The organism is Acinetobacter sp. AOR01_HL, from assembly GCF_027855455.1.
In the GTDB taxonomy this organism is placed as follows: Bacteria; Pseudomonadota; Gammaproteobacteria; order Pseudomonadales; family Moraxellaceae; genus Acinetobacter; species Acinetobacter baumannii.
Genome location: NZ_JAKTIM010000038.1, coordinates 1 through 115,343, shown reverse-complemented (window position 1 = coordinate 115,343; position 115,343 = coordinate 1). Strand labels below are relative to the sequence as shown.

Below are 115,343 nucleotides of genomic sequence, written 5' to 3'. Positions count from 1 at the left end.
CCAACTAAAAAATAAAAGTTAGCTAGGCATACGCCATTTAAAAATACCTTTTGGAGAAATCTCAATGAAGAAATTGCTTCTCGCTGCCGCAGTTGCAACTTTGAGCGTAAACGCGGTGCAAGCAGCGCCAACTTTGTACGGCAAACTAAACGTTTCCATTAACCAAGTTGACAACAAAAATTTCGATGGTAAAAGTGACGTTACCGAAGTTAACTCAAACTCTTCTCGTATTGGGGTAAAAGGCGAAGAGAAGTTGACTGATAAGCTATCTGCTGTTTATTTAGCTGAATGGGCAATTTCTACTGACGGTTCTGGTTCAGATACTGACCTTAGCGCCCGTAACCGTTTTATTGGTTTAAAAACTGAAGGCGTCGGTACGTTAAAAGTAGGTAAATATGACTCTTACTTCAAAACCTCTGCTGGTAGCAACCAAGACATCTTTAACGATGACACACGTTTAGATATTACAAATATTATGTACGGTGAAAACCGTTTAGATAACGTAGTTGGTTTTGAATTAGACCCTAAATTATTAGCTGGTTTAACATTCAATATCATGGCTCAAACTGGTGAAAGCACTTCTGATAGCAAAAAAGGCGAAACTGGTAAAGACAGCAAAAATGATAGCTTCGATTCAGTTTCGACTTCTCTAGGTTATGAAAATAAAGACTTAGGTTTAGCAATCGCTGCTGCTGGTGACTTCGGTATTAAAGGTAAATATGCTGCTTACGGTTTGAAAGATGTTTATACAGACGCTTACCGCGTAACTGGTTCTTATGACATTGCTAAATCTGGTTTTGTAGTAGGTGCTTTATGGCAACATGCTGAACCTACTGATGACTTGACTGCATATGGTCAAACATATAAATCAGATGGTTCAATCGATAAAGCTGGTAAAGCTTACCGTGGTTTAGAAGAAGAAGCATACGCGGTAACTGCTGCTTATAAAATTCCTAACACTAAACTTAAAGTAAAAGCAGAATATGCTTCTGCTGAAACACAAGTAAATGGTCAGGCAGATCGTAAAATTGACTTGTATGGTTTAGGTCTTGATTATCAAATCAATAAACAAGCTCGCTTCTACGGTATCGTTGCTCAACAAAAACGTGACTGGTTGAACGACGACGACAAACAAACTGTTGTAGGTACTGGTATTGAATATAACTTCTAATCAGTTATGTTTGATTCAGATCTAAAATAAAAGGGCTTATGCCCTTTTATTTTTTGTCCTGAGTAAAAAAAGCCGATATAAAACTTATCGGCTTTTTTAAGATTTATATCTTATTTTAAGAAACCACTTACAAGGTTCATCACATTTTGAATATCTTGGTTAGCTTCTTGATGATCTGTACTCTCACCTTGAGGTGTTAAAGAATCAATGACCTGAGGTAAGACAGAAGCGATTGCACCATAAACTTGTTCTTTTGGTGCTTGAGCTTGCTGAGCAACTTGTTCAATGTCTGCTGGATTAAACAGACTTTGTAATTGCTGGGTCGGAACCTCACTATTACTTTGATTTGGATCAACCCAACTTTGAACTTGGCTACCTAAACCCGCACCTTTTAACTTTTCTAAAGCAGCCTGTAAACCACCTTGTTGCTGAACCCAGCCTAAGATTAAAGGTACCACTGCAATTAATAAACTTTGTACACCGCCACCAGCTTGAGGTGTGTTGTTATTACCAGTGACTTGTCCTAATACAGAACCCAATACTCCACCAAGACCACCTTGGGCACCAGATGAAGTATTACCACCCATTTGTCCTAATACAGAACCTAAAATTCCACCTAAACCACCTTGACCTGACGCTTGCTGATTCCCACCTAAAGCTTGCTTAGCCAAAACTTCCACAATGTTGCTTAAATTTGTCATGAGTAACTCTTATGTATGGTTTATACATGAGCATACGCGTTTTTTTGTTAAGACAGCAAAAATCAAATTGTTAAATTTTGAAAGAGATTGCAAGGTCTTTTACCAACGGAATTTATTCCAATTTTCCGGATTTGCCCAAAATTTTGAATTAAACCAGTCTGGTACATGCTTATAGGTCAAAATATTAAATTGCCATAAAGCAAAATCACTATCATGTGAAGTCTTATCAATAAGTTGGGTAAAACCTAAAGAACGTAGAAGTTGTTCATCACTGCGTTTGCTCACGACAACAATTCGTTTTGCTAATAAATCTCTTAGCTTTACTAATAATTGTGATTTTTGCACATCGTTGATGTCCTGCATTTCATCAGTATCAAACAATACAAAACCCAAATCATAACGCTGAGTAAAAGGCAGACTTAACAGCTCAGTTACGGTAAAATAGTGCCATTGAATTGCGTTATTCTGGTCAATTTTCTGGCCAATACAAAGTGCAGTATGAATAGGCTGTTCGTTTGATAAATCGTCTAGCATAGAAGTGATGACATTTTGTTCAGCCATAACTGCAACCCTTAATTGAAAGATGTGAGTTTAAACTTTATGGAACTACAAGGCATTTGCCATAAAATGCATGCAGGCCTAAAAGATGCTAGTGTAACTGATCAACAGACAACCAAGGCAAATGTTGAATACAAATTTGTATTAGACCGTTCAGAAATTGATCTTCCTTTTAATCTAGGACAAGAACTAGAAATCGAATGGACAGGTAATATTTATTGCACCTCTTGTGGTGCTAAAACACCAAAGTCTTACTCGCAAGGCCACTGCTTTAAATGCTTTAAAACGAAAGCGGAATGTGACCTTTGCATTATGAAACCTGAAACATGCCACTACCATTTGGGTACATGTCGTGAAGATGACTTTGCCCACAGCGTATGTTTTCAACCTCATATTGTCTACTTAGCAAATTCAAGTGCTTTAAAAGTAGGTATTACTCGCGTTAGCCATATGCCTGGTCGTTGGTTAGATCAAGGGGCAACTCAAGCCTTACCTATTTTAAAAGTTGGTTCACGTCGTTTATCCGGCCAGCTTGAAACCATGTTTGGTTCCTTAATTGCGGATAAGACAGATTGGCGTAAACTTCTCAAAGGCGAAGCTGAACCTCTAAATTTGATTGAACAACGTGATCAGTTAATTGAAGAGTTCGCACCTAAAATTCAAACTATTCGTGAAGAATTTAGTCAAAACCTTGAATTTAACGAAACGGTTGAATTACTAGAAAATGAATTGCCACGTGAGTTTGTTTATCCAGTTGAACAATATCCTGAAAAAATTAAGTCTTTAAACTTAGATAAAACACCAAAAATTCGTGGTGTATTGCAAGGTATTAAAGGCCAATATTTAATTTTTGATATTGGTGTTATTAATATCCGTAAATATACAGGTTACGAGCTGATTGTACGTGCATAAGTCGCTTTAAAAAAAGCCCTATAAAAATGGGGCTTTTTAATTAATATAACTAAGATAATCTATTTCTAAACAACCAAGCTGCTAAAGGTAAAGTTACTATTCCCAGCACAATCATTGGTAAAAAGTTCAATTTGACTTGTGCAAAGCTTGCACCTTCCAAATAAACCCGCTGTACTAAGTTAATTCCAAATCTTAATGGATTTGCATAAGTTGCTAGTTGTAATGCTTTTGGCATGTTTTCTACAGGTGTCAGTAAGCCTGAAAGTAACATCAAAGGCATAATCAATAAAAATGTAAAAAGCATAGCTTGTTGCATATTTAAAGATAAAGCTGAAATTGATAAGCCCACACCAACTACAGCCACGTTAAAGCTGAATAATCCAAAATAAAGCAGTCCAATAGAGCCATTCATTGGAATTTTAAACCAGAACAAAATAATCAATAAAATAATGGTCGATTGCATCAAACCTACAAAAATCGGCGGCAAAGCCTTACCAATCATAATTTGTAATGGCGTATAAGGTGTCACTAATAATTGATCAAACGTACCCTGCTCACGTTCACGCGCAACTGATAAAGCAGATAAAAGTAATGTCTGCATCATACTTAATGCTGCAATTAATGCAGGCATTAAGCTCCAACGAGACTCCTGATTTGGGTTGTACCATGTTCTTGTTTCAAGGCTAATCGGTAAAGCTGAGTTAAATTTTTGCTGATTGAATTGACCAATAATTTTATTTAGATATGACCCTGCGACCATAGCTGTAGATGAATTTCTACCATCAACAATGACCTGTATAGGAACGCTTTGGTTATTGTTTAATTTACTCTCGAAATCATTGGGGATCGTAATTACGAGCAATGCCTGACGGTTATCAATGACATGTTTGATTTGTTCGGTATATTCCAGTGTTGCAACACGCTTAAAAATACCAGAGCCATCGAGCTTCGAGATCAGCTCATGTGAAACCTGCCCGTTGCTCTGATCTAAAATTGCATAATCTACATGGTTAACGTCATAAGTAGCCGCATAGCCAAATAAAAGTGCTTGCATCAGGGCGGGTACAAATAGAATAGCCCTATTTGCAGGATCACTAAAAATGGTTAAGAATTCTTTTTTGACTAAAAAACTTAAGTGTTTCAGCCACGTGATTAATTGCTGCCACATAACTTTATCTCAACCGTTTTTTCAGTGAAAAGTTCACAGCACATATCAAAACAACGATATATCCCAATAAAATACCGCACTCTTTAAACCATAGCTTCCAATCATCCCCTCCCATAAATAAAGTTTTAATTAAAACCATAAAATGCGTCGCTGGAAGTAACTGGCTAATAATTTGCACAACCAAAGGCAAGTTGCGTGTATCAAAAACAAATCCGGAAAGCATCAGCGCTGGCATAAAACTTGCCAACAAAGCAATTTGACTCGCCTGAAACTGACTTTGGGCAAAGCCAGATATAGTTAAACCAAGTAATAATGAAACGATTAAATATAGAAATGAAGCAGATAAAATTGAGAATAATGAACCGCGCATAGGTACTTCAAAAATAAAATGTGCAGCAACAATACAAATAACGATATCAATCATGCCGACAACAACGTACGGAATGAGTTTTGCCAACACAATTTCAAATGGCCGTACTGGTGTGACAAATAAGGCTTCTAATGTTCCCCGTTCCCTTTCACGGGCAATAAGCAGACCCGTTAAAAATGCGCCAATTAAAGTTAAAATGAGTACCATTAAACCCGGTACTAAAAACCAAGTACTGTTACCAGATTCGTTAAACCATATTCTTTGTTCAATTTTAACGGCGCTTGCAGATGCTAATATTGGGCTACGATCAATTTGTATTGATGGCGCGGTAGCCAAAGCACCCGCGACATACCCCTCTAAAGCAGTTGCTATGGTGGTCGATCTACCATTTAATAGCAATTGAACCTTTGCGTTACCTAGTTGGGCCTGACTTGCAAAATCGGAAGGCAAATGCAAAATCGCATCAATTTTGCCATTTCGAATGGCCTGTTCTGCTTCAGGCAAATTATGAAATTTTAGACTGGTTAAATATCGCGATCCATTTAAGCCAGCTAAGACCTGATTGACCTGCAGTGAGGACTGATCAACTACAACACCAACTCGTGCTTGGTTCAAGTCAAAAGAAAGTCCATAACCAAACAGTAAAATTAAGATAACAGGCAAAACTAGGCCAATTCCGAGACTGCTTTTGTCACGAAGAAGCTGTTTAGTTTCTTTCCGAACTAAGGCTTTCAAGCGACTCCAAAATGCAAAGCTCATTGTAGGTCTCCTAACCCGCATGCCTTAATGCACGTGCTTGTTCCACAATTGCAATAAAAGCCTCATTCATATCAACAATATGTTTATCTTTACTTGCCAATTCGCGAACCTGTTGAGGAGAACCTAGGGCTAGTAACTTTCCTGCATCTTGTATGGCAATGCGGTCACAATATTCTGCTTCCTCCATAAAATGGGTGGTAATAATGATGGTAATGCCTTGATTTGCGAGTTTACCAATGCTGTACCAAAATGAACGCCGTGCAAGCGGGTCTATTCCACTCGTAGGTTCGTCTAAAAATAAAATTTCTGGTTCATGTAATAATGCAGCCGCCATAGATAAGCGCTGTTTATAACCACCAGGTAAATCACCGCTTTTAATTTGCGGCTTTAAATCATATTGCTGTAAAGCTTTATCAATTTGTTGATCTAGTTTTTTGCCCGATAAACCATAGGCTCCACCAAAAAACTTTAAGTTTTCCAACACAGTTAAATTGCTATACAGTGCAAATTTTTGAGAGACGTAGCCTACTTTAGCTCTTGCTTCAGCACGGGCCGTCCGTAAATTTTTACCTGCAACTTCTAGGTAACCGCTACTTGCCGGTAGTAATCCACATAACATGCGAAATGTCGTGGTTTTACCAGCTCCATTTGGCCCCAGTAACCCAAAGATCTCTCCACGCTGTACAGTAAATGACGTATTGGCAACAGCAGTAAAATTTCCAAAAGTTCTGACCAAATCTTTAACTACAATGACCGCTTGGTCTGATTGCGAATTATTATTTTGTTCTGATCGAAAAGCCTGCTGAGAAATAGAGATTTGTTGTTTTTGATTTTGCTGTAACAACATCATAAAAGCATCTTCGAGTTCAGGTGGTCGCCTATTTGCCACTAGTCCCAGAGGTAAAATATTTGTTGATAGTTCTTTTTGGCGACTAATAAAGTTTACTTGCTCTCCTCTTGGCACTGCATCAATAATCTCTCCAGAATTTCCAAGCAACTGGGCTTGTACAATCCGAGTCTTAATCTGCTCTGAAGGCTTTATTTGCCATGTTTGCTCATGTACTAACGCTTTTAATTGCTCAGGTGAACCTTGTCTTAAAATTTTGCCTTCGTGCATGATATACACGTAAGCGCACTTTTCTGCTTCATCCATATAAGCGGTACTTATAATTACACTTAAATTTTCTTCCTGAACAAGTTGTTCAATAATGATCCATAAATCCCGTCGTGATAAAGGGTCTACTCCAACACTAGGCTCATCAAGCAAGAGTAACTCTGGGGAACGAACTAGAGTACATGCCAATCCTAGCTTTTGCTTCATTCCACCAGAAAGTTGCCCTGCTAGACGTTGAGTAAACTGAGTAAGATCCGTTATTTCCAATAAACGTTTAAATCTTTGGTTACGTACATTTTTTGGAACGCCGTGTAAGTCGGCATATAAATTTAGATTCTCTTGTACACTTAAGTCTTCATAGAGTCCAAAACGTTGTGGCATATAACTAATACGGTCTTGTACAACTTGAGGATGTTTTTCAATATCAAACCCAAGCACATGAAGAGAACCTGAACTCGCTTTATATAATCCTGCAATTAACCTTAATAAAGTTGTTTTACCCGCACCATCTGGACCGACTAAAGCGGTAAGTTCTCCTTTTTTAATTTGCATATTCAAATCAACAATTGCACTAATATCTACTGAATTTTTATTTTCGGCTTTAAAAGTCATGAATAAATTAAGGGCTTGAACCACTGCTTTACTATCAATCATGGGCTTTCTCACTTAAAGCAAGTGGGACTTTTACTGTCACAGGTTGACCCATTTTTAATTGATCATTCGGACCATTTACATACACCCGAACTTCGTAAACAAGTGTTGTTCTAATCTCTTCTGTCTGTACTGTTTTAGGTGTGAACTCAGCCACTGAAGATATATAGCCAATTTTTCCATTAATAGGCTGATTGGGATAAGCATCACGAATAACTTGAGCCGTGCCTCCCATTTTAATTGAACTTAAATCTTGTTCATTTACATACACACGAATCCATTTTGGATTGGTCAAGGCTAATGTATAAACGGCCTTTTGAGCAGTTGTCATGTCGCCAACTTCTTGCAACCGAGCTCGTACCACTGCATTTACAGGAGACTTTAGTTCTGCTTGAGTAAGGTTATACTTAATTAAATCTAAATTAGCCTTAGTCACTTCATATTGTGCTCTGGTTGCTTCACGATCTTCTTTTCGTGCACCTTTAATTAATAATTCTAAATTGGCTTGTCTTTCACGGACCGCTGCCTCAGCACTATGTTGATTACTTTTGGCATAGTCGAGTTCTTGTTGGCTAATTGCTCGACCATCGGTACTACTTACCAAAATTTGTAAGCGTTGCAAGTTTTTATTGGTTTTATCAAGCTCAGCTTGGGCAGACGCAAGTTGAGCTTTTGCTTGGGTGATTTCTTCAGGGCGAGCTCCAATCTCTTGTTTAATAATTGCCTCTTGTTGAGCTTTAAGTTGTGCTTGAGCTTGCTTTGCCTGAATTTGTAATGCATTAGTATTAAGAGTCGCCAGTACTTGACCTGCTTGAACTTTATCGCCCTCTTGAACTAAAAGTTTCTGAATACGGCCAGACTGTTCAAATGCAAGTGAAACTTGGCGGATATCCACATTTCCATATAAAGTTAATACATTATTATCTAATTGTTTTTTATCATTATATCCCCATACCCAAAAGCCGATGGCAACTACAGCCATAACCACTAAAATGCCGGCAATCACTTTTTTATTCATCTTTTTAGCCTTCTTATTAAATTCAAATTTACATAGTTTAAATTCAATTTAAATTTAAATTACCTTAATCTTTGAATAAAAGATATACTTTTATGATGAAATAAAATTAGGTTTAAACATGTCCAGATCTAGACGAAGTGATGGTGACTTAACAAAGACTAAAATTATTGAGGCAGCAGGACCCTTAATCGCCCAATATGGTTTTGCAAAAACAGCAAACAAAACAATTGCCAAAGTAGCAAATGTCGATTTAGCAGCAATTAATTATCACTTTGATGGTCGAGATGGACTATATCAAGCAGTGTTAATGGAAGCTCATGCCCATTATCTAGATGAACAATACTTACTAGAACTTGTTGAAAGTACTTACTCTCCCGAAGAAAAATTGAGTTTATTACTTGAAACTTTATTACATAAGTTGACGGAAAAAGATGTTTGGCATGGCAAAGTTTTTATTCGCGAATTGTTTTCACCGTCTGAGCATTTATTAAGTTTTATTGAATTAACTGGAATGAGAAAATTTTTTCTTATTCGAAAGTTGATTAGCCAAGTGGCGAACTTAGATGAAAATGATCCGGCCGTTTTACCTTGTATTTTAAGCGTGATGACCCCTTGTATGATGCTTATTATTGCCGGGCCTAATGCTCAAGCACCTGAGCCACTTAAAAATATTGCTCAGATGCCCTTACATGATTTAGTTGAACACTTTAAAAAATTTTCATTAGCTGGATTAAAAGCAATTAGCCAATCAAATCTTAAAAATTAGCTATTCAAACATTGCAAAATGGCTTGAACCGGATCTTCTGTATTTCCAGAAATAAGCTGTTTATGCATAGTTAAATGTTGCATTACTTGAATTTGAGCGGTTTCAACATTCATTAGTTTTTCTATTTCAGCCGCTAAATTTTCAGGTGTTGCATCTGCCTGAATCAGCTCTTCAATTACTTTTTTACCCGCGATGATATTTGGCAAAGAGTAATAAGGTATTTTCACCAAGAATTTAGCAATTAAATAAGTTAGCCAATGCAGTTTATAGAAAGTAACCATTGGTCTATGCATGAGCATGGCTTCTAATGTCGCCGTTCCAGACGCTAAAGCAATAATGTCACTCGCGTTCATGACCATACGACCAATTTTCGATTCGCTATCCGTATTTTCTAAAATATGAATTTTTGCTTTTAACTGCGGTGCTAATTGTTCAACCCCCTGCTCAATCTGCTGTTTGCGCGCATCATTAATTGCCGGTATTAAAAATTGAATATCTGGATATTTTGTATGCAAAATATTGGCTGCCCCCAATAGCATAGGAAGAAGCCTTTCTACTTCACCTTTGCGGCTACCGGGCAACAAAGCAATATGTTTTTGATTTTCATCAATACCCAATTCTTGTTTAGCAATTTGAATAGGGTTCTCAAGCGGTAATTGTTTAGCTAATGGATGGCCTACAAATGCCGCTGGAACTTCATATTGTTCATAAAAAACTTTTTCAAAAGGAAATAAGCAAAGTACTAAATCTATACTTTGTTTGATGCCATGTACTCGCCCTTGGCGCCATGCCCAAACTGATGGACTCACATATTGAACTGTTTTTATTGGAAGATTCTTTTCTTTGATACTTTTCGAAAGTCTGAGGTTAAAGTCTGGTGCATCAATACCAATAAAAATATCAACTGGATGCTGAGTCCATTGATTAATTAAGCCATCACGTACGGCGAATAGTTTTTTTAAGTCTTTTAATACCTCAACAATGCCCATCACAGACAGAGTTTCCATTGGGTAATAACTGTTAAAACCTTCCGCAATCATTTGAGGGCCACCGATTCCCTCAAATTCGGCATCGATTCCCTGCTCACGAAAACTACGCATGAGTTTTACGCCGAGTGTATCTCCAGAAACTTCTCCAACTACAATGCCTATTTTAAGTTTTCGGTTTGCCAAGGCGATTTACCCAAGAATTTGAAATAACGCATTCTAGCATAGAGACTTATTAATCTTGAACTTACCTAATCAATCCCAGCTAAACCTAGCCCTAGCACATCACTATCTAAAATTACATTCATGCACTATCTTTTAATCTAAATTAACAATGTTATTTGAATTGTAGCTTACATTTATAAACAATAAAATAAATGAGAATTATTTACATTATCTTTAATCTTATGAATATCCCACCTCGACCATTTAAGTTGTCTGTAATCGCCTGCGCGATTTGTTATGCCAACCTCACCTATGCCCAAGATGCACAGGTACAAGCTTTGCAAACGATTCAAGTCAAAGCATCAAATGCAGAGCAGTCTTCTGAACAGACCAAGGCATATAATGTTAAAAACTCGAGTAGTGCAACCAAGCTTAATATTGAGGCTAAGGAAACACCCCAAACCATTAATGTCGTTACTCGTCAGCAAATTGAAGATTTTGGCCTTACCAGTACTCGTGATGTTTTAAGAAATACCCCTGGTGTAACAGTCTCTAATCAAGAAACTGAGCGAACCACTTATATGGCTCGTGGTTTTGAGATTTCAAATATCTTGACGGATGGCGTAGGCTTTCCTCTTTCAGGTTATAACTATAATAATACGAATCCTGATACTTACTTTTATGATCGTGTAGAAGTAGTTAAAGGAGCTGACTCGTTAACTAATGCCTTTGGCGATCCGAGTGCAACCATCAATAATATTCGAAAACGTCCAACACAAGAATTTCAAGCAAGCGGTGGTGTAAGTTACGGTTCATGGGATACGCAGCGCTATGAAGCTGACGTATCTGGCTCAATTCTACCAAGTGGAAAAGTACGTGGCCGTATTATGGGCTATGAACAAACTGGTGATTTTTACCTAGACCGATATTCTGCGGAAAAAAACGGCTTTGCTGGTATTGTTGAAGCCGATTTAACAGATAGCACTTTACTTACCGCAGGTTATAGCCAAGAACAAAATAAACCTAATGCAAACAACTGGGGTGCACTACCTTTATTAGATGCTAACGGTAAACAAATTTCCTATGACCGCTCATATAATCCAAACCCTGATTGGGCACATTGGGATAATGAGACACAAAATGCTTTTGTTGAATTAAAGCAAAAACTTAATGACCAATGGAATGCTAAGCTGACTTACAACTATCTTGATACGAAGCATAATAGCCGTCTTCTCTATTACTATGGTTATCCAAAAGCTGACGGGTCCGGTGTTTCTCTAACTCCTTGGGGTGGGCAAGAACATCAAGAAAAACATGCTGTAGATTTTAATCTCGAAGGAACCTATAAGCTATTTAACCGAGAACATGAAGCAACTCTAGGCTACAGCTATGTACGTAATCACCAACAAGATAAACAATCTACAGGAACGATTAACGATAGTAATGTTATAAAGTCAACTACTACCGATTGGGCAAGTTGGACACCGCAATCTATAACTTGGTCAGATTTCACAGAAGCGGCTAACTATAAACAAAATATTAACTCAATTTATGCCGCGACACGTTTACATCTTAATGAAGATTTAAAACTTTTACTTGGTGCAAACTATGTTCAAGCTGAGAGTAAAGGCGAAAGTTATAGCTCACCAATGTCATATAGTGAAAGTAAAGTTTCTCCATATGTCGGATTAACCTATAATTTTACACCTGAATATACGGGTTACATGAGTTATACCTCTATTTTCCGTCCACAAACTGGTATTGATAAAGATACCAATCAAGCTTTAAAACCTATTGAAGGTAAAAGCTATGAAATGGGTGTAAAAAGCTCATGGCTAGATGACCGTTTAACAGGCACACTTTCAGTATTTAAAACTGAACAAAATAATTACCCTTTACGTAACTCGGATGGAAACCCACTTAACCGAAAAGTACCAACGAGTGATCTAGAATCGCAAGGTGTAGAAGTCGGTCTATCAGGTCAAATTACTGATAACGTAAATCTTTCTTTCGGCTATGCTCAATTTAGTATTAAAGACACTAAAAATGGTGGCGAAGCAAGAACATACAATCCAAACCAGACACTTAACTTGCTAACTACCTATACTCCGCCAGTTTTACCTAAGCTTAAAGTTGGTGCAGGTTTACAGTGGCAAGATGGGATAAAGTTATATGACTCAAATGTAAACGGTACGATCAAACAAGATGCATATGCTTTAGTCAATTTAATGGCAAGCTATGAAGTCAATGATCATATTACGCTTCAAGCAAATGGTAATAATATTTTTGACAAGAAATATTTAAATAGTTTCCCAGATGGGCAGGCTTTTTATGGTGCCCCAGCCAACTATACAGTTGCTGTAAAGTTTAAATATTAATAGCGTAGCCAATCCCAATTTGGGGGTTGGCTTTCTTTTTATTTTTATGTGTCAGTAAATATGTCCAAAACTTTAAATCTTCCCATGTTATATCGCATAAAAGTTTTCTATCGATTCTTAGTTGTTTTCGGTATGGGTTATGCCTGTATGGTGTACTTAAGTCTTGGACTAACTGAAATTTTCCATTTGAACTTAGACAAGCCAGAAGCTATCTATTTGGCGGCCTTTATTTCTATTTTGTTTTATGTATTTTTCGTGATTGTTGGTTTCTGCATCCAATCATTATTGCGACTGACCATTTTATCAATCGCACTATTTGCCCTTTTCTTTATTGTGACACGGACGGTAGGTTATGCATAAAGGTATACGTCAATCTATGGCATGGCTCCACTCGTGGACTGGTTTAATTTTTGGATGGCTCGTATTTGCTATTTTTTTAATGGGAAGTTTGTCTTATTACCGCCATGAAATTAATTTGTGGATGCAACCCTCCCTTGCACAATTTGAAGTAAAACAAGATGTGGCAATTAAAACGGCATATCAATACTTACAAAAACATGCTTCAGATGCTAAATCTTGGTATTTAACTGTTGCTACACCTGAAAGTCCGGTAAATACGATGTATTGGGAAAAACCAGATGGTAGTTATGGGAATGCAACCCTCGATGCAAACACTGGTCAAGAATTAAAACTTTCTGCGACTGAAGGCGGTGACTTTTTCTACCGTTTCCATTATCAACTTTTTGGTGTCCCGATATTAATGGGGCGGTTGGTCGTATCTTTAGCAGCTTTTATTATGTTGATTGCCTTAATCTCAGGCATCATTACTCATAAAAAAATCTTCACCGATTTTTTTACCTTGCGTACCTTTAAATCACAGCGCTCATGGTTAGATTTTCATAATGTTTCATCTGTTATTGCACTGCCCTTCTTTTTAACAGTTACTTTTACTGGCTTGGCTATTTTCTTCTATCTATATTTGCCTTGGGGAATGCAAAAACTCTATCCAGAGAATCCCTATCAATATTTCAATGATATACGTACAAAAACGGTCACAGAGAGTACAACACCGCATCCTGCACAGAATTTACCAGTTGAAAAGCTATTAGCCCAACTTAAACAGCGTTGGGGAAATCAAACTTTAGCAACTATGAGTGTTAAAAATCCAAATACGAATCAGGCTCAAATTACGTTTATTCAGCAAGAAGACCATTCTATTACCCGTAATCAAGCACAAATCACATTAGATGCTACAACCGCTAAAGTCTTGGGTGATACACGTAATCATAGTCCTATTGCCACACTTTATGCGGGAGTATATGGCCTACATATGGCAACTTTTGCTCAGCCTCTACTTCGCTTAGGATTGTTTTTCTCTGGCATTTTAGGCTGTGTAATGATTGCCTCTGGCTTGTTGCTTTGGAGTCTTAAACGCCAACTTCAAAGTAAAAATAGTCAGTTTCATTTCGGGTACTATTTAGTTGACCGTTTAAATATTGCTACCTTTGTAGGTTTGCCTTGTGCAACTCTTGCTTATTTGTATGCGAATCGATTGTTTACTGTCACGGCCACCACTGTTAATTATGAAATTTATAGTTTCTTCTTCGTGTGGCTCATGAACTTTATTATTGCGCTCATCACTAAAAAACAATATTTATGGCAAACTCAGCTAGGTATTTTTATTCTGCTTAGTATTGCACTCCCTGTCTTGAATATAAGTTATTTACTAAAAAACAATTATATTCAAAGCTTTAGTGGTTATTGGGATTTTGCACGTATAGATATATTTTTCTGGTTATTTGCAGCTCTAGCCTTTTTTATATTTCTTAAAATTAAGCCTATTCAACATAAAGCTTCAGATAAAATTCAAAAAAAGCTGAGTAAGTTAAATATTGAGGTGAATTCATGATGATAATTGTTTTTACCCTAACTTTGCTGGGTATGTATTTATTATTTATGTCGAGCGAAAAATATAGATCACCGAAGTCGGCAGGCCATTTTAAATTATTTGCTCAAAAATATTATTCATTGTTGAGGATATTGGCCTTTTTATTATTTGCGTTGAGCGGGTTTATTCTCATCAAGAAATATGGTTTTTCAATTGGTTTTGTCAGTTGGTGGATCTTTGCAACACCCCTAACCTTTTTACTGATACTTTGGCTTAACCCACTCAAGCCAGCAAAAACTTCATCTAAGTCATCAATTTGAATAAAATTTCCTCAAGCTAAGCATGATTTTAATTGCTTAGCTTTTTTTTGCATAAGTAAATCATTATTCATGACAACTGTTTATCTCTAAAAGGAATAAGATATCTGCGTTTCGTGATAAGTGGCGATAAAGATGTCTGGTGCTTTTGAATTTATCTTGGCAGGTATGTTAGTTGGCTTCTGTGTAGGTATTACAGGAGTTGGTGGTGGGTCATTAATGACGCCAATTTTAATTGGTCTTTTTAGGATTGAACCGCATATCGCAATTGGTACTGATTTACTTTACGCCGCGATCTCTAAGTTCTGTGGATCGATGGTTCACGCAAAAAAACTTAATATCGTCTGGCCGATTGTTTTATGGCTAGCGGTCGGTAGTATTCCGGCATCTTTTGGTACTGCGTGGGTACTTGAGCATTATTTAAGTCAGTCAACTCATTATAAAGCTGTATTAACCATGGTATTAGGCTTTATGTTGACCTTAACTGGTGTTTCTATCATTTTCCGTACTCGGATTGAAAAGTTCTTTAATAAATTCCGAAATAAAGAGAATACTCAAACTGAAAATGAACAATTAGCTGTTCAAAATAAACGCACCTATATTGTGATTATGGGTATTATTTTGGGTGTATTCGTAACACTATCATCAGTCGGCGCTGGTGCCTTTGGAATTATGGCACTTGTAATCATGTTCCCTAACTTACCAATGATTCGTATTATTGGTTCCGATGTCGTACACGCTGTACTCTTAACCCTAGTCGCAGGTCTTGGGCATATGAGTGCCGGTAATGTCGACTTTGTGCTGCTTATGTGGTTATTAGTAGGTTCAATTCCGGCAATTATTATTGGAACATTAATTAGCTCACGTATGCCGGAACGTTTAATTCGTAAAATTTTGGGTATTACACTATTTGCTCTTGGTGTTAACTTTATGGTCCACCCAGTCAAAGCCAAACCAAAAGCAGCTGTGGTACAACAACAAGCAGTAGTTGCTGAAAAAACAGGCAACTCGACCGAAAGATAGTAAAATCAATGGGATTTTTCCAAACTGAATTGCCATGAGATGTAGTATTTTCATAATTATTTCATGGTATATTCAGTACACAAAACAACCTTTAGTATGATCTAACCAGTGACAGCAATGACTACACATTCAAATTCCGTTTCCAAGCCAGATATCGACGACGTTAACATTAAAAGCATCCAAACTCTTGTAACACCAGCTGAGCTTAAATCAGAACTTCCGTTATCTGATGTTGCTTCACAAACTGTTCTAAAAGGCCGCGAAACTATTCGTAATATTTTAGATGGTTCAGATAAACGTTTATTTGTCGTTATTGGTCCTTGCTCTATTCATGATCCAAAAGCTGCTCACGAATATGCTGATCGCCTAAAAGCGCTAAGCGAAAAGGTTAAAGATACTTTATATCTGGTTATGCGTGTTTATTTTGAAAAACCACGTACCACAATTGGCTGGAAAGGCTTAATTAATGATCCGGATATGAATGACTCATTTAACATCGAAAAAGGTTTACGTATTGGTCGTAAACTTTTGCTTGAGTTAAATGAAAAAGGCTTACCTTGTGCAACAGAAGCACTTGACCCTAACTCTCCACAGTACTATCAAGACTTAATTTCTTGGTCTGCAATTGGTGCACGTACAACCGAAAGCCAAACTCACCGCGAAATGTCTTCTGGTCTATCATCACCAGTAGGTTTTAAAAATGGTACAGACGGCGGTTTAACTGTCGCAACCAATGCCATGCAGTCTGTTAAATATGGCCACAGTTTCTTAGGCTTAAATGAAGACGGTCAGGTTTCAATCATTAATACAAAAGGTAACCCTTACGCACATGTGGTATTGCGTGGTGGTAACGGTAAACCAAACTACGATGCTGGCTCTGTTGCAGAAGCAGAAAACGCTTTAGCGAAAGCAAAAGTGAGCAACAAAATTATGATTGATGCAAGCCACGCTAACTCGAATAAAGACCCTTACTTACAGCCGCTTGTTCTTAAAAACATTACTGAACAGATTTTAGACGGCAATAAGTCAATTGTAGGTATTATGGTCGAAAGTCATCTAAAAGGTGGTCGCCAAGATATTCCTGACAATCTTTGTGACCTTGAATATGGTAAATCAGTAACTGATGGTTGTATTGACTGGGAAACTACTGAAAAGACCTTGCTTGAAATGCATGAAGCTTTAAAAGAAGTTTTACCAAACCGCTAATTCATCTTTTTAAGATTGAAAATTAAGCCCTCATTTTTTGAGGGCTTTTTTATTTTATTGTGGTGGAATTTAACATCAAACTAAATAAAAATAACTTACGACAAAAGTAAAAATCAGTACAGTTTCACCTATTTCAATCGCTGCACCGACGGTATCCCCTGTAATACCGCCAATCCTTTTTATAAACACATGTCTTAAATAAACAAGACTGATTAAAAAACCAATGATGGCAATAAGCCCTTGCCACCCCCAATACAAAGGTAATAGCAGAACGAACCCAGTTATTATCCATGAAGCAGTTTTGGGTAAATGGTCTGTCAAAGAACGGCCTAAGCCTTTTTCGCGGACATATGGTGTAGTTAAAAACAAAATAGATGGCACCACACGCCCAAGGATAGGAATACATATTAAAAATAAAGATTGATGCTGTTCAATCAACACATAAACTAGTGCAAATTTGAGCAAACATATGATAACTAAGCTGAGGACTCCAATTGGACCACAACTTGGATCCTTCATGATTTGTAAAGTACGTATTTTATCTCCAAAACCACCTACCCACGCATCGGCAGTATCTGCTAGCCCATCTAAATGCAATCCACCCGTTAGCCAGATCCATAAAGCGAGTACGATTGCCGCAAGTAAAAGAGCGGGTAATTTAACAAAAATACAGGTAACAAGAAAAAGTATGCCCCCAATAATCAGACCAACTAGAGGATAAAACAGAATAGCTCGACCATTTTGTTGCGCCGTTGGTATTGTTTTTAGCTCAATAGGCAGAACAGTTAAAAATTGCAATGCTATCCAAAAAGGTGTCATATCCAAGTCTCTAACTGGTCTATATTTAAAAACAAATTGAATTATGAAGAAATAAAAATGGGAATAGCAATCCCTATTCCCATTAAAGACTTCAAAAACTGAAAATCTATTGCATTTGATAGCACTGTTTCAATTTGATGTAGTCGTAGTAAAAACTGGTTGGTGTATAACGTGCATAGTTACATGCAGATTTGAACAAAGTTTCTTTTTCGTTATAAAGCATTTTTACCAAAGTATTGCCTTGGCTATTTTGGTAAATATCCCACTGTACATTTGCCGCCATAGGTGAAACTACTTCACCACGCCATGCACTTGTCGAGTAATTATAAGTCTGGCGTAGTGGTAACGGCTGCATCATATTATGCAAATCTAAGTTAGTTGCCAGAGGAATAATAATTTCAGCATGGGCAAACCGTAAAACTGCTTTGTAAGGTTGAGCTTTATTCACAACAGCATCAACTTGTTGGAACAGATCCTGTTTAAGTCCTTGAGCGATTTCACTGGTGACTTTATTTGATTCTGTAAAGCTTGGGCCTTTTTCGTAAAAATCATTGGCGTCATTAAATTCAGCATAAAATTTTGCGGCTTCCAAAGGCATATATTTATCAAAATCAATACCTTTTAACTCATCTTTCATACCACCAGAAATTGAATAGAGTTCATAAATATAAGCCGCTGCATCAACTGCGCTGGCAATTGTATTTTTCCCCTTACCTTTTTCTGTAATTTGCTCACCTTTCGGCGAAGTTACTGTAAATGATCCGGTATTGCTAAAGCTATAACCAGTGGTACCGAGCTTTTTAATGAAGTCAGCTTTAAAAATTGGGCTGAGTACCAGTTGGGCAGTTTTTTCAGCCTGAGTATTTTTTGTTAACTCATCTAACTTTTGAGCTAAATCTTTATTATTTTCTTCAAAATCTTGATAAGCCTGGCTTGCATCATAAATTTTTTGTTGGCTATCACTCAGTGGTTGAGCTAAGTCTTCGTCTGCATTCAAACTATGAAAATAAAGTTTAAAACGATCAACGCCACCATCTTCAACACTTGGCACGCTTTCACTCGATAAATTGGTATAAGACAATGGAACAATTTTATCTTTCAGTTGCGGTTGTTGTTTAATGAGTTCAGCAGTGAAAAATTTAGCACTATCTACCGCACGATCCACCCCAGAACTTTGTACCAATATAGATGCTTGCGGGTTTAAAAGAGTTGGTAAGCGCTGTAATAAGCGATCGGCAATGCCGCGGTGTTCTAAAATACCAGTCATGGTCTCATTTCCATAACCGTACTGACGGATCCCTTCAACACCATAACCTAACAAAATATTCGCTTTCATCATTGCTTCTAAATCAGCACCTAATTGCTCACCTAGTGGCGTTAAAGCATTTTCAGCTTTCGCCTGTTTCCATAAATTATAAAGTGCTAAATCATATTTCAGACTTGATAAACCTCTCGAACCGTGACGTGCCACTAACTCTGTAAAAACTGGCTGGAACCCAGTCGGCGCTTGTTCATAGCTTTTTAAGTCTTGTTGAGGTTGGTAAGGCGTTTTCGTTTGATAATATTTTGATGGGTTTGTAGATGGTGCAGTTTGAGCTTCTTGATCATCATTGTTATTACAAGCCGCGAGCAATAATGATGCTGCAAGCACAGTTGTTTTAAATAAAATATTCATAAGCCAGATGTGTGATTAATAAGAAATGCCAATAGCTTAGATACTAGCAATGACAGTTCTATTACACAGGCTAAAATAACATTTTAAAAATAATAACTTACAAGTGTATAAAAATATAAAACTACTATCTTAACTTAAAAGTTAATTGACCATCTGTTTCAGAAAATTCGAGTGAATATAATTTTCCAAGCTCTGCCGGCATTTTAAGTAAGTCATCTAGAGGCTGTTGTCTGGCTAAACAAGCCAATAGCTTAATCACACCGCCATGAGTAACAACTAAAGCATGCTGTAAGTTTTGCTTTTGCATATACCCCAGCAAATCCTGAAAACCTTTAAGAACTCTTGTTTGAAACTGGTTTAATGTTTCTGCGCGAGGTGGACAATATTGACTTGGTTTTTGCCAAAAGTTTGCCAGTAATTCGGGTGAAGTTTTATAAATTTGCTGAGTTGAGACGCCTTCCCATTCACCAAAATACATTTCTTTTAAGTCATGATTTACAAGTAAAGGCAGCTGAGTTGTCTTCGATAGTTGCTCAGCAAAACAAGCACAACGTTTTAATGAAGAACTTACAATGACATCCCATGTCTGGTTTGTGACTTGCTCAATGGTTGACTGCATTTGCTGCCAACCTTTTGCCGTTAACTCATCATCTAAATGGCCACGTAAAGTATGGCTATACTGGCTTTCGCCATGTCTAAGCAAATCAATCCTAAATTTAGCCAATTTTATTTCCGCTTACAGCCGCTTGAGTGAAGGTAGCCATTTGGTTATGTAAAGCGCAAGCCATTTTAACCAATGCCAAAGCAGCGCCAGCACCACTACCTTCACCTAAACGCAAATTCATTTTTAAAATTGGGTCAGCATTGAGTTCTTGTAAAATACGGCGGTGTCCATATTCAGCCGATTGATGGCCAAAAAGCATCCAGTCACTCACTTGAGGATTCATCCGCACAGCACATAAAGCGGCTACAGAACTAATAAAACCGTCTACAATCACAGGTAAACCCACTTGCGCACAGCGGATATAAGCACCGACAATTGCCGCAATTTCCAAACCACCTACAGCACAAAGTGTTTTGAAGACATCACCAATGACATGTTTATGATGAAGTTCAATTGCTTTTTCAATTACTTCAATTTTATGTCTTAACTGATCAGCACCAATTCCTGTACCTACTCCAGTCAATTGCTCGGCAGTATCATTTAATAAAAGGCATGCTAAAGCAGAGGCAGAACAGGTATTTCCAATCCCCATTTCACCCGCAATATAAATATCTGCTCCATTCGCTTTAGCAGTATCTACACTTTTTTTCCCTAACTCTAAGGCAGCACGGCACTCGTCAGCATTCATTGCAGCTTGTTTGGCAAAATTTGCTGTGCCGGCACGAATACAATGACGTTCAACACCTGCATATTCGTATGCTTCGCCTGCTGTACCGCAGTCAATCACTTGCAAATGAGCTTGATGATATTTAGCAATGACACTAATTGCCGCACCGCCAGTTGTGAAGTTTTGCAACATTTGACGGGTAACAGCTTGAGGATATGCAGAGATATTTTCTTCAACTACGCCATGATCACCAGCAAAAATTGCGATCCATGGGTGGCTAACTTGTGGGTGAGCATTTGACTGTAAACTGGCAAGTGTGATTGCAATTTGCTCTAAATCACCTAAGGCACCAGTAGGTTTGGTGAGCTGGAGTTGATGTTGTTCAGCTTGTTGTTTTGCGTCCAAATTAGGTTGCTTTACAGATTCTAACCACCAGTTCATTTTACTTCTCACCTTTTAAAATCATTGGAAAACCAGCCACACAAAACACAACTTTATCTGCAATTTGCCCCAAAGCCTGATGTAGCCTTCCTGCTTCATCGACAAAACGGCGGCTAATCTTACCGAGTGGCACAACACCTAAACCTGTTTCATTACTTACTAAAATAATTTCTGACTCGAGTGTGGGTAAAACTCTTAACAGCTGCTCACACTCAAATTGTTGAATATTTTGATCTTCTAAAAGTAACAAATTGGTTAGCCAAAGTGTTAAACAATCCACCAGAATAATTTGGTTAGGTCGATCAATTTCTTGCAGAGTTTTTGCTAAAAATAATGGTTCTTCAACCAAAGACCAGTGAGCAGGACGCTGATTTTGATGATGGACAATCCGGCTTTGCATTTCTGGATCAAGCGCTTGTGCCGTAGCCACATAAGTGACAGCTAATTGCATAGATATGGCCGTTTGTTCAGCCAGTCGGCTTTTGCCAGAACGGGCACCACCTAAAATCAATTGCAACATGAATCACCTAAAAACAAATGCTGATACGGATACAGCTGACCTTGTAAAGTTTGTGCCTGATAATAGCCAAAGGTTAAATGCTCTACTTTAAGATCAAATTCAGCCTGTGTGTATTGTACAGGTAATTGAGAAATTTTTTGTAAAATCAAATTACTACTATAGTCTTTCTTATACAAACCCAATGTAATATGCGGACAGTAATCTAAAGCGGCAATTTCATTAGAAACTGTACCTAATTTTTGCCGTATGAGAGATAAGTTATTTTCGGTGTCTTGGACTTCTACAAATAAAGCACTGCTAAAGCTATCAACTGATCCAATTTTTAATTGAAATGGTGCAATATCTTCTTTTCTTAAAATTTCCCTTTGCTGCACAAAGTCACTAAAACAAAAGTCATCACCATGAACTTTATTTTCATGGGTCAAGAATCCACATATAAACAGCGTGATATGATATTGACGGTGATTAGGTTCTACTAGAAATTCTGAAAAATGCGCACGCAATTGATCTAGATAATGAACTAATTTCTGATCATTAATTTCTAGATACCACAATGCGTAATTTTGACGCCCAAGGTGCCATTCGGGATAATCCCGTATAGGTGTTGGCACCATGAGTGTGGAGGGTTTTAACAGCACAGTTTTAATTCAAAATTATTCAAATTTTGTATTAAAACATGTTTGCCTTTCAATTGTTGAGGTTAATTCAATAAGCAAACTCAAACATATTGATTTGATGTAGTTTTGGTATTGTTCGACTTAATGCCTAATGGTTGTTTACCTTGTTCAGAAAACAAATATTGGATAAGTTGAACCAATTCAGCTTCAAGCTGTCTTCTTTGAGTTGTACTCAAGTCTAGGTTCTGAATTTGTTGCTGCAGATGTTCAACAGCTTTAGTCTCTTCAATTTCTAAAAATTGAATCGCATAGGCATAACCTAAAGCAGCACCTTTTAATAAATTTTTATAAGGCAAATCATGACAAATATTCACAGCAATTGATGCCATGACACGTTCATTATGATTGAGTTTGCGTAGTGGATCTCTAGCTACGCGTTGACAAGGATCTTTAAATGCATATTCACATGAGTCTAGAAAACTTTGTGACATTCGATCCAGATCTTTTGCATAGTTAGGTAATACAATTGCAAGTCCTTGCTTCACTTCTGCAATTAAGTTCTCTGCAAATGCTTTAACTGAATGATCGCCCATGGCAACACCAATAGATTCATAACCCATTAAAGATGCATACCAAGCAAGCATCGCATGTACACCATTCCATAAACGATTTTTAATGAGTTGAATGTCAGTAATTTGGTCAACCAATACCACCTGACGCAACTTTTCAAGTAAAGGACTGCCTTTCTCTACATAGATTGGCATATCAGTTTCACTATGGAACAAGATTAAATCCATGCTTTGTAAGATATGTCCCGGCTGGAAATTACGGCGCATGTTATCAACATAGATAGAAGCCTGATTTAGTTGATCTTGATTCAGTTTATTACAATCTTCAATTTCGATTTGGTCTTCTTGCTCCACATCTTCTAAATGCTGTTCAAGAAAATTATGCTTAATACGAAGTTGACGATATAAATTCTGATTAGAAAGTTTTGAAACCATGCGATTAACTACGGTGTCGCAAAAGTAATGCTCTTTTAAAATATGCTCCGTTACATCTTCATCGTTGGTTAACTCTAGTAGAGCTTCTTTAAGATGCTTCATAACCAAATATTTCGCACCAATCTTATTTAAAATAATTAGAAAGGTTAAAGGTTCTATACATGTTTCAAGTTGCGAATTAAAACGCGCATATAACCCTTTTGCAATTATCTTTGATTCAGGTTCGATGGCCTGTTCGGGTAAACATAATGCAATCAAACTTGAATGAGTATACATCTCTAACATTTGTTGTTCATTGTCAGAATCAACAATGGTCATATTCTCAATACGTTCATCATAAGAAAATTGCCCATAGCGAATACTATAGGTTCCAAACGCATTTACAGCTTCGCGGAAAAGACTATTTCGTGTTGACGCAATTATACGTTTTGGTTTCGTATAACCATCCCAATGCGACAAGATCTGCGCTATATAACCACCGCCAATAGCACCGAAACCATGTATTCCAACAGTAAGCTGATTCAGACTTTGCGGAAAGGGTTCCTGTATCTCTGGCATATCCATAACGGGAATAAATTGGTCAAGGTCGGTTAAAAAGTCGTACATCTGGTCATAATAAAAATGCGCTTTTTCCAGCATTTCATCATTTGGTTCTTTAATATCTTTTAATAAAATCGTTAAACCTTTCGATGTATGTGCTGAAGTTAAACCATTTTCCGAATCTTCAAACATAAGACACTGGTTAGCGTCTAAATGAAGTTGACTAGCCGCTTCTAAAAAGATTTCTGGATGTGGCTTCCCTTGTTCTACTTCATCCCCACAAGTAATGACATCAAAAAATTTATAAACATTTGCATTAATTAAATATTCTTCGGCAATTGCTCTACGGCTTGAAGTAGCCACAGCCATTCTTAAACCAGATTTTCTTAAACGCTCTAGAACTTGAACCAAACCTTTTTTAATAGGTACGCCGTGTTTTCGAATATGTTCTAGTTCCATCTCATCGGCACGTTTTCGAATTTCCTTATATGGAACATCTACTCCGTATAAACGTTGTGCAAGCTTTTCCGCTGTAGTCGCACTTAACCCCAAACATTGTATTAAATATTCGTGTGAAAACTCCTGCCCAATGAGTTCTTGAGATGCCTGTTGCAATGTTTGAAACCGCAACCGTTCAGTATCAAACATTGTCCCATCCATATCGAAGATAGCTCCATGAACAGGTTTTCCATGAAAAATAAGCACGTTTTTACCTCTTTTTTGATCATGTTTTATTCAGGGTATACAAAAAATTGCTAAAAAAGGCAGGATGATAATAAATGAAACATTAGTGATTATTTTTTAATCAAAAATATAAGCAATCTGTTACTGAGAAGAGTTAAAAACTCAAAAAGGTTGAACAATATAGATAATTCTGAAACTGAGTTTAAACACAAAAGTAGCAAGCCTTCCTCGCTTGCTACTTTTGCTTCTTCTTTTTATGCGCTGATCATGTTTATTTTTCTTAGGTCCATTTACTGCTAAACAAACCTGCATTGTTTTTATTATGTCTTGCAGGTCTACCCATACCAGAAATTAACTCGCTTTTTGCTGTAATTTTTGTTGCGATGCCTGGTATAACTCAAAAAATCTGTCATAGAACTTTTCACGGAAACAGTAATACAACATTGCCGTTTTTTCCGGCATTGGAATTAAGCCCTGCTCTTCATAGCACATGTCTTCTACTACAGCCGCATAAGGCTTCACTGTATGATCTGGCTCTCCTACAATTCTATTTGTTGGGGAATTTTCAAAAATATAGAAATTCAATAAACGAATCGTTGGACGCAAAAAGCCTTGACCAAAAGCAGATTTCTCCCCAAATAGTAAATGCCAACCTAAATCATTGTCTTCACCTTTATAATAACGAGCTAGGCGATCACGCTTCCCTTCATAAATTTCGGCATACCCCACGTCTTGACCATTGATTCCTACAATCATTAAACGTTGATGATCATCAGCTAGCATTTTTTCAAAATAAACTTTGAGTTCTATTTCGCTTTTATTTAATTGCCACTGAGGAATAACGTGTGGCTCATGCATCCAGCGGTGTAATAGTGGTATATCTTGAGGATACTGAACCTGACGTAATGAGTAGCTAACATCATTTTCAATATATTCAAAATAATCTGGGAGCTTTTGTGAAAGCGTAAGCATTATAACGGTCCTTGCTATGACATAACCTATAATTGATAATGATAATCATTTTTATTTAAGATGCAAGCTTATTTTTACTATTTTTTTATTGCTTAAATCATGGACAAAAAATTCAGCTTTCCCCCTGCTCATATTTAAGGTAACCACTCAACAATCGAGAAAATAATTGCAACGACGATTGCCATTAACCAAATAGGAATAAAATATTTTCTAAAAAAATAAAAAACAATAATTTGCAAAAAGAAAGCGGTTGTGATTATGGCAAAAAACCATGATAAGACTCCTACTGAGCTTCCTTCAAAGGAGCAATTCAAAAACAATGAACTAAGCAAAAATAATATGGTTGTTCCATATAAAATTCGTCTAGATGTACTTTTAAGCCAGCTATATTGAAGCTTTTTCTGACCAAATTGGCTGAGCATACATGCTTGCATTATGGCAGCAATAGCCCAAAATAATGATGCAAAGCTCATTTGGCCTCTCCTAACGTAATAAATTTGGTTTGGTAGAAGCGTAGTACTACTAAATAGAATAGCCCGAGCAGTATGAGCGCCAGATCGATACCAGTGAGAGACCAATGCACAGACTTTAAACTATTTAATAAAGAGGCTTCTGGCACCAGAACGACACTAATAACTGGAATAAGCAATAAAACAGCAGCCGTAATATATAGCATGATGATTATTCCCTTCCTTATTGAGCAGCTAAAGCTAATCAATAAGCTTAATAGCCATGCTATATAAAATGCTGAAACCTCGTATAGTTCCCTCGGCTCAAATGAAGCAGGTATAATCCGACCAACCATTAAATAAAAGGCTGAGGCAAAAGGCAGCCCTAAGAAAGTAAAAAAATTCAAATGCTGTACTAATCTATATCCAAATTTCTTTTGTTCTTTGATGCGCTTTTTTTGCCATAGTAATGCGCCTGCAACCAACATGACACATCCTATTATTCCTAAACAAGCCAAAATAAAACGCATCCAGATAGAAGCAAAGTAACCTAAATGAATCCCATAACTTGATGAACCTAATTGTGCTATTGCACTTAAATTTCGTGGCTGATTGAGTCGTTCAGCCGTATTTGTTGCAAAAATATATTGAGGAGTATTTAAGGTAATAATATTTTTATAGTTATAGTCAAATGTAATCACGCCATCTGCTGTATTAGGCTTTTGAACTTCAAATTTATCTAAAATAGCTCCAGATTCTGTTCGCTTAGGCATTTGTGCCATGAATTGATTAAAAGGTTGCATCGCTTCTGTTAAGGAAGGTTCTCGAGGTTTTGCCACCTCGGTAAACTGCATTTCATTATAGAACTTTGGTATACCAGCTTTACCATATTGTTCCGATAATCCCCACGGTAAAACTAGATAAAATAAAATCAACAGTCCAGTAAAGGCCATCACCAAATAAAAAGGAAAAGTGATAACTCCTGTTATGTGATGAAGATCTAATAAAGAACGCTGTCCTTTAAAAGCCCTAAAGGTAAAAAACTCTTTAATAATTTTCTTATGCGTAATCACACCAGTGATTAAACTAATTAATAGAATTAAGGCAACAACTGCTACAACTAAACTACCGAACGTGCTTGGCAAAGGATAAAGCGTGTAATGTAGTTTGAAAAAGAAATCTCCACCCAAAGTCTTCCGTACAGGTTCTAATAGCTCTCCGGTATTAGGGTTTTGTAACTCTTGATGTTTCCCCTCTTTATCCTGCCATTGAAGTAGGTTCACAGGCATCCGCTCATTGGCTACTGTGACTCGCCATCTTTTGGCATTTGGTGCATGTTGGTTGAGATAGTTAAACGCAGTTTGCGCAGAATGTTGTGCAGAAGGGACTGTTTGAATATGGCTGATTGCTTCTGGCTGTGCCCAAACATTAATTTCCGTTCGAAAATAAGCAATAGAGCCCGTAAAAAAAATGAAAAAGATAACCCAAAGAACAATAATTCCAAACCAACTATGTAGTATTGCCTGAATTTGACGAAAATTCATTTAAGCCACTCCCCATTTAGCTAATAGCCAATAGCTCACTAGTAACGCTACGCCTAAGCTATTGATCATCCAAAACCATAGTTTTGATAAAATGGAACTCGTAAAGACAATATAAAAAATAAAAAAGATAAAACTGATAAATACCGAAAAATAAACATTCTCTGCTTTAGCAAAAGGTAACCATTTAGCCAAAACAAGGCTGAGCCATGAACTGTAGCAATAAGCGGCTAAACAGATAAAAAAGATCCTGCTATAGGTAAAATTAAAATTTTCTTGTTTTTTTAGATGACTCATTTAAATGGCCTTAAAAATTTAAATATGCCAGATTTGATTGAAAGAAATACCTGCTCTATACAGGCATCTCTTTCGTTAGTTGCATTAATAGTTAAAAGTATAACTTAAACCATAAGTACGGCCTTCTGCAGGGATTGCTAACAACGGATTAGCATTAGAGACGGCTGCTTGCTGAGCAAATACTGTTCGATACTGACGGTTCCACACATTATAAACACCAAAATCTACACGACCTTTCCAAGCCGGGAAATGTGCTAATACATCCATAGTGGTATAACCTTTGATTTGCGCAGCACTATTCGCATCATTCTTTACAGCGTTTTGGAAAGCTTCATCTTGAGTTGTTGCAAATGCGGCTAATTCACGGTCATCTTTATAAGCTTTATTTGTTCCTTTAATAGCTTGCATCTGAACACGAACACCATACCCTTCATTATTATCCCATTCAGCAAAAAGGGTTCCTTTCACTGGAGCAACTGTAAATGAGTTTAATTCATGCCATTTATTCGCCACGTCTTTATACTGACCACGGGTATATCCTAAAGTGCCACCGACCTTATAATTTTCCATAAATGGATAACTAATAGTTGCTTCCGCCCCGTATACTCTTTGATCTGTATCTACAACCTTTGCTGCACGATTGTTGAATTGGACAGTTTTATCCGAAGTATTGTAAAAACCAGTCAATCCTAGATTTAGGCCATCATCCTGATTCAAACGCCAACCTAGTTCATAACTATTTACTGTAATTGGCTGTAGATTTGCTGTTGAAACGGTATAAGTAGAAACATCGCGCAACATACGTTGTACGTCAGGGAAACTAAAGCCCTGAGAGAAATTAGCATATACCTGCTGTGCATCTGTAAGTTTATAAACTGCACCTAAATTAAATAACGGCTTATCATCATGTGTTGATCCTGCCGGAACCATTGTTGTCTCTCGGCTAGGAATATAAGCATCGGTATCCGCTTGAATATATTGGTAACGAATACCTGCTTGCAAGTTCAATTTATCCGTAACTGCATAATCGCTTTGAACAAATGCTCCAATATTTTGAATTTCAGTATTTGGCCCATAACCTTTACGTTGGCCTGTTGGCGTATACACTAAATAAGGATATTGAGTTGCTAAAATATCAACAAATTGCTTATCTTTTTCCCAATCATAATCAAGGCCATAGGTTATTTTCATATCCCGATTGGCGATATTAAGATCGGTTTGCATAGTTGAACGTAATCCAGCTACTTCAATTTCTGATTGAGACTGGTTTACAGAAGTCACGGATTTATTTGATAGGCCATATGGGAAGAAACGTGATTTTTCATTTCTATAATATGCTTCAACATTTAGTATTTGGCCTAAAAAGTCTTGATTTTGATACTGTGAATTAACAGCATAACGCTCGGTAAATAATGGATTACTAAGCTTTAAACCTTTAATTGCCTTATAAGTTGGCGTTGTAGCATCATTACTCTTAGAGGTTGTCGGTAAATAAGAGTAATCCGGTCCGTAGTCAGTATCCTGCTTATCTTTATAGTACTGGGCACCAAAGCTCAATGTCTGAGTATCATTTAAATTGAAATTTAAACGCCCATTTACATCGATAGTATCAGTGTCCATCGTACTACCTTGCCAAGGGCTTAAGGAAATTCTATCGCCATTTCCATCAAATTGAGACCCTCTACTTGTAAAATTAGCCCCTAAGAAGCCATCCATATTGCCTTTATTAAATGAGGCAGATTGTCCGACTTCATAAGCTAAGCCGTCACTACGGAATGTATCTGAAGATGTAATGCCTACTTTTGTTTCAAAGCTAAGTGGTTTAGATGTATCTGCTCTTTTAGTAATAATATTAATAATACCGCCAGTAGCACCTGACCCATAAATACTAGTCGCACCCGAAATTACTTCAATGCGTTCAATCATACCAGGACTAATACTATTTAATTGACGAGAAACATCGCGAGAACCTGTTTGCGAAACACCGTCGATCATGACTAATACGTTTCGTCCACGCATTGTCTGGCCATAATTACTTGTTGTTCCGCTACTTGATGCAAGAGATGGTACAAGTTGAGCAAGAATATCAGCAACTTTACGACCCGCCGTAGCTTGCTGGATAATTTGTTTCTGATCAATAGATTGAACTGTACCTGCAATCTCTGCAATATTTTTTGGTGTACGAGTCGCAGTTACTACAATCTTTTGCAATTGGGCTACTGGTTTTTGTGTTGCATTTTCACTTACCTCAGCCGTTTGAGTTACGGTTTCTGCATAAGCCTGCTGTGCAAAAATAGCCGATATGGCAAGACAACAAGGTGTCATCTTAAAAAGTACTTGTTTTGAACGTATGTGATTACGTGCTTTAACCCCAATCTTATTGTTTACATTCATTTTTTCCATTTCTCCCTAGCCCAAATGTTACTCAACGATTTTTCAAGAGGCACGACATCATACTAAATACGAACATTAATGAGAATGATTTTTATTAAAAATAATAGTCATCTATCTTATTTTTTAAAAAGAATTCATTTTTCTTATTTTGTTCATTTTGCTCAAGCATTTGAAATTCTTTTAAATATTGCTGTGCCACATCCATTTTTATTATAAATATTCCATCTGCATCCCCTACAATCAGATCTCCAGTTTGTACAATGGTATGATTAATATGAATCTTGGCATCTATTTCAACGAGACTTTCCCCTTCATTACGAGTGGTTAAACAACTGGTTGTATGAGCAAATATAGGAAGTTTGAGTTTAAGTAAAGCCTGCCGATCTGTAATAGCACCTAAGACCACAACCCCAGCCAGACCACAGTGTATAGCGGCTACGCTCCTTTGCTCTCCCCAGCAAGCACGTTGTAGATCATATCTTGCATCAATAACGAGAACTTCATTTGGTTGACAACTCATCAAGACTTGTCTTAAACCACTCGCATTGATCGATTCAATCCGAGCTGTACGTACAATCCCCACCACCTTATCTTCAGGTCTTAAGGGGAATACCTGAGGAATATATCCCTGATCAAGTACATGACCAATAGTAGAGGTTGCTATTTCTTTATATGCTGTAACAAGTGCTTTAGTATCAATTTGATTCATCTTTAAATTTTCCGATTTCTTTTAAACGTAAGGGACAATTACGGCATAAGGTCTGCTCAGCCTCTTCGAGCTGAAAATAGAAACAACATTTTTGTCTCATAAAAGTATTAAATTCTGGATGCCATCCATTCCATAAACGCACAAATGGATTTACAGTTAAATAAAAACTTTCGGCAGCTTTTGACTTAAAGAATTTTTTTTGCTGTTCTAACCGAGACTGTATATCCGGGTTTAGATTTTGCGTTGTAAAAGAATGATAAAACTGTACTACTCGAACAGATAAATTTTCCCAGAGTAATACATAAGGTACGTGACCTATTTTCGCTAACTGCTTAAATAACAGATTAAGTTGTTCTATCAAGTCATTAAACTCTTGCAAATGTATAATCTGAAAAGAATGAAAACTTGCTTGGTTTAACTGTAAAGTCCTATCCCAATGCCATTGTTCCGGCAAGTCTATAACTAATGCAGAACTATCCCATTTTACAAATGGCAAAACAGCCGCATGGCAATATAAAAAAGGTAAGATCCAACTTGTACACCAATATTTGACAAACAATGAGGTCGCACAAGTTAGATTTTTAGCATGAATACGTGTTGCAAAATCCTGTAACACCTGTCGACATACATCATCATTCAACAGACAATCTAAGGTTGTTGAACTTTCAGGTAGTATTTGAACATTTAATTTCAGACGCTGTTGCAATATAGGCAGAGTTGCGCACTTGTCTGCCTGTATTTTAAAAGACGTATTCATCGTCAGATATCACTAACAATTTAAGGCATACCAAAGTGGGTTTCGGGTTTTCCCAATTCCCGATGGCATACTACCAATCCGTGTATCTTGTTCTAGCAAAGGTCGAAGTAACTGCTTATATGGCCATTCAGGCACTTCAAATAGTAAATGTTGGAGCTGGGTCAAAATCTCTGGCTGGAAGTTTAGATTTTGAATAACTTGCTGTAACGCATGAGCAAGTACAGACCATAGATCCTTAACTTCAATTTGATAATGACTCGCTAAATTATCAACAATACACCCTAGATTAACCTGAATACCTAAAGTTTGAATATAAAATAACAGAGCCTCTACCGATTCATGATAAAGCGTATTTCTAAAATCATGTGGACTCAAATAATTAGGATCTTTTAATCCGTTTTGCTCTACCCAAGGTAAATAAATACGTAATGAATCATGATCACGGAACATCAATCCATCAAATTCGCCATTTTTCAGCACAAGACATATGTTTTGCCCATGAATTTCACCCATAAGCCCTAAGCGGAATAATCGCAAATTTACATCAAAGAAACATGTACACAGTTTCTCAAACTCGATAAGTATCTGCTTGGAATTTATGTCCCTGTGTTGAAGCTGCAAAATATAATCAAAAATGGCAGGCTGTCCCGTAATGGTATGTCCAAGACTTGCCATTGGTATAAGTTGATAAGGTTCTTGCAATAATTCAGCTGGAATATGACGGCGCTGAGCTGCCAAATGGGTAGGTTTCTCTACAAATAACCACTCATTGTCTGCTGTCCGGTCATTTTGCTTCTCGGGTAAATATGACCACCATTGTGTTTCTTCACAAAGCCATAATTTTTGTTTTAAGACAGCATCTTTTGCCTTGGCTTGCTGTAATAATTTCTGATTTTTTTCACCATTAATCATTTTCACAATAGGCAAAAATCTTAATGAACCAAGAGCTTTAATTCCTATCGGTAATTTTAGACTTTCTTCTAAAACATTTTTTGATAAGAGGCTACGCATAGACGCACTGGCATACATTCCTTTAGAGATAAAATTCAAAGGATGACAAACGCCGTCGGCAATATCATCCGCATAGAACTTGGGAAATAAATGCTCAAATTGCCAAGGATGAATTGGCATTGCAATGTGGGTTTCATTTAACCCACGTTGAAACATTTCCTGTTTTAATTGATATCGCTCAGAACGAGGAATAAAAATTTCGCTTGGCTGTTGTTTGAAAATATTTTCTACCCCTTCACCAAACATCATTTTATCCTTATGTACAGCCACCCAATGAATAGATAATTCTTGAGCAAATTCCGGACAATATTGCATATACTCTTGCTGACTGAGACCTTCTTTTAATTTGGCTAAAGGATGATATGGGCGGTCCCGATAACCTGCATATTGCTCTAAAATGCGGAATCTATGTGCCAAGCTTTGATTCAATAAATCATGTGCATTTACCCGATGCTGTTGTAATAAATGATATTGCTTTAAACATTTTTGCAGCTGCTCATAAAAGGCTTGAACTTTATCAGCACTACAATGATTAAAAAGACCTATCGCTTGAATAAACTCAAAAAGTTCTATTATCCCAATCACATTGATCTGAACATGATCATTTGTGCGTTCCAATAGAAAAACTTCTGTTTCATTAGCAAACTTCCAGGCTTGAGTAATACCTTTTTGTACCGCAAACATGACCAAGCCTTGCCGACTCTCTTCGTGTAATAGCACAAAAGAAAATTGTTCAGACGTGTTTTTAAATACTTCTTGAAGATTTTTACCATGTTGATTTAGCGCAGTTTGGGCAGTCGCAAAATTAAAAATAAACTGTTCAGGAATAATCGTTTCAACCAGAAGGCTATTGATAAAATCCTGTAAGATTCCTTGGTCCATTACTTGATAAACGGGCTGAAGTGCATTCATAGATAAATCTCACTTCACCTGCAATTTAAAAGGAGCTAACGGGTTATCGACAAATTTAATTTGTATACTACGATCGCCAAATAAACGCCGTTTAGTTAATGACTCAATGCGCAATTTTTCGGCAAAAACATCAAATAATTGGTAACGTGAAGCATGCTCTGGATGTTGCTGCTGGTAATTTTGGATGACTTCCGCAGCCCATTGCCAGAAATTTTTTTCTGGAAGATCAAAGTTTTGATTTAAAAATATTGCAATATCGGTTAAAGCGACAAAAAACAGACAGGCACAGCTAAAATCACGAATACCATTTAAATCATCTGTCAAAATAAATGACATACTGTTGGTTTTTGCATGCTCAGGCGGCAACTGATCGAGTTCAGGAGCCAATTCAGGGTGTGCTAAATGTGCTGGACTATAGCGCACACCATCATGGAAATCCTTTAAAAGAACTCGCGTTGGCCAACCTTGTTTATGTACAAGAATAATATTTTGGCCATGTGATTCAGTTGCAATTCCCTCCGCAAAAAGTAAATGAATCAAAGGAGTAATCACAACTTTCAAAAGTTGACGTGTCCATGATTCAACACCATATTGCTGTAACCATGGTGCAATTAATGCTTGCCCATCTTTTTGGATATGACTCACGCCATTTAACGGTATTGCATCTTCACCTTCACGTAAATATTGATGCACACTCTCACGCCATAGACATCCAATTGTGCCATAGGCCTGTTGAGCATGTGATTTTGGCAATTTAGTAAAATCCACGCTTAAACCATACACTTCACGTAATACAGCAAAATCAAGCTCTTGGGCGGTTTTGCTCTGTTTAATTAAACGTTGCAACCAGTCTGTAATAATTGGCCCATTCATTACTGTATGTTTTGCCAGAACACGTGAGCTTGATGTGTTTGTTAGACTCATGGACAGTTTGATATAAGGCTTTTCCGGATGCTGCAAGTTAGTCATAGTGCGTAGAGATTGTTGGGCTAAATAGCGATCCTGACTTTGCCCTAAATAAACAATTTTGCCATTTAGAATTTCTTCAGCAAAAATAGAAATTAAATGGTTTTCCCATTGCCAAGGATGAACCGGAATCCAAATATATTCATCAGCCTTCAAATCACGATCTGAGAGATGTTGCAGGAATAGCTCTTGGTCTTGTGAATTCAATTGCTCCTTAAAAAATAAATCTGGCTCTATATCTTCTGAATGTTTTTTTGCAACAATGTCCTGATGCACAGCCAACCAGACCAAGGCGATTGGTTGGGCGAACTCTACACCATAGCGTACATTGTCTTGTAAACTAAAACCTACACGTGACTTGTAACACGGATGATATGGATGACCATCCATTAAATATGATTCTAAAATATCATATGGATATTGAATTGCCGGCAAAGCATAGTGATCAAAACATGCTTGAGACTGTAAATCATGAATAAATGTTCGTTTTAATTCAAAAATAAAATCTTCAACTTTTGCTGCATCGGTTATGGTTCTAAGAATTTCATCAATAACTAAATTTAAAGTAGCAATCTGATAATGACCGTTTTCATCTTGACGAAATACATCCTGATTACGGGCGAGACGTACCAGTTTGTAACTATATTGTCTTTGCCCTGCAGCGATATAACGAATGGTTTGGCACTGACTATTTTGTACTTCTATAATAAAATTTTTTCCATCATATTCTGAATGAATAATATCTTCAAAAATTAAAGCTTGAAGTAATTGTTTAATAACACGTTGCTCAACATATTTTGCCTGATCCGAATTTGGATGCTGCCAAGCCTGTAAAGCATTTTGAATCACATGTGTATTTGATAAAACTGGATGTAATTGTCCCATTTTTATTAATCCTATTTCTTTAATTGGTCGATTCTGTACTGTTCAGGAAAACGCCATGCGAAAGGCAAAGTGCAAAGTATAAGAATTGCACAACACACAAAGATTTCCTGCATAGTGTGAAATGATGTAAATATTGCTTGAGTATTTAACGGCAATGATTGTTGTCTTAGCTGAAGATATAACGCGGCAATAACGACTGCCACTGCAGCAAAAATACGTCGGAATAAATTATTTAGAGCGGCCGCTTGAGTAACTAGATGCTGTTGCTGCTGGCGTAAGCTGTTCAAACCTGCCGTAGTCGATGGCATATAAGAAAGTCCCATTCCTAAGCCATGTAATATCATACAAAACACAATGAACCAGACATTTTGTACAGGTGCCCAAGCAAGCAAAAGAAAAGAAGCCGCGGTAATCATTAGTCCAAGAGACATGATTTTTGCAGCACCGTAACGATCTAGATATTTTCCTGCAGGTTGACTACAAATACCGGTAACTACTGCACTGCTCATTAGCGCCAAACCAGTCCAAAGCGGACTTAACTTTAGAAGGTGCTGTATCCATAGTGGAATGAGCAACATACCAATAAATAAGCCTACTGTTTGTGCCACACAAATGACTAAGCTGTAGCGGAAACCCTTCGTAGCAAACAAAGCTGGCTCGATTAATGGAATAGACTTATTCTTTTGTACAAAAATAAATCTTATAAAAAGCAGCACACTTAGAACTAAAAGCACACCATATAGAGGTTGAAGTAAGTCCTGAATTTGATGGATTTGGCTCAGTGTCCCAAGTAATAAAACTATGCTTGAACCGAGAAAAAAGAATCCTGCCCAGTCAAACTCTTGCTTATTGTCCCCTTGCTCTTTAGGTAGAAAAACATAGCCTAAAATTAATGCCAGACAAGCAACAGGTAAATTGATAAAAAATAAGGCCTTCCAATTAAGCCATACCAAAACCAGTGCTCCGAGCATAGGCCCAACTGCTAAGGTTAGCATGATCATGGCACCCCATAATCCTGTTGTACTTCCCCGTTGTTCACTTGGTGTAACTGAAAAAATTAGTCCAAGAGATAATGGAATCATTAATCCGCTACAAAAGCCTTGCAGAGCTCTAGCAATCAACACCGATTCAAACTGATTAAATAAACCACCTGCTGTAGAAGCCAAAGCAAACCCCAATAAGGCAATTAAATAAATTGATCGCTTACCAAAACGCTGGCTTAGGAACCCAGCTAAAGGCAAACTGATACTCATTGCTAATAAAAAGGCAACAACTACCCAACTTGCCCATACCTCACCTACCTGAAAATAGGACATTAAATGAGGTATTGCAGGGTTGAAACTACTGTTATTTAAACTAACCGTACCTGTACCAAGCATAACCGTCAGAAGTACGTAGCGTTGTAAACTTTGCTCATGAGGTTGAGCCGCGGACACAGAAGAACGTTCCATACACATATCCTCTGTTCAGCTTATTCAATATGCTCAGATAATTTACTTCGTGCATACGCTCCCAAAGCAGAATGATGCATTGGCCCTGATTTATTTAAGGGTCTTGAAAACTCAGTTATTTTTGAGGCTGCAATATTGCGAATAGAAACTTCTTCTTGCGCTGAGGCATTCACTCCAAATTGTTGGAACGACTGAGAATGATCAAGTTTGAATAACTCTTCACCAACCAATTGATTTGCAATTGTGGCTGCCCTATATGCTCCTAAGCCTAAATCAGGTGTACCTACGCCGTGGTGATAAACTTCCATATTTTGAATAAATATAGATCCCTCACCTTGATAATTGACTTTAAAGTTTGAAGCCACCTGCCAATGGTCGGCCTGATCTCGTATGATCAAAGATTGTAAATTTTGTAGAAACTTAGGGTTTGGATAACGATAACCCGTAGCTGCAATAACACAATCAGCCTCCAGAATATAATTCTTATTTTGCTGACGGTGTTCAAAACACAACTTTGTTTTCTGGTTTTCTAAGAGCTCTGCATATTGCAGTTGATGATGTCCAGCCAACGTAACATCTGTAGGCATTCCACCGATACTACGATGATATAAACGCTCATAAATATCACGTATCGTTTTACTGCTAATACCTTTATATAAATTTGCTTGTTGCGCTGGTAACTCTGCCTTTAAACCTGATGGTAAATGGTAAAAGTAATGCATGTAATCCGGACTAAAATGTTCTAAACCGAATGGTGTATTTTCCATTGGAAAGAAACCAGCAGAACGGGTTAACCAATAAAGATGAAAGTCTGGTGTAGTTCGACCATTCATATACTGACGATCAAATAGATCTAAAAAAATCTCTGCTGCGGACTGTCCAGAACCAATTAAAACTACATTTCCTGATAACTTCTGGGAGCTGTACTGTAAATATTCTGATGAATGCAGGCAGGTTCCTGATTTTGAGTAAATCTGTTGTAAGCTTTCTGGTAAATGTGGAGTTGTACCCACTCCCAATACCAATTGTCGAGTACGATAATGTTGGTGGTGCCCATTACACACTACCTCCACATCAAATCCACCTTTAATCGGTTTAATATCCAGCACATGGCTACTAAACTCAATATGGTTAAGTTGTTCTACAACCCATTGACAATAATGATTATATTCCTGACGCGGTATATACAAATTTTCTCTAAAATAGAATTTATATAAACGTTGATGGTGTTTTAAATAATTTAAAAAACTAAAAGGGCTGGTTGGCTCAACCATACTAACCAAATCAGCCATAAAAGGAACTTGTAACATCGCATTTGGCAATTGCATACCAGCATGCCAGTCAAATTTCTCACGCTGATCAAAAAAGCGATATTGCAGCTCGCTTTTATCATGTAACAGACTAGCCAGACTTAAATTAAACGGCCCCAGTCCAATTCCAATAAAATCAAGCATAACTCACATCCTTCTGTTCAACGTACAGTGGATTTGGTAGCTGCACATACACGGACTGATGTTCTAATGGAGCAATAAGCTCATCTAATTCATGTAAACGTGTAAGTAAATTGCCTTTATACGGTAAAGAATCGTTAAACAATAAACCCTGTAATAATGTACTATCTGGATATTGCTCTAATAATTGAAGTAAATTTTGTTGCAAATGGATTAACAGTTCATCTTCAGAGATATAGCCAGTTGCTCCAATTGCATTAATCAAACCAAATAAAGTGTTGCCAAAGAAATAATAACTAAAGCGTTCATCCACAAAATCTTTAGGACCAACCGCATGAGCTTTTTCTAGTAAATCTGGTAATGCTTCTACAATTTCAGTTGCAAACTCTTCAATATAATAAAAGCCTTGGTTGTCACGTAACCAGAGATTTTTCGGTAAACCATCTTCTAGCTCAAGCAATACATTTTGTTGATGCGATTCAAAAGCCATACCGTATTTATGATAAACATACATTAACGGAGCCAAGCCAATCTTCAAGAAATGATCAAACCAATCCAAAGCAATTTCTTTAAAATTCGTTTGTTGATTTTTCTGAGCAATTTGGTCAAATAAAGCATTAAAACGATTTAACTCTTTATTTGGATGGTCTTGACATAAAGATGCAATACAAGTGACTTGTTGCTGTACTGCAAATGGTTGATCACGGAAAATACAAATTGTCTCGTTAATAATCTCGCCGTCTATTTGCAGAGCTATCCAGGCTGGATCATTAACTGCTTTCAGTGTTGGGCATTGTTTTAATATTTTTTTACCTAATTCACTGTGCCATAAACGATAAGAAATTTCGCCACGATGACACTCTTTTGCCAAATTCACTCGAATTGAATTAGTGATCATGACTGATAGTGAAGTTTTAACCATCCAAGGGGCGTTAAAACTTGCTAAGGTCCGAATTGATGTAGTCGGTGAAAATTGCCATCCACGTAAACCGATATCAATTAACTGTCCTGTTTGTTTTAATTGCTCAAACCAAGGTTTACCTTGTAAATAACGAGCTTGCCAAGGATGTAGTGGCAGTAATTTAAATTCAACATGAGTCTTTAACAGGTTTAAATCGCTTTCGGACAAATACCAACGGATTGCGTCTTTAACTTGATCTGAAATTGGCTGCTCAGTAGCACAACCTTCAGCAATATAATTCTGATGAACAAGCCAATAATGTAACTGGGTTTTTCCAGCATGTTCAGGTGAAAACCTCAACCAATCTTCATGAACAAAACCATTCCGGCTTTTTGGCGCTGGGTGCATACTATGACCTAAAATTAATGCCTGTTCACTTTCAATAAAATTCTGCCCAGCCTTTACTAAACCATCGAAATCATTGTGGCGTTGTTTTAAGAATTGTAGTAGCGCGTCCCGGCTTTGTATCCATTTCTCTAACAATGAAGCAGCATCTAATTTGAATTGAGATTCAATAACCAACTCTTCAAGTAAAAGACTAACAATGGTTCCTGCACTGAATTTTTGCCATTGACCATCAATACACATTTTCGGTAAAGCAGCGAGACGATGGCGTCCTACACGACTCACATAAGATAAAGGTACAGAACATTCTGCTTGTATAGAAGGAAGAGGAAGAGTTAACAGCGTCAAACCAGAGCTAAACGCTTGTTGAGTTGAACTTTGTTGGTCAAAAGAAAGTAAATATCCTTTGCCAGTCTCTTGCATATAAGCGTTGACGAAATTTTGTATCGCCAATCGGTTGGCAAGTTCTTGCATCTGACTACATCCTATTCAGAATCTTAAGCTTTTGTTTTAAAAAAATTTATTTTTAACAATTTGTTAAAAACAACTGCTTAATCATATTTAGTTTATGATTTTTCTACTCAGCCAGTGTAAGGATAAGAATAATATTAATGATAATTATTATCATTTCATTATTCAACATGCTGAATAATTTTTATTTTTTTAATAACTTTTTGAAATTAAATATGTTTATTCTAAGAGTGACTACTTAATGTAAATTTCTTCACTAAATTTAACAATAGTATTAAATGATAATATTCTCATTTACAATAGGTTTTCATTATAAAACCCGACTTGAGCCAGTCCACTCCTACTTAAATTAATAAGTAGTCCCCTTTTCATAAATTTAATCAAGTACGTCTACAAATTGCGCCGTTAATATTTGTGCTAAATCTTTAGGATTTACACCAATATCTAACCCTCTCTTACCGCCACTTACATAAATTTTGCTGAGCTCTTGTGCAGAGGCATCAATTACTGTCTTCAAACGTTTCTTTTGGCCTAAAGGACTAATTCCACCCACTAAGTACCCTGTTAAACGTTCGGCATCTTTAGGATTTGCCATCTGTAGTTTTTTACATCCCACTGCCGTAGCTACTTTTTTTAAATTGAGTTGATGGTTAACTGGTATAACCGCAACAAAATAATTTTTCTCATCGGTAACCAGAAGTGTTTTAAACACCTCATTTACATTAAGGTTTAATTTTTCCGCAGCTTCTAAGCCAAAACTTTTAGTATTTGCGTCATGTTCATACTCATGGATAGAAAATTCGATTTTGTTACTTTTTAACAGTCTACATGCAGGAGTCATAGGAGTTTAAATTTTAATGAAATGATATTGATTATATTTATTTTAAGAAAAGTTTAAAATTTGCTTAGGCTATTTACATCATTTACATGAAAAATCAAACGAACACCGAACAAAAAACAATCTAAACTTGATATTGAGTAGATGACTCCAATATATTTAGTTGAGATTTAAAGTCTGAACTGGCGAATTTATGAGTTACAAACACAATAATCTGATGGCAATGCGTCACCGTTTTTGGGATGAGTCTTCAGATCATGTATTAAATGAAAAGCAATTTTTACAGCAGACCTTAATCGAACAAGGCATTTTTAATAATGCGACTTTTGATGATGTTAAGTACTTTTTCTATACACTGCCTAGCATCGTTATTGTAAAGGCTCATGCGCTTGGTTTTATGCATGATTCCGTCAAGCAAATGGTTATTCAACATATTCAAGCTAATCGTATGCATTTAATGCAAAAGGCTGAATTGAAAATTCAGTTTAAAATGTAATTTTACGGTTAGCATCTGATACGACGTTTTATAGTGGTTTATTTTTCTGAGTGGTGGATATTTTAATTTTCTCTCTAACGCTTAGGCTATTTTTAGAAAATTAAAATCTAAAATGAGACTTTCAACTCACCATTCAGTCTGAGGGAACTATTTTAATACGTTCAAAACATGTAATATTCGTTACAATTTTAGATCACCAGCGTTTGGCTGCATGATGCGCATAGGATTCTATTTTCATGTCAAATCAGAACGATAAGCTTAAGAGTTTAAAAACTTCTTCCATGGATCGACGCTTATCAATCGCGAAAGCTTCTTTACTGGCAGGAACACGTTGGGCTACTGCAAGTGCCTCTTCCCTCTTTTCTAGTGAAGAAGAAAAAGAGAAGAAGCGTAAAAAGGCAATGAGCGAGCAAGCTAATTATCTTGTTTCTGAAATTGGCAAACTAAAAGGTTCTATTGTCAAGATTGGCCAAATGATGGCGCTTTATGGTGAACATTTTTTACCTGAAGAAATTACTCAAGCTTTAAATACCTTAAATAACCAAACTGTTGCTTTAGACTGGCCAGCAATTAAACCTCATTTACAAGAACAATTAGGTTCTAAGTTAAATGATCTAACAATTGATCATGAGCCTATTGGTACGGCCTCTCTGGCACAAGTTCATCGCGCAACACGTAAGTCAGACGGTTTAGAGTTAGTTTTAAAAATTCAATACCCTGGTGTTGCGAATGCAATTGACTCCGATATGAGCCTGTTTAAAAACATGCTTAAGCTTACACGTATGGTTCCTCAAACTCGTGAGTTTGATCAGTGGTTCGATGAAGTACGTGAAATGATGCATCGTGAAGTCAATTATCACGTAGAGGCAGCCACCACACGTCGCTTTGCTGAGCGTTTAAAAGATGATGAGCGCTATATCGTCCCTACAATTGTAGATGAATACTGTACCGATCAAGTCTTATGTATGACCTTTGAACGTGGCGTGCCTATCAATAGTCCAGTCATGCTTTCCCTTCCTCAAGAACGCCGCAATCAGCTCGGTGAAGCTTCACTAGAGATTGCAGTTCGTGAGATTTTTGAATGGGGCGAAATGCAAACTGACCCTAACTTTGGTAACTACCTTGTTCGTTTAGGTAATGGCCAAGATATTCAGGATAAAATTGTACTATTAGACTTTGGTGCGATCCGTCAGTTCGATGAACATTTACTCTCAGTTGCGCGTAATCTTATACAAGCGGGTTATCAGCATGATAAACATGCGATGGTTCAAGCAATGACTGGATATGAGTTTTTCGATGCAATGCCTGAAAGTATTAAACCCGGCATGGCCGATGTCTTTTTACTTGCGACAGAAGCATTCAGTACCCCTGCAAATAATCCAGATATGCCAGCTGGGCTGATGGATGAACATGAACGTTATGACTGGAAAAAGAGCCAGTTACATAGTCGTGTTATGCAGCAAGCAAGCAAATCAATGGCGTCTCGATATTTCTCGGTTCCTCCAAAAGAATTTATGTTTATTAGCCGTAAGTTTATTGGTGCATATACATTTATGACTGTTATTGATGCCAAAACAAATGTACGACGTATGATTCGTAACTTTGCTTAATATTATTAAGACTAGAATGACTCCGTGTCATTCTAGTCAATCCAATCAAAATAGTTCTTTTTAAAAATTTATTTTATTTTTTGAAATCAGAAACATAAACCAAAACCTATTTTGCTTTTACCATTTATCTACTCATTTTTTGAATGTCAGCAACGACATAGTTTTTTCTTATACAGCGTGTCAGCATAAAACAATAACAATGTGTTAGGACACCATAATCATGACAAATATGATCAATAAAGCCCAAGGGTTGGGTTTATCGCTGATCACAAAACTAGCTGGAAGCGATGTACTTGATCAACTCAAACTACGTAAATTTCTTGAAAGGTCTCTTTACCAAGGTTCAAAAGCTGGTTTTAGAGCATTAAGTCAGACTCAGAAAGCATTTAAACCTAAGCAAATTCCCCAACAACGCCTGCCTCAACAGAAGAAAAACCTATTTGATTTAAGCCTAACTGAAGAACAACAAATGACTTCAGAGGCAATGTCTCAATTTGCTCAAGAAGTTTTATTGGGATTAGCTCATGATGCTGATCAGACAGCTCAATTTCCAGAAAGCCTTTGGCAATATGTAGAAGATTTAGGATTAAACTATTACGCTCTTCCAGAAGCACTAGGTGGTGTCGCCGCTGAACAAAATATTGTAAGTAACTTATTGATTGCTGAAAAACTAGCTGAAGGTGATTTTAGTCTTACAGCAGGGCTCTTAAGTACGTTTAGTGTTATTAATGCCATTACACGTTGGGGTTCTACTGAAGTTCAGTCAATGTATTTACCTTGCTTTGCAGAAGACTCCGATATTACCGCCACTTTCGCTGTACAAGAAGCTACTCCAGCATTTAACCCTTATGTTTTAAAAACAAAAGCTTCTCTTGAAAATGATCAATATTTTATAGAGGGCGAAAAAACATTGGTCATTTTAGGAGATTTGGCTGATGTGTTCTTGGTGAGTGCAGACTTTAATGGCAAGCCGGATGTATTTGTAGTACAAGCTGGCGATACCATTTCTATTAAAAGTACTCCTGCTATGGGTCTCAAAGCAGCAGAGACAGCTACATTAAAATTCAGTCATACACCTGCTCTACGACTAGGTGCAACAGATTTTGATTACACCGCCTTTTTAGATTTAGGCAACTTAATGTGGTGTGCAATGGCTGTAGGAACCTGTGAAGCAGTAAAAGCCTACTGTATTAAATATGCCAATGAGCGAACTGCTTTCGGAGAACCAATTTCACATCGTCAAAGTGTCGCATTCATGATCGCAGATATGGCAATTGAAATTGATGCTATGCGCATGCTAATTCTAAATGCCGCAAGTCTTGCCGAAGCAGGTAAACCTTTCCATCGTGAAGCATATTTAGCTCGTCTTCTTTGCGCAGAAAAATCCATGAAAATAGGAACAGATGGCGTACAAATTTTAGGTGGTCATGGGTTTACAAAAGAACACCCTGTTGAACGTTGGTATCGTGATTTACGCGCAACCGCAATTTTACATTCTGGCCTACATGCTTAAGATCAATCAGAGGATATTTCCATGAATTTACAAAATCCAAAAAAATTCAAAATAATGATTGATCAGGCACATGATGTTGCGATCAATGTATTACGCCCTATTTCCCGTAAATACGATAAAGCAGAACATGCTTATCCGAAAGAACTTGATATGCTCGCTTCACTCATTGATGGCATGAATGAAGGTGGTGAAGGAATTAATGCAGGTGCTGCCGGTGCAGGAAAACGTGGTGAAACTGATAATGAAGGAGTCCGTAATGGAACCAACATGTCAACAGCGTTAGGCATCATTGAAATGTGTTATGGCGATACGGGTTTATTACTCAGCATGCCACGTCAAGGTTTAGGAAACTCTGCAATTGCCGCGGTCGCAAATGATGAGCAACTAGAACGTTTTAAAGGTACTTGGGCGGCTATGGCCATTACCGAGCCAGGTTGTGGTTCTGATTCTGCAGCGATCCGTACTACGGCAACTAAAGATGGCAATGACTATATTTTAAATGGTGAAAAGATTTTCGTAACTTCTGGTGAACGTGCGGACTCGGTAGTTGTATGGGCTACACTTGACCGAAAACTTGGACGTGCAGCAATCAAATCATTCGTAGTGCCTAAGGGTACACCCGGAATGAAGGTTGAACGACTTGAACATAAGTTAGGAATTAAAGCTTCTGATACAGCCGTTATTAGTTTTACTGACTGTCGTGTTCCAGCTGAAAACTTGCTCGGTAACCCTGAAATTGATGTTGCAAAAGGTTTTGCCGGTGTAATGGAAACCTTTGATAATACACGTCCATTAGTCGCAGCAATGGCAATTGGCTGTGCCAAGGCTTCTTTAGAGCGTATTAAAGAAATTTTTAAAGACCAGTTAGACTCCAATTACTCTACTCCATATTTGCAAACATCCAACCTTGCTGCACAAATTTACCGAATGGAAGCCGAATGGGAAGCTGCACGGTTACTTATGCTGAAAGCCACCTGGATGGCCGACAACAAGAAACCAAACTCAAAAGAAGCTTCCATCGCTAAAGCAAAAGCAGGTCGTGTAGGCAATGAAATCACTTTGAAGTGTGTCGAGTTAGCAGCAAGTGTTGGCTATAACGAAGATGAACTACTTGAGAAGTGGGCACGTGATTCAAAAATTCTTGATATTTTTGAAGGTACTCAACAAATCCAGCAACTTATTATTGCTCGACGTGAGCTTGGAAAATCTTCAAGCGAACTAAAATAAAGATATTGCAAGGGGGTTTCGCCTCCTTGCTTCTTAGCATCATAACTTATGGGTAAAATAAAACCCTCTAACCACATGATTAAAGGGTTCGGTATTTCAGGAATATATTTTTTAATTATTCAGCCTGTGTAGCTTCTAGGGACTTATCGACTACACCAAATTTTTTGAAGATTTTTGCACGACGTTTTGGTGAAATATTTGCTTTATTTAAATCCCCTTTGTAGTGATCAAATACACGCTTATCCATCATTTTAAACCACCATGAAGGAATCATGGCTGGTAGCAGCATACTTGCATAGCCACTTGGCAACTCTGGTGCTTCATCAAAATGACGTAACGCTTGGAATGGACGAGTTGGATAAGCATGATGATCTGAGTGACGCTGTAACTGATATAAGAATAAGTTGGTCACTACATTGTTATTATTCCAGCTATGCTCTGGCATTGTACGTTCATATTGGCCATTTTCTTTTTTCTGACGCAATAAGCCATAATGTTCAATATAGTTAATAATTTCGAATAGACTAATCCCGTAAAATGCTTGTGTTGCTAAATAAGGAATCGTACCTTTACCAAAAATTCCTACCATAGAAGCATGGAAAGCAGCACTCATACCCCAGCCTTGCAGCAATTCGTTATCGAGTGACCAAAACTCTTTACCTTTACGTTTTAAACGATTTTTCTCAATTTCAATTGCTGATTTAAAAGAACCGATAACAGTACGTGGCCAAAATTCATAAAATGTTTCACCCATACGTGAAGATGCCGGATCTTCAGGAGTAGCCGCACGCTTATGATGGCCATATGGATGCTCAATACGGAAATGGTTGTAACCTGTAGGCACCAAAGCAAGATGAGATAAAATATGGTCTATACGATCATGTTTATGGCTTAATTCATGGGCTGTATTAATTGCAATACCATTAATGGCACCCATCGAAATACCAAGCAAAATTTTGTCAATAAATGAAGTATCTTTACGGCTTGTTAAATAACATGCATAAATATTTGCCGCATACTGCAATGGAATAAAACTTTTTACCAAACGCGAATAATATGGATCTTTCTCAAGAAGTTTAATTTCTTCATCGGTGGGATTACGCGCATCTTTACCAATAATTGTATCAATTGCAGGAATCACAACATGTAATAAAAGTGGGCCACCTAAAGCAAATACTTTCTTTAATGGGCGTGGACCGAAATGGTATCCAGCTAAAATACCTAAACCAATTACAGGTAGAGCCGGACTAATCATCCATAAATAGCGCTTACGATCTATCTCACGCATAGACGCTGGCACTGGCATAAGTTCTTGCTGAACATTTACTGGTGCATTCATAGTCATATTTCCTTTTTCTATATATCTATATAGTTAAAGAAATACTATTTTCTTAACAGTTGTAACCGTCCAAAAAACCTATTTCAAAGTCTTTGGCATTTTCTTCCACTTTTTTGTCCTAAAAACACATGTTGATCTATTCTTATAGCTCACTATAATTTTATTAAAATAATGATTGATCACGTAAACATGGATGCACTAAGTAAATTTTTTGATGATATCCACTTAAATAAGTCTGAATATATTTATATAAAAGCACAAGGTGAATGGGCTTTTAAAACACAAGATCAATCTGCTTTACTGGCTTATATCGTTTTAACGGGTTCTGTATATATCCAATTAAATGTGTCAGAGAAAATAACAGCAAGAGCTGGAGATATTATTTTAATTCCTTCTGGAAAAGCGCATCATGCTACAGACTCAAAAGCTACTGCAAGTAAACTTGTAGATCCAGTCGATATTACTCTATTATTTAATGGACATCGCCACGATCCAATTGAGTTAGGCTCATCAACATCTGAAAATACCCTATTACTCTGCTTGCGCTGTCAAGTCGATACTTATATGGCAGGGCCACTTATTAATGCATTACCCTCTATTATGCATATTCAACATGAGAATCAGGCCACTCCTCCTGAATGGTTGCAAATAGGTCTCTACTTTTTAGCGGTCGAAACACAAAAAATCCAACCAGGTCATGACAAAATTATTGATCACTTAGTCAGTATTCTTTTAATTGAATGTATTCGTGATCATATTCAACAAATGTCAGATCAACAAAATTGGTTAGGTGCCCTCACACATCCTGAATTAAGTAATGCTTTATCCGCAATTCATAGTCAACCTGAAATAAGCTGGACTGTTGAAACATTAGCTGAACAATGCTGCATGTCACGATCTAAGTTTGCCAATCTTTTTAATAGTATTATTGGTGAACCACCTCTTACTTATTTACAGCATTATCGCTTCCGCTTAGCTAGCCAATATCTACGCACAAGTAATTTATCAATACAACAAATTTCAAATAAAGTGGGCTATTCTTCCGAAACCGCATTTAGTCAGGCATTTAAAAGAGTATTTGATTTATCACCTAAACAATATAGACAAAATTATATTGGTACTAATCTCGAGGAATAATAAAAAAAGCGCCGAAGCGCTTTTTTTATTACATAGATTTTATTTGATTTTAGCGTGTGACTTTAAGTATTCGCTGTAATCTTCAAGTATCTGTTGACCACGAGATTGGCGGTAAAGCTGTTTTAATTGTTGCAACTGATCAGCAGGCATAGCGTTAACAGCAGCTGAATTTACATTAGAAACAGCCACAACCACTAACTCATTTGGTAAGTTCGCGGTAGTTACAGACCACATACCTGGTTTTGGCGCAGGAACACTAAATGCTGCACGCTCAATTGCACGTTTTAAACCTTGTGAACGAGTAAATACACCCGCTGATTCAAAAGCAACTTTATTTTTCGCGATAACTTGTTCAGCTGGCTGAGTTTTGAATTCTGTCAGCATTGTAGCGATTTTCGCTTGAGCTGCTTTACGTGCTTTCTCATCAATTACTTTAGCTTTTACTTCATTCATTGCTTGGGCAAGTGGTTTAACACCAGCCGCATGATAGTCACGTACTTTAACCCAAACAGTATCTCCGTTCGCTAATTGAATATTAGATGAAGCATTACGATCGCCATTTTTCACATCATCATTAAACAATTTAATTTTTACGTTAGGATCACTTAAATATGGATTTTGAGTGGCTAAAGTTACACCATTTAATGATTCGATTTTTGTACCTTTAACCTGCTGTACAACAGCGTCTAAAGAATCATTACCAACAATCGTTTCATTCAAGCTATTTACGGTATCTGAATAAACAGATGCAACTTTATTCTTTTCAACTTCTGCAATTAAACGTGGTTTCTCAGCTTCAAATGAAGGTATTTGGTTCGCCTGAGTCTCCGCTTCAATAATATGATAGCCATATTGTGTTTTTACTGGCTGAGAAATTTGACCATTTTTCAAGCTTAAAACAGTTTTATCAAATGCATCAGAGAAAACACCAGGTGCATATGCTTCAACTAATCCACCTTTCGTTTTAGAAGTTGGATCTTCAGAGAACTGAGCTGCTGCTTGAGCAAATGAAAGTCCACCCTGAATTTTTGCATATACATCTTTAGCAAGTTTTTGAGCTGCCGCATCATCACGAGCGTCTGTCGTAATAAGGATATGTTTCACTATGCGTTTAGCATCTTTTTGCTGAGTTTCTACGAACTTTGCATAAGCTTGTTTAAGCTCGGCATCTGTGGCTGGAGCTGGCTTAGCCATTAAAGACCGAGATAAAACAACATAATCTACATCAACAGAAGCAGGCTGTTTAAACTCATTCTGATGTTTGTTGTAGTAATCAGTAGCCTCTTGGTTCGATGCAGTTAAACCAGCTTTATAAGGGTCTAACTTAATACTAGCCAAATGCAATGTACGCTGTTCAGTTTGCAAATTAGCAATTTGCATTAAATCAACTTTACTCACTAAAGAATAATCTGCAAAAGTTGAAGTCAACATTTTTAAAGCGTGATCTTGACGTAAGCTAGCGATTAAGCCTTCGCTTGTCATACCAATCGAACGCAAATAATTTTCATATAATTTTTGTGAAAACTGGCCATTTTCTTGCAAACTTGGCTGCTGAGCTAACATTTGCTCGATTTGAGCATCGCTTAAAGAAATACCTAATTTTTCAGCTTGTTGAATGAGCAAATTACGGGATACCAATATATCAAGAGCTTTGGCTTGAATTACCGGTAAATTAAGTAAACTTTCATCACCCTTTACAGCAGCTAAATATTGTTCTTTATACCTTTGCGTTAAAGTTTCAAGGTCTTTTTTTGATATGTCCTGTCCATTTACAGTTTTTGCGACATCTGCCTTGTTTCCCCTATTAAAATATCCTTCAATACCTACAAGCGCTAAAGGGGTCAAAAACAAAACTAAAAGGACTTTGCCGAGCCAACCCTTAATGACTGTACGAAACGATTCCATAAGTATTCCAATATTTTATTTCGAGGAGAATTTTAACTGAAAAACCACAATGAATGAATGAGCAATATTGGTCAATTCAGATTTTTAATAAAAAACGCGCCTATATTGGCGCGTTTAATCATCTTAAAAGATTAAGCAACTGAATCTTTAAGACCTTTACCAGCTTTAAAGCTAGGTACTTTTGTTGCTTTAATTTGAAGCTCTTCACCAGTTTTAGGGTTACGACCAGTACGTGCAGCACGTTCTTTAACACTGAAAGTACCAAAACCAACTAAAGTTACTGTGTCACCTTTTTTAAGTGCTTCAGTAATTGACGCAATTGTCGCATCGAGTGCCTTGCCTGCATCAGTCTTAGATACTCCCCCTTTTTCAGCAATTGCATCGATTAATTCTGATTTATTCATGAATAAAACATCCTCTTAATATCGTTTGTTTAAGGTCCAAGGCTATAGTTTAAAAGGCCATGACGCCTTTATAGCAATGCTTTGGGGGAAAACGCAATACTAGAGCAGAGCTTTTAGCAAAAATAAATGCTAAAAAACTGTTATATATTTGCTAAATCCCTACATTTTTTTACTTTTCATTCAATTTTGCCTTCAATTTCTGATTTTCTTCAATTAAAGCATCTACCTTTATATGCAGTTGAACTAGGAGTTGTTCAATGTGCTGTAAATCCTTCGGAGTGACCAAGCCAATTCTATTTAAAGAGTGGTTTACACTCGTATCTAAAATTTTCTCGATCTTGTCTTTTGTATCAGAAACCGACTCTTTTGCTTTTTCGGTTACTTTACCAACAGTTGTATCTGCTAAATCACCTGTTTTGGATTCTAACTCTTCCCCTACTTTGACTAATGAGTCAAATAGTTTGTTCCCTTCTTCTTCGGCACGTGAAAAAGCACCCAAACCTGCCAACCAGATTTGTTTAGTATACTTTCTAAAATCTAATGCAGATTTTCTAGAACTTTTTGATTTTGATTTATTTTTTTCTCCTTGCTCTTCTGCTTGTGTTTCTATGTTTGCATTATCCATTGATCTAAGCTCCTGATCGGATGAGAGAGACGAAGTGTTATTTAACCACAAAATATTCTTATAATAACAAAGTCAAGACTTGATACATTTATGAAACTGTTCTACAAAACAATCATGTCATGTAAATATATTTAACAGGACATTGTGTTAAGTTTGAGATAGGATGTCTCATTCTCTCAATTAATCTCTAATATTTAAGGATAAACTTTTATGAGTGAAACGCAACAAAGACAAAAACATCCACGTCTGTTGCTGAATATTGTTCTAATTATTTTAGAAACTTTTTTCTCATTTATTCTCACCCACGATGGTGTTCTTCGCTTGCAAGCGAAAAAGTTTATCGCCAATAAAATAACAATCCGTATTAATAGCTATTTGCCATTTTTCGACTTCTATGTGCAGTTTACGGAAAAAGGATTGCTATTTGATATTCACTCATATGACCGTCGGATTGATTTGGAAATTAATAGTACTCTCGTTGACCTTATCAAAATTTTTGTTTTTTCAAATCAACGTAGCCTGAATAACATGCGAATTGATGGGGATGCAGAGACTAAAAAAGAACTCATCGATTTAATTTCGCATCTCACTTTACCTAAGCTTCTAGCAGACTGGAAGCAGTGGTTCAACGCACCAGATGATGAAGCCGAAGCACTAGCCTCTCGCAAAAAAATTGCTCCATTACTTGAAAAAATCGACCAACAACGCTCAGAAATAAATTCGTTGCATGTCGAAATTAAACAGTATCAAAACCGAATTGCACGTTTACAACAGCGCCAACGGAACATTAACTTGTGCTTTGGTATAATTAGCCTAATATTTATTGTTTATTTCATATATAATTTGTGGGTAGCTTAACTTATTTTTTCTAATTTGATCCTGCACTTGAATTAAAAATAAAAAAACTTGACTATTTTAGTCGGGATTCATAAAATCCTATTATCTAGTCTTAACATGTGTATCGAATCATGCGCCTTACAACTCGCGGTCGCTACGCAGTGACTGCTCTACTTGATTTAGCTTTGCAGCCAACTGAACAAACGATCACGCTCGCCGAAATTGCCGCACGTCAATCTATTTCAGTTGCTTATTTAGAGCAGTTGTTCGCAAAACTTAAGCGTCATGGGTTAGTTTCTAGTGTTCGCGGTGCAAATGGTGGTTACCATTTGGCTCGAAACGCTGATGAAATTACTGTGTTAGAAATCATTGAAGCCGTAAATGAAACCGTTGATGCAACGCGTTGTGACCATAAAGGCAACTGCCAAAATGGTGCAATGTGTCTTACTCACGATTTATGGCAAGAACTCTCTCATCATATTGCCGACTATTTAGCTAAAATCACTCTTGCCAACCTCATTAGCCGAGACAACGTTCAAACTGTTGCATTACGCCAAAATGTAACTGGCACAGATTCAGCTCTTTTATCGGGTACAGGTATTTGATATGAAACGTCCAATTTATCTTGATTACGCAGCAACCACTCCAGTAGATCCGCAAGTTGCAGAACGTATGATGGAGTGTTTAACTTTCGACGGTACCTTTGGTAATGCTGCATCTCGTTCCCACGCTTATGGCTGGCAGGCAGAAGAAAAAGTTGAATATGCACGTGAGCAAGTCGCAAACTTAATTAAAGCTGACCCACGTGAAATCGTTTGGACTTCTGGTGCAACTGAATCAGACAACCTTGCTCTTAAAGGTGTTGCTCAATTCTATGCATCTAAAGGCAAACATATCATTACAAGTAAAATTGAACATAAAGCTGTTCTAGATCCTTGCCGTGAATTGGAAGAACAAGGTTTTGAAATCACTTATTTAGAGCCAGAACCACAAACAGGTTTAATTACTCCTGAAATGGTTAAGGCAGCCCTTCGCCCAGATACTATTCTTGTTTCTCTTATGATGGTAAACAATGAAATTGGTACAGTTACAGATGTAGCAGCGATCGGTGAATTAACACGTGCAAATAAAACGTTTTTCCATGTAGATGCAGCACAAGCAGCTGGTAAAGTCGATATCGACTTATCTACAATGAAAATTGACCTAATGAGTTTCTCTGCTCATAAAATTTATGGTCCAAAAGGTATCGGCGCATTATATGTACGTCGTAGCCCACGTGTTCGTCTAAAAGCACAAATTCATGGCGGTGGACATGAACGTGGTATGCGTTCTGGTACTTTAGCGACTCACCAAATTGTTGGTATGGGTGAAGCTTTTGAACTTGCAGGCAAAACAATGCATGCAGAACAAGAACGTATTCGTAAACTTCGTGACAAACTTTGGAACGGTTTACAAGACCTTGAACAAGTGTTCTTAAATGGCCACCCAACTCAAAACGTTGCTAACTATTTAAATGTCAGCTTCAACTTTGTTGAAGGTGAATCTTTAATGATGTCGCTTAAAGACGCTGCTGTATCAAGTGGTTCTGCTTGTACTTCTGCTACTTTAGAGCCTTCATATGTTCTTCGCGCATTAGGTTTATCTGATGAGCTAGCACACAGCTCAATTCGCTTTAGTTTTGGTAAATACACGACTGAAGAAGATATTGACCACGTGCTTACAATTACCAAAGCCGCTGTTGAGAAATTACGTGAACTTTCTCCGCTTTGGGATATGTACAAAGAAGGTATCGATCTTTCTACAGTTGAATGGGCAGAACACTAATTATTGAAATTAGTGTTTTAACCCTCATATTAATATTAGGCTGACCCCGAGGTTTGGAGAAGCGAAATGGCTTATAGCGAAAAGGTAATTGACCATTACGAAAACCCACGTAATGTTGGTGTTTTAGACAAAAACTCTGAGAATGTTGGTACAGGTATGGTGGGTGCACCTGCATGTGGCGACGTAATGCGTTTACAGATTCAAGTAAATGACAACGGTGTAATCGAAGAAGCACGTTTCAAGACTTATGGTTGCGGTTCTGCAATTGCATCAAGTTCACTTGTAACAGAATGGTTAAAAGGCAAGACACTTGATGAAGCTCAAGCAATCAAAAACATTGATATTGCAACTGAGCTAGCTCTTCCGCCAGTAAAAGTTCACTGTTCTGTATTAGCTGAAGATGCAATTAAAGCTGCGATTGAAGATTATCGTAGTAAAAAATCAAAAGCTTAATTTGTTACCATTATAAACGTTGGAGTTTTCATGATTCATTTAACTGAAAATGCTGCGACTCATATTAGCAATTACCTTAAAAATCGAGGTAAGGGTGAAGGCATTCGCGTTGGTGTGAAAACTTCTGGTTGTTCTGGGTTGGCTTATGTTCTCGAATTTGTAGATGATATCGATGAACATGATCAAATTTTCGAACAATTCGGCGTTAAGGTTTTTGTAGATCCTAAAAGCTTAGTTTACTTAGACGGCTTAGAAATGGACTATGTTAAAAATGGCCTTAATGAAGGGTTCGAATTTAACAATCCTAATAAAAAGGGTGAATGTGGTTGTGGTGAATCATTCACTGTTTAATCCTCTCCTTTCCTTTTTCTCATTAAAACAGTGCCTTTTAACAGCACTGTTTTAATGTATTTAATTAATGTGGACCTCATTTCTAATGAATCATTTTGAGTTGTTCAATTTACCTGTGGCACTCGATATCGATTTGGCAAGCTTGAAATCAAATTTCTTAAGTTTGCAACAACAATATCATCCAGATAAAGCCGCAGATAAAGATCAAGCATTGATCAAATCAAGTGAAATCAATCAAGCTTTTAAAACGCTTTCTCAAGTTGATAGCCGCGCTGCTTATCTTTTAGCTCTTAAAAAGCAAGATCATCATCTTGATCAATCTATTAGTGATTTCGAATTTCTACAATCCGCTTTAGAACTTCGTGAACAACTTGATGAAGCGACATCATCTGAACATTTACGTACTTTAAGATTAGAAGTACAACAATGGATTGATGGTTTGGTCCGTGAATTCAAAATTGATTACAGTGAAGAAGATTGGGCAGAAGCACGCGATACCGTACGTAAGTTACGTTTCTTTCAACGTGTTTTAAACGATATTGATAAAGCAGAAGATCAACTGTTAGATGATGAAGACAGTTTTGATTTAGACGACGATTTTTAATTTTGCTTTCTCTACTTTATTTTCAAGGGATTTAACTCATGGCACTTTTGCAAATTGCTGAACCGGGTCAATCCAGTGCCCCACACCAACATCGCATTGCGATTGGTATTGACCTAGGAACAACACACTCATTAGTTGCGACAGTGTTATCAGGCAAACCTAAAGTACTCAATGATGTTCAAAATAGAAGATTACTTCCTTCTATCGTTCATTATGCGGACAATATAACTCATTATGGTGAAGAAGCTAAACCGTTTATCATTGCAGATCCAAAAAATACAATTGTTTCTGTTAAACGATTTATGGGCCGTTCAAAGGCAGATATTAAATTTCAACACCCTTATGAGTTAGTAGGCTCAGAAAATGAAATGCCTGCTTTTGAAACCCGTGCTGGACGCAAAACACCAGTAGAAATCTCAGCTGAAATTTTAAAACAATTAAAAGATCGCGCTGAAGACAGCTTACAAAATCCTGTTAATGGAGCAGTAATTACCGTTCCTGCATATTTCGATGAAGCTCAGCGTCAAGCAACTCGCGATGCAGCTCAACTTGCAGGTTTAAATGTATTACGTTTATTAAATGAGCCTACAGCTGCCGCTGTAGCTTATGGATTAGATCAAGAAAGTAATTTAGCGACCGACCGTAATTATGTAATTTATGACTTGGGTGGCGGTACTTTTGACGTATCTATCTTACGTTTTTCACAAGGCGTATTTGAAGTTTTAGCGACTGGTGGTCACACTGCTTTAGGTGGTGATGACTTAGACCGTCTAATCGTAAAATGGGCTAAAAAACAGCTTAATATTGATGTATTAAGCGATGAAGATTATGCCGTATTTATTGTGGCAGCACGTCAAGCTAAAGAACAATTATCAACTCAAGATTCAGTTGAATTAAAGTTACTCGAAGCAACTCTCACACTAGATCGCCCTACATTTGAAAGCATTATTCAAGTAGCATTAGATAAAACGATTAGTGTTTGTAAGCGTGTACTGCGTGATGCAAAACTTGAGTTAACCGATATTCAAAATGTTGTTTTGGTAGGTGGTTCTACTCGCTCTTATGCTGTTCAAAAAGCAGTACGGGAAGTTTTTGCCCAAGAACCTCTTTGCACGATCAACCCGGATGAAGTGGTGGCAATTGGCGCTTCTATTACAGCCAACCAGTTAATCGGTAATAGCCAAGATGGCTCTCTTCTTTTAGATGTAACCCCTCTTTCTCTTGGTCTAGAGACTATGGGAGGACTCGTTGAGCGTCTGATATCTCGTAATACAGCGATTCCTGTTGCACGTCGTCAAGAGTTCACCACCTATCAAGATGGCCAAACTGCTATGTTAATTCATGTAGTTCAGGGCGAACGTGATTTAGTTGAACATTGCCGTTCATTAGGTAGATTTGTACTTCATGGCATTCCACCAATGACTGCAGGCCAAGCTCGTATTGAAGTCACTTTCCAAGTTGATGCAGATGGCTTACTCACCGTTTCTGCTCGTGAAGCAACTTCTGGCGTGCAAGCTCATATCGATATCAAACCATCTTATGGTTTATCTGAGGCAGATACGGAACGCTTATTAATTGAAGGTTTCCAACATGCCGAAGAGGACAAAAATCTTCGTCATTTAAAAGAAACTAAAGTTGAAGCAGAACGTGAGCTTGAGGCTCTTGAGCAAGCATTAAAAGTAGATGCAGATTTACTTGATGAAAAGCAGCTTGAAGCACTCAACTCTGCTAAGGAATCACTAAAAGCTCAGCTTGAAGGCAGTGATATTCAAGCAATTGAGCAAGCAGTTCAACAACTTAAAGTACATAGTGATGCTTTTGCAGCACTACGGATGAATCGACATATTGACCATGCCTTAAAAGGCACGAAGCTCGATGATTGGTCAAAATCAAATTAAAAGGTATAGGTGATCAATATGCCACGTATTAAAGTACTTCCTCACGCTCAATTTTGCCCAGAAGGAGCAGAATTTGAGGTTGAACAAAATGCAAATCTTTGCCAAAGTTTGCTCAACAAAGGAATCAAAATTGAACATGCTTGTGATATGTCTTGCGCATGCACAACTTGTCATGTGATCGTTCGTAAAGGCTTTGATAGCTTAGAAGAAATGAATGATGTTGAAGCCGATCTTCTAGACCGTGCTTGGGGGTTGGAGCCTGACTCACGTCTTTCATGTCAGGTTAAAGTTGTAGATGAAGATCTTGAAATTGAGATTCCGAAATACACAATTAACCACGCTTCGGAAAATCATTAATAAATAATAAAAAAGCTGCTTAGGCAGCTTTTTTTATTTATATAATTTATACCTGATCTTGTTCTTCATCGATATTTATAGGCTTAACTTCATCCTCAAGTCTAAGCTGAGCAACACCTTGAGTATTAACCAAAGTTTGTTGAACTTTAATGCGCTGAATCATTTTTTCAAGCACCTCAACCAACTCAGGGTATTCGTAGTTTTGTACTTCTTCTAAATTTAAAACTAAATGGAAACCTTTATATTCATAATCAAACCATTGTTGATGGTCTGATTTATTTCCTGTGTATTTTTCCATGACTTGCCATGTTTTTACTGCCCCTTGAATACCCTTTAAATAAATTGGGGTCTTAGGCGCACATAGAAAATCACTTTTGATCAATTGATAAGTATCATCAGAAATGAGTATTTCATCAATTTCAGCAGCATACTGTAAACGTGCCGCTAAATTTACATCGCGACCTACAATCGTATAAGCCATACGATGGGTTGCACCATAATTCCCTACGTGGCAATAACCTGTACTAATACCCATACGGATATGTAAGGCTGAATATCCCATTTTCTTCCATCGTTCGCGCAACAACTTCATTTGCTGACGCATAGCAATTGCCATTTCTACACAGGATTTGGCATCTTGCTCAACCCCTTGTGAATTCGGATCTCCAAAAAATATGAGAATCGCATCTCCCATAAATTTATCGACCGTCGCTTCATATTGCTTTGCAATTTCAGTCATATGACTTAAATAATCGTTCAGCAAGAAAGCTAAGTCATCAGGAATTAAAGTTTCTGATAGTTCAGTAAATCCCTGAATATCAGAAAAGAATACGGTCATTTTTTTACGTTTATATTCGATTTTTGCTTCGGCTTCCCCTCGCATAATCGACTGCCATAATTGTAATGGAGCATAGCGACTTAACTGATTAGCAAAAGCAATATAACGTGTCATCTGGTCATAATAATGCTGACGTTGCTGACTAATTTTTTTAACCCAGCGGTGTTGGTAATAATTTCCGATAGTGATAAACATTACCAAACCAAGTAAGGTAATTACTGTTAATTCTTGGCTTGTGGCTTCGAAATATGGATGAAAACCAAATAGGAAAAATGTACTTAAATAAAAAATAATCGCCCCAAGCAGGCTTGTTAAACAAATAACTGCAAAGGAAATACGACTATTAATTGCTGAGTAAAATAATGCAAAAAGTGCAATAAATGTTGGAACGAGATTAAGGTGCACTCCTGCCAGAGTAACAGCCACTACAATCGCATCTATTGCAAAAAAAACACTTTTTTGAGTTTTCTTATCAAACTGGTACTGCAACCAGTGTTCTAGTTTAGAACTGACAAAAAGTAAAAAAAGAAAAAAAGGAGGAATATAGATTTGGTAATTAGTATTCGGTGAGGTAAAGGCATAGATCACTAAAATTAATGACAGAATTGAATATCCCATCAAACGATGAAAATATGCAAACTGCTTAGGTTCCCGATCTATAAACCTCTCTAATTGCACCCTATCCTCCACATTTCAATGTTGCCACATTGATATGTGGCATTACATTGATTTAATCCATGCGCCAATCAAAAGGCATATCACCTTGGCCACGTAGAGCAAGCATAAGAGTCTGACGCATATGAGCTAAAACATCACTTGTATATGGCACCGCTGGTGTACCCCATACAGGTTTCGGCCAAGCTACATCATTTTGATAGCGGACAACATGATGAAAATGCAATTGAGGCACCATATTACCTAAAGCTGCTACATTCATTTTATCAGCACGGAAAACGCGAGATAACTGGCTAGATAACCAGCTTGATTCACGTAAAAACTGTTCTTGGTCAGCTTGACTCAATTCGTATAGTTCCGTGATTCCTGGTACGCGTGGTACTAAAATCAACCAAGGAAATTGCATATCATTCATTAAACGACATGTTGAAAGCGGGAAATCGCCTACAAAAAAAGTATCTTGAGCAAGTTGTGGATGCAAACTAAACATATCTTTTATAAATGACAATAAACAATAATGGCTAATACTATCACATCAGTTTTGATGTGAATATTATTAGTAGCCCGTTTGCTTACAAATAACAATGATTTTATGCACTTATTCATATCTCAAGGTATAAATAGTACATAAAATCCGATTACATCAAAACAAATGTCCTAATTAGCTAGCGCTGGTTAGAAAAACAGGTCTCAGACATGTAGTTCACTCATCAATTTTTGCAATAAATCATTGATAAATTGAATTCGTTTTTCATACTCTTCAAGCTGTACCATCACCTTCAAACGTTGCCCACCTTCCATACGGTAATAGGTCGGATTTTTTTGCATTAACTGAATAATACTAATGGCCTGAACTGGCGTATCTGGTGAAAACTCAATATTTCCACCTTGAGTATTAATATCAATTTTCGTAATACCTAAATGTTCTGCTTTCAAACGGATTTGATGCACGCTAAATAAGTGCTTAACCGACTGCGGTGGAATACCGAAACGGTCAATAAGCTCCATACGGATGTTATCTAGTTTTTCCTGTGTATCGGTATTACTAATACGTTTATAGAATAATAGACGCTGATGAACATCACCTAGGTAATCATCTGGAATAAGTGCAGGAATATGTAAGTTAATTTCGGCAGTTAACGACAATGGAGCATCAAAATTCGGGGTTTTACCTTGTTGAATTGCTTTAGTCGCTTTCTCAAGCATTTCCATATACAAGCTATATCCTATCGCCTGCATTGAGCCACTTTGTTGCTCGCCTAACAATTCGCCTGCCCCACGAATTTCCAAATCTTCCGTAGCGAGCATAAAGCCTGCACCTAATGTCGAAGCACGTTGAATCGCATCAAGGCGTTTTTCGGCATCACCTTTTAAGTGTTTAATCGAAGGTACTAACAAATAGGCGTATGCTTGGTGATGCGAACGACCTACACGGCCACGTAACTGGTGTAATTGCGCTAAACCAAGTTTATCCGCACGTTCAATTAAAATTGTATTGGCATTTGGAACATCGATACCTGTCTCAATAATGGTTGAGCACACCAGCACATTATATTCTTTGTGATAGAACTGCTGCATAACTTGCTCAAGTTCGCGTTCGCGCATTTGTCCATGTGCTACCGCTACACGTGCTTCGGGTACAAGCACACGAATATTTTCGGCAGCTCGCTCAATGGTCTCTACTTCATTATGTAAGAAATAAACTTGTCCACCACGAAGTAACTCACGCAAAATCGCTTCTTTGATTGAAGCATCTGTATGCTCTTGCACAAAGGTTTTTACTGCTAATCGACGGGCTGGCGGAGTCGCAATAATCGACAAATCACGCATACCCGAGAAAGCCATATTAAGCGTACGAGGAATTGGCGTTGCTGTAAGTGTCAACATATCAACATCGGCACGTAAAGCTTTGATACGCTCCTTATCACGCACACCAAAGCGATGCTCCTCGTCTACAACCATTAAGCCTAAATCTTTAAACTGAACATTCTCTTGTAGAAGCTTATGTGTACCTACCACAATGTCGACTTTACCATTTGCCAAGTCTTCAATATTTTTCAAATGTGTTTTGTTTGAACCAAAACGTGAAAGCACTTCAATACGTACTGGCCAATCAGCAAAACGGTCTTTAAAAGACTCATAATGTTGTTGAGCTAGTAAAGTCGTAGGAACTAAAACAGCAACCTGTTTGCCATTTTGTACTGCGACAAATGCTGCACGCATGGCCACCTCGGTTTTACCAAAACCCACATCACCACACACCAACCTATCCATTGGTTTTGCTTGCTGCATATCATAGAGTGTGGCTTCAATTGCATTAGCCTGATCAAGGGTTTCTTCATACGCAAAACCGCTTGCAAATTGCATATAGAGCGACTGATCCAGTTCAAAAGCAAAGCCAGGTTTTGACTGACGACGTGCCTGAATATGTAAAAGCTCGGCTGCAACGTCATGAATTTGTTCTAATGCTTTACGCTTAGCTTTACTCCAAGCATCAGTTCCGATTTTATGTAACGGTGCTAAATCCGGGTCGCCACCACTATAACGGCTAATTAGATGCAAGTTCGTTACTGGAACATAGACTTTTGCATCTTCGGCATAATCTAGTTGTAAGAACTCATAGTCTTGTCCTTCAATCGCGAGTGTAATTAAACCAGCATAACGCCCCACACCATGATCGATATGTACAACAGGAGCACCAATGCTTAGCTCAGTTAAGCTTCGAATCAGAAACTCTTCTGAAACTTCCTGTTGACGCTTGCGACGACGCTGTACAACTCGGTGCTCGTAAAGCTGATTTTCTGAAATAACCGTTAATTGATCAGTTAAAAGTAAACCACGATCTAAAGGTGCATTAGTAATAGCAATTGCGAACTGACTAATTTGGAATTGTTCAAAATTCTCTACATTCGGAATCTCACCTAAACTTGAACGCAACGCATCTTTTAAGCTTTCGCGACGTCCTGCACTTTCCGCAACCAATAGAACAGGATGATTTGCTTCATCAATATATTTTTTTACGGCACTAAATGGTTTTTCTTTTTTCGGATCGACTGGCAACTTGGGTGGTTGTTCAGTTTTAAGATTAAGTGCACCAGCTTTTTCTTCAATAGTTTCTGCGCTTACAAGCATTCGTGGAAACTGGTTTAAAGCACTTAGCAGATGATTTGGAGAAATAAATAGCTCTTCTGGAGCAAGAATAGGTTGATCCATATTATGGCGTCGGTCTTCATAACGACGCATAACTTCTTTCCAGAAACTCGTTAAATCAGTATCAATATCATTAGTTGTAATTACAATGCAATTCTTTGGTAAGTATGTTGTAAACATACTTTGTGACTGCATTTGTTCTTTATTAAAAAATAGCGGTAAATAAAATTCAATACCAGGCGATGCTATACCATCTAAAACGTCCTGATAAATTGGATTTTTCTTAGGATTGGCAGTAGGAAAAAACTCAGAATAACGATCTCTAAATACCGAACGTCCTTCTTTTAAAGGGAATTCTTTCGCGGGTAAAACCGTAAAACTTTTTAGTGTGGTTGTTGTTCTTTGAGTTTCAGGGTCAAAGAATTTTAAAGAATCAATTTCATCGTCAAATAAATCTATGCGGATCGGAGATTCTTGCCCAGATGCAAAAATATCCATAATACTACCGCGTACAGCAAACTCACCATGGTCATAAACTGTATCTACTAAGTGGTAGCCCGCCTGAACTAACCTTAATTTTTGTTGTTCTAAATCAAATTTTTGACCCACTTTTATATCAAAGTGTTCTCCCAATACCCATGAGTAAGGTGCAACCCGTTGAGCCAAGGTACTTGCTGAAATCAGTAATACGCCTTGCTGGGGCATATTAGATAAAATAGCAAGACGTTCTGACACAATATCTTGATGGGGAGATAAACGGTCATAAGGCAAAATTTCCCAATCCGGAAAAATTGTCGGCTTAACTCCATAAAACTCAAGTTCACTTTCTAATTGAGCAACATGTTGGTTGTTTCTAGCAACTAATACCAATAAAGAAGAATGCTGAGTGGCAATTTCTTTAAGCAATAAAGCTGCTGATGAACCTAATAATGACCCCACCCAACGCTTTTCACCGGCCTTGAGCTGTTGCAAATTCAATTGAGAGATTTCTTGTTGAAACATGTATATGGCTTTTATGAGCTAAAAAGATATGAGGTTAATAGTAGCATGATGTTTTTAGTGAATTGAGTTATTTTTCTGCAATCAAGCTACTACTTTGTGATACTTTTTTATAGTTCTTAAACAATCATTTGAAGTTATTTGCCTCGTAAAAACATCACATAATATTGGTTTAATACCTGTATGATTGCTTTAAGCTCAAGTAACTTTTCTTGTGTATTACCTAACCTTTCCACATATCGTTGCGTTGCAATCTCTAAATCAATCTTTTCATTAATTTGTGGTGTAATTTGAAATAGCTTAGGTAAGTTATCAAAATTCTGTAATTTACGATTTGAAAAATACTCAAGGTGCTCTGACCACTTTTCATTAATCACGACATCTTTAATAACCGGACCACGCTCTGAATCAAAACTGAGCTGATTCTCTTGTAAATAAATTTGTTCTGGTGTCTCTTTCGAACCTTGAAAAAGTTGGGTTAATTTTTTAAACATCTCATCACATCATATTAATTTCAATTTATATAGTAGAGGCAATCTACTCACCTCTACCATCTAAGTTTATTTTTAATGCCTACTCGTCACCCAAGCTATCTAGAAAATCTACTGTCGGTACGAAAAATAGAGTTCCTGTTTGGGCAGTACTAAAGTCAAGTAATCGATCAAGATTACCTTGCTCATTTCCTAAGAACATATTTTCAAGCATTTGACGTGTCGTACTAAATTTACGTGAGTAACCAATAAAAAAAGTACCATATTCATTTTTGGATGGATTCGAAAAAGGCATATTTGCACGCATAATTTTTAGTTCATTGCCTTCTGCATCATGCGCTTTACTTACTACATTATGTGCTGTTAAGGGCTTCTCGTCATCATCAAGCTCAATATCGTTGAACTTTTTACGCCCGATAACTCTTTCTTGTTCCTCATCGCTTAAGGCACGCCATTTTTCCATATCATGGGTATATTTTTGGATAAATGCATAACTTCCCCCAATAAAGTCAGGATCTTCGTTACCCACTAATGCCCATTGTGCAGCAATTACAGGTTCAGGATTTTCTGTTCCATCTACAAAGCCAATAATCGCACGCCCATCGAAATAACGAAAACCATGCACTTCATCAATTGGGTAAGTTATTTTACCTAACTGTTCATTGATAATACTTCCTAACTCATAACATAAAGCTTGTCGATCAGCACGAATATGAAAGAATAAATCCCCGGGTGTTGAAACGGCTGTGTATTTTGGGCCTTTGATTTCTTGAAATGTTTCTAATTCTTGAGGCTTTGCTTGCTGTGGAAATAAAATATCCCACGCGTTTGAGCTAAAACCTAATATGGCATTAAATTTAGTTTCAGGATAACGGTTAGACAAACTTCTGGTTAACGCAGAGAATTTACCAGCAAAATCTTTTACTTTTTCTACAACAGAATCACCTTGAGCTAATCCTAATACAATAAATAAAGCATTTTCTCCAGGATGACTCGTTACAGGCTGAATTCTCATACATTCCATAAAACAGGCCTTATTTTGGTAATTTAAGGTAGTAATTTAGCATATTCATGTTTTTATCGTATGATTTCTTATTGTTGTCGCTTCTTAAAAGAGACTGAGTTATCTCAATCTCTAGCGCTCTAGCGTGTTTTTCTCATTTATATTTTAACTGCCATATTGTTTTTTTAGGTACTTTACAATTTCCGCAGATTCAAACATTTTAACACCTGTATTTGGGTCCACTAAATAAGGCACTTGCATTTTACCTTGCATGACCGGCAACAATTTTTCTCGCTTTCCCTCTTTTAAAGGTTCATATTTGCCCGGTTTTAACCGAAGAATCGCAGGCCCCATATCTTGCCATCTTTCTTTGGCAACACTATGTAAAATGTAAGGTAGCTCAAGCTCACTTAATACACTTCTTACTACTCTTGAATACGGACTTGCTTCAAAGCTCCATAGTTCAAGTTTATGCTCAGGCGCAGCTCTATTTACTATTTTTTTATTAATCCAGACACCACGAGCACCATTTAATAATGTTCCGGCAAACGCCAGATATGGCATTTTTGGATAATTTGAAAACTTATCAGGAGTTTGGCCTGTCTTGCCATAGTACTTAAATAAGTGATGAATAATATCTTGTGATTCATATAGTTGATCGCCAGTATTTTCATCAATAAGAAAAGGAAACTGTAATTTACCGCCAATTTCTTTAACGATGGAGCGATATTTTAATCCACCTTTCGGGCATGGATAAATTTCGACATCCAAATTTAAAAGTGTAATCACTTCACGAACGCGGCGACAAAATGGTGAACCCTCAAATTCATAAAGCTTAAGAGCTCTAACAGGCTGTTTAGGAAATGCTGTACCTGTAACCCCTCTACCACCTTCAGCAATTGCAGACGCTAATGCTTGCAGTACTTTAATTTGATGATTCACCATTATGCATTCCTTTAATTGTGGAGCTAGACTAGTTTTTCTTTAGCAATCACAATTCCATTATTATCTGCATAGATAAAATCACCAGATTGAATTGTGACTCCACCAAAATACAAAGGAATATCTACTTCACCAATGCCCTTACGGTTACTTTTTTGCGGAATTGCAGCCAATGCATGTACACCTAAATCTAAGGTTGCAAGTGCATCAACATCACGTACACAGCCATAAATAACCACACCATTCCAGTTATTTTTAACTGCCGATTCCGCAATCATATCTCCCATAAGTGCACAGCGCATTGAAGCACCACCATCCACAACCAATACCTTCCCTGTACCATCTGTAGCCAATAACTCTTTTACACGCGAGTTATCTTCAAAACACTTTACAGTCACAACTTGTCCGCCAAAAGTTTGACGTGCGCCATAGCTTTTAAAGAACTTACCGTCCATTGATGGCGTGACCACTTGCAAATCTTTTTCCGGATTGTCATCTAATAAATCACATGTCACAAATGGTACTGTCGACACTTTTATTCTCCCTTATCGAGTTTGTTGTATGCTGAGATTATCATATCGTTTAAAAGCTTCAATTTGCGTTAGTGCCGCTACGACCATGGTATGAGCCAATTGCTCTGCTGTAACTGGTTTATATTTGAAAGGCTTAGTCCATTTATTTTCAATAAGTTTAAATAGACTTTGTCCTAAATCTTCAATAAAACGCACATCGCTACGCTTACCAATCAGTAGAGAAGGTCTAAAAATAGATAATTTTTCGATTCCTAAACTTTGAATATAATTTTCTAATTCTCCTTTTACTTTATTGTAGAAAATTGGCGAATTAGCATTTGCCCCAAGTGCACTAACAATTAAAAAATGAATATGTTTATCTTGGATTAAGTCTGCAAAGTGAGCATTTATCTCATAATCAACTGCATAAAAGCCTTGTTTTGAGCCCGCTATTTTTAAAGTTGTACCTAAGCAACTAAATGCATGAGTATGACCATTCACATCTTCATCATTGAGCAATAAAAAATCGTCTATAACGAGCTGAGTAACTTTCTTATATGTATTAAGTAGTTGTGATTCTTTTCTTACTACAACGGTAATGGCCTCAAATTCTGGTGTTTGCTCAAGTTGTTCAACAAGTGCTAAACCAACGAGTCCTGTAGCACCTACTACAATTGCTTTTTTCGTACTTATAGTCATTTTTTATCCAACCCTCTTTAAGTTTGTATCAAATTTAACCTTTTCTTACGGTTTTAGCAGCCCCTAAAACCGCTTAAAATGCTCTCAAGGCTTGACTTCACGGTATTGATTCATCACAATATGGCACTTGTTTACGGGCTGGTGATGGTTACACCAGTTTACTGGATTGACCACAGCCCGCCCAGACCAACTTATTTTCAAGGAGTGCAAGAGTGGCAAACTCTGCTCAAGCTAAAAAACGTGCGCGCCAAAACGTTAAAGCGCGTAAACACAACGCAAGCTTGCGTTCTATGGTTCGTACTTACATCAAACGTACTTTAAGTGCAATCGCTGGTGGTGATTATGCTGTTGCTACAGAAGCTTACAAAAAAGCTGTTCCTGTAATCGACCGCATGGCTGATAAAGGCATCATCCACAAAAATAAAGCTGCTCGTCATAAGAGCCGTTTAAATGCTCAAGTTAAAGCTTTAGCTAACTAATTGAAGCATGTAAAAAAAGCCCAACAGGGCTTTTTTTATTGTCTATGTTTTTGTGTTTACTGTACTTTATGGAACTCAGAAACATCTAACTCGTAAGTTTTTCCTCTCCAAATCCACTTTAATTTACAATTTGGAAATTCATCACCTTCAAACCATACAAACAGCCCTTCCATCATGGCAGGCCAATCTGCTTTTTGTATTTGGTTATTGCCTGAAATTACCGCAACAATCGCTGCAATAATTGTGTCATGACTTACAGCCAAACTTAGGCCACTTTTTGTTTTAGGATGAGTTTGATAAATCAGCTCTAACACATCTAATACGCCAGTAATTGGATGTTTCATACCCGGTAAGGCATTGTTCACAAAGCTATTAATAAAACCAAGTGCCCCTTGTTTACGGAAATAAGGCGCCGCCTGCTGAATATCCAGTACAAAGCTACCAGGTTCTACCAACAAACCTTGTTCAACTATTTCAATTGTATGTGTATTCGGCTCAGGACTCACCCCATCTGCTCCTTCAATCATAAGTGCAGCAGTGTCTACACAACGTTGAATTGGGCTAGAAATGCAATGTTGAATTACACGATCCGTGTTTTTAATTAAATAGCTACCCCATTCCTGAGCAAGCTCACGTCCTTGCGGTGTAAGCTGGAGGTCGTATCCTGCCAAGCCTTGCCCATCTACCAGCTCTCTTAAGGAGTGACGTGTAAAAAGGGTTACAGGGGTCGAAGCATCAGGCAATAAATCAATTGCTTCAAACATGCTTTTAGGCAATAAATCGAGTGCCATTTTTATCTTGTCATCTTTTCTCAATATTTTGCCACTATAGCATGTCTACAATAACTCTCAATCCAAAACACCTGATTGAGCTAAAGCTTCAAATGCTATTTTTTTGCTTTCCTGATCACGAAATGCGATAAAGCCCCCATTTAATACGGTATCACGCTGGTTATATTCAAAGGGCTTACCTGTTAGAGTGAGTAAACCTCCACCTATACTTTCTAATAATCCTTGACCTGAGCTGGTATCCCATTCTGATGTCGGATGAAATCTAGGATAAATATCGATCTCTCCTTCCAACATCATACAAAACTTATAAGCGCTGCCTGCTTCACGTCGAATTACGGTACGAATCTTTTCAATAGGTTCAATGAATTTCTGATATTTCGGATTTTTACTACTATGACTTAAACCAATTTGTACAGGAGCTTGTTTTGAATAAGGTGTTTTTTGATATTGATACCATTGTTGTTGGCTAAAGCTATATTTAAAAGGTAAATCTTTTAAATAACCTAAATAAACAACTTGCTCACATGGCACAACAATCACCGAAAAAATCGTTTCACGCCCTTCAATCAAACTCAAGTTTATCGTGAACTCATCTCGCTCATGTATAAACTCTTTCGTACCATCAAGTGGATCTAGCATCCAGCAAGAAGACCAAGCATGGCGAGCGCTATAGTCACTTTCTTCCGATAAAACCGGTAACTCAGGTGTAATTTCTGCAAGATGCTTTAATAAAAAACGATTTACCTTTAAATCTGCTTGCGTTACAGGTGAATCATCATGTTTTTCTTCAATCGTAAATTCATATCCAGCCGAATAATTTTGATATTCTTGTAATAAGATTTGGCTAGCTTCTTCCAAGATTGGTAGTAACTGTTCAATTAAAGCATCATTGGGGCGAGTTGTTGTTATAAACATAAATAAGCTCTATTTACTTTCCTTTTCATTATAAGTGAATTATGACAAATTCAATATTCACCAACAGTCTAGTATCCTTACAAAAAGACTTAACTTTTTATTAAAAACACTATTATTCCTTCAACAGCTGAATCTTTATATTTTAACTTGATTAGACGCTTATTACTCAAGAGAAAGCTCAGTTAATTTTTGTATAGAAAATATGCTATAACTTATGAAAAATAAACAACTTAAAGTAAATTCAACCATTTCTTTTTCACGCATTTCTTGCTATGTTCAATAGCACAATAACAAAATGGAAGACTAAATATGATGCTATATGGATATCACTTCTCAACAATTGAAAATAACTGGGAAGACTTAACTCCATTAAATGAGTTTTTACAAACATTTGCAGATGATGATGGTGATGTCTCCCAAAGAGATAAAGAATCGCTTAAAGAAATTATTGCTAAATCCGATACAGCTTTGGCCTTAGCTAAAGAAATGGGTTGGGATGGTAGCTATACAGGCTGTCCTTATTTATTTTGGTTACCAAGTAAAAATACGCAATCTTTTGAATATGGATTTGTTTTTAAACAAACCTCAGATAACTCAACTTTTGTAATCTCACCAATTGAATTGGCTTATCTGGCGCAAGATGAGCAGGTACAAACTTTAAGTAAGAATATTGATTAAATATCAAAGGTTATTGACTTAAAAATTAAGCCAATAACCTAACTCCAATGCAGTTATTCAAACATACTTAATTGAGGTGTAGGTTTTATAATCTTCTCTTTAGGAACATGTAAACATTCAAATTCCTCAACAGGAAAACCTTCAATAAAGCTTGAAATATCTGGTGTTTCTAAACTTAACCATTCATCTAAGCGGTCATGTGGAATCACAATGACTGATCTTTTAACATCACCCGGTTCATGGAAGTCTTTCATCATGGGATGATCAATCGCATCCATAGTTAACATACTCGCAGAACGGACAATCGTTTCATTCATTTTGCAAATTTCATAGATTGCTGCGATAAAAAAAGCCTGCCCATCTTTACGGCGTACGCCCCACCGCTCAGGTTTATCATTTATATATTTACTCTCATAAAACTCCGTGACGGGTATCACACCGAACTTACATTTAAGAGCAGCTTCTTGAAAACTCGGTTTTTGGAAAATCGTTTCATGACGGGCGTTATAAGTATGTTTTGCTATATTCGTATCTTCTGCCCATTTAGGAACCAAACCGAACATGACTTCACGCCATTCAAAACCTTGCGGTGATTTGAATAATAATGGCATTGTCCCACCTGGATAGACCTCATCGGCATAGCTAAAGCCGACCACAGGCAACTGAAGTTGCTGCAATTGGGCAAGAGTTAAAGGCTTAAAGTTGGCACACATAGCAGGAATAAAATACTGTACTTTTACATCTCTTATTTTATAAGTATTTATTCTATAAACCAAATAAAAAGGCACTTGAAAGTGCCTTTAACGACATAACTTTACGCTTATGAAACGTGCTGAATCCCTTGTGGAATAGCCTGCAATAGTCGTTTGGTGTAGTCATGTTGTGGATGTGCATAGAGCTCATCCGAGTTGGCGATTTCAACAACTTCACCATGATTCATGACCATAACCTGATCGGAGATATATTTCACAACCGACAAGTCATGGGAAATAAAAATATAACTAAGCCCAAACTCATCTTGTAAGTCTTGTAATAAATTAAGTACTTGTGCCTGAACTGAAACATCTAACGCCGAAACAGATTCATCACAAATTAGAATTTCAGGCTTTAGCGTTAAGCAGCGCGCAATCGCAATACGTTGGCGTTGACCGCCCGAGAACTCATACGGATATCGATAATAAGCTTGTTCAGGCAGATTCACTCTCTCAAGTAAACCAAGCGCAATTTGCTTACGTTCCGCATCATCTTTACCAATTCCATGAATTTGCATAGGTTCCAATAAGATCTGCCCAATCGTAAAACGTGGATTTAGTGAAGCATATGGATTTTGAAAGATGATTTGGATCTTCCTTTGATATTTGGCAAACTCTTTTTCAGTTAAAGAAAGAATATCTTTACCTTCAATTAAAGCCTGCCCCCCAGAGGCTTGATGTAAGCGCATGAGCAATAACCCGACAGTCGTTTTACCGGAGCCCGATTCTCCTACCAAACCAAGCGTTTTTCCTTTAGCCAATTTAAAAGAAACGCCTTTTACTGCCTGAAATTCTTCTTTGCCAAACAATCCTTTACGACTATAAAAACTTTTTTTCAGGTCTTTTACTTCTAAAATAATGTGCTCATCGCCATTTAAACCACGTTTACGCTCAGGAATTTCTGAAACATCAAAGCTTTGCTCAACCAATATATTGTTTTCTTGTCGCATAAAATCACTGGTTACAGGCAAACGATAAGGTCTTTGTGACATTTGAGGACGACAGTAAAGTAAGGCTCGAGTATATACATCTTTAGGCTGTTCCAAAACTTGTTCTGCGGTACCTTGCTCTCTAATTTCACCATGTCGCATGACAATGACTTGATCTGCAATTTCACCAACCAAAGCCAGATCGTGAGTAATAAAAAGCATCGACATTTGACGGCGCTGTCGCAATGATTCAAGTAAATCAATAATCTGTTTTTGAATGGTGACATCAAGTGCCGTAGTCGGTTCATCGGCAATCAGTAGTTTGGGCTCACAAGCAATTGCCATTGCAATCATGACACGTTGCTGCTGACCACCTGAAAGCTGGTTAGGATAAGCATCAATTTTCGTTTCTGGTGACGGTATACCGACCTCTTTAAGCAACTCTAAAACACGTTGTCGTGCCTGTTTTCGGCTCATACCCATATGTAAACACAACACTTCTGCAATTTGATTGCCAACCGTAAAAACCGGGTTTAATGATGACATCGGTTCCTGAAAAATCATGGCAATATCTTTGCCACAGATTTTTCGCATCTCTGTACGCGATAAGCCAAGCAAGTCTTTACCTTCAAAAATAATCTTACTTTTCTCATCAATCTTACTTTGACCTACGGGAAGTAAACCCATAGTTGCTAAAGAAGTGACAGACTTACCACTACCCGATTCACCAACCAAAGCTACAGTCGTATTGGTCGGAATATCAAAGGAAATTCCTTTCACAGTTTCGATATATTGTTTATCTTCACCTTTAAAGCTTACACGTAAGTTTTCAATGTGGAGTAATGGGGTCTTTTTTTCTTGTTCTGACATTTGGATTTCCTCTTATTTTAGTTTCGGGTCTAATGCATCGCGTAGCGCATCAGTAAACATTGAAAATGCCGTAACCAAAACCGCCATTGCGACAGAGGCTGCGACAAGCTGCCACCACTTACCTAAAAGAAGTTCACTTTGTGCTTCATTTAGCATACTGCCCCAAGACACTACACCTACTGGCACACCGAACCCTAAGAAACTCAAAATCACTTCCGATTTAATAAAAGAAACCACCAAAATAGACATTTGGACCAATGCAATATGGCTGACGTTAGGAAAAATATGAATAAACATACGGCGAAAATGCCCGACACCAATGGCTTTAGCTGCAAGTACATATTCGCGTGCCGTATGTTTCATATATTCAGCACGAATTAACCGATAGACACCTGTCCAGCCTGTTAAGCCTAAAATCAGAACAATAGATAAAATACCCTTTTGTTGTAGTACAGCAGCAATCGCAAGAACTAATAATAAATATGGAATGGAAGTAAAAATATTATAAAACCAGTTGAGAATATCATCGACCCAACCACCAAAATAACCAGAAATTGCCCCTAAAAGCGTTCCTAATGTGACTGCCAGTAAGGCAGAAACAAGCCCTACAATAATTGAAGTTTCAGCGCCTTTAATGGTTTTTTTAAGGACATCTTGTCCCCATTTGTCAGCACCAAAAATTAGGGTACTTTTTAGTTCACTTTGCTGATCAAGTAAATGTCCACCGAGTTGCTGATCAATTGCTTTCATATCATCAGCTAATGGATCAACTACACCATAATAATCAATTGCACTTCCAGAGCTCTTTTCTTGTTTGATTTCAGCCTTGAGTTGGTGAATTACATCTTTTAAAGGATCGACTGGATTTTCCGGTAATTCCTCATCTACAGCGGCTGTACTTTTCAAAGCTTCAGTTGTCTTATCTGCACCTATAAATGTAGGAGGCGCATAACTGACAGCAACTTCTTTATTCCAATCAGATGCAATCACACCCGTTAGAGATAGTATTAATACGATCAAATAGAACAACACAACAATGAGCGATGCCATTGCAATTTTATCGGCCCGGAGACGACGCATGGCAAGTCGCCATAGCCCCGCTGAAGCAGGAGCTGTCTGGGTTTCTAACTTTCTTTTTGATAAAACACTCAGCATAACCCACCTACTTCAACTGTACACGTGGATCAACCACTTTGTAGACCAAGTCCGCAATCAAATTAAAAATCATGGTTGCAGCTGCAATATATACAGTAATGGCTTTGATGACAGGAAAATCACTACGCTCTACAGCAATAATCACTTCACGACCAATACCGGGAATACCAAAAAAGCGTTCAATTAAAAATGCACCTATCAATAATGCCGGTAAATTTGACATCACATCAGTAATAATCGGAATTGAGGCATTACGTAGAACATGCACACTTAAAATTCGGCTTTCCCCTACACCTTTAGCACGTGCGGTTCTCACATAATCCTGATTTACTTCATCAAGCACAAAGCTACGATATAAACGTAAAGTAGGTGCAATACTCACCACAAGCATGATTAGAATTGGTAGTAAGGAAAACTTAAATAAATTGTCGGTAAAACTATCGCTCCATCCCTGTACTGGAAACCAGCTCAGTTGATAAGCCAGAACATATTGAAAAACAATAATGTAAACCAAAATACTAATCGACATACCGATGGTACATAACATCATGACCATACGATCAGTTAGAGAGCCACGTACCGCCGCTACAGCCAATGCTAAAATAATTGAAATAACTGTTTGTAAAATGGTGAGTGGAATTAAAAGTGTGAGCGACGGTCCTAATCTGGTTAAGATAATTTGTGAAACGGATTCACCTGTGCTCCAACTTGCGCCATAGTCAAAAGTAAGAATTTGCTTAATAAAAATCCAAAGTTGAACATAATAAGGTTGATCGACACCTAACTGTTTACGGATATTTTCAATCTGTTCAGGATTTGACATCTTACCTGCCAGAATATAGGCAGGATCTCCACCGACCCAATTAAATAAGATAAAAATAAGCAGCACTACTCCCAACATGGTCGGAATCATCTGCCATAAACGCCGAATAACATATGCCAGCATAGTGATAATTCCTTATTTAACCCGTTGTCCGGTAATTTCGTTAAAGAATGCTTTATTGTCAGGATCACGACCAAGGAAATCTTTAACCAATTCAGCTGCCGGTTTTTGGCTACCCTGCGATAAAATCGTCTGACGATAACGTTGTCCCACTTGTGGGTTGTTCAGGTTGTCACCATAAGCAGAAAGCATGTCTAGCGCTAAAACCTCAGACCACATATAACCGTAATAACCTGCCTGATAACCACCCATTAAATGCCCGAATTGCCCGGGGAATTCAGTTGTTGGCACATATCCTAAGGCTGTAGCAGCTTCCATTTTTTGCCAAGTTTCTAAAGGTTTTACTTTTAAGGCATCTGCCGTATGAAGTGCCATGTCATATTGTGCATAAAGCGTCTGACGGGCATAACGCAAGCCACGGCCATAATTATGTACTGCTTTTAAACGGGCAATTAATTCATCGTCAACACGTGGACAAGCTGGATCACAATAATCGGCCACTTTAGATAAGGTTTCTTTACGGCGTGCCCACTCTTCATACATTTGAGAAGGTGCTTCTACAAAATCACGCTCTACAGAAGTTCCGGACTGACTGGTATAGCGGGTATTTGATAAGATGCCATGTAAAGCATGACCGAACTCATGTACAAAAGTTTCAAGCTCATCACTATTTAAACCTTTACGGTTAAAGTTGGTCACCAATACTGAAATCGGTAATCGGTTGGTTAAAGTGCTGCCACCATATACTCCCCAAACTGCTGCATGGCCGTATTTCCCTTCACGGGGGAATTTATCCATATATAAGCCACCAAGGAGTTTTCCTGTCTTTTTATCAACTACATCGTAATATTCAACTTCATCCTGCCATGCTTTAACTTTGACAGGTTTAAAATCAATACCGTAAAGATCAGATGAAATGGCAAATAACCATTTTTGTGCGGCTAAAGTCGGAAAATAATCACGAAGCTTTTCCTGATCAATTTGATATTTACTCTTACGAAGTTTTTCGCTCCAGTAAGCCTCACTCCAACGCGTTATCTCGGTTTTGTCTAACGGCGTCTTTAAGGTTTGTGCTTTAAATGCACGAAGCTCTTCTACTTCTTTACGTTCAAGTGGTGCTACCGTTTTTTGTACTTCTGCCAAGAACTTGTTTACAGCCTCTGGTGTTTTTGCCATTCGGTCTTTTAAAGCCCAATCTGCATAACTCGCTTTTCCAAATAACTGTGCAAGTTCATAACGTAAATCTATTGCCTGTTTGAGTAGTTTTAAATTCTGTTCAGTCCCACGTCGCGTAAAAGCGATTTGATATCTTTTTCGGGCATCATCATTATCCGCTAGTTCCATGAATGGACGATATTCCGGATACTCAAAACCTAATAAATAATTTCCTTTCGTATTTTTCTTTAACCCCGAAATATAACTTTCGGGTAAGCCTTTCATCTCTTCAGGAGTAAATTCAAGTTTTCCCGGGTTATCACGAATATTACGGTTATATTCTTGTTCAAGTTTAGTCAACTCATCCAGAATAGCCTTCATTCTTGCGCGTTTTGCTGGTTCTAACTGAACCCCTGTGTCTTCAAATTGATCCAGAATATCTTGACGGTATTTCTGGTCAATCGGATCATTTGCTTTTGTATTTTTGATTACGTTATATAGTTTTGAATTTTGGAAGATATCCGTATGAAACTGATTAATTTTGATTTCGCAGTCTTCTGCTGCCTTACGTAATTTCGCATCTGGGTCGACGTTACTATATAGACCTATGGGCCCCGAAAAATCTTCAAGATGAGCAAAAATTTTATCCCACTTGGCTAATATCGGAGCAGCGGCAGCATCGTTTTTAACAGGCGTTTTTTCAAAACTAGAAATCTCTTGCTGAATTTTTTTTAAATTAGAATCACACCATGCTGGGAGTTGCTCTGCTTTGAGTAATGGTAATGTCGCACGCGTCACTTCAGCCGATGCAAATTGACTTATACCTATGGTCAACATACATAATGTAGTCATTTTCAGTGTATTATTTTTCATCGTATCTCCAATTTTTTTCATTTAATGATTAGATTTCGTATTTGTATCAATATCGAAGTACATCCATTCAGCATGTAAAATCGGATGCTTCTTATATCCAATAATTCGTGGTTGGGCCAACATATTGCGATAGCGTGCATAAGACATTTGCACAGGCATATAAACCTCTAACAAGCGCGTCATTTTTCGATATAACGCATCTCTTTCTGGGCCTGGCTTCACTTGTTGAGACTGGCGGTACAACTCATCAAACTCTGGTATCGAACCACAAGACCAATTAGTCATATGAGTATTTGGACCATAAAAATTCTGCATAAAATTATCCCCATCTGGATAATCGGCGATCCATGCAGAAGAACCAAACATTCCCTCACATTGTTTTTGTGATCGAAGTAAGTCTGAAAAAAGCATTGGCTTATACACCATGCGAATATGTAGGCTATCGAAGTTTTTCTTCCAAAGTTCAGCACTTTGTTGGCCAATACTGTCATTGCGCGCTTTATATTCGACCACGAGCGGCTTGCCGTTTGGTTGTGTACGCCAACCAGAAGCATCTTTTTTGTAGTGATATCGATCCAACAGCAGATTGGCTGCTTTTACTGAATATGGTGTACTGCTTCTATACTGTGAGTCATATCCCACTACACCAGGTGGAACTGGGAAATGAAGACGTTCTGCATCACTATTCCTTACCAATTTAATCTCTTGATCTATTGAACGGGACATCGCAATAGCACGGCGTAAGGCAATTTTTTCTTTACTCATTCCTCCAACAACGGGATCTTTGAGATTCCAATAGATATAACTAATTTCTGGATCAACAATACGAGATAATTGCACGCCTTCTTTTGCAAGCTCGGGTCTTAATTTACCGTCTTTAATCGCTTTTGAAACTAATTGCCCTTCAAGCTGAATGATATCTACCTCACCACGCTGGAATGCTAACCATCGTGACTGGTTTTCTTCCATGACCTGAATATCAATTGTGCCGATTTGAGGCATTTGTTTACCTTTAAGGCGCTTTACAATTGCTTCATCCCCGGGGCTACTGGCATTAAAGTTCCAGATAAAACCTCGATATTCAGGATTTGCTTTTAAAACAATACGTGAGGCAGGTATCCACTTACTGAGCATATAAGGTCCAGTTCCTACTGGATGCCCCATAACAAAACCAGCTTTATCTTTATATTTCTCGATGACTTCGCGTGCCACCGCACCTGTCGGATCATGGGCCAGTAATAAAGGAAAGTTATAGTCTGGTTTTACTAACCGAATCACCAAAGTGTACTTATCAGGTGTTTGTAAACCACTTACATTTTGATCGTAATTAAATTTTCCGGATTTATTGGCTGCTTTGACTAAAGCATTCATACCTTCAATTTTATCTTCCAATAACCAACTATTGGGTGAGCGTAAATTCGGGTCTAATAACCGCTTAAAAGAATATGCATAATCGTAAGCTGTTAACTCTCTAGGTTTACCTTTAAACGCTGGGTCGGCTGTAAAGTAAATACCCTTCTTAATATGAATGGTATAAGTCAGACCATCTGCACTCACTTCTGGCATAGCCGTAGCCACGTGTGGGATTAATTTTGCTGGTCTTGCCAAATAGTCATAGGTATATAAAGTTTCAAATATAGATGTGAGTACATGCGCTGAATATAAGTCATGTACATAAGCTGGGTCGAAGCCTGTTTCAGCTGTTGGGAATACATAACGCAAAACTTTATTTGGATCGGCTGGGCTTTTCGCAAAAATAGATATAGAACCCGTTAAAGCCATTCCGGCAAAGAATAGGCCGACACTACAGTGCTTAAGCTTTTGTTTTAAATTTTCGGTCATGATGATCTTTATCTAAAATTATTTTTTAATAGGGGTAATATCAAGATATTGCCAGTTTGTATTCATCATTGGGTGAGCTTTAAACCCCTGAACTTGAGGCTGTATCAACCAATTACGAATTCGTGTTACATGAATAATCCAAGGGTTATCAGCTTCTATCTGACGGTTAAGTTTTTCGTAATATGGGAGCCGTTGTTGAGGTGGTAAATGAATGGCCTGAGTATAAAGAGCATCATATGTTTTAGACTGATAACAAGCTTGGTTTCCCTGCCCAGCATTTGGTCCATATAATAATTGTGCAAAATTATCTCCTTCAGGATAGTCAGCAATCCATGCACCGCTCCAGATCATATATTTACATTGAGTAGCGGCTTTTAGGTTATCTGCAAAGTTACTTACCTTAAAGTCAGCTCGAATGCCAATCGCATCTAGATTTTTTTTCCAGAGTTCTGAATGAATAACCGATGCTGAGCTATTTTCTGTATTGATTTTTAAAATTAAAGGTTTGCCATTTGGTAAGGTCCGGTAGCCATCAGCCCCTTTTTTATAACCATAATGATCAAGTAGTTTATTTGCTAATAGCGGATTATATCCTACGCTACTTTTATATTTAGGGTTATATCCGTTTACACCTTCAGGTATAAACATTTGTGATCTAACAGCCTGACTTTTATAAGCTTGTTGTATGCTTTCTTTTTGATTGTATGACAGAGTAATTGCTCTACGAAGCGCTATTTTTTCTGGGCTAAAACCACCGATCACTGGATCCCGCATATTCATCATCGTATAGGTAATCTCAGGATCCTTATTTGGATAGTGCTTAATTCCTCTCTTCTTAAAAGAAGCTTTAAGCTGATTTCCATCTAAAGCTTGAGGAACAGCATTCGCTGTGAGTTTATCAAAGTCTAGTTGTCCAGACTGAAAAGCTAACCATCGTGACTGCTCTTCTTCAATAATACTGACCACCACCTTGCCAACTTGTGGCATTTTCTTTCCAGACATTTCCTTAACAAGTTGGTTATCCCAAGGTGTTCCTGTTGACTTAAAATTCCAGACAAAACCACGATAATCAGGATTAGCAACTAACTCGACTTTACTTCTCGGTACATATTTACTTAACATATAAGGACCAGTACCTACGGGATGCATACCAATACGGTCACCGTAATAGTCAACAACCTCTTTAGCAACAGCACCAAAAGTAATATAGGCAAGAATATAAGGAAAATTAAAGTCTTGGCGAGTCAAAGTAAATTGTAGAGTATATCGATCAAGAGCTTTAACTCCAGCAATCGGAGCAGCATAATCAAATTTTCCAGTTTTCTTTGCTTGAGCTACAACCGTATCGGCACCTTGTAACTTACCATCAATAAAAGAAACAGAAGGCGCTCTATTTTTAGGGTCTAAAATACGTTTAATTGTATAGACGTAGTCTTCAGCTACCAACTCACGGCGTTTACCTTTAAAAGCTGGATCATTGGTAAAATAGATACCCGGCTTAATCTTAAATATATAAACTTTACCGTCTTGTTCCACTTTGGGCAGGCTTTCTACAGTATTGGGAACTAACTGTAGTGGACGCGCTAGATAGTCATATTTGAGTAAAGGCTCAAAAATTGCCTCAGCAATACTAGCACTATAGAAATTGGTGGTTTTGACCATATCGAAGCCATCATCTGGGGCCTCATAGGCAACATGCAAAATTTTGTTTGGTTGCGCTGGCGTAATTGCGTAAGCACAAGGAACTGATGTAATAGCCAGACTTAAAATGGCGAGCTTAAAAAATTTTAATTTCAAGTTCATACCCACGTAATTAGTTTTTTTAAAAGATATTATCCTTTTGAGTAACATCTAAATCTGCATAAGAAAAGTTCTTTTTCAACAGATAGGCCTATTTAGGATTTAAAATTTACTTTCCTTTATCCTCTTTCGATTTGATCAAATGGAAAAAATAAACTCAAATACCTAGTGTTTTGTAACCATTGAATATAAAGCGAATTTCATGCCATTTATTAATATCCATCTTAAAATATTCAAAAACATTAAAAATTCATATTTTTATTAGATACTTAAAAACGTTTGAACTATATAAATAAAAGTAACTTTTTGCCAAATATTATATTCATATAAGTTAATCATCTAATACCTTAAATGCACAAATAAAATACATTAAAAATTAATTATGATCCACATTAGATCAAGCCTAAATTATAGATATTTTAAAACAATATATTGATTAATAATAAAAATATAATTTAACCATGGAGTGATAAATATTATAACATTACATATTAAAAGGCTCTAAAACGATACATTTTTATTTAATAAGCATGTGAAGAGTCCAGTAATGTATATTTTTTATACAAATAAATTTGAAACTTTTCGCCAACATGAAAAAATTTTCCAAATGGAAAATTTATTTTTATATCAAAAAAGCTAAAGCATCATACTCAAGCATAATAAAATCAATATTTATCAATATTTTGCATAAACTAAAAAAAGAAAAATATATAGTTGGCACTTGCTTTGCTTAAAAACTTTCCAGCAATATCGCTAACGACAACAAAAAGGGATCAAGTCCACGATGAAAAAAAAATACAATGTTCGATCTCAGGCAACCCCCAAGATTGGCAAAACAATTCTTAAATTAAGCACCCTTAGTTTAAGCATGATGTGTCTTACCATGGCACAAGCAGCAGAAACCGAACAATCAAGTACCGATGAAAAACCAACAAAAGTCGTAAAAGTTGCCGTTACAGGTTCTTCAATTAAAGGGGTTGCGGCACAAAGTGCTTCCCCGATTACCATTATTAAAGGCGAAGATCTCGCAAATGCTGGCGTTACTACAGTTGAAGAAGCATTAACCCGTGTAAGTTCAAATCAGGCAGGTTTTTCAACTGACCAGAATGTGGGTGCCAGTAATACCGATGGTTCTACTGCTAACCTTCGGGGTTTAGGTAGTGATAAAACACTCGTTTTACTTAATGGACGACGCCTCGCAGCGAACCCTTTTGGTACTTCCACTGTAAACCTAAATATTATTCCTTTAGCAATGATTGATCGTATTGAAGTTTTACGTGATGGTGCCTCAGCAGTTTATGGTGCTGATGCTGTTGCAGGGGTTATTAATTTCATTACAAAAAAAACATATCAAGGTGTAGGTATTAGCGCAGGTTTATTACAACCAGAACACAAAGGTGGTGATAAACAAGATATTTCTATCTTTGGTGGCTACGGCGACTTAGATGAAGATGGTTTTAATATTTTCGGTGTTGTAGATTATCGTCGTACTAACGGCATTATGGCGAAAGACCGAAGAATTTCTGAACGTGGAGGAGTATTACCAGAACTCGGTCTTGATGGACGCTCTGCTAATGCCTTTACCTCAAATTTTTATGACCCTATATCTGGAGTTTCAGGAAATCCCTATGCTCAAAATGGTCAATGTTTGGGTCCCGCAGAGTCAGCAGAAGAAGGATTCTGTTATGCAAATACTCAAGCTTTGATAGGTATCAAACCAGATGTAGAAAACGTTTCTGTTTTAGGACGTGGTACATTCAAAGTTAACGATAATTTAAATGCTATTGGTGAATATATTTATTCACGTAGTGAAGTTATCACTTCTGTTGCCCCTGACCCATTTAGCCGCAGTAATCTGTCAACTCGCGTCACCCTTCCAAGTGATAGTCCATATTATCCAGGCAATGGTATTGTTCCTAGCGTTAAAGGGTTAAGTGGTGCTCCCCTTGAACTCTATTTACGATCACATGCAGGAAACCGTATAGCTAAATCAATTAATGAATCACATCGGCTTTTTGCAGGTTTGGAAGGTGACGTATGGGGCTGGGATTTAAACACAGGTGTTACCTATGCAAAAAGTGAAGCCTCAGATAATTTCGTTACTGGTCAATTAAATAAGACTAAATTACAAGATGCATTAAATAACGGAACATTAAACCCATTTGGTGAAAGTAGTGATCGTAATATCTGGAATAATTTATCAGTTAAAGGGAAATATAATGAAGCAACTTTAGAATCCACTACTGCTGACTTCAGTATTAGCCGCCCTATTTTTACTTTACCTGCTGGTGAGGTTGGTTTTGCTTTAGGAGGCAGCTTTACTAATCAAGATTGGAAACAACATATTAATGCAGATTTAGTCCGTCAAGCTCCTAGTAGTGGTACAGACCCTAGTAAACCTGATAATTCCGGTGACCGAGACATTACCTCTGCATTTGCTGAATTACAAATACCTATAACCAAAACGATCGAAGCACAACTTGCAGCCCGTTACGATGACTATAGTGACTTTGGCGATACTTTTAATCCTAAATTCGCGATCCGTTGGGAACCATTAAAACAACTCATGTTCCGTACTTCATATAGCACAGGTTTCCGTGCACCAAGCCTATATGAGATTAATGCTGCTCAAAGCAAAACTTATACTGGTGCAAAATATAATGACCCACTTTATTGCCCAGGCGGTGAGGTCGTAGAAGGGAAAAATAAAAATGACTTTTGTAATACTCAATTTATGAAATTACAGGGAGGCTCAAAAGATTTACAACCAGAAGAATCAAAATCATTTACTGCCGGCTTTGTTTTTGAACCAATTAAAAATCTTGTACTAACGGTTGACTATTTCAATATTAAAATTGACGACCTAATTGCTCAGGTGGGAGAAGCCACCATCTTTGGGGAACCTGAAAAATACTCTGCTCTCTTTGTAAGAAATGCTGATGGTACTATCGACTATATAAAAACCAACTTATTCAACTCTGGTGGCATGAAAACAGAAGGTTTTGATATTAGCCTAAATTATTTAACTCCAATGACATCCACTGGCCGTTTTGGCTTTGGAATTGATGGGACTTATGTATCCAAACTAGATTATCGCGACTCAAAAGGTGAGCCATGGACAGGACAGGTTGGTCTATATGAGGACCCTGCTGTCGTCCGATGGAAACACACAGCTAATATTAACTGGGCATATGAAAATTGGAAATTAGTTTTTGAACAACAGTTTGTACGTGGTTACGATGATCAAAATCAGATAGGTGAAGAACAATATGATCATCACAAAGTTAGTGATTATACCCTCTATAATATTTCTGGTACCTATAAAGGCTTTAAAAATCTTGAGCTAACAGCGGGTATTAAAAATATTTTCGACGAAGACCCATCTGCTTCAAACGTTTTAGATAATTTCCAATACGGATATGACCCTCGGTATGGTGACCCAACAGGACGTACATACTATTTACGTGGTACATACAAGTTCTAAGTGGTTATTTTGCAAACACGACTTTAGAGATCGTGTTTGCAGACCGAATACTCATCCTTAGCCAAACATTAATTTAAAAATTGTTTGTCTACAGTTTCAGGAGTAACTATGGGCATGACTTTTACAGACATAGAAAATAAATCTGCCAAACGCCTAATTGGTATTGCTGCAGTCATTTTTCTGCATCTTCTTGTTGCCTATATTCTGATGTCAGGTTTAGCAAACAATATTCAAAAACCAGCAGAAAAACCTGTGGAATTACAAATTATTCAGGATATTAAGCCACCTCCTCCACCAAAGCCGGAAGAGCCGAAACCAAAGGAAAAACCACCTGAGCCACCAAAAATGGTCGAAAAAGTTGCCAAGGTTCCTGAGCCACCAAAAGAAGTAGAGAAAGTAGCAACACCAGTACAAAAAACGACGCCAGTAGCTCAACCGACTAAAGTCGCTACTCCGGCTCCTGCTGCACCTAGCACTCCTTCTCCGAGCCCTGTTGCTGCACCCGCTCCAGTGGCGGCGGCTGCACCAGCACCTAAACCCGCTGGTGTAACTCGTGGTGTTTCAGAAGGCTCTGCGGGCTGTGAAAAACCGGAATATCCACGCGAAGCACTCATGAACGAAGAGCAAGGAACGGTGCGTATACGTGTTTTGGTTGATACATCCGGCAAAGTCATTGATGCCAAAGTAAAAAAATCGAGTGGCAGCAAAATTTTAGATAAAGCAGCAACTAAAGCCTACAGCTTATGTACGTTCAAACCAGCAATGAAAGATGGCGTGCCTCAGCAAGACTGGTATGAAATTGAATATCCATTCGTAATTGAATAAACAATTGAATTAGCAAGAAATTAAAAAATATTGGAGATATATGATGAAAAAATCAACTCAACCACTAGTACATTTCGCTTCTGCAAGTTTAATCGCAGCTTGCTCGTTACTTCCATTAAGCTCAGTTTTCGCAGAAGAAACGAGCAATGCTCCTGTGGCAACAGCAACTACTGAAGCTACTTCAAATACAACTACTCCAACTCCACCACCAAAGCCTGCAACAAGTGAAACTGTTAAAAATCCATATGGTCTAGAAGCCCTTTGGCGTGAAGGTGACTTAGTCGCTAAGTCTACCTTATTTATTTTAGTACTCATGTCGATTGGTACTTGGTACATCATCATCTCTAAATTATTACAACAAGGTAAAGTCAAACGCCAAGGTAAAGAAGCTGAAAAACATTTCTGGGAGGCAACTTCGCTTGATAATGCTGCAGAAGGTTTAGAACAAAGTAGCGCGTACCGTTTTATTGCAGAAAAAGGCATTAACTCGACTAAATCACACGGCGGATCTCTACTTGAACGCATTGACTTTAATACTTGGGTGAGCATTTCAATACAACGTGCCATCGAAAAAGTACAAAACCATTTAGGCGGCGGTCTCGCTTTTTTAGCAACAGTTGGCTCTACAGCACCTTTCGTAGGTCTTTTCGGAACAGTATGGGGAATCTATCACGCTTTAACTGCAATCGGGATTTCAGGTCAGGCATCTATTGATAAAGTTGCAGGCCCAGTTGGTGAAGCTCTCATTATGACAGCTATTGGTCTTGCGGTCGCAGTACCTGCTGTACTGGGTTACAACTGGTTGACTCGTCGTAATAAAGCAGTGATGGAAAATGTTCGTTCATTTGGTTCCGATTTACATGCAGTTTTATTAAGCGGAGAAATTAATACCAACAATTCAATTAATCGCAGCATTAAATAATCAGGAGCAGACATTATGGGTATGAGTGTTGGTTCTGAAGATGATGACGAAATGATTGGAACGATTAACACGACACCTCTCGTAGATGTCATGTTAGTTTTACTTATTATTTTTCTTATTACTATTCCGGTAGTTACGCATACAGTTCCGGTGAAACTACCAGAAGAAAAAAATACTCCGTACGCGACCACGCCTGAAAATATTCAACTTTCAGTTAATAAGAATGGCGATATTTTCTGGAACGAGAGTTATGTACCGAATAAAGAAATATTGTTAGCAAAATTACAAGCTGTGGCACAAAAAAGGCCGCAGCCGGAGGTACATATTCGAGGAGATCAGCTTACCCATTTTGAAGCGATAGATCAGGTCATTAGTACGACCAAACAAGCTGGTATTGGCAAAATTGCCTTTGTTACTACCCCTCCAGCTTCCCCGTAATGATTTTAAGGAGAATTTTATGGGTATGAATGTTGGCTCAAATAATGATGACGATGTAATGCTAGAGGTGAACATGACACCGCTTATTGATGTCATGCTGGTACTCATTATTATGTTTATTATTACTATACCTGCACCAAACAATGCGATTAATATTAATTTGCCAAATGGCACACCGCCACCAACAAATGAAAAGCCACCTGAAATCATTGATGTAAGAATTGATGCAGCAGGCAAAGTATTTTGGAATAACCAACAGGTTTCTGACCGCAAGGCACTAGAGACTTTATTTCAAGGTGTTGTCGCCAAAAAAGATCAAGACCAAATCAAACTTAAACCAGACCAAATGGCTGAATATAAAAATGTAGCGATGGTCATGGCTACGGCGCAGCGTTTAGGTGTAACTAAAATTGGGATTGTGAGTAGCAATTAATATCGCTTTTAACTTTAGTTAATTCCATTTCCTTCAACGCTAACTTGAATTCTCAGTTAGCGTTTTTTTAAAGTGTTCCTCAACTTTAGACTCAGCAGTAGAATATACATTTGGTGCGATGTAGTCCTTTTGAGAATTATCTAATGATAATTTTGCGCATAGAAGCCAATTCTCACTATCGAGAGTTTTTAAGTTAATCAAACTTGAAATCCTTTATTTATAAATTCACGCCTTATCTATAAGCACAAAATATACCGAAAATAAAAAAGCCTCCGAAGAGGCTTTTTTTATAACAGGTTAAAATCAGTCACCTGTATAACCTTTTAATTTTAAACGAGCCGCATGTAGTAATGGCTCAGTATAACCAGAAGGCTGTTCACAACCTTTAAAGATAAGATCTGAAGCTGCTTGGAAAGCAATATTAGTTTCAAAGTTAGCTGCCATTGGTTTATACAATGGATCATTCGCATTTTGTTCATCAACAATTTTTGCCATGCGTTTAAGCACTTCTTCAACTTGTTCACGAGTCACGATACCGTGACGTAACCAGTTGGCAACATGTTGAGAAGAAATACGTAATGTTGCACGGTCTTCCATTAAGCCCACATTGTTAATATCAGGAACTTTTGAACAACCTACACCTAAGTCAACCCAACGAACAACGTAACCTAAAATACCTTGGCAGTTATTTTCAAGTTCGTTATTAATTTCTTCTGCTGACCAGTTTGTATCAGTTGCAAATGGAGGAGTTAACAAGTCATCTAATGACAACATTTCTTCAGCTTTTAACTGATCTTGACGTGCTTTTACATTTACTTGATGGTAATGCATCGCATGAAGTACAGCACCAGTTGGTGATGGAACCCAAGCACATGAAGCACCAGCATTTGGATGAGCAGCTTTAGTTGCCAACATATCTTTCATGCTATCTGGTTTTGGCCACATGCCTTTACCAATTTGAGCTTTACCCTGTAAACCACATTTCAAACCAATTGCAACGTTACGGTTTTCGTATGCAGCAATCCATTTTTGTGTTTTAACCGCTTCTTTACGAACAACTGGAGCAGCTTCCATAGAAGTATGGATTTCATCACCAGTACGATCCATGAACCCAGTGTTAATAAAGATTGTGCGATCTTTAGCAGCAGCAATACAGTTTTTCAGGTTTACAGATGTACGGCGTTCTTCATCCATAATACCGATTTTTAACGATTTAGGTGGTAATCCTAGGGCTTGCTCAGCACGCTCAAATAACTCAACAGCAAAAGCAACTTCTTCAGGACCATGCATTTTTGGTTTAACAATATACATAGACCCTTTACGAGAGTTTTTATTTTCGTTTTCACTACGGATGTCAGCAATTGATAACAATGGCGTTACCAACGCATCCATAATACCTTCGAAAATTTCTTCACCATCAACTAAAATCGCTGGATTCGTCATTAAATGACCTACGTTACGAAGTAACATAAGTGAACGACCATGAAGTTTTGTTGTGCCACCGATCAAATTTTTAATTTCACGGTCTTTATTCAAAGCGCGAACAATTGTTTTACCATTTTTTTCGATAGATTCTTGAAGAGTGCCCTTCATCAAACCTAACCAGTTACGATAACCTTCAACTTTTTCTTCTGCATCAACAGCTGCTACAGAGTCTTCAAGATCCTGAATTGTTGTAACCGCAGCTTCAAGTGTTAGATCTTTAACACCCGCTAAATCAGTTTGGCCAATTGGACTATTCGCATCAATTTCAATAATGACATGTAGGCCATTACTCAAAAGAACAACTTCTGAAGGGTTCGCTTCTTCACCATTGAAACCCACAAACTGAGCTTCATGAGCTAAGCCAGTTTTAGTACCATCTTTTAAAGTCACAACGAGTTTATTCTGCTCGATTGCATATTTAGTTGCATCAGCATGTGAGCCTTGCGCAAGCGGGAAAATTTCATTTAAGAAGTTTTTAGCAAACTCAATAACTTTCGCACCACGTACAGGGTTATATCCTTTTCCTTTTTCTGCACCGCCTTCTTCTGAAATTACGTCGAAGCCGTAAAGTGCATCATATAAAGAACCCCAACGCGCATTTGCTGCATTTAAACAATAACGTGCATTACGTACAGGTACTACTAATTGTGGACCTGCTAACAATGCAATTTCTTCATCTACGTTTTCAGTAGTAATTTGGAAGTCTTCAACTTCTGGTAATAAATAACCAATTTCAGTTAAAAATGCTTTGTAAGCACCTAATTCAAATTTATTGTTGCGGTGCCATTCATCAATTTTTGCTTGTAATTCATCACGCTTAGCCAATAATGCTTTATTCTTTGGACTAAGGTCGACAACAACTTGCTCAAAGTTCTTCCAGTAAGTTTCACTATCTAAACCAGAACCTGGTAAAGCTTCATTTTCGATAAAATCGTAAAGTTCTTTAGCAATCGCTAACTTGCCTTTTTGAATACGTGCAGTCATTGTCTTTCCTGAAGTTGCTACTTTTTATACCAAGAGAATCCTAGTATACCGATTTAAATTAAGCTGAATACTAATATCACATTCCTAAATAGTAAGCATTTTCCCTTGCATAACTATTGACAAAGATAAATTTTTCTATATAGGAAAATATTAAAATTCCAACTAGGATTCCCAACAATTTATTCAATATTTAAAGATTCTGAAACTAGACTTTTTGTTAACAGACAAAAAAATTTCACTATCTTGTTTTTTCTAAAGCGTATTTAGTTATATCAAACTTTGCACAATGAAAAAGTACTATTTCGCTAAATTTACCTTTTTTTGTTGTAAAAAAAGCGCTCAATTTAGAGCGGTTGTTACTTATATAAATCAGTAGGTTAAATATGATTGCTACACTTTTGTTGCACTATTTTTTAAATCTGCATTTGTCTTGTTTTACGTATTTTAAAACTACATTCAAAATTATTTTAAATCTACTTTAATGGGAAGTTCCCAACGGCGCCTATTAAATGTCACAGTACCATCAATGTTTATTGGTAATTGATTGCCGTTGTAGTCGAAAACCTTTAGGACTTTACCGCCTTTGTTTACCTCAGCAAGCAAATTACACGAATGCTCAAGCTTTCCAACTTCTGTGACCATAATCATTAATTGCTGCATGAAAAACCTCGAGAGAATACAGTTGAGAATAATTTTGCTCAAAATGTGCAATTATCCAGATTATTGAGCAAATAATTGCACACTAAAAAGTCATTACTCAAGAGCCTTCACAAGCGCACCGTGTCTTGCTTTGCAGTCATTATATTTTGCAACTGTAGGCACAGCCCAGATCATCCAGTCTTTACCAGTTGTGCCTGCCAATTCGCTCAGATCTGGGCATGGTTGCAATAGGTTAGCTGGTATTACCGGCTTTAATGAGTTCATTGAGTTGCTGCACCCCAGCATCGTCAATACAGCTAGACTTATAAACAGGACGCTCCACGATCTTTTGCACTTCACGCTCAATATATTCGACTTTAGTGTTTTGCTCTGCTTTGACTTGCTCATAGTCTGCGCTCACTTTATTGATCTGATTTTGCTTTTCTGCAAGAGCTTTCAAATTCTTGCGCTCAATCTCTTGGATCTGAGATTGACACTTTTGTTCAGCTTCTTTTAGCTGACCAGTTTTGTAATTGAGTACGGCCAAAGATATGGCCAATAAAAAAGCGAGAAACACAATAATGATTTCTCGCCAATATTTAGCAGCAAATACAATCCACATCACTGCGCTCCTATACATTTAGCATGTCTTTCAAGCTGTCTAGTCCAGACGCCATAGCATCCATTTTTACGAATAGAGCAATCGCGCTTTGCAACGTACTTATATTTAAGTAATGAGTCGCAAGCCGCTTTATATTGACCAGCTTTCAAGTGTTTAAGCATTGATGATTTTGCGAATGTTGGCACACCGTATTGATACGTGAAATCAAGGTATAGGTCATATTCAGTTTGTGATAATTTCACGCCCTTCAATGAATCTTTAAATGCTACTTCACGTTTTGCGACATCATTACGCAACCATTTATCTGCAGTCGCGCGTGTAATTGGTGGATCTGTCATTTTTACTGGGGAGCCATCAGGTTTGAATGTTGAACCGTAGCCCTGTGTTGGCCGATCCCCCTTAACGGGAATTACTGGCTTTGATGTAAACCCTTCATCGTTTTTTACACCCACAAAAAAAGCAGCCGAAGCTGCTAAGAATGCGGCGACATATTTAGTCTTGTTTGACATTACAGTCACCTTTATTTTCCAAGCTTTCTAAATAGGCTTTAAGTGCAATTTCATCGCGCTTATTTTTCTTTCTGGCGTAGTACCAGTTCATTAAAAAACCAGCTAAACCAATGATGATACTGACCCAAAATGCTAAATCGATTGACCCGATCCACGCCGAAACTGCTCCTGCCACACTTCCCCCGTATGTTGCACCCTTGCTGGCCGCCAAAGCGGTCGATGTATCTATAATTTGCTGATTGTCTGCCATGCAGCCCCCCTAATTTCGGCATAAAAAAAGCACCCAATTTAGGGTGCTTCATAACTATTGGATGAGTTAATCTCTTAAGACTAACTCATCATTTTTGACCAAGTATTTATTTGCTGACACCTGGTGATCTACTTCTAAAAATTGTTGCCCCTCTTCTAGATGAATTGTTTCAGCTAGAAATTCAGGGCATTCTATTAAATTCTGTATTTCACCTGTTTCAACCTCATAAACTGCAAAATATGCCATTACTTCCTCATCGTCATTGCATGAATATAACGTTGAGACACATTCATGGAACCACCAGCAACAACTCTCAATTGCAATTTGAATGTCCCTGCTATTCCTGTTGAATCGTGTCTTGAAATATTAATTGTTCCAGCACTACGCGAGTTACCAGTCACTAAAATGTTATGTCTATGTTCACCACCATCAGACATAGTCACGTTGCCATTTAAACTAACAGTATGGCTGTGTGACCCACCACTGTTTGTGTTTCCATTTGCGCTGAATGAGTGACTGTGAAATGTACCTCCTGCATTTGTCGAGCCAGTCGTACCATTCACATTGTAGCTATGACTATGCGAACCATCTTGCCCGGTATTACCCGAAACACTAACAGCAGAACCATTATGATTGTGCATACCATTTGCATCGGTAATAGATGCCACTGAAGTGTGTTCAATGAAGTGAACTTCTAGATCCTCAAAAACGACTTGATCATTTTTGAGAACTCGGCAATAAACTTGCTGTTTCGGACTGTAGCCAGTAAAACTAAAGACTGCACCAAAGGTTAAAACCGTATGCCCCATATCAGATGGAACGTTTAAAGTCTGAATAGTGACATATTCAGTATCAACACCCACTGAGATTTCAGCAAACGCTGATACTGGAACAGTTACGGCATTATCAGCAATCTTCAAAGTATCAACTGCAAGATCAGCAATTTTACCTCTTGTCACTGCAAGATTATCAATCTGAGCACTTCCAACAGCTAATTGTGCAATCTTGCCTCGCTGTACAGCCAAGTCTTTAATATGAGATGTATCGACGGATTGATAATCCATAATGACAGTTTTTAGGTATGCACCCACTGGGAAAACTGTGCCTGTTACTGGGTCAGTAAAAGGGGTTGTACGGAAAATAAATGGATATGAAACAGTGCCATTACTACCGTTTCCGATTGCAATAGAATCAAAGTTAAAAATAAACTGAGACTCTACGCCATCATTGGCACCACCCCAGCCTGCAATTTTGCCATTCACATCAAGCTTAATGAACTTTTGTGCATATAGCCCATTGACTGATTTAGTGACCTCTTGAACAGCAGCTTTATTACCATTCAAATCAGTTTGAATTGTATCTGTACGAATTGCTTGTGCTAAATCACTTTCAATACGCGCTGACTGTTCAGACCAGACACCCGCATAGCCTCCCTCATTACCAATTAACTCGGATTCCGAGCCGATTAAAGGCGGGTTAATTTGAGCATAGACACCATCAAGTCTGATCGTTTGGGCATTAACTTTGTCATCTACATTCTTAATATCAGACTTAACTTGCTCAAGTTCACCAGTTGAAGCTTTATCGTCAAGCTCAAGATTAATTGAATCAATTGCTTCAGCATTTGCCGAAGACTGATCTACCGCGACTTGTGCAGATTGGCGTACCGTGGCTAAAGCACTATCATTGCTAGCAATATAAGTATCAATCTTTTGAACTGTTACTTTGTCACCCTCTATACGCGCTTGAACCTCTTGCTGAGCGTACGCACGTAAATCATTTACTTCAACAACGGTTGTATCAATGCGCTTACTAAGTGCCAAGTCTCCTTCGATCATTGCCGATTGAACAGACCATGTGCCAGCAAAACCTTGATCGTTACCAATTAGATCTGATTCAGAGCCAATCAATGCAGGATTCAGTTGTGCATACACACCATCTGTTTTTTCAGCAACTAATGAAAGATCATCTGCAACAACACGAATATCTTCCTGAACCGCCGCAAGACCATCATCACTTGATTTCTTGACCGTTTCTACAACTTCAAGAACACTTTCATCACCATCAATAATTTGCTGTGAAAGGCCATCTGAAGCTTGCTGAATAGCGTTTTGACGATCAATGACTTCTTGTGCAATCCGATCTTTCGTATTCTGAATATCTTGCTTAAGTGGACCTATTTCAGCATCAATAGTCTCAATATGATCAATCTTGGTTTTAAGATCCTGGTTGAGCTGAGACTCACTGATTTGATCATTTAAAAGCTCAAGAACATCTGTTGCATCGGCAGAAGTTGTCGCATGAGTCCAATCCGACCATGGCCCAATATTTCCAATCCTATCAATCAAACGCCCCCGATAAAATTGAGTCAGATTTGGCTGTAAACCTTGCAGAGTATGAGTCGTTGTTGGATAAGCGAATAAGCCCAATTGAGCAATGTTACTTGTGCCATCTGGCGATACTTGAATCTCGGTATAAGCCGTATCAAGTGCACCTGTGGCCGGAAAACCCCAATTTAGGCGCATACCAAACAAAATACCTGTTGCTTGGATGAACGCTAAAGCTGGTGGCAAACCTTGCTTACCATTGAGCTTAGTGACAACTGAATAAGTCGGTAAAGATGAAATATCCGAAGCATTAACCGCTGAAACTTTTGCTTGATAGTTACCAGCATAAATACCCGGCACCTCAATTGAATTATTACCCGTGATTGGTAATTTAATCCAACTCCCATCATCTTTCCGCCATTCAACCAGATACTTAACCGCACCTTTTGCTTGCGTCCAAGACACAACCATAGTGGCAACATTAATACCTTGATCCACCCGATCTTCGCTTGTAATAACAATATTTGAAACTGGTTCTTGAATATTGGGATTAACAATTGAAATTGGTACATCGATGTAATGAGCGCCATGATCGATTGCATCAAACTTTTTCGGATTGTATTCAAGCGCAGTAATAGTAAATTGATGTGAATCACTTTGAACTACTGACAAAACCCTAAATTTAAGCGTTGCCAAATCTTGAGCATCAATCACCCAGACGTTTTGTGCTGCAATCGCATCAAACTCATGAGTAACTGTAACCACTCGACCCGAGATCGATTGAACAATTCGAGTTTGAGCTTTGCCATCCTCGCCATTAATAATCAATCGGTCACCAGCAACTGCCACAACGTCGTCACGATCTAGCGTAATGCTTTTACGATCTGCTGATATTTTAGATACACGACCACCGTTTGCTCTTCCAGCAAAAATAGGATCCGCAAATTCAATCACTTTACCCGGCAAAGGAATATGGCCGTCTAATCCAACTTTAAAAGTCACAGTACGTGTTTCAAGTTGTTCAGACTTTAAAGCCCACAAGCCTGCTCGTTGTGCTTGCCCACGCGATGTGCACCCCCACGCATCAAGTTCAAGTAAGCGCACCTGTTTCATTTCAGAAATGGCTTTCTCATCACGCACAAATTCATATTCAGTCTTATAGTGATTGGCTGGGTTATCCCAAGCTACTTTTACTGCATTATGTCTATCACGGGCACGTGTACCATTATGATCCGGCTCCCCGATAATATTTGCACGGGTATATGTGAAATAGGTATCTTGTGGAATATCAGCATCACAAACAATACTATCCCCATCCCAATAAGTTATTGCCCTAAATACCCCTGCTAATTTTGTAAGAATGCTATAAGCATCTTCAGCGCTCTGAAGATAAATGTTACATGTGAAACGTGGTTCTTGACCGCCCAACCCGTCTGGTACCAACTCATCACAGTATTGGGCTAAACGGTATAAAGACCATTTATCAAGCATTCCATCTGTAATTCGCTCACCAATTCCATACCGCTTAGATGTGCAAAGATCGTAATAAATCCAAGCTGGGTTATTCGAATAAGCTCGTTTAAAAGTACCATCCCACATGCCAACATATTCGCGAGTTCCGGGGTTGTAATTTGTCGGTACCTTAATTTTTACGCCTTTCAAATCAACCGCTAGTTTTGCGACTGACCCACCAAAGGTTTCTGCATCATATTGCAATGAAACTAATGCTGTATTTGGATAGCGTAATTTCGCGTCTATTACTTCAGTAACAGCCTTAACATACATTTTGTCGCTGATATATTCAGAAGTTGAATTTGGCGTAATTCGGCGAACACGAACGAGCCAGCCAATATCAGCTTTTGGAAGGTCAATACGGTGCGGACGCTCATAGTTATCAGATGTTTTATCTGAAATTTTTGCTCTTAATACTTCTGACCATGCACCGCCATCAGTTTGCAAGTCCACCGCGTATTCAATGGTATATCCAGTAACATCACCCGTTGTTGGGTCTTGGTTGCGTAGTGGACCCCAACGTAAACGTAAACGTACTGCATCAAGATCTAGGTTGTTAAAAGAGCGCACCCAAGGTGTAGATGATTTAAGCTCTACGTCAATCGGGATTTCATTTTCAACTGCCGGGAAGCCTTCAATGTATTCTTGATCGTTTGTTCCGGATCTAAAATTAACAGTAACGTTTTCAAAGTTCTTGTTGCCGTTTTCATCTTGCAACGGAGTATCTTCAAGCAAAATTGATTGATAGCCGTTTGCTAATCCTTCGACCTCACCCTCCGCTAGACCAATCAACTCTTTAATATAAGTTTTAGATTGTGCGGAGTCCGGTGCAACTACTGGTTGTCTTGGTTGCTGGCTTCCCTTTTTTGCGCCTTTTACCATCGCTGTCATATCAAATCCCACGCAATAAAAAAGGCGCTTAAAAGCGCCTAAAATCTAATAAAATTTACATCTGATCTTCTGGATATTGACCAGCACTTAATACGAAGCCGCCGACTTCACGTCTACCATAGAGAATCGGTATTGGATAACCTTGAGCGGCTGTGGTTACTGCACTCCCAAAACCAAAGTTTGCCCGGTTCCCGTCTTGGTTTTGATTTTGATTAGTTTGGGCTTTCGGCATGAGCATTGATGCAACACCTCCCATAGCCATGCCTGCACCAGCGCCAATTAATGCAACACCGTAAGCTGAAGACGTACCGCCAGTCATCACACCTGCAACAATCAGAACTACTCCAAGAACTAATTGTAAGACTCCACTATTACCACCAGCTCCCATTACACGCGGGACGATGTGAATAATGTCGGCTTCAGTAGACATATCAAGCTGCTCTTCACCGATATTGTCACCAGTGATTAAGCGCTTTGTTTCATGATCGTAAATTGCTGGGCGTTTCTTGCCTCGCTTATTGCCTGAACCTTTACCTTTAAGAAAAATTGCAAAAGCCAACCCTTGTTCATGGGCATGCGTCATGAAGTGTTCGAAGCCAGCGATCTGAACTGATAAAGCACGCATGGCTTCACGCGTATTTGCGACATCGAGCTTAAATTCACGACCAAACTTTTGCCCTAGAATGCCGTACAACTTAATTGTTTTTAACATCTCGGTGCCTTAAGATTTTCACAGTGCGCTCATGCCATTGCTGACCATATATTTCCCGCACAGATTTACGGTTATACGGATGATGAAGGATTAAACTTGAACCGATGCAATGCTCAGTTTGTTCCGATTTAAGCTGCCCATTATTACCCAACCATATAACTGCATGATTTGGATGCTCGGTACGCCCAACACGACAAACAAGCATATCGCCATACTGCGGTGTATCAACTTCAAAGAAACCTGCTTTTTCGTAATTTTCAAGGTAAAGTGATGGATGGTCTTTATCTTCCCACCATGCATCTTTACGCTCGAAATCCTTCAGCTCTACGCCCAATTCACGACTATAAAAATCACGAATCAGTGCATAGCAATCTTGCCAACCGTGAAAATAATTACGCCCCACTAAGGGGGCGCGATAACCACAAGGTTCATAAACTTGAAAATCCAGATCCGGATATGAACAAATTACCCACGGCTTTTGATGTAATTCAATTTGAATCAGATCAAGTTCCGAAGCTTTTGTTGTTCCATCTGGATGAGAGTGCACATAAGCTAAGATTTCGCCTTGATCTTCAGCACTTGCCAAGTCTTCGGGATGTATTTCAAACTGATCAGATTGTTCAGCGATATTGCGACAAGGAATATATTGCTTTTCGACAATCACCCCACAGCTTTCATGCGGGTAACATGCATCAGCATGGGCCATGATTGCTTTTTTAATTTTTGCTGTCAGTTTCATAAGACCTCACAACATGCTTGAAGCTGGGAATCCGCCAAAGGGTAAAGGCTTGTTTTTACTAAATCGACATTCACAACCAGACAATCTGTATGAGCAACGATCTAAAGCAGGATTGTCTGTAGGCTCATCTTTCTCAGTAAACATTGCTGCCCCGGTGTAACCACACTCTTCCCCGCGATATTCCCAACTACAATAAGAAGTAATTTGACGTACAGGAATTTTCAAACCTTCAAAATCAATCGGGTTAGAAAGCTCAAAAGTTACTTGCTGAGCATTTTCCGATGTCTTTTGTTCTATAAACCAAGTTTGTTCTTTAGACTCGTTCGATGCTAAAGGATTGCCAGAAGTGAAATTTTCAGGATCTAGATATTTAGCCAAAGTAGTAATAACTTTTAGCTTTGCACCTGCAAAATCTTTAAATTGCAGACAATAAGCAGAAACAGCATGTTGAATACCGTTAATATTGTTTGCCATTGTCAATGTCGGCGCTGAAGCTTTACCTGTTGAACTCATTTCAAGGCCACTTACTTCGAGTGCCATTGGCTCAAATACTTGACCTTGCCAGATAATATTGCGGTTCCATACCTTCTGATCACCAGCATCGAATATCTTTCCAATGCTGCCAGAATCAGCACCAATTAAACCTTCAGAACCAATTGAAGAGTAGATTTTCTCCCAGTCTTGAAAAGCTATATGCCCGTGGAAACGTAAAATGCCAGCTCCAAGTGAACTGGCATCTAATTCATACAAATGAATTAATCCATCAACATACAGCTTCTGGAAATCACTATTCAGGGTCATAAGTCACCTCGTCATAGATTGGATTTCCATCTTTGTCTAAGACTGGCACATCATCAAAAACAGGATTTCCTTCACTATCAACTGCTTGAACCCATTCAAAAACTGGCTCACCATTTTCATTAATGACTGGTTGATTTGATAGGATGGGTGTGCCGTTTTGATCAGTTTGAATGTGGGTTACTGGCTTTTTATAGTTCTTGCCATCCACAATTACAGCTTTTCCTTCATCATCAAATAAATCTTCATATTTAGTGATGTAAGTAAGCTGAGGAGCATACTTTACTTGCTGAACCATACGCGGTTGTTTTTCTGTTCTTGGAATTTTTCTAACGATTGTCTTTTTAATGCTGTTTAATCGAATGTCGATCCATCGCGGCTCACCATTTGCATTGTTCGGAATATCGATTGGTGCATCGAGATTCGCAACAATATCACCCTCTTCATTCATTTTTTTCTTGTATGTTTTAATTTCAAGATCGCCATTTTCAAGCGTTTGATATTCTACCGCACAGATTTTATTACCATGGGTATCTGTTGGGATCTCAATCCACCATCCCTCCTTGGCGAATCCAGAGGATCCTTTTACAAGGTAATGGCCAATACCCGGTTTCTCAAAAGAGAGCGGCTGTTCAGCAGCTTCATCATTAGGTTCAATTTTATCTGCAAATAGCTTAACGACTGGTGAAGCATTCTTTAAAAACCCGTTTGCATCTACTGTTGTATTTGATGAGGTTCTCAGAAAATATTGAGCAGTTAAATTTGTGCTGCTGTCTGTCCATCCAATAATTTTTACATCCCCACTTAGTGCTCCAAATGAAACAGCTACATGTGTATCAGAAGACTTTAGATGCAAAGCAGGTGAATAAAGCTGTAGTACCGAACCACCATCAACACGAAAGATCTTTGATTGATTACCAAGCGCATTTCTAGCGTCCGTTACTGTCGATATATTGCCAACTACACTGCCAGAACCTCCAAAACCAAAAGCTCCAACTTCTAGCAAATTACCATCCGCAGTCCCAACATAACGACTAGCTGCATGGTTGTTATTCGTAAAGTTTTCATTCATTTTTGCGCCAGTAGAGCGGAATGTATCCCCACCTGCGCCAGTCGGTGCTGTACCTAGATTTACTGTTTGAATCGTCATTTTCTTACTCGCATAAAAAAGCCCCTAAAAAGGGGCTTTAAAGGGGTTTAAATTAAGGGTAAAAAACTTGGGTGAAAGTCGTTGAGATTTGCCAAACATCACCGCCCAAACAACGGGGTTGATATTCACCTGTTTTAACTCGAACCTCACCATCTAAAGGCGAATCCCATAAAAATGAATCTGCGCCCTTGTGCTGATCGAAGAATGCTTTGATTTGCATAATTTCGGCTTTTTTTGCTGTCCGTGAATATTGCCAAGTACCTGTTCGGTTATTGATTCCTATTGAGACATTTTGCTCATATCCATCACCAAACTTTGAAGTCAGAACATTGAAGTTCTGAGTGTTGGAGTTACCGTCCAAGTCACTTGGCCAGTCAAATTTTTGGTTGCTCATTTGAAAGCAAACCTCCTAAAAATTTTTATTTCAATGATTTAAAAAATTAAACCTCGCATTTAGCGAGGTTTTCTTATTAGGATTAATAGTTAGCGTTGATCTAATACCAATTTCAGAGACAATTGATGCAAGGCTTCAAGATCATGATCCCACATCTGACAGTCTTCAAGATGTTTTTTGATGTATAAGTAATCTTGGTTTGTATGCAAAGTAGTGGCCAAAAATGCTGAATATGGCTTATCCGATTGACAAGAAGACAATATGGTGGACATTGAATCTCTTGAATTATCAATGTCGGTAAAACTTGAGGCAGCTATTGATAATTGTCGATTCAATTCATTACAAACTAAAAATCTTGGTAAAACCACACGATCATCATCATTCAAAAACAACTTTTTAACAGTAGTCTTGCCTTTTTCATCCTTCCCATAAAGCCTAAATGACTCTTGACATAAGTGCACCTTTGGCTCGTCAATATATGGATTAACAATTGGATTGGTTATAACATCTAATGTCCATTTTTTCCGATTACAACGTCCACAAGATGGTAGTAAATTTTCCCAGTCTACAACATCATCAGGATAAGTATCCTTATCCTTAAAATGCTCGACTTGCATGTATGAATCTTCAATTTGTAATTTACATTCACAATATGCGCATTTGAAGGATGAACTGGTCAATAAAGACTCACCTATTGATTCTTGCTTCCAAACAGTCTTATTTTTATCTGCTTTAAATATATCTGTGAGCTCTTGAACTTTCTGATCACTCAAATAAGTAGGTCTGACACCTCTTTGCAACTTAATCATGGATTATTCTCCAAGACTATCAAGTTGCATTCTAAAAACAGGACGTAATGGATATTGAGGGTGAAGCATTTTGTCAAGTTCTTCATAAGCTATATGAGCAGCGTTACGGTCTTTATCTTCAAGTGCTTTATCAAAGCGCCCTTTTATTTCCTTATATTTTTGAGTCCTTAAATCAACCATGCCCATCACATCTTCAAGAATTTCCTCAACCGTCCAACCTTGGTAGCCATACTGAGACTCAGGTAATTCTCGCCTTCCAACATTGCCATCTTTACGCTCCAAAGCAACAACTTCACCTTTGAGAGCAGTTTGAACCACATGAGGACTATGAGTAGAAATAAAAAACTGAGCATTTGGAAAAGCGACTTTTAAGACCTCACATATCCGTCCTTGCCACTCAGGATGAAGATGTAATTCAATTTCATCAATTAAAATGATTCCATTATAGTCGCGTGCCGCTGTATCATCGTGTTTTAGTCGATAATCAATTTCCTTGATAATCCCTAGCAAGATGTAAATTATTGATTTAAATCCTGACGATAAATACTCAAAATATATTTCACCTGTAGGCGTGTTAACAAATAACTCATTACTGGTGTTTAATCGACTATATTTGAAGTCTGGATTAAGAAGACTAAAACTCTCTTTAGCAAATTCAAGGTTTTTTAACTGTATTTCAGATAAATGTTTTTCATGCCCACTATGCAGTATTCGATTCAGAAGCCAGTCTTTTATGTCGTCATTGTTTATACCTGTGGCATTATATCTAGCACGATGTTCAATATCAGGGTCAGCTTGAATTGAGGAAATCTTCTTGTAATCAATCCCTCTGTTTGTCTTTAAATATAAAAGGCTTTTCTTAACATTGCCATAGTTTTGATTATTTAAATAGCTGTCATATTGTTCAGGATCAAACTTATCAATTGAGATTTCATAATGATTACTGCCCAAGTTATCTGTAATAACAAGAATTTTACCTTTATCACTACCAACTTTCTTTTTAAGTGTATTTTTATCATTCTCAGAAAACCAAGATGCAATAGAGTCTAAAATATTAGTTTTCCCAACCCCATTTTCACCACAAATAATGTTCATTTGAGGGTTGAGGTTTTCCAGATTTAAGTTTGAAATCCCGCCAACATTTTCCAACCCCAAAGATGTAATCTTCATTGTCTCAAAACCACTATTGTTAAATTGGTTCATCATACATCCAATAGTAATTTTTCCAAGTTTATTTTGAACATGAGTCATAACTATTTAAGTCCTTGTTAATTTTTAAATGTTTTCACTGAAAATAAAAAAACCATGATTAAAAATCATGGTTTTTCTTCGACTAAAATATTTATTACTTACTCAACAATCCCCCTTGCCGTTGTTCCTGCCGAATCACGGCGCGAACTGCATTGCCGATCATCTGGCCGAGCTGCTTCTGATCTTGTGTATTGGCACCTGAGGTGCTTACAACTGAATCGTTTACTTCAACTTTGATTGAAATGCTTCCATTGTTTGCACTCTGGCGATCATTTAAGAATCTGGTTAGGTCCTGATTCTGTTTTGGATTCAGTACACGTTCACCACCATCTAAAAGCCATGTACCTTCACGCGGGATATTATCTATACCGTTGTGGGCCATACCTTGGATTGTTTGAGCTGCCATGATACCAACTGAAGCATAACCTGTTGCCCTAACAACTCCAGCCAATACACTTCCATAAGCGCCACCTTGCGCCAGTGCTTTTGTAGCCCCCTCTTCCGTGTTAACAATTGCTTGAGCTATTGAAGCAGCCTTAGAGGCAAAGAACATAGTTTTGTAAAGTGCATTTGACTTCCCAACACTTTGCTCTAATAGTGCGGTCATGTCTGAAAAGACCTGCCCAGTCATTCCAGCAATTTGCGAATAAACTTGCATCTTGGTTTCAAAATTCTGTTGATCCAAATCACGCTCTTTTTGTGCGTAATCTGCATCAAGTGCGGCTTTCGATTGCAAATACTGCTCATGTGCATCTAAAAGCATAGAATTGCGAAGATTCTCATCTGATATTGCACTTATTCCAGCAACTTCATCGTTGTAGGATGTTTGGAGTCCTCCGAAATCTGAAGAATATTGATTTTGCAAATTAAACTTTGAAAACTCTTCAGGATTAAGTCTATTAAATAGAGATTGAGCAGAGTTCTGACCAACTTGAAAGACGCTGTCAGAAGCTTGGTTTAAAGTTTCAAAAATTGCATAATCCTTAGATTTTGCCATCTCTTCGCGAACACGTTTACTTAAACTATAAGTTTGAAGTATTTCTTCACGTTCACGTTGGTAGCGCTTCACTACAATTTCAGTCTGATTAAGATAACCCTCAAACGCCGACTGAATTTGTGCATCTTCTTCGCGTTTTACAGCTGCAATTTCAGCTTGTTTTTGACGCTCAAGAGCAGCTTTAATCTCTAAAGCTTTTTTCGATTTCCCGTACTCATACTCGGCATTAGAGTCGATTAACTCTTTTTGTCGATCAAAGTTTTGTTCAATCTGCTTGATTCGATCAGTTTCAAAAGCAAAGTACTGGTTGTACTCCTCCTTTTTATCGGACTCAAGTTTTGCAATTTGAGCGGCATATAAAGCATTCTCTTGAGCCAATTTTTCCTTTAACTGTGGTGTTCCAGCATAGGCGAAGGTAATCTTTTCAATATTATCTTGATGCTCTTTTGCAAGTCGTTGAGCTTCGGTGTAATACCGAGCATCGACATCTTTTTTAGCATCATCAATGGCTTTTTGAGATTCAGCAGCCTTATTAATTAATTCAAGTTGATCTGCCTGTGTGGGCATTAAAATTGAATTGTCTACAGTAGATTTTCCAGATACTCCGGCGAACCACTTCTGGAAACCCGGTGCGTAACCAGCAACCTCTTTACGCTTGCTATCTGATAGACCACCTTTTAAATAGGTCCTTAAGCCACCTGCACCTGCATTGTAGGCCATGAGTGCTTTATCCATGGCTCCAAAATCAGCCAAATGTTTAGATAAGTCTTTAGCCGCTGCTGTTGCAACTTCTTCAATCGAACTTTTGGCATTAAGACCATACTGTTTTCTAAACACGCTAGTAGTTTGAAAAAGACCTGTTGCCCCAGTATGACTTTTTGCTCCAGCATTCGCCCCAGACTCTTGAAGAATCAAGGCTGCTAATGTTCCAGCAGGCAAACCATACAAACTTTCAATCTGAGCAAAATTATTTGCCTTAGCAATACCTTGTGCACGAGCAATTGCCTCTAACTCAGGTTTCCCAAAAGTATAGTTTTTGCGATTAAAGCTATTAAGTGCTGCATCAGCAACCGCTTTTGGCAATTTAATTTTATATGCATTTTCTTCATTGGTATTAGCTTGAACATCAGCAAAAAATTCAGCCTTCTCTCTAGTCCAACCACCTACACGCATATTTTCCTGAATATACTTCTCACGCAAAGCATCCTTGTTGGCCTGATTAATATATTCTCGCTGTTTTTGTGTCAGTGATTGCCATGCCTTAGCAGATTCATTGACAGCTTTTGCTTGGTCTTGCTGTGCCTTTGTTGCATCATTGGTGGCATCTTTAACTAATTTTTGGATCTCTTTTTGACGATCTATAGTGTTATTAGCAGCATTAATTTTTGTATCTAATTCAGCAACAAACTTAAGTGTACTCTCACTAACCAATCCTTGCTTTTGTAGCTGAGCAAAAGCATTCTTAGCTTCATCCCCACCTTGTTTTAAGCTAGCAAGGTACGCTTGAATCGCTGTAAATTGCTTAATATCACCTTGAACTTTCAAGTCGTTTTCAAATTGTTCTAACGCTGTAAGAAGACTTTTTAGTTCTTTGGTTTGTTTTTCAACCTCCTCACTTGCCTCAATACCTTTTATAGCTAACTGTGCTGCGGTAAAGCTTTTATATTTTTCTCGAAGTTCACTAATTGCTAAACCTTGCTCTTCAAATGCACTTGTTGCATCTTCAGTGTGTTTGGTCATCAATAAATATGCACCACCAGCTACAGCAATTTGTGTTGCTAACATTGCCAATCCAGCAGGCCCACCGAGTAAAGCCATGACTCCAGCCGTAGCACCAGCAGATCTAGCAAAACTTGCCAAGCCCACACCAGCACGGACTGCAAAAATAGCAGTTTGTCCTAGTTGATATGTTGCAACAACTAAAGCAGGAACAAATCTAGTTGCAATGCCAGCAGATACGGCAATAGTTACCGCTTTAATATCATCCCAATTCTCTATAACCGTTTCGATAGCAGGAACGACACTATTTATTAATCTGGCTTCAACCCCTTGCCATTGTAGATCCATTAATTGAAGACTTTCTTTTGCTTCTGCCAAGCTCGTAACTAAATCATCAGACATGATAGCGCCAGCCTTTTCAGCGGCATCACCCCACTTCTTAAAACCTTGACCATTTTTTTCAAGCAATGGAATTAACAAAGAAGAATCAGAAATGATTGCTTCCATATAAAACTTCATGTCATTTGTTGACGCGCCAGCTTTCTCTAAAGAATTATAAAATAGCTGTAACGCTTGAGGTCCTGATAATTTCTGAAACTGTTGAATAGTTACCCCAACTTTAGGGGCAATATTGGTGAAAAAGTCAGCTAAAGGCCCACCACCTGTTTGCTGAAAATCGCCTATACGATCCTGCATGTCTTTCATTTTATCTGCAAAAGATTCCAATGAAATTCCAGCAGTTTCTGCCCCTTTGGCGTAATACTGAAATTCACGCACTGAAGCATTCGCAAGTTTTGAAAACTTTTGAATATCATTTCCAGTCTGAATAACTTGATCACTAAAATTAACAAGCTGAGCCACTGAAAGACCAGCCACTGCTCCACTCAATGCACTTACAGCAATAGCAGCAATATTTAAAGAATTAGCAATCCCTTGACTCGATGTTCGCGCCTGCCGTTCAGCTCTACTTAGTGGCTCTGAAAAACTAGCCGTCTGAACCACTAGATCCAGTGTTAATCTGCCAAGTGAAGTTGTGGCCATTACTTTTCTCCGGGCAATAAAAAACCCCACTAATTAGCGGGGTTTTTAAAAATTAATGTTTAACTATCTTTTACAGTTGACATTCCAAAGTTTATTGAAAATTTCTAAAGACGTTGAATCAGTGTTGAAGTCAGTTTCAAAAAATATTTTTTCCTCTGTTACTACATATCGCTGAAAGCCAGTATAGGCGCCAAAACTATTTTTAGCATTTACCTCACCGCATAGCTCCCATTGATTACGAAACTTAGCTGTATCGCCATCTTTTAACACATCTCTAACAATTTTTTGCACTTGTAAGTCGAGTTTCTGCCTTTCGTCATTGAGTTTTTCTTCTTCTGTTTTTCCACATCCAAGTAACAAACAGCCCAAAATAACAATAATTAAAAACTTATTCATTTACACACCATTTTTTTCAATTTTCTTCAATTTAACAAAACGGTATGTAAATGTCACATGCCCCACCTTATGGCAGGGCTAGTTACTATGGAACCTTTCTAGATATTCCTCTAATGACAATGAATTGTCATCGTCTGGAGGCGTTTCATGAGGCATAAATATATAAGGGTCTACTTTTGTTCCCTCTTTAACTTTGAAGCCTGTGTAATGTGCCATCCAGCTTCCAAAGCTTTGCTCTAAACGGCGACCAAAGAAAAGAGAGCCATATTTTTGACGATAGGCTCTCCATTCCATCAACTCTTTATGACTAATGTTTAATTCGGCTTCTGCTAAAGTGCTTCCACCGATTCCATTGAGGACGAGTTCAATGAGGAGTTCTCTGTCTGCAAGCTCTTCTTCCGAGACTTTCCCAAAAAATTATTAACTTCATCAGCAGCAGCATACATAGCATTTATTAAACTAGGCTCTGCCTTATAGATGTCATTAACAGTTGAGAAAAAAGGTGTCCCCTTTTGATCTGAGCAAATTGAACCAAGTAATTGAGCAGCTTGCATGTGAGTTGAGTCGATTTTCTTAACCTTTGAATCCTCAAGATTCTCATAATTAAGATCCCATTCAATTGCCTTGGATGCCTCTCGACTTTCCTTGAAGTTCATTTTTTTGACAAAAATATCAGCTTCAAGCTCAACAATATCACCAAGCTCTAATGATTTGTTTTTCGTCAATTTTTTTAGTGACTCAATATTACTTTCAGTCGCTTCAACATTCCACTTGACGGCTTTTTTAACTGGAACGTTTAGAGTAGTTACACTCTGCTTTAAGTCTGCAATGCTGATCTTAGCCATTATGGAGCCACCGTGCGTTTAGTTGGAGTTACGCCAGAAGTACGAATCAATGTGAATGAATAACCAACTACAGAATCGACTTCAAATGCATTAGGTGCAGTAGGATTAATATAACCCTTGAATGACCACCACATACGATCCTCTGGCAAATCAATACCGGTAGTAGCATCATAAGTTGGAGCGGTGGAAGCATGACCCGAACCAACATGCCACTCTAAAATCTCTCCAGATTCGGCAATTTCAATTAACTTGTCATGACTGGTGTTCGTATCATCGTAATCGATTTCTATTGCACCTTCACCAGGATCACGCATACCGCGAACATACTGTTTTGATTCTGCATCAAGACAAGTTACATCAATTTTTTGAAATGAATCTTGCCCCAAGTCAATCCGTTTAGAGCAAACAAAACGAACCACTTGACCATTTAACACAGTAAATAACTGTGTTTTTTGAGTTTTAACATTAGCCATTAAGAGCGCTCCTTAATTTTAGGCATAAAAAAAGCACCCGAAATGGGTGCTAAGTGAAAATATGGTTTAAGTTTTATTAGCGGTTTACGATCCAGCTAACATCAAAAGAATAATGAGGCATTCCTGTTACGGGGTCCTTATCTGCCTCGCCATAACGAACCACATAACAATCAAGTTCAATTGCGAAGCGAATTGCTTTTGCAACCTGATCAACAACATCCTCATCAGTTGCATATACATCAATTTGAATAATTGCATTGTCTGAAACAGGACGTGAATCAAGGTTGCTATTTGAATCACCAGAAATTGTTTGCCATGTCACATATGGCGCTTGTGGCTCATCTGGAGCACTTCCAAACTTCCAGACTCGCAAAATTCCATCGCTTTCAAGTAGAGCCTTAACCGCTGGATCTGCTCTGGCTAATTTAAAAATTGGAACATCAATCATTAAGCTGCACCTAAAACCACGCTGAGTTCAAAATTAAACACTTGAACAAATTTATCGGTAACTTGTTCAATGTTTTCGTATAAAGCAGGGCGTAAAAACGGAGTAGCAGGCTGTTTACTTGTGCCTAACTCAAGGAATCGCCAGTAAAAGACTCGTCCGTCCGCTTGGTAAGTTTGACCAACACGCCCAGCACGTCTATTTTGGGCATTATTTGTATATGGAATACGTGCCCCACCACGCACTCCCACACGCATAACCAAAGTGTTTTTATTTCTACTCCGGCCATTTTGAACCACAATTTCTTTCCAGATTTTTTCTGGAGTGGTTGGATCATCTAGGCGTTTAACTTTTTGACGAGCTGCATCTCTTGCAATGTTCATTGCCTGCCGCATCGCTTTACGGGCAATACGTTTTACAGTTTTTTCATTACCGATTGCCTGCATTTTTCTTAAAGCAGGCTCCAAGCCATGTATTTGAGTAGCCATAAATCACCCATTCCATGCTTTATCACCTGTTGCAAGGTTGATAGTTAAATACTCACGGCGTGAGTCAGGATCTCGCATCGGGTTTCCATCAATCTTGTAATAGTACCCATCAAAAAGTACCCGCATTGTGCTATCAACTTGTTTTGTTGTGCTGCTATATCGCACCTTAGCACGGGCCTGTATCGAGCTATTGGCTGCTTTGGCCGCAATAACATCACGGGTTGAAAGATCAGTAACTTCTGCCCAAATAGTGGCAAAATTAGACCATGAGGTAATTAATTTACTTGTTTTTTGATCTTGGGTTTGGATGGGCTTTTGAATAGTGATGCGGTGACGTAGGTCGTTTGCTTTCTGTCCCATAATTACCTCAAATCGCTGTAGGATCTCGAAATTTATAAAGCAAAGCTCTTACTGGAGGTGGTAGATAATTGCCATCCACCATCATTCCATTTTCAAGATTTCGGTTGCTATCGTAATAACCACATAAAAGAAGAACTGCGACTTTAAATTGTTTCGGATAATTGCCATCTGCAAATTCATCGGTCACATAATCTAAGACGGCTTGTTCTGCTGCTTCTCTATATGCTTCTAGCTCTAAATCATTGTCGTTTGAGTCATACCGCAAGTGAGCCTTGACAGTGGCCAAATCTGTAATTGACATTATTTAGCCCCCTTCACGCAAAGCTTAAAGTTAGCATGATCAAATTCGCCAGTATGATCCTTTTCACAGTGCCACAGACTTCCTTTATGGGTCACAAATTGGCCCATTTGATATTTTTCATTAACAGAAAAAACGCCTTGATAAAGTGAATCAAAAGATTTCTGGGCATCATTTGTTTTTTGAGATGACGATTCAGATTTTCCAAATGGATCGTCTTTAGAATCCCGCTTTGAAAGTGCCTCAAGTGAGAAGTTTTGTTGTTGCATATAAATTGCATCACCACCAAGAACAGGAAGCATTCCAATTTTTGCTCGGCCTTCATTTGGCGTTAAAATACAGCCTTTGACATCTTCACGAATCATGTTGTGGAATCTTTCCGAGTCCATACGTATTAAAGTGTCAATATCAAGAAAGCTTTCTACCTTAAATGACTCTAGGTTTAATCCTTCATCAATCAAGTTTTCACGAGATTCGATAAATGCTTGCAAGCAATCAGAATAATAAATACCGTTTGCCTTTTCTGGGTCATCTGGAACAGTTCCAATGCCTATCTTGAAGGGAGGGACATTAAATACACTACAAACAACACGGCCTGACATTTCTAAAAGCTCAAGCATTTGGGAATCTGCAGCACTCATACCTAAAACTGTATAAGTCATTCCATCACCAATCACAGCAGTTTTGCCATAATTAGACCCAGAATAGTTTTGATTCCATCTCGCTTGAATTTCTTCTGCCTTTTCTTTTGCGATTGGACCGGGAGCAACCAGAATTCCACCCGGTCTACTACCATTTCCAAAGAAGTTTGCAGCATTATTCAGGATTTTCACCCCCATTTTTGCAACTACACCACACGCCATAATTGGTGATAGCCCTACTAATGGATGATAAAACGTATTAATCCGATCATGAATAATTTCAGAAGCTGGTAGAATTTCAGATTCTGCCTGAGTCAAACAATCCTTACTTAATTGGTAAAAGACATTCCCATTTTTATCAATTAGCGGTGTTACCAAATCGGGGTTTAAAACCACCATTCGATAAACCTCACCAAAGGCATCGCGTAATTTCCAAACGTAGGTATTGCCGCGCAATAATAGACTTGATGTCCATTGTTCTTGAAACTGTTGCCATGTCTGATAGTTATTTGGCTTTTTTAACACCCGAAGCTTTTCTGGGATGTCAGCATGTACCAGAACACCATCAACTTTAGTTTTGAGTACAATAGGAAGTTTGCCAATGTCTTTAGAAATAAGGCTCACACAAGAAAATACAGCATCGGATGCTGTCAGCTCAGTGCGTGTAAGTTCATCATTTTTCTGCCATGCGCCAGAATATGGCTCTTGAACGGTTAAACTATTCCAAACATTTTGCCCAGAAGTATGGACACTTTGGAGGCTTTTTTTACCTTTAAACCAGTCTCTAATGCCCATAATTACCGCCTTATTCGATTGGTTTTACTTCTTTTTTAGGTTTAGCGGGTGCCTTTTTTTGCTCTTCATAAGGCTTTGCAACACCTATTTTAATTAGGACATTTGCTGCCAAGTCTGGTACATCCTTAATGTCACCAACATTGGCATCATGCATCTGCTTTAAATATTCAATTTTCATGAGACTGTTCCTATAGCTAAACAATTGTGATGCTTAGATATAAAAACAGCCCAATTAAGGGCTGTTTTTTAATCAATAGATTCAAACAATTAAGTGTATTGAATGAAGCTTGCAGCAATCGGACGGCGTTTAGCCCAAGAAACAAAACGTTCAGCACGAATAGCAAATTTGTTTTCTTGCCATAAGTTATGAACAGTTGTTCCATCAACTAAAGTTGCTTGGTCAGAGTAAGCAATTTCAACTTGACCACCATCTGCCATCAGAATTTCAGATGTTTTAACAAGAATAATCACATCACCCACAGTTTCAGATTCAATAACTGGGATGCCGCCTAAGGTCTTCTGATTAAGTCCTGCTTCCATGCCTTTAAAGTAGGTATTGCCTAAAGCATCGCGCATATCTGCAAGCTCTGCAGCCTTAACTTCACTCATAAGGTAGTAAGCACCAGCAAGAGAAAGGTTGTTAGATAGGAACTGAGCACGTAAAGCGCGCAAGTCATTAGCAACTGCTTCAGGTGTATTACCTGTTGAAGTAATTGGCGTAACGCCATTTAAAAGACCTGCTGGCTTTTTGGTGGTTCCTGCACTAGCGCTAAGGAATTCAGCATCAGTGAATTGAGCAGATGAAGCAACCAAGTCATCACGAATTAATACATCAACTGCTGGATCGCTACCCTCTAAAAGCTCAAGGGTGTAAACCACAATTGCAGCTACTTTATGCTTGCCGACTTTGACATCTGCGTAAGTTGGATTAGTTAAAGGCTTGGCCTCGCCCTCACCAACCCAAGCCGTCATAGAACCTGTCGCCTGCGCGGGAATTTCAACATTAAATGGAACTTTTCGGAATTGCAGCTTATCAAGCACTGTATTAGCGCGAAGCAATTCAATGTATTCACCTACTAAACGGTTTGTATGCACCAATGGTGAAGCAAAACCAGCATCAGTCGTTGTACCTAGAGTGGCTTTTTCAATTAAGGCAATTACCTCTGGCGGCTCACCTAAGCTTTTAGCAACATCAACTGCTGATTTATAATTGCCCTTCTTCGCTTCAATTGAGGCAATCATTCGACACTTTACAAATTTTGCAAAACCAACACCTTTTTCAAGATTGGATTCAACCTCAACACGTGGTGCTGGATTACCACCACCAGCGGTATTAGCAGCCTCTTCTGGACTGCCACCTGCTACAGGTGTTCCATTTTCCCCAGCCTCTTCGGCTTGTTTGATCATGTCTTTTACACGATCAATATTTTTTTGAATTGTGGCAATTTCTTGATCAATTGCAGTAATTTGCTCTTCTTCTTCTTCATTGGGTGTGCGCTGATCATCCAATGCTTTAGTGATAACACCTTGCTTTTCTGCTTGTTTTTTTGCCAACGCATCAAGCAATTGTTTTAAATATTTATTCATAGAGATACTCCACCCTTAGTTGGGCTACCAAGTTTTACGATTACGTGTTTTTGCTCAGATGAAACGCCATCTGCTGCGGGTTTCTGAGGTTTATTGCCCAACGCGGCTTTGTATTCCTCGAAAGCTTTTGAATAATCTGTTGAACTGTCGCGATTGCATGGAATGGTCACCAGTGAGAGTTCGTACCACTCCCATTCGTTAAACTGGATGCCACCACCTTCGATAAATTGAGCCTGTTCCCAATCGGCTAAAAACCCAACTGAAAGCCCTTTAACTAATCCATACTTGAGGCTTTGATAGGCTTCATCGACACGGGCTTTTAAGTTCCCTTCTTCTATGATTTCTGGGATATGAATCTCTACTTCGATTCCCTTATCAGTCACCTTTGCATCAATGACCTGTCCAATCGGAGCACTGTGCTCATGATGAAAAAGAAGTGGCATTGGAAGCTCGAACTTAGCCCCGCTTGGGACCATGATGTCTTTTGCGCGGTCTGCATTTGGTGTGCTCGCAATCCCTTTAAAAGTTCGCTTTTCCTCGTTCGTGCTCTTAATTTCAAAAGAGCCAAATGATTTCTGTAGAGCAGGCATTAAGCTCTCCTTTAAAAAGAAAAAGCCCGCTATTTGCGGGCTTTAAGTTAAAAATTATTTAGAAAAAATAGACGTTGTATTCTTTATTTGTTGGCTCAGGGTTCATGGTCATTAGAGCCACGGCATTAAATGTTGCAATCAAAGGGTCAATTTTCCCCACCCCTGATTCTTGCTTAGTGATTCGCATCCCATTACCAACCATTACGACACGCGCATTTCCCGCTGCCCAAGTCATGAGTTGCTGACCTGCATGAAATAAATTTCCCTCTGCAAGTTTTCTTTCTGTTGTAAGGATATAACCCATCAACTTGTAGCCTTGTGGAACAGCAAGCATCGACTCTTCTGGTATTCCAACTTCTAACAACCCGTCAAGTAAGCCACCTAAACCAAGTGGATCTAGTCCAATTTTATAAAGCTTGCCGCTGTCATAGACTTTCTTGGCAATTGCTGCCAATTGGTCGATATCTTCGCCAACTTTCTCAACTACAGTCAGACTTCCCTCTTTTTCAAAGTCTTGGTACTTTGGGATGTTTTCTTTACGGCGCTCTAAAGCAACTTTATTTGCCCATGCATGGTTCCAAAGCCACCAAATACGAGGATCTTTTTTTAATCTCCCTAATGCAGCAGCTCCAAGCAAATCATCCAGCCCACCACCATCAATCCCGAATGTGATGACATCAGATTGCTCAATTAACTGATCAAGCCCAAAAACATGTTTTTGTTGATTCCAGAACTCTGCACCAGCCCATCGATTTGCACGTAAATTCATGCCAATTTCGATGTTTAAATGTTTGGCCAAGAAGTCTCTAAGAGATTCTTCACCAGCATCTTTAACTTTGTTAAATTCCGAAATTAGATATTCAAGATCAACCGATGCGCCCAAGTTTGGGTTTGTAATATAAAAATTTTCAGGTTTTAAATGTTCGCCAGCTTCTACTAGATGCTTAGGGAATTCATAAATAAGTGGCAGAAAACTTTTATCAACTTTAATTCCGTCACGTACATCTCTGGCATAATCTAAAAGCTGCTTAAACACACCACAGGGCACTTCATCTGACATCGTAGACAGATAAATTACACAGCCTTCAGGCCGTGAAGTCAGACCGCCTTTTGCTTCACGAAACATTGATTCAGCGTTGGCACGCTTACCAAAAAGCCAGACCTCATCAATTAGAATGATTGAGGCCTTCTTGCCTGCTGCCGCATTGGATTCCGCTGCGATAACTTTGAGTGTTGCACCAGTTCCTAAGTGTGTAACTGTCTTTGTGTGCTCAGAGACATTAATCATTGCACTGAGTTCTTCGTCTGCGCGGATAAAGTCACGAATCGGGTTAAAGCTGTTGTCTGCGACTTCCTTAGTGGGTGCCAAGATAATTAACTCGGCTGAAAGTCGGTCATTCAGTAACAATGCAACAAGCATCACACCTGCAGCAATTGTAGACTTAGTATTCTTCTTTGAAATAAGAAGAAAAAATTCACGTATTAAACGGCGTTTTGATTTCGGATCATAAGCTCCAAAGATTGCGCGTACAAACTCAATAACCCATTCAAGTGTGACATCTCCCATTTTTGGGCTATCCATCACATCAACAAGGATAAGTTCTTTAAATATACGCTCGGCAACGTCTGCAACTTGTGGAAACAAAGGAGCACAAGGCATGAGCGACTGTTTATTGACAATACGCTCCTCCCAGTCTGGGCAAGCGGTTGTCCATTCTGTAAGCATTGCGGTCATTTATTTTTTTCCTATAAAAAAACCGCCTTTTTTGAACTGCACCCCGAAAGTTGGACACATTCAGTCTAACTTGGAGGGTGCTTTTCTATGGCTAAATATTCTCAAGAATTTAAACTTGAGGTTGTCCAATATTACTTATCTGGTTTTGGCAGACACCAAGTAAGTCATAAATTTGGAATACATCATAGCGATGTTGCTAAATGGGTAGCCAATTATAATAATCATGGTGCTGAGGGTCTGAGCAGGAAAAACACAAATACTGTATATACTCCTGAATTTAAATTTAAAGTTATTCAGTCTGTTCTTGAACAAGGTTTATCTGTACGTGAAGCTACAAATCAATTTAATCTGAAATCACACACACAGTTATTAAGTTGGTTGCTCCAATACGAAGAACACGGTATAGATGGCTTAAAAGCTAAGCCGAAAGGACGACCTAAATCCGTGCCAAAGCCTAAGATAAAAAAAGTCAAAAATGCTCTGAATGATAGAGACAAAACCCAAGAACAGCTACTAGAAGAACTTGCATATCTACGAGCTGAGAACGCTTATTTAAAAAAGCGGAGAGCCTTGATTCAGAAGCAGAAAGAACAGGAACAAGCCGAACAGCAACGGTTACAAGATTCATTTCTGAATTAAGGCAAAACTATAAATTGAAATATCTATTACGTGCATCACAGATGGCTCGAAGCACGTACTTTTATCATGAGCAGCGATCAAAGCTTAACGACAAATACAGTGACCTTAAGCAGCAAATTAAGATGATCTATCATAAGCATAAAGGTCGGTATGGCTATCGTAGAATTACTCTTGCTTTAAAGAATATGGGATTAACAATTAACCATAAATGTGTACAAAGACTCATGCAGTCAATGAAACTTAAATCACGCATTAGAATCGCAAAATATCGTTCTTACAAAGGGGACATCGGGCAAGTTGCAGATAATGTACTACAGCGCCAATTTAAAGCTGACAAACCAAATCAGAAATGGGTAACGGATGTAACCGAGTTTAATATTCGAGGAGATAGGCTTTACCTATCACCAATTATGGACTTGTTTAATGGGGAAATTATTGCCTTCCAAACCCACCGTAGACCAATGTATGAGTTAGTAAAAAATATGTTGAAAGATGCACTTACGAAGCTTGCAGATCATGAAAAGCCTATCATCCATTCAGATCAGGGATGGCAATATCAAATGCGTCATTATCAGCGAGAACTAGCAGAAAATGGTTTAACCCAAAGTATGTCTCGTAAAGGAAATTGCTTAGATAATGCATCAATGGAGAGTTTCTTTGGAATACTTAAATCAGAATGTTTCTACGGTGAAAAATTTAATTCTGTTGAGGAATTAGAGAAAACTGTGAAAGAATACATTCATTATTACAACCATGAAAGAATCAAGGTTAAATTAAAAGGACTAAGCCCTGTACAATACAGAACTCAGTCCTTAGAAGCTGCTTAATTAATTGTCCAACTTTATGGGGTCAGATCA

Annotated in this window: 107 protein-coding genes and 2 pseudogenes; 31 read left to right on the top strand and 78 right to left on the bottom strand. The window is 38.0% G+C overall.

The window, feature by feature from the left end:
* Positions 1-64: 64 nt before the first annotated feature.
* Positions 65-1,171 carry a porin gene (locus tag MKL62_RS11550; protein ID WP_000734916.1) on the top strand — a complete coding sequence of 369 codons (1,107 nt, stop codon included), beginning with the start codon at positions 65-67 and terminating at the stop codon, positions 1,169-1,171.
* A 110-nt stretch (positions 1,172-1,281) separates the two neighbouring features.
* Here MKL62_RS11550 and MKL62_RS11545 read toward each other — a convergent pair whose 3' ends face one another.
* On the bottom strand, positions 1,282-1,872 hold the full coding sequence (locus MKL62_RS11545) for a YidB family protein (protein WP_000183448.1): 591 nt from the start codon (positions 1,870-1,872) through the stop codon (positions 1,282-1,284).
* Between the two features lie 99 nt (positions 1,873-1,971).
* Positions 1,972-2,433, bottom strand: a complete 462-nt coding sequence (locus MKL62_RS11540) for a DUF6231 family protein (protein ID WP_000840534.1) — start codon at positions 2,431-2,433, stop codon at positions 1,972-1,974.
* Between the two features lie 39 nt (positions 2,434-2,472).
* Here MKL62_RS11540 and MKL62_RS11535 point away from each other — a divergent pair, with 39 nt between their 5' ends.
* Positions 2,473-3,342 carry a DUF2797 domain-containing protein gene (locus tag MKL62_RS11535; protein ID WP_000422836.1) on the top strand — a complete coding sequence of 290 codons (870 nt, stop codon included), beginning with the start codon at positions 2,473-2,475 and terminating at the stop codon, positions 3,340-3,342.
* A 49-nt stretch (positions 3,343-3,391) separates the two neighbouring features.
* Here the strand turns inward: MKL62_RS11535 and MKL62_RS11530 are convergent, their stop codons facing one another.
* From MKL62_RS11530 to MKL62_RS11515, 4 genes are read right to left on the bottom strand one after another with little or no spacing between them, the layout of a single operon-like run.
* Positions 3,392-4,510: an ABC transporter permease gene (locus MKL62_RS11530; protein ID WP_005128735.1), complete on the bottom strand. Its 1,119-nt coding sequence runs from the start codon at positions 4,508-4,510 to the stop codon at positions 3,392-3,394.
* Positions 4,511-4,514: 4 nt separating this feature from the next.
* Positions 4,515-5,639 carry an ABC transporter permease gene (locus MKL62_RS11525; RefSeq protein ID WP_005128736.1) on the bottom strand — a complete coding sequence of 375 codons (1,125 nt, stop codon included), beginning with the start codon at positions 5,637-5,639 and terminating at the stop codon, positions 4,515-4,517.
* Between the two features lie 10 nt (positions 5,640-5,649).
* Entirely contained in the window at positions 5,650-7,407 is a 1,758-nt protein-coding gene (locus tag MKL62_RS11520) for an ATP-binding cassette domain-containing protein (protein ID WP_005128737.1), read from the bottom strand.
* Positions 7,400-8,422 (bottom strand): HlyD family secretion protein, encoded by a 1,023-nt coding sequence (locus tag MKL62_RS11515; protein WP_005128738.1) that lies wholly within the window; start codon positions 8,420-8,422, stop codon positions 7,400-7,402. Before MKL62_RS11515 ends, MKL62_RS11520 begins: the two co-directional genes overlap by 8 nt.
* Positions 8,423-8,540: 118 nt before the next feature.
* Between MKL62_RS11515 and MKL62_RS11510 the strand changes: the two genes are divergently transcribed.
* Positions 8,541-9,188, top strand: a complete 648-nt coding sequence (locus MKL62_RS11510) for an error-prone polymerase regulator EppR (RefSeq protein WP_000091623.1) — start codon at positions 8,541-8,543, stop codon at positions 9,186-9,188.
* On the opposite strand, the gene lpxB is transcribed toward MKL62_RS11510, so the two are convergent.
* Positions 9,185-10,360: a lipid-A-disaccharide synthase gene (gene lpxB, locus MKL62_RS11505; RefSeq protein ID WP_005128739.1), complete on the bottom strand. Its 1,176-nt coding sequence runs from the start codon at positions 10,358-10,360 to the stop codon at positions 9,185-9,187. The genes MKL62_RS11510 and lpxB overlap by 4 nt on opposite strands.
* Before the next feature lie 221 nt (positions 10,361-10,581).
* Here lpxB and MKL62_RS11500 point away from each other — a divergent pair, with 221 nt between their 5' ends.
* The 6 genes from MKL62_RS11500 to MKL62_RS11475 all read left to right on the top strand — a co-directional run bounded on the left by MKL62_RS11500 (position 10,582) and on the right by MKL62_RS11475 (position 17,151).
* Positions 10,582-12,717, top strand: a complete 2,136-nt coding sequence (locus MKL62_RS11500; protein WP_025470043.1) for a TonB-dependent siderophore receptor — start codon at positions 10,582-10,584, stop codon at positions 12,715-12,717.
* Positions 12,718-12,777: 60 nt separating this feature from the next.
* Positions 12,778-13,077 carry a hypothetical protein gene (locus MKL62_RS11495; protein WP_000047700.1) on the top strand — a complete coding sequence of 100 codons (300 nt, stop codon included), beginning with the start codon at positions 12,778-12,780 and terminating at the stop codon, positions 13,075-13,077.
* Positions 13,070-14,626 carry a PepSY-associated TM helix domain-containing protein gene (locus MKL62_RS11490; protein WP_005128742.1) on the top strand — a complete coding sequence of 519 codons (1,557 nt, stop codon included), beginning with the start codon at positions 13,070-13,072 and terminating at the stop codon, positions 14,624-14,626. The genes MKL62_RS11495 and MKL62_RS11490 overlap by 8 nt, the downstream gene beginning before the upstream one ends.
* Positions 14,623-14,925 (top strand): hypothetical protein, encoded by a 303-nt coding sequence (locus MKL62_RS11485; protein WP_005124117.1) that lies wholly within the window; start codon positions 14,623-14,625, stop codon positions 14,923-14,925. The genes MKL62_RS11490 and MKL62_RS11485 overlap by 4 nt, the downstream gene beginning before the upstream one ends.
* 132 nt (positions 14,926-15,057) lie before the next feature.
* Positions 15,058-15,945 (top strand): sulfite exporter TauE/SafE family protein, encoded by an 888-nt coding sequence (locus MKL62_RS11480; protein ID WP_000011876.1) that lies wholly within the window; start codon positions 15,058-15,060, stop codon positions 15,943-15,945.
* Between the two features lie 117 nt (positions 15,946-16,062).
* Positions 16,063-17,151: a 3-deoxy-7-phosphoheptulonate synthase gene (locus MKL62_RS11475; RefSeq protein ID WP_005128744.1), complete on the top strand. Its 1,089-nt coding sequence runs from the start codon at positions 16,063-16,065 to the stop codon at positions 17,149-17,151.
* Positions 17,152-17,226: 75 nt separating this feature from the next.
* Here MKL62_RS11475 and MKL62_RS11470 read toward each other — a convergent pair whose 3' ends face one another.
* The 20 genes from MKL62_RS11470 to ybaK all read right to left on the bottom strand — a co-directional run bounded on the left by MKL62_RS11470 (position 17,227) and on the right by ybaK (position 41,195).
* Positions 17,227-17,970, bottom strand: coding sequence for an adenosylcobinamide-GDP ribazoletransferase (locus MKL62_RS11470; RefSeq protein WP_030423816.1), 744 nt, complete (start codon positions 17,968-17,970; stop codon positions 17,227-17,229).
* A 106-nt stretch (positions 17,971-18,076) separates the two neighbouring features.
* A complete protein-coding gene (locus MKL62_RS11465; protein ID WP_005128745.1) occupies positions 18,077-19,645 on the bottom strand; it encodes a histidine-type phosphatase in 1,569 nt (522 codons plus the stop codon).
* A 124-nt stretch (positions 19,646-19,769) separates the two neighbouring features.
* A complete protein-coding gene (locus MKL62_RS11460) occupies positions 19,770-20,369 on the bottom strand; it encodes a histidine phosphatase family protein (protein WP_025470044.1) in 600 nt (199 codons plus the stop codon).
* Positions 20,362-21,417 (bottom strand): nicotinate-nucleotide--dimethylbenzimidazole phosphoribosyltransferase, encoded by a 1,056-nt coding sequence (gene cobT / locus MKL62_RS11455; protein ID WP_005128747.1) that lies wholly within the window; start codon positions 21,415-21,417, stop codon positions 20,362-20,364. Before cobT ends, MKL62_RS11460 begins: the two co-directional genes overlap by 8 nt.
* A 1-nt stretch (position 21,418) precedes the next feature.
* Positions 21,419-21,937: a bifunctional adenosylcobinamide kinase/adenosylcobinamide-phosphate guanylyltransferase gene (gene cobU, locus MKL62_RS11450; RefSeq protein WP_005128751.1), complete on the bottom strand. Its 519-nt coding sequence runs from the start codon at positions 21,935-21,937 to the stop codon at positions 21,419-21,421.
* The gene (locus MKL62_RS11445; RefSeq protein WP_005128752.1) at positions 21,925-22,551 is read right to left on the bottom strand and encodes a 2'-5' RNA ligase family protein; all 627 of its coding nucleotides are present in this window, start codon (positions 22,549-22,551) and stop codon (positions 21,925-21,927) included. The genes cobU and MKL62_RS11445 overlap by 13 nt, the downstream gene beginning before the upstream one ends.
* A gap of 104 nt (positions 22,552-22,655) precedes the next feature.
* Positions 22,656-24,803: a bifunctional mannitol-1-phosphate dehydrogenase/phosphatase gene (mtlD, locus tag MKL62_RS11440; protein ID WP_005128754.1), complete on the bottom strand. Its 2,148-nt coding sequence runs from the start codon at positions 24,801-24,803 to the stop codon at positions 22,656-22,658.
* 330 nt (positions 24,804-25,133) lie between these two features.
* A complete protein-coding gene (locus tag MKL62_RS11435; protein WP_000956973.1) occupies positions 25,134-25,754 on the bottom strand; it encodes a GNAT family N-acetyltransferase in 621 nt (206 codons plus the stop codon).
* Positions 25,755-25,888: 134 nt separating this feature from the next.
* The gene (locus MKL62_RS11430) at positions 25,889-26,227 is read right to left on the bottom strand and encodes a hypothetical protein (protein WP_005128755.1); all 339 of its coding nucleotides are present in this window, start codon (positions 26,225-26,227) and stop codon (positions 25,889-25,891) included.
* Complete coding sequence (locus MKL62_RS11425; RefSeq protein ID WP_005128756.1) at positions 26,224-27,747, bottom strand: PepSY-associated TM helix domain-containing protein; 1,524 nt, start codon at positions 27,745-27,747, stop codon at positions 26,224-26,226. The genes MKL62_RS11430 and MKL62_RS11425 overlap by 4 nt, the downstream gene beginning before the upstream one ends.
* The gene (locus tag MKL62_RS11420) at positions 27,748-28,041 is read right to left on the bottom strand and encodes a hypothetical protein (RefSeq protein WP_000018790.1); all 294 of its coding nucleotides are present in this window, start codon (positions 28,039-28,041) and stop codon (positions 27,748-27,750) included.
* A gap of 84 nt (positions 28,042-28,125) precedes the next feature.
* Positions 28,126-30,444, bottom strand: a complete 2,319-nt coding sequence (locus MKL62_RS11415) for a TonB-dependent receptor (protein WP_025470046.1) — start codon at positions 30,442-30,444, stop codon at positions 28,126-28,128.
* 85 nt (positions 30,445-30,529) lie between these two features.
* The gene (locus MKL62_RS11410; RefSeq protein WP_005128758.1) at positions 30,530-31,144 is read right to left on the bottom strand and encodes an RraA family protein; all 615 of its coding nucleotides are present in this window, start codon (positions 31,142-31,144) and stop codon (positions 30,530-30,532) included.
* Complete coding sequence (locus MKL62_RS11405) at positions 31,131-31,901, bottom strand: (2Fe-2S)-binding protein (protein WP_005128759.1); 771 nt, start codon at positions 31,899-31,901, stop codon at positions 31,131-31,133. The genes MKL62_RS11410 and MKL62_RS11405 overlap by 14 nt, the downstream gene beginning before the upstream one ends.
* A gap of 12 nt (positions 31,902-31,913) precedes the next feature.
* Positions 31,914-33,824 (bottom strand): IucA/IucC family protein, encoded by a 1,911-nt coding sequence (locus tag MKL62_RS11400; RefSeq protein WP_005128761.1) that lies wholly within the window; start codon positions 33,822-33,824, stop codon positions 31,914-31,916.
* Between the two features lie 9 nt (positions 33,825-33,833).
* Entirely contained in the window at positions 33,834-35,675 is a 1,842-nt protein-coding gene (locus tag MKL62_RS11395) for an IucA/IucC family protein (protein WP_005128763.1), read from the bottom strand.
* A gap of 11 nt (positions 35,676-35,686) precedes the next feature.
* Entirely contained in the window at positions 35,687-37,126 is a 1,440-nt protein-coding gene (locus tag MKL62_RS11390; RefSeq protein ID WP_005128764.1) for a DHA2 family efflux MFS transporter permease subunit, read from the bottom strand.
* A gap of 20 nt (positions 37,127-37,146) precedes the next feature.
* On the bottom strand, positions 37,147-38,580 hold the full coding sequence (locus tag MKL62_RS11385; RefSeq protein ID WP_005128765.1) for a lysine N(6)-hydroxylase/L-ornithine N(5)-oxygenase family protein: 1,434 nt from the start codon (positions 38,578-38,580) through the stop codon (positions 37,147-37,149).
* Complete coding sequence (locus tag MKL62_RS11380) at positions 38,573-40,357, bottom strand: IucA/IucC family protein (protein ID WP_005128767.1); 1,785 nt, start codon at positions 40,355-40,357, stop codon at positions 38,573-38,575. Before MKL62_RS11380 ends, MKL62_RS11385 begins: the two co-directional genes overlap by 8 nt.
* 373 nt (positions 40,358-40,730) lie before the next feature.
* Positions 40,731-41,195: a Cys-tRNA(Pro) deacylase gene (gene ybaK, locus MKL62_RS11375; RefSeq protein WP_005124134.1), complete on the bottom strand. Its 465-nt coding sequence runs from the start codon at positions 41,193-41,195 to the stop codon at positions 40,731-40,733.
* A gap of 190 nt (positions 41,196-41,385) precedes the next feature.
* Between ybaK and MKL62_RS11370 the strand changes: the two genes are divergently transcribed.
* The 4 genes from MKL62_RS11370 (at position 41,386) to MKL62_RS11355 (ending at position 46,038) form a co-directional block, all read left to right on the top strand.
* The gene (locus tag MKL62_RS11370) at positions 41,386-41,688 is read left to right on the top strand and encodes a hypothetical protein (protein WP_000120631.1); all 303 of its coding nucleotides are present in this window, start codon (positions 41,386-41,388) and stop codon (positions 41,686-41,688) included.
* Positions 41,689-41,924: 236 nt separating this feature from the next.
* Positions 41,925-43,298 carry an ABC1 kinase family protein gene (locus tag MKL62_RS11365; protein ID WP_000070798.1) on the top strand — a complete coding sequence of 458 codons (1,374 nt, stop codon included), beginning with the start codon at positions 41,925-41,927 and terminating at the stop codon, positions 43,296-43,298.
* A gap of 229 nt (positions 43,299-43,527) precedes the next feature.
* A complete protein-coding gene (locus MKL62_RS11360; protein ID WP_170825911.1) occupies positions 43,528-44,811 on the top strand; it encodes an acyl-CoA dehydrogenase family protein in 1,284 nt (427 codons plus the stop codon).
* A 21-nt stretch (positions 44,812-44,832) separates the two neighbouring features.
* Positions 44,833-46,038, top strand: a complete 1,206-nt coding sequence (locus tag MKL62_RS11355; protein WP_005128768.1) for an acyl-CoA dehydrogenase family protein — start codon at positions 44,833-44,835, stop codon at positions 46,036-46,038.
* Positions 46,039-46,153: 115 nt separating this feature from the next.
* Here MKL62_RS11355 and MKL62_RS11350 read toward each other — a convergent pair whose 3' ends face one another.
* Positions 46,154-47,377, bottom strand: coding sequence for an alkane 1-monooxygenase (locus tag MKL62_RS11350; RefSeq protein WP_000993544.1), 1,224 nt, complete (start codon positions 47,375-47,377; stop codon positions 46,154-46,156).
* Positions 47,378-47,566: 189 nt separating this feature from the next.
* Here MKL62_RS11350 and MKL62_RS11345 point away from each other — a divergent pair, with 189 nt between their 5' ends.
* Entirely contained in the window at positions 47,567-48,514 is a 948-nt protein-coding gene (locus MKL62_RS11345; protein ID WP_025470047.1) for an AraC family transcriptional regulator, read from the top strand.
* Positions 48,515-48,553: 39 nt separating this feature from the next.
* Here MKL62_RS11345 and MKL62_RS11340 read toward each other — a convergent pair whose 3' ends face one another.
* The 3 genes from MKL62_RS11340 to MKL62_RS11330 form a co-directional block, all read right to left on the bottom strand.
* Positions 48,554-50,419 (bottom strand): SurA N-terminal domain-containing protein, encoded by a 1,866-nt coding sequence (locus MKL62_RS11340; protein ID WP_030423814.1) that lies wholly within the window; start codon positions 50,417-50,419, stop codon positions 48,554-48,556.
* 131 nt (positions 50,420-50,550) lie between these two features.
* Complete coding sequence (locus tag MKL62_RS11335) at positions 50,551-50,823, bottom strand: HU family DNA-binding protein (RefSeq protein ID WP_001043034.1); 273 nt, start codon at positions 50,821-50,823, stop codon at positions 50,551-50,553.
* Between the two features lie 169 nt (positions 50,824-50,992).
* Complete coding sequence (locus MKL62_RS11330) at positions 50,993-51,448, bottom strand: phasin family protein (protein WP_005128772.1); 456 nt, start codon at positions 51,446-51,448, stop codon at positions 50,993-50,995.
* 210 nt (positions 51,449-51,658) lie between these two features.
* Here MKL62_RS11330 and MKL62_RS11325 point away from each other — a divergent pair, with 210 nt between their 5' ends.
* From MKL62_RS11325 to fdx, 8 genes are all read left to right on the top strand, one after another.
* The gene (locus MKL62_RS11325; protein ID WP_000005343.1) at positions 51,659-52,306 is read left to right on the top strand and encodes a hypothetical protein; all 648 of its coding nucleotides are present in this window, start codon (positions 51,659-51,661) and stop codon (positions 52,304-52,306) included.
* A gap of 110 nt (positions 52,307-52,416) precedes the next feature.
* Positions 52,417-52,890 (top strand): Rrf2 family transcriptional regulator, encoded by a 474-nt coding sequence (locus tag MKL62_RS11320; protein WP_001241480.1) that lies wholly within the window; start codon positions 52,417-52,419, stop codon positions 52,888-52,890.
* 1 nt (position 52,891) lies between these two features.
* Positions 52,892-54,109 carry an IscS subfamily cysteine desulfurase gene (locus MKL62_RS11315; RefSeq protein ID WP_000828390.1) on the top strand — a complete coding sequence of 406 codons (1,218 nt, stop codon included), beginning with the start codon at positions 52,892-52,894 and terminating at the stop codon, positions 54,107-54,109.
* 66 nt (positions 54,110-54,175) lie between these two features.
* Entirely contained in the window at positions 54,176-54,562 is a 387-nt protein-coding gene (gene iscU, locus MKL62_RS11310) for a Fe-S cluster assembly scaffold IscU (protein WP_000331712.1), read from the top strand.
* 30 nt (positions 54,563-54,592) lie between these two features.
* On the top strand, positions 54,593-54,913 hold the full coding sequence (gene iscA / locus MKL62_RS11305; RefSeq protein WP_000581597.1) for an iron-sulfur cluster assembly protein IscA: 321 nt from the start codon (positions 54,593-54,595) through the stop codon (positions 54,911-54,913).
* 85 nt (positions 54,914-54,998) lie between these two features.
* The gene (gene hscB, locus MKL62_RS11300) at positions 54,999-55,517 is read left to right on the top strand and encodes a Fe-S protein assembly co-chaperone HscB (protein WP_001015254.1); all 519 of its coding nucleotides are present in this window, start codon (positions 54,999-55,001) and stop codon (positions 55,515-55,517) included.
* A gap of 38 nt (positions 55,518-55,555) precedes the next feature.
* Complete coding sequence (gene hscA, locus MKL62_RS11295; RefSeq protein ID WP_030423813.1) at positions 55,556-57,415, top strand: Fe-S protein assembly chaperone HscA; 1,860 nt, start codon at positions 55,556-55,558, stop codon at positions 57,413-57,415.
* Between the two features lie 18 nt (positions 57,416-57,433).
* A complete protein-coding gene (gene fdx / locus MKL62_RS11290; RefSeq protein WP_001137383.1) occupies positions 57,434-57,772 on the top strand; it encodes an ISC system 2Fe-2S type ferredoxin in 339 nt (112 codons plus the stop codon).
* A gap of 46 nt (positions 57,773-57,818) precedes the next feature.
* On the opposite strand, the gene MKL62_RS11285 is transcribed toward fdx, so the two are convergent.
* The 8 genes from MKL62_RS11285 to MKL62_RS11250 all read right to left on the bottom strand — a co-directional run bounded on the left by MKL62_RS11285 (position 57,819) and on the right by MKL62_RS11250 (position 67,081).
* Entirely contained in the window at positions 57,819-59,288 is a 1,470-nt protein-coding gene (locus MKL62_RS11285) for an adenylate/guanylate cyclase domain-containing protein (RefSeq protein ID WP_001175670.1), read from the bottom strand.
* Positions 59,289-59,340: 52 nt separating this feature from the next.
* Entirely contained in the window at positions 59,341-59,775 is a 435-nt protein-coding gene (locus MKL62_RS11280; protein ID WP_000492048.1) for an HIT domain-containing protein, read from the bottom strand.
* 200 nt (positions 59,776-59,975) lie between these two features.
* Positions 59,976-63,437: a transcription-repair coupling factor gene (gene mfd, locus MKL62_RS11275; RefSeq protein ID WP_000487588.1), complete on the bottom strand. Its 3,462-nt coding sequence runs from the start codon at positions 63,435-63,437 to the stop codon at positions 59,976-59,978.
* A 134-nt stretch (positions 63,438-63,571) separates the two neighbouring features.
* Positions 63,572-63,928, bottom strand: coding sequence for a hypothetical protein (locus MKL62_RS11270; RefSeq protein ID WP_000473797.1), 357 nt, complete (start codon positions 63,926-63,928; stop codon positions 63,572-63,574).
* Positions 63,929-64,007: 79 nt separating this feature from the next.
* On the bottom strand, positions 64,008-64,940 hold the full coding sequence (locus MKL62_RS11265; protein ID WP_001222565.1) for a Dyp-type peroxidase: 933 nt from the start codon (positions 64,938-64,940) through the stop codon (positions 64,008-64,010).
* Positions 64,941-65,093: 153 nt separating this feature from the next.
* Entirely contained in the window at positions 65,094-65,876 is a 783-nt protein-coding gene (locus MKL62_RS11260) for a glutathione S-transferase N-terminal domain-containing protein (RefSeq protein WP_086222293.1), read from the bottom strand.
* 20 nt (positions 65,877-65,896) lie between these two features.
* Entirely contained in the window at positions 65,897-66,403 is a 507-nt protein-coding gene (gene rraA, locus MKL62_RS11255; RefSeq protein ID WP_000108826.1) for a ribonuclease E activity regulator RraA, read from the bottom strand.
* A 12-nt stretch (positions 66,404-66,415) separates the two neighbouring features.
* Positions 66,416-67,081, bottom strand: a complete 666-nt coding sequence (locus tag MKL62_RS11250) for an NAD(P)H-binding protein (protein ID WP_000156077.1) — start codon at positions 67,079-67,081, stop codon at positions 66,416-66,418.
* A gap of 212 nt (positions 67,082-67,293) precedes the next feature.
* Between MKL62_RS11250 and rpsT the strand changes: the two genes are divergently transcribed.
* On the top strand, positions 67,294-67,560 hold the full coding sequence (gene rpsT / locus MKL62_RS11245) for a 30S ribosomal protein S20 (RefSeq protein WP_000013652.1): 267 nt from the start codon (positions 67,294-67,296) through the stop codon (positions 67,558-67,560).
* A gap of 56 nt (positions 67,561-67,616) precedes the next feature.
* Here rpsT and MKL62_RS11240 read toward each other — a convergent pair whose 3' ends face one another.
* Together MKL62_RS11240 and MKL62_RS11235 are read right to left on the bottom strand one after the other, a co-directional pair.
* Complete coding sequence (locus MKL62_RS11240; protein ID WP_001162376.1) at positions 67,617-68,351, bottom strand: histidine phosphatase family protein; 735 nt, start codon at positions 68,349-68,351, stop codon at positions 67,617-67,619.
* A 57-nt stretch (positions 68,352-68,408) separates the two neighbouring features.
* A complete protein-coding gene (locus tag MKL62_RS11235; protein ID WP_000471049.1) occupies positions 68,409-69,266 on the bottom strand; it encodes a 3'(2'),5'-bisphosphate nucleotidase CysQ family protein in 858 nt (285 codons plus the stop codon).
* Positions 69,267-69,575: 309 nt separating this feature from the next.
* On the opposite strand from MKL62_RS11235, the gene MKL62_RS11230 reads away from it, so the two are divergent.
* A complete protein-coding gene (locus tag MKL62_RS11230; protein WP_000979740.1) occupies positions 69,576-69,944 on the top strand; it encodes a hypothetical protein in 369 nt (122 codons plus the stop codon).
* Positions 69,945-69,997: 53 nt separating this feature from the next.
* Here the strand turns inward: MKL62_RS11230 and MKL62_RS11225 are convergent, their stop codons facing one another.
* From MKL62_RS11225 to MKL62_RS11195, 7 genes are all read right to left on the bottom strand, one after another.
* Positions 69,998-70,657 (bottom strand): SOS response-associated peptidase family protein, encoded by a 660-nt coding sequence (locus MKL62_RS11225; RefSeq protein WP_000332555.1) that lies wholly within the window; start codon positions 70,655-70,657, stop codon positions 69,998-70,000.
* Positions 70,658-70,764: 107 nt separating this feature from the next.
* Positions 70,765-72,495: an ABC transporter ATP-binding protein gene (locus MKL62_RS11220; RefSeq protein ID WP_005128776.1), complete on the bottom strand. Its 1,731-nt coding sequence runs from the start codon at positions 72,493-72,495 to the stop codon at positions 70,765-70,767.
* Between the two features lie 12 nt (positions 72,496-72,507).
* Positions 72,508-73,650, bottom strand: coding sequence for an ABC transporter permease (locus MKL62_RS11215; RefSeq protein WP_000953840.1), 1,143 nt, complete (start codon positions 73,648-73,650; stop codon positions 72,508-72,510).
* 7 nt (positions 73,651-73,657) lie between these two features.
* Positions 73,658-74,596, bottom strand: a complete 939-nt coding sequence (locus tag MKL62_RS11210) for an ABC transporter permease (protein WP_000881924.1) — start codon at positions 74,594-74,596, stop codon at positions 73,658-73,660.
* Positions 74,597-74,608: 12 nt separating this feature from the next.
* On the bottom strand, positions 74,609-76,642 hold the full coding sequence (locus MKL62_RS11205) for a M3 family metallopeptidase (protein WP_109850668.1): 2,034 nt from the start codon (positions 76,640-76,642) through the stop codon (positions 74,609-74,611).
* The gene (locus MKL62_RS11200; protein ID WP_109850669.1) at positions 76,643-78,466 is read right to left on the bottom strand and encodes an ABC transporter substrate-binding protein; all 1,824 of its coding nucleotides are present in this window, start codon (positions 78,464-78,466) and stop codon (positions 76,643-76,645) included.
* Positions 78,467-78,481: 15 nt separating this feature from the next.
* The gene (locus MKL62_RS11195; RefSeq protein WP_109850670.1) at positions 78,482-80,272 is read right to left on the bottom strand and encodes an ABC transporter substrate-binding protein; all 1,791 of its coding nucleotides are present in this window, start codon (positions 80,270-80,272) and stop codon (positions 78,482-78,484) included.
* Between the two features lie 163 nt (positions 80,273-80,435).
* On the opposite strand from MKL62_RS11195, the pseudogene MKL62_RS19650 reads away from it, so the two are divergent.
* From MKL62_RS19650 to MKL62_RS11170, 6 genes and pseudogenes are all read left to right on the top strand, one after another.
* Positions 80,436-80,528: pseudogene (locus MKL62_RS19650) on the top strand (hypothetical protein); the annotation flags it as partial.
* Positions 80,529-81,047: 519 nt separating this feature from the next.
* Positions 81,048-83,747 carry a TonB-dependent receptor gene (locus tag MKL62_RS11190; protein ID WP_005128782.1) on the top strand — a complete coding sequence of 900 codons (2,700 nt, stop codon included), beginning with the start codon at positions 81,048-81,050 and terminating at the stop codon, positions 83,745-83,747.
* 108 nt (positions 83,748-83,855) lie between these two features.
* Positions 83,856-84,572 carry an energy transducer TonB gene (locus tag MKL62_RS11185; RefSeq protein ID WP_000525879.1) on the top strand — a complete coding sequence of 239 codons (717 nt, stop codon included), beginning with the start codon at positions 83,856-83,858 and terminating at the stop codon, positions 84,570-84,572.
* Positions 84,573-84,612: 40 nt separating this feature from the next.
* Complete coding sequence (locus MKL62_RS11180) at positions 84,613-85,494, top strand: MotA/TolQ/ExbB proton channel family protein (protein WP_002009183.1); 882 nt, start codon at positions 84,613-84,615, stop codon at positions 85,492-85,494.
* Positions 85,495-85,509: 15 nt separating this feature from the next.
* Positions 85,510-85,932: an ExbD/TolR family protein gene (locus MKL62_RS11175; protein ID WP_005128783.1), complete on the top strand. Its 423-nt coding sequence runs from the start codon at positions 85,510-85,512 to the stop codon at positions 85,930-85,932.
* Between the two features lie 19 nt (positions 85,933-85,951).
* Positions 85,952-86,365, top strand: a complete 414-nt coding sequence (locus tag MKL62_RS11170; protein WP_000525666.1) for an ExbD/TolR family protein — start codon at positions 85,952-85,954, stop codon at positions 86,363-86,365.
* 69 nt (positions 86,366-86,434) lie between these two features.
* On the opposite strand, the pseudogene MKL62_RS19605 reads toward MKL62_RS11170, so the two are convergent.
* The 30 genes and pseudogenes from MKL62_RS19605 to MKL62_RS11025 all read right to left on the bottom strand — a co-directional run.
* A pseudogene (locus MKL62_RS19605) lies at positions 86,435-86,566 on the bottom strand (GNAT family N-acetyltransferase); the annotation flags it as partial.
* 102 nt (positions 86,567-86,668) lie between these two features.
* Positions 86,669-88,834: a malate synthase G gene (locus tag MKL62_RS11165; RefSeq protein WP_005128784.1), complete on the bottom strand. Its 2,166-nt coding sequence runs from the start codon at positions 88,832-88,834 to the stop codon at positions 86,669-86,671.
* Positions 88,835-89,296: 462 nt separating this feature from the next.
* On the bottom strand, positions 89,297-89,494 hold the full coding sequence (locus MKL62_RS11160; protein WP_031965403.1) for a hypothetical protein: 198 nt from the start codon (positions 89,492-89,494) through the stop codon (positions 89,297-89,299).
* Between the two features lie 93 nt (positions 89,495-89,587).
* On the bottom strand, positions 89,588-89,758 hold the full coding sequence (locus MKL62_RS11155; RefSeq protein WP_171066203.1) for a hypothetical protein: 171 nt from the start codon (positions 89,756-89,758) through the stop codon (positions 89,588-89,590).
* The gene (locus MKL62_RS11150) at positions 89,727-90,095 is read right to left on the bottom strand and encodes a hypothetical protein (protein ID WP_004841990.1); all 369 of its coding nucleotides are present in this window, start codon (positions 90,093-90,095) and stop codon (positions 89,727-89,729) included. The genes MKL62_RS11155 and MKL62_RS11150 overlap by 32 nt, the downstream gene beginning before the upstream one ends.
* Positions 90,095-90,604: an endolysin LysAB3 gene (locus tag MKL62_RS11145; protein WP_004841992.1), complete on the bottom strand. Its 510-nt coding sequence runs from the start codon at positions 90,602-90,604 to the stop codon at positions 90,095-90,097. The genes MKL62_RS11150 and MKL62_RS11145 overlap by 1 nt, the downstream gene beginning before the upstream one ends.
* The gene (locus tag MKL62_RS11140) at positions 90,588-90,854 is read right to left on the bottom strand and encodes a holin (RefSeq protein WP_000774828.1); all 267 of its coding nucleotides are present in this window, start codon (positions 90,852-90,854) and stop codon (positions 90,588-90,590) included. The genes MKL62_RS11145 and MKL62_RS11140 overlap by 17 nt, the downstream gene beginning before the upstream one ends.
* A 66-nt stretch (positions 90,855-90,920) precedes the next feature.
* Positions 90,921-91,100: a hypothetical protein gene (locus MKL62_RS11135; RefSeq protein WP_004841994.1), complete on the bottom strand. Its 180-nt coding sequence runs from the start codon at positions 91,098-91,100 to the stop codon at positions 90,921-90,923.
* Positions 91,100-95,584, bottom strand: a complete 4,485-nt coding sequence (gpJ, locus tag MKL62_RS11130; RefSeq protein ID WP_270899769.1) for a TipJ family phage tail tip protein — start codon at positions 95,582-95,584, stop codon at positions 91,100-91,102. Before gpJ ends, MKL62_RS11135 begins: the two co-directional genes overlap by 1 nt.
* Before the next feature lie 55 nt (positions 95,585-95,639).
* On the bottom strand, positions 95,640-96,296 hold the full coding sequence (locus tag MKL62_RS11125) for a tail assembly protein (RefSeq protein WP_169538944.1): 657 nt from the start codon (positions 96,294-96,296) through the stop codon (positions 95,640-95,642).
* Positions 96,280-97,035 carry a C40 family peptidase gene (locus MKL62_RS11120; protein ID WP_004841998.1) on the bottom strand — a complete coding sequence of 252 codons (756 nt, stop codon included), beginning with the start codon at positions 97,033-97,035 and terminating at the stop codon, positions 96,280-96,282. Before MKL62_RS11120 ends, MKL62_RS11125 begins: the two co-directional genes overlap by 17 nt.
* Before the next feature lie 6 nt (positions 97,036-97,041).
* Positions 97,042-97,836: a phage minor tail protein L gene (locus MKL62_RS11115; RefSeq protein ID WP_004841999.1), complete on the bottom strand. Its 795-nt coding sequence runs from the start codon at positions 97,834-97,836 to the stop codon at positions 97,042-97,044.
* The gene (locus tag MKL62_RS11110) at positions 97,823-98,983 is read right to left on the bottom strand and encodes a phage tail fiber protein (RefSeq protein WP_270899768.1); all 1,161 of its coding nucleotides are present in this window, start codon (positions 98,981-98,983) and stop codon (positions 97,823-97,825) included. Before MKL62_RS11110 ends, MKL62_RS11115 begins: the two co-directional genes overlap by 14 nt.
* 52 nt (positions 98,984-99,035) lie before the next feature.
* The gene (locus MKL62_RS11105; protein WP_238794288.1) at positions 99,036-99,377 is read right to left on the bottom strand and encodes a phage tail protein; all 342 of its coding nucleotides are present in this window, start codon (positions 99,375-99,377) and stop codon (positions 99,036-99,038) included.
* Between the two features lie 89 nt (positions 99,378-99,466).
* Positions 99,467-100,186: an HNH endonuclease gene (locus tag MKL62_RS11100; protein ID WP_031959353.1), complete on the bottom strand. Its 720-nt coding sequence runs from the start codon at positions 100,184-100,186 to the stop codon at positions 99,467-99,469.
* A 3-nt stretch (positions 100,187-100,189) separates the two neighbouring features.
* Positions 100,190-101,437, bottom strand: a complete 1,248-nt coding sequence (locus MKL62_RS11095; RefSeq protein ID WP_228131583.1) for an AAA family ATPase — start codon at positions 101,435-101,437, stop codon at positions 100,190-100,192.
* A gap of 94 nt (positions 101,438-101,531) precedes the next feature.
* Entirely contained in the window at positions 101,532-105,194 is a 3,663-nt protein-coding gene (locus MKL62_RS11090; protein WP_270899767.1) for a transglycosylase SLT domain-containing protein, read from the bottom strand.
* Positions 105,195-105,257: 63 nt separating this feature from the next.
* A complete protein-coding gene (locus MKL62_RS11085; RefSeq protein WP_107908744.1) occupies positions 105,258-105,590 on the bottom strand; it encodes a hypothetical protein in 333 nt (110 codons plus the stop codon).
* Positions 105,591-105,668: 78 nt separating this feature from the next.
* Positions 105,669-105,887, bottom strand: a complete 219-nt coding sequence (locus MKL62_RS11080; protein ID WP_000970840.1) for a hypothetical protein — start codon at positions 105,885-105,887, stop codon at positions 105,669-105,671.
* Positions 105,888-105,919: 32 nt separating this feature from the next.
* The gene (locus MKL62_RS11075) at positions 105,920-106,435 is read right to left on the bottom strand and encodes a phage tail assembly chaperone family protein, TAC (protein ID WP_270899766.1); all 516 of its coding nucleotides are present in this window, start codon (positions 106,433-106,435) and stop codon (positions 105,920-105,922) included.
* The gene (locus tag MKL62_RS11070) at positions 106,435-106,908 is read right to left on the bottom strand and encodes a phage tail tube protein (RefSeq protein ID WP_038808725.1); all 474 of its coding nucleotides are present in this window, start codon (positions 106,906-106,908) and stop codon (positions 106,435-106,437) included. The genes MKL62_RS11075 and MKL62_RS11070 overlap by 1 nt, the downstream gene beginning before the upstream one ends.
* A gap of 76 nt (positions 106,909-106,984) precedes the next feature.
* Entirely contained in the window at positions 106,985-107,356 is a 372-nt protein-coding gene (gene gp17, locus MKL62_RS11065) for a tail completion protein gp17 (protein ID WP_000568017.1), read from the bottom strand.
* Positions 107,356-107,841 carry an HK97-gp10 family putative phage morphogenesis protein gene (locus tag MKL62_RS11060; RefSeq protein WP_086262150.1) on the bottom strand — a complete coding sequence of 162 codons (486 nt, stop codon included), beginning with the start codon at positions 107,839-107,841 and terminating at the stop codon, positions 107,356-107,358. The genes gp17 and MKL62_RS11060 overlap by 1 nt, the downstream gene beginning before the upstream one ends.
* A 3-nt stretch (positions 107,842-107,844) precedes the next feature.
* Positions 107,845-108,201: a phage head closure protein gene (locus tag MKL62_RS11055; protein ID WP_270899765.1), complete on the bottom strand. Its 357-nt coding sequence runs from the start codon at positions 108,199-108,201 to the stop codon at positions 107,845-107,847.
* 7 nt (positions 108,202-108,208) lie between these two features.
* On the bottom strand, positions 108,209-108,502 hold the full coding sequence (locus MKL62_RS11050) for a head-tail connector protein (RefSeq protein ID WP_038405859.1): 294 nt from the start codon (positions 108,500-108,502) through the stop codon (positions 108,209-108,211).
* Positions 108,502-109,935 (bottom strand): phage portal protein, encoded by a 1,434-nt coding sequence (locus MKL62_RS11045; protein WP_032061922.1) that lies wholly within the window; start codon positions 109,933-109,935, stop codon positions 108,502-108,504. Before MKL62_RS11045 ends, MKL62_RS11050 begins: the two co-directional genes overlap by 1 nt.
* A 10-nt stretch (positions 109,936-109,945) precedes the next feature.
* Positions 109,946-110,113 carry a hypothetical protein gene (locus MKL62_RS11040; RefSeq protein WP_000687966.1) on the bottom strand — a complete coding sequence of 56 codons (168 nt, stop codon included), beginning with the start codon at positions 110,111-110,113 and terminating at the stop codon, positions 109,946-109,948.
* A gap of 89 nt (positions 110,114-110,202) precedes the next feature.
* Positions 110,203-111,522, bottom strand: a complete 1,320-nt coding sequence (locus MKL62_RS11035; RefSeq protein WP_031979551.1) for a phage major capsid protein — start codon at positions 111,520-111,522, stop codon at positions 110,203-110,205.
* Positions 111,519-112,112, bottom strand: a complete 594-nt coding sequence (locus MKL62_RS11030) for an HK97 family phage prohead protease (RefSeq protein ID WP_031979550.1) — start codon at positions 112,110-112,112, stop codon at positions 111,519-111,521. Before MKL62_RS11030 ends, MKL62_RS11035 begins: the two co-directional genes overlap by 4 nt.
* A 58-nt stretch (positions 112,113-112,170) precedes the next feature.
* Positions 112,171-113,847, bottom strand: a complete 1,677-nt coding sequence (locus MKL62_RS11025; protein WP_270899764.1) for a terminase large subunit — start codon at positions 113,845-113,847, stop codon at positions 112,171-112,173.
* A gap of 87 nt (positions 113,848-113,934) precedes the next feature.
* Here MKL62_RS11025 and MKL62_RS11020 point away from each other — a divergent pair.
* A protein-coding gene (locus tag MKL62_RS11020) for an IS3-like element ISAba45 family transposase (RefSeq protein WP_094081405.1) occupies positions 113,935-115,313 on the top strand; the annotation gives its coding sequence in 2 pieces (ribosomal slippage) (positions 113,935-114,409 and positions 114,409-115,313; 1,380 coding nt in all).
* Positions 115,314-115,343 lie beyond the last annotated feature (30 nt).

What these genes read in the sequence shown, in the direction of transcription:
- gp17 (WP_000568017.1), bottom strand. Translation starts at nt 107,356, where the DNA reads ATGATTGATGTTCCAATTTTTAAATTAGCCAGAGCAGATCCAGCGGTT.
- hscA (WP_030423813.1), top strand. Translation starts at nt 55,556, where the DNA reads ATGGCACTTTTGCAAATTGCTGAACCGGGTCAATCCAGTGCCCCACAC.
- MKL62_RS11415 (WP_025470046.1), bottom strand. Translation starts at nt 30,444, where the DNA reads ATGGAAAAAATGAATGTAAACAATAAGATTGGGGTTAAAGCACGTAAT.
- MKL62_RS11490 (WP_005128742.1), top strand. Translation starts at nt 13,070, where the DNA reads ATGCATAAAGGTATACGTCAATCTATGGCATGGCTCCACTCGTGGACT.
- MKL62_RS11550 (WP_000734916.1), top strand. Translation starts at nt 65, where the DNA reads ATGAAGAAATTGCTTCTCGCTGCCGCAGTTGCAACTTTGAGCGTAAAC.
- MKL62_RS11040 (WP_000687966.1), bottom strand. Translation starts at nt 110,113, where the DNA reads ATGAAAATTGAATATTTAAAGCAGATGCATGATGCCAATGTTGGTGAC.
- MKL62_RS11425 (WP_005128756.1), bottom strand. Translation starts at nt 27,747, where the DNA reads ATGAATTTTCGTCAAATTCAGGCAATACTACATAGTTGGTTTGGAATT.
- MKL62_RS11390 (WP_005128764.1), bottom strand. Translation starts at nt 37,126, where the DNA reads ATGGAACGTTCTTCTGTGTCCGCGGCTCAACCTCATGAGCAAAGTTTA.
- mfd (WP_000487588.1), bottom strand. Translation starts at nt 63,437, where the DNA reads ATGTTTCAACAAGAAATCTCTCAATTGAATTTGCAACAGCTCAAGGCC.
- MKL62_RS11370 (WP_000120631.1), top strand. Translation starts at nt 41,386, where the DNA reads ATGAGTTACAAACACAATAATCTGATGGCAATGCGTCACCGTTTTTGG.
- MKL62_RS11055 (WP_270899765.1), bottom strand. Translation starts at nt 108,201, where the DNA reads ATGGGACAGAAAGCAAACGACCTACGTCACCGCATCACTATTCAAAAG.
- MKL62_RS11430 (WP_005128755.1), bottom strand. Translation starts at nt 26,227, where the DNA reads ATGAGCTTTGCATCATTATTTTGGGCTATTGCTGCCATAATGCAAGCA.
- MKL62_RS11445 (WP_005128752.1), bottom strand. Translation starts at nt 22,551, where the DNA reads ATGGTGCCAACACCTATACGGGATTATCCCGAATGGCACCTTGGGCGT.
- MKL62_RS11070 (WP_038808725.1), bottom strand. Translation starts at nt 106,908, where the DNA reads ATGGCTAATGTTAAAACTCAAAAAACACAGTTATTTACTGTGTTAAAT.
- MKL62_RS11180 (WP_002009183.1), top strand. Translation starts at nt 84,613, where the DNA reads ATGATGAAAAAATCAACTCAACCACTAGTACATTTCGCTTCTGCAAGT.
- MKL62_RS11480 (WP_000011876.1), top strand. Translation starts at nt 15,058, where the DNA reads ATGTCTGGTGCTTTTGAATTTATCTTGGCAGGTATGTTAGTTGGCTTC.
- MKL62_RS11105 (WP_238794288.1), bottom strand. Translation starts at nt 99,377, where the DNA reads ATGAGCAACCAAAAATTTGACTGGCCAAGTGACTTGGACGGTAACTCC.
- fdx (WP_001137383.1), top strand. Translation starts at nt 57,434, where the DNA reads ATGCCACGTATTAAAGTACTTCCTCACGCTCAATTTTGCCCAGAAGGA.
- MKL62_RS11330 (WP_005128772.1), bottom strand. Translation starts at nt 51,448, where the DNA reads ATGGATAATGCAAACATAGAAACACAAGCAGAAGAGCAAGGAGAAAAA.
- MKL62_RS11100 (WP_031959353.1), bottom strand. Translation starts at nt 100,186, where the DNA reads ATGATTAAGTTGCAAAGAGGTGTCAGACCTACTTATTTGAGTGATCAG.
- MKL62_RS11535 (WP_000422836.1), top strand. Translation starts at nt 2,473, where the DNA reads ATGGAACTACAAGGCATTTGCCATAAAATGCATGCAGGCCTAAAAGAT.
- MKL62_RS11205 (WP_109850668.1), bottom strand. Translation starts at nt 76,642, where the DNA reads ATGAAAAAAATTGGAGATACGATGAAAAATAATACACTGAAAATGACT.
- MKL62_RS11115 (WP_004841999.1), bottom strand. Translation starts at nt 97,836, where the DNA reads ATGACCCTGAATAGTGATTTCCAGAAGCTGTATGTTGATGGATTAATT.
- MKL62_RS11240 (WP_001162376.1), bottom strand. Translation starts at nt 68,351, where the DNA reads ATGGCACTCGATTTATTGCCTAAAAGCATGTTTGAAGCAATTGATTTA.
- MKL62_RS11120 (WP_004841998.1), bottom strand. Translation starts at nt 97,035, where the DNA reads ATGAAACTGACAGCAAAAATTAAAAAAGCAATCATGGCCCATGCTGAT.
- MKL62_RS11395 (WP_005128763.1), bottom strand. Translation starts at nt 35,675, where the DNA reads ATGGGACAATTACATCCAGTTTTATCAAATACACATGTGATTCAAAAT.
- MKL62_RS11465 (WP_005128745.1), bottom strand. Translation starts at nt 19,645, where the DNA reads ATGAATATTTTATTTAAAACAACTGTGCTTGCAGCATCATTATTGCTC.
- MKL62_RS11030 (WP_031979550.1), bottom strand. Translation starts at nt 112,112, where the DNA reads ATGCCTGCTCTACAGAAATCATTTGGCTCTTTTGAAATTAAGAGCACG.
- MKL62_RS11050 (WP_038405859.1), bottom strand. Translation starts at nt 108,502, where the DNA reads ATGTCAATTACAGATTTGGCCACTGTCAAGGCTCACTTGCGGTATGAC.
- MKL62_RS11215 (WP_000953840.1), bottom strand. Translation starts at nt 73,650, where the DNA reads ATGCTGAGTGTTTTATCAAAAAGAAAGTTAGAAACCCAGACAGCTCCT.
- MKL62_RS11325 (WP_000005343.1), top strand. Translation starts at nt 51,659, where the DNA reads ATGAGTGAAACGCAACAAAGACAAAAACATCCACGTCTGTTGCTGAAT.
- MKL62_RS11315 (WP_000828390.1), top strand. Translation starts at nt 52,892, where the DNA reads ATGAAACGTCCAATTTATCTTGATTACGCAGCAACCACTCCAGTAGAT.
- MKL62_RS11335 (WP_001043034.1), bottom strand. Translation starts at nt 50,823, where the DNA reads ATGAATAAATCAGAATTAATCGATGCAATTGCTGAAAAAGGGGGAGTA.
- MKL62_RS11270 (WP_000473797.1), bottom strand. Translation starts at nt 63,928, where the DNA reads ATGTTTAAAAAATTAACCCAACTTTTTCAAGGTTCGAAAGAGACACCA.
- MKL62_RS11435 (WP_000956973.1), bottom strand. Translation starts at nt 25,754, where the DNA reads ATGCTTACGCTTTCACAAAAGCTCCCAGATTATTTTGAATATATTGAA.
- ybaK (WP_005124134.1), bottom strand. Translation starts at nt 41,195, where the DNA reads ATGACTCCTGCATGTAGACTGTTAAAAAGTAACAAAATCGAATTTTCT.
- MKL62_RS11025 (WP_270899764.1), bottom strand. Translation starts at nt 113,847, where the DNA reads ATGACCGCAATGCTTACAGAATGGACAACCGCTTGCCCAGACTGGGAG.
- MKL62_RS11485 (WP_005124117.1), top strand. Translation starts at nt 14,623, where the DNA reads ATGATGATAATTGTTTTTACCCTAACTTTGCTGGGTATGTATTTATTA.
- MKL62_RS11400 (WP_005128761.1), bottom strand. Translation starts at nt 33,824, where the DNA reads ATGAATGCACTTCAGCCCGTTTATCAAGTAATGGACCAAGGAATCTTA.
- MKL62_RS11230 (WP_000979740.1), top strand. Translation starts at nt 69,576, where the DNA reads ATGATGCTATATGGATATCACTTCTCAACAATTGAAAATAACTGGGAA.
- MKL62_RS11340 (WP_030423814.1), bottom strand. Translation starts at nt 50,419, where the DNA reads ATGGAATCGTTTCGTACAGTCATTAAGGGTTGGCTCGGCAAAGTCCTT.
- MKL62_RS11110 (WP_270899768.1), bottom strand. Translation starts at nt 98,983, where the DNA reads ATGACGATTCAAACAGTAAATCTAGGTACAGCACCGACTGGCGCAGGT.
- iscU (WP_000331712.1), top strand. Translation starts at nt 54,176, where the DNA reads ATGGCTTATAGCGAAAAGGTAATTGACCATTACGAAAACCCACGTAAT.
- MKL62_RS11540 (WP_000840534.1), bottom strand. Translation starts at nt 2,433, where the DNA reads ATGGCTGAACAAAATGTCATCACTTCTATGCTAGACGATTTATCAAAC.
- MKL62_RS11150 (WP_004841990.1), bottom strand. Translation starts at nt 90,095, where the DNA reads ATGTGGATTGTATTTGCTGCTAAATATTGGCGAGAAATCATTATTGTG.
- MKL62_RS11165 (WP_005128784.1), bottom strand. Translation starts at nt 88,834, where the DNA reads ATGACTGCACGTATTCAAAAAGGCAAGTTAGCGATTGCTAAAGAACTT.
- MKL62_RS11365 (WP_000070798.1), top strand. Translation starts at nt 41,925, where the DNA reads ATGTCAAATCAGAACGATAAGCTTAAGAGTTTAAAAACTTCTTCCATG.
- MKL62_RS11135 (WP_004841994.1), bottom strand. Translation starts at nt 91,100, where the DNA reads ATGGCATATTTTGCAGTTTATGAGGTTGAAACAGGTGAAATACAGAAT.
- MKL62_RS11545 (WP_000183448.1), bottom strand. Translation starts at nt 1,872, where the DNA reads ATGACAAATTTAAGCAACATTGTGGAAGTTTTGGCTAAGCAAGCTTTA.
- MKL62_RS11280 (WP_000492048.1), bottom strand. Translation starts at nt 59,775, where the DNA reads ATGTTTAGTTTGCATCCACAACTTGCTCAAGATACTTTTTTTGTAGGC.
- MKL62_RS11170 (WP_000525666.1), top strand. Translation starts at nt 85,952, where the DNA reads ATGGGTATGAATGTTGGCTCAAATAATGATGACGATGTAATGCTAGAG.
- MKL62_RS11155 (WP_171066203.1), bottom strand. Translation starts at nt 89,758, where the DNA reads ATGAACTCATTAAAGCCGGTAATACCAGCTAACCTATTGCAACCATGC.
- gpJ (WP_270899769.1), bottom strand. Translation starts at nt 95,584, where the DNA reads ATGACAGCGATGGTAAAAGGCGCAAAAAAGGGAAGCCAGCAACCAAGA.
- MKL62_RS11380 (WP_005128767.1), bottom strand. Translation starts at nt 40,357, where the DNA reads ATGCAAGAACTTGCCAACCGATTGGCGATACAAAATTTCGTCAACGCT.
- MKL62_RS11320 (WP_001241480.1), top strand. Translation starts at nt 52,417, where the DNA reads ATGCGCCTTACAACTCGCGGTCGCTACGCAGTGACTGCTCTACTTGAT.
- MKL62_RS11220 (WP_005128776.1), bottom strand. Translation starts at nt 72,495, where the DNA reads ATGTCAGAACAAGAAAAAAAGACCCCATTACTCCACATTGAAAACTTA.
- MKL62_RS11410 (WP_005128758.1), bottom strand. Translation starts at nt 31,144, where the DNA reads ATGAATCAAATTGATACTAAAGCACTTGTTACAGCATATAAAGAAATA.
- MKL62_RS11225 (WP_000332555.1), bottom strand. Translation starts at nt 70,657, where the DNA reads ATGTGTGCCAACTTTAAGCCTTTAACTCTTGCCCAATTGCAGCAACTT.
- MKL62_RS11500 (WP_025470043.1), top strand. Translation starts at nt 10,582, where the DNA reads ATGAATATCCCACCTCGACCATTTAAGTTGTCTGTAATCGCCTGCGCG.
- MKL62_RS11125 (WP_169538944.1), bottom strand. Translation starts at nt 96,296, where the DNA reads ATGTTAAAAACAATTAAGTTGTACGGCATTCTAGGGCAAAAGTTTGGT.
- MKL62_RS11345 (WP_025470047.1), top strand. Translation starts at nt 47,567, where the DNA reads ATGGATGCACTAAGTAAATTTTTTGATGATATCCACTTAAATAAGTCT.
- MKL62_RS11085 (WP_107908744.1), bottom strand. Translation starts at nt 105,590, where the DNA reads ATGAATAAGTTTTTAATTATTGTTATTTTGGGCTGTTTGTTACTTGGA.
- MKL62_RS11210 (WP_000881924.1), bottom strand. Translation starts at nt 74,596, where the DNA reads ATGCTGGCATATGTTATTCGGCGTTTATGGCAGATGATTCCGACCATG.
- iscA (WP_000581597.1), top strand. Translation starts at nt 54,593, where the DNA reads ATGATTCATTTAACTGAAAATGCTGCGACTCATATTAGCAATTACCTT.
- MKL62_RS11160 (WP_031965403.1), bottom strand. Translation starts at nt 89,494, where the DNA reads ATGCAGCAATTAATGATTATGGTCACAGAAGTTGGAAAGCTTGAGCAT.
- MKL62_RS11140 (WP_000774828.1), bottom strand. Translation starts at nt 90,854, where the DNA reads ATGGCAGACAATCAGCAAATTATAGATACATCGACCGCTTTGGCGGCC.
- cobT (WP_005128747.1), bottom strand. Translation starts at nt 21,417, where the DNA reads ATGAACTGGTGGTTAGAATCTGTAAAGCAACCTAATTTGGACGCAAAA.
- MKL62_RS11385 (WP_005128765.1), bottom strand. Translation starts at nt 38,580, where the DNA reads ATGCTTGATTTTATTGGAATTGGACTGGGGCCGTTTAATTTAAGTCTG.
- MKL62_RS11515 (WP_005128738.1), bottom strand. Translation starts at nt 8,422, where the DNA reads ATGAATAAAAAAGTGATTGCCGGCATTTTAGTGGTTATGGCTGTAGTT.
- MKL62_RS11095 (WP_228131583.1), bottom strand. Translation starts at nt 101,437, where the DNA reads ATGACTCATGTTCAAAATAAACTTGGAAAAATTACTATTGGATGTATG.
- MKL62_RS11045 (WP_032061922.1), bottom strand. Translation starts at nt 109,935, where the DNA reads ATGGGCATTAGAGACTGGTTTAAAGGTAAAAAAAGCCTCCAAAGTGTC.
- MKL62_RS11145 (WP_004841992.1), bottom strand. Translation starts at nt 90,604, where the DNA reads ATGTCAAACAAGACTAAATATGTCGCCGCATTCTTAGCAGCTTCGGCT.
- MKL62_RS11475 (WP_005128744.1), top strand. Translation starts at nt 16,063, where the DNA reads ATGACTACACATTCAAATTCCGTTTCCAAGCCAGATATCGACGACGTT.
- MKL62_RS11530 (WP_005128735.1), bottom strand. Translation starts at nt 4,510, where the DNA reads ATGTGGCAGCAATTAATCACGTGGCTGAAACACTTAAGTTTTTTAGTC.
- MKL62_RS11525 (WP_005128736.1), bottom strand. Translation starts at nt 5,639, where the DNA reads ATGAGCTTTGCATTTTGGAGTCGCTTGAAAGCCTTAGTTCGGAAAGAA.
- MKL62_RS11265 (WP_001222565.1), bottom strand. Translation starts at nt 64,940, where the DNA reads ATGAGAATTCAGCCTGTAACGAGTCATCCTGGAGAAAATGCTTTATTT.
- MKL62_RS11250 (WP_000156077.1), bottom strand. Translation starts at nt 67,081, where the DNA reads ATGACTATAAGTACGAAAAAAGCAATTGTAGTAGGTGCTACAGGACTC.
- MKL62_RS11510 (WP_000091623.1), top strand. Translation starts at nt 8,541, where the DNA reads ATGTCCAGATCTAGACGAAGTGATGGTGACTTAACAAAGACTAAAATT.
- MKL62_RS11090 (WP_270899767.1), bottom strand. Translation starts at nt 105,194, where the DNA reads ATGGCCACAACTTCACTTGGCAGATTAACACTGGATCTAGTGGTTCAG.
- MKL62_RS11175 (WP_005128783.1), top strand. Translation starts at nt 85,510, where the DNA reads ATGGGTATGAGTGTTGGTTCTGAAGATGATGACGAAATGATTGGAACG.
- MKL62_RS11235 (WP_000471049.1), bottom strand. Translation starts at nt 69,266, where the DNA reads ATGTTTATAACAACAACTCGCCCCAATGATGCTTTAATTGAACAGTTA.
- MKL62_RS11495 (WP_000047700.1), top strand. Translation starts at nt 12,778, where the DNA reads ATGTCCAAAACTTTAAATCTTCCCATGTTATATCGCATAAAAGTTTTC.
- MKL62_RS11405 (WP_005128759.1), bottom strand. Translation starts at nt 31,901, where the DNA reads ATGAATACGTCTTTTAAAATACAGGCAGACAAGTGCGCAACTCTGCCT.
- MKL62_RS11035 (WP_031979551.1), bottom strand. Translation starts at nt 111,522, where the DNA reads ATGAATAAATATTTAAAACAATTGCTTGATGCGTTGGCAAAAAAACAA.
- MKL62_RS11190 (WP_005128782.1), top strand. Translation starts at nt 81,048, where the DNA reads ATGAAAAAAAAATACAATGTTCGATCTCAGGCAACCCCCAAGATTGGC.
- MKL62_RS11360 (WP_170825911.1), top strand. Translation starts at nt 43,528, where the DNA reads ATGATCAATAAAGCCCAAGGGTTGGGTTTATCGCTGATCACAAAACTA.
- MKL62_RS11470 (WP_030423816.1), bottom strand. Translation starts at nt 17,970, where the DNA reads ATGACACCTTTTTGGATAGCATTGCAATTTTTAACTGTTCTGCCTATT.
- hscB (WP_001015254.1), top strand. Translation starts at nt 54,999, where the DNA reads ATGAATCATTTTGAGTTGTTCAATTTACCTGTGGCACTCGATATCGAT.
- MKL62_RS11060 (WP_086262150.1), bottom strand. Translation starts at nt 107,841, where the DNA reads ATGGCTACTCAAATACATGGCTTGGAGCCTGCTTTAAGAAAAATGCAG.
- MKL62_RS11355 (WP_005128768.1), top strand. Translation starts at nt 44,833, where the DNA reads ATGAATTTACAAAATCCAAAAAAATTCAAAATAATGATTGATCAGGCA.
- MKL62_RS11420 (WP_000018790.1), bottom strand. Translation starts at nt 28,041, where the DNA reads ATGAGTCATCTAAAAAAACAAGAAAATTTTAATTTTACCTATAGCAGG.
- MKL62_RS11350 (WP_000993544.1), bottom strand. Translation starts at nt 47,377, where the DNA reads ATGAATGCACCAGTAAATGTTCAGCAAGAACTTATGCCAGTGCCAGCG.
- cobU (WP_005128751.1), bottom strand. Translation starts at nt 21,937, where the DNA reads ATGTTGCAATTGATTTTAGGTGGTGCCCGTTCTGGCAAAAGCCGACTG.
- MKL62_RS11520 (WP_005128737.1), bottom strand. Translation starts at nt 7,407, where the DNA reads ATGATTGATAGTAAAGCAGTGGTTCAAGCCCTTAATTTATTCATGACT.
- MKL62_RS11185 (WP_000525879.1), top strand. Translation starts at nt 83,856, where the DNA reads ATGGGCATGACTTTTACAGACATAGAAAATAAATCTGCCAAACGCCTA.
- MKL62_RS11075 (WP_270899766.1), bottom strand. Translation starts at nt 106,435, where the DNA reads ATGGCTAAGATCAGCATTGCAGACTTAAAGCAGAGTGTAACTACTCTA.